The following is a 113,650-nucleotide window of genomic DNA, read 5'->3' on the forward strand; positions in this document are numbered from 1 at the left end:
GCTTGAATGAGCCGGCGCTCAACGCCGGAAAGGTACTGAAGGACCAATCCGTCGAGTGTCGCGAAAAGCATGCGGGCCACAACCCGGGAATTGTAGGAAGCGCCGGAAGCGTCGAGGCCTTCGGTGAGCGCTTCGATGTAGCTTTCATACAACGCGAGCACCCCGGCGCGGAGTTCGGGGCGCCGGCGCGACTCAAGGATCATTTCGTACTGGAAAACTTGAAGCTCGGGATCCTCCAGGAGTAGATCGAGCAGCGAGTCCGTGAAGGACTGCCCCGCGGTGACGGCTTCCCGCAGTCTGGAAGCGCTGATGGAGCGTTCGGATGCCCATTCCAGTGCGGCCGCTATCAAGGCGTCACGGGTCCCGAAGTGATGGGCTACCAGGGAGTTATTGACTCCTGCGCACTCCGCGACCGACCTAAAGGTCAATCCCCGCAGGCCTTTCTCCGACACCACCACCACGACAGCCCTGAGGAGGGCGTCCTTGCCGGTTCCATATTTTGTTGCGCCGCTTGGATTGCCCATAGCACTGATCCTATCCATGCTGGCGGGGCCTTGACAGGAAACTAAGCAATTGCTTAGATCATGGTGAGTGATGCCATTCACGCCTGTGGCCTAAAGGTCACCGATTTCCCAAGCTCATGAGAGCTTCCACACTTTTCTGGAGTCAAAATGACCAACGCCGCCTTCACTGTTTCCGATGCCCTTGACCAGGGCAAGAATGAAGCGTTCGAACTTGGATCCGTTCAATGGATCCGCAGATTTGGTGACGGGGAACGACCCGCGCTGGCCTGTGGATTCTGGCATGTAACCCCTGAGGAAGCCCCTGTACCCTTCGATCTGCTCATTGAGGCTGATGAGACCATCACGATTCTCGAAGGGCATCTCACCATCGAAGTCGAGGGCGGACAGTCTTACAACCTCACTCCTGGCGGCGCGGCGTCCTTTAACAAGGGGGCCAAGACCCGTTGGTCAGTCCACGAGCCCACCGTCGAGTTCTTCGTCTACTCCTAACGGCCGGAAAGGAACCTACAATGGAGACCACCGACGTCGACGTTGTCGTTATCGGAGCCGGATTCGCCGGACTTACAGCTGCCCGCGAGCTCGCACGACAAGGCCTTACGGTGCGAATCCTGGAGGCGCGTGACAGGATCGGTGGACGCACCTGGCTGGACCGGCGTTTGGGCCGGGATCTTGAATTCGGTGGAACCTGGGTCCACTGGACCCAGCCCTATATCTGGGCCGAGCTGAAACGTTACGGGTTGGCGACGACACCCAGCCCACAACCGCAGAAAGCCATGTGGTGGGCGGCGGGAGCTCGCCACGAGGGAGACCCTGAGGAGCTGCTGAATCTCATTGGGTCGGGCAATGAGGAATTCGTACGGGAAGCGCGACACTACTTCCCCGAACCTTTCACGCCACTGGCCACTGACGCGTTCCGCGAAGTGGACAATGTAACAGTCAAGGATCGGATCCGCTCGGAATTTCCCCCGGGAGCCAGCCGGGAAATACTGGAGTCCTTCTGGGCCTTGAATTTCAACGGACCCCTTGATGAGGCCGCGTTTACCCAGGCACTCCGATGGGTCGCTTTGACGAACGGAGACTGGAGTGTCTCTTTTGAAGCGTGCGCCACCTACAAGATCGTCGGCGGAACAGGAGCCTTGGCCCAGGCCATCCTCCGAGACTCCTCCGCGGAAATTGACTTCGGATTCACAGTTGCTGAGATAAGCGAAGACGGAGGCATCGTGACTGTCTCCGATCGAAACGGGGAATCCGTTACTGCCGCTGCTGCCATCGTGACAATGCCGCTGCCCGTGTTGCAAAAGGTTGTATTCCATCCTGAGCTCCCGGCTCTAAAACAGGAAGCGATGGTACGCGGCCAGGTATCGAAGGGGACAAAAATTTGGGTACGACTACGGGGGATCCATGAACCGTTTGTGGCCTTGGGCGGAGCTGACTGGCCCCTTAACTTTTTCCAGAGCGAGTACGAAGTGAATGGTGACACTGTCATAGTCGCGTTCGGTCCTGATGCCAGCAATATTGACTCTACTGACGTGTCCGCCGTCGAGCATCAGCTGCGACGGCTTCTTCCCGCCGCCGAAGTTCTCGACGTCGCCACTCATGATTGGACCGGGGACGAATATTCGGGTGAGACGTGGCCCATGCACAAGACGGGGTTCTTGTCTCGTCACTTGGCCGGGATGCAGAAGCCGCATGGGCGCGTCTTTTTCGCCAGCTCCGACATAGCCAATGGTTGGGGTGGTTTCATCGATGGTGCCATCGAAAGCGGAATGGAGGCGGCCCAGCAAGCCGGGATCCTGCTGGAGTCTGTTGCCCTGTCTGCTCCCCGGTAGGATCAATCCATGACTTCCCAGCCTCGCAAATTGCCTTATGGCGATGGCCGTGACGCTTTGTTGGCCGCTGTCATCAGCGTCGTAGCCGAGAAAGGGCTCCGTGGGGTGACCTACCGTTCCGTTGGGTCCCGGGCTGGGGTTAACCACGCTTTAGTGACTCATCACTTCGGATCCCTCGATGGCCTGCTGGCGGCAACGATGGAGTGGGCCGTGCATCGCTCCATCGAGGAGACGGGTCTGGAAGGTCTTGCGGACTTTGACGAGAGTTTTGCAGACGCGCTGATCAACTCGGTGGCCGCAGAACCTGAACTTCAGTTGTTTCAGTTCGAGATGATCCTCGAATCCCGCCGCAATCCCGAGATTAGGGAAATGGTTAGTCGGCTGTATCAGAATTATGTGCGAACCGTGGAACAGGCCCTAGTTAAAAAAGGGGTTGATACACGCAATGAGGTCTCGCTAGCCGCTTTCGCCGCACTGGACGGCCTCATGCTGCAATTCCTCACAATAAGCGATACGACGAGAATAAAGCCCGCGGTTGTACAAGTCGGTCGCATGCTCGCCAAGCTTCAACAGCCCGGGTAGTTTCCTGCAGGCCTGCCTATACTCAAACCATGACAACCGAGAACGCCCCGAACACTCCCTCTACGGCGGACTCGCCCCCTGCGGAAAGTGGTCAGCAAGGCGCCCTCGAAGCCATCATCGCGCTGCAAGTCAGGCGCTACAGAGTCGAAGCCGGCATGTCGGCCGCTGAACTTGCTATTCGTACCGGGCTTTCCAAGGCCATGGTTTCCAAGATTGAGTCCGCCAGCACTTCATGTTCTTTGACAACCCTTCAACGGCTGGCGTTGGGGCTTAACATCCCTGTCACCGCCCTTTTCCAGGGGGCTGACACGGAGCGCGAGGCCTCGCTCACTCGTGCCGGAGAAGGGAGCGTCACGGTACGGACCGGAACTCGACATGGCCACGAGTATCGTTTGCTGGGCTCCCTTAAGCGGCGGGAACATGCCGTCGAACCCACCCTGGTCACCCTTTCCAGTGCCTCTGATGTTTTCCCGCAGTTCCAGCACACAGGCACTGAATTCATCTACATGCTCGAAGGCCGAATGGTTTACAGTCACGGATCCTACGAGTATGAGCTCGCACCAGGAGACTCTCTATTGTTCGAGGCTGAGGGACCGCATGGACCACTTCGGCTAACGGAACTCCCCATTCGCTTTCTGGCAGTTGCTTCGCATTAATTGCAGTGGCACGACTGCAACTATTCCCTGGGAGTAATCGGTCTGCACATCAGGTGCGGCAATTATGAGCGTGAAGGGGAGCCGAGCATTTCGGGTTCTTCGTCGACGAGGTAGGCTTCTTCGGCGTGGGCGGCGATGTCGATGCCTCGCATTTCGTCTTCCGGTCGTATGCGCAAGCCGACGGTGACGTGGACGAGCTTAGCTACGAGCCATGTCACGGCGAACGAGTAGACCAGCACTGCCCCAGTGGCCAGCGCCTGTGTGCCCAGCAGGCCCAGTCCGCCCCCGTAGAGCAATCCCGCAGTCTTGTTGGGTGCAGCTTCGGTCGCGAAGATGCCGATGAGCAGTGTGCCGATGACGCCTCCCACGAGGTGCACGCCCACAACGTCCAGGGAGTCATCAAAGCCGAGGCGAAATTTCCATTCGACCGCCAGGGAGCACACGGCTCCGGCGATGGCTCCAATGGCAATGGCACCCAACGGGCTGACTGCGCCACACGCTGGAGTGATGGCAACGAGGCCGGCCACGAGACCGGATGCGGCCCCGATGCTGCTGGCGCGCCCACGGCGGAGGCGTTCGACGGCGATCCAGCCCAGGAGCGCAGCGGCACCAGCCACCGCGGTGGTCAGAAAGACGACCGATGCGGTGTTACCGGCGGCGAGGGCTGAACCGGCATTGAATCCGTACCAGCCGACCCAGAGCAGACCGGCACCGACAAGTACCAGCGGGCGGCTGTGCGGACGGACGTGTTCGCTTTTGGGCCAACCGGCGCTGCGGCCGAGCACCAGCGAAAGCGCCAACGCTGCGACGCCGGCGTTAATGTGGACGGCCGTTCCGCCGGCGAAGTCGATGGCTTTCAGGCTGTTGAGGATCCAGCCGCCGGTGACAGTGCCGTCAGGGGAGTTGAGGGCAAAGACCCAGTGGGCCACGGGCAGGTAGACCAGTGTTGACCAGAGCGCCGCGAAGAGCATCCATGCGCCGAACTTCATCCGCCCGGCCGCGGCACCGGCGATGATGGCAGTGGTGATCCCGGCGAAGAAGAGTTGGAAGACGGCAAAGACTGCTGGGGGAACGTCGGCGTTGGGATCAGCGGCGAGCAGCTGGTCCATGCCCAGGTATTGGATGGGATCGCCGATCAGGCCCAATCCACCGATGGAATTGCCGAAGACTGCCGAGTAGCCGAAAGCGGCCCAGAGGACCGCGACAATGCTGACGCCACCGAAGCACATCATCATCATGTTCAGTATCCGGCGTGAACCCACCATGCCTCCGTAGAACAGGGCGAGGGCGGGAATCATCAAACACACCAAAGCCGAGCTGACCAGCAGCCAGGCCACATTTCCGGAATCCATGGGATGCCCTTTCTGAGGAGAGTGGGAATGTGCCCCACGCCGGTTTGGCGGCGTGGGGCACACATCTTTACTTATGAACTGCAATCACCGGGCGCGGCCCAGCGGCAGGAAGCGCTTGGGATTATGCGAGGGCCGGGGTGTCCCAGAGATTCAGGACAGTACCGATGTTCTTCTCCTCGGCAGCGTGGTAGAGATCGGTGGCCCAGGCGACGTCCTCAATGGGCATGCCGCCTACGGAGTAGAGGATGACTTCCTCGTCGTCACGGCGGGCAGGGAGCTTGCCGGTGGCAATGTCTGCGATCTCCTCGATTTTCGAGGCCGGTATCTTTCCTTCCTCCAGGAGCCCGAACCAGTGTGATCCCGGAATGCCGAGGATTTGGTACGCGGTGGGTCCGTATTCTTCGAGCCACGCCTGGTAGAGGCCTTCGGCGTCGATGACCAGGCGGGCGTCGCCCTGCAGGAAGTCGTCGTCGAAACGGGCCGCGGCGGGAAGGAGCAGCAGTGCGCCGGGCTTGATGGCTGATTTCGGGAAGTATGGGAAGGCGTCGCTGCCGGCGGCATCGGTGGACGTGGTGGCCATGACCACATCGGCGTCGGCGATGGCGTCTTCGATGGTTTCAGCTGAGGTGACGGTGGTGAGTTGGGGGAAGGTTGCTTTCGCCCAATTTACGAAGGTGTCGGTGCTTCCTTCGCTGCGGCCCTTCACGTACAGGGTGTCGATCGAAGGGCGCAAGGCCAGCGTGGTTGAAAGGACCGAGCGGGCGATGACGCCGGGGCCGACCACTGCGGCGACTTTGGCGTCGGCCTTGGCCAGGTGCTTGACGCCGACGCCGGGAACGGCGCCAGTGCGGTAGGCGCTCAGCAGGTTTGCGCTCATGATCGCCAGTGGCGCGCCAGTGTCGCTGTCGTTCAGGACGAATACGTGGATCGAGCGGGGAAGTCCCTTCTTGCGGTTTTCAGTGTTGGAGCCGTACCACTTCACGCCCGAGGTGCCGAAGCGGCCGCCCAGGTAGGCGGGCATAGCCATGAAACGGCGATCCGGTCCATCCTTTGGCATGCCTTCAAACTCAGGAGCGGCGGGGAAGGTGATCATGGCGCCGTGGGAATTGCCGTTCTCGCCGGCCATTCGGTAGTCCCCTTGACGCAATAGAACGAGGACTTCCTCCATGACATCGGTGCATCGGACAAGATCGCCGACGCCGGCCTCGATCATGTCGGGCTCGCTGAGGTAACGGAAGTTGATCTTGGTGGACATAGCACTCCTTAGTCGTTGAACTTGATGAAACATGAATTACTAACAGTAAACTCGGAAGGGATTTCTGATGGGTCAAGCCAGTGTTTCCGGCCTGTTACTTCTTTCGCGGGGACAACTTATTGGTGCCCAAGCGGCACGGGTTGATGTGATTCAGAGCGGCTGTTTTGCTGAACGCCTCAGTTCATGAGGCTCGCGAGTGCGTCGGCCAGAGCCTGCGCCCCGATTTCGGCGTCCTCGTCCAGCACGTGTTCTTCGGGGGAGTGGGAGACGCCGCTGGGGTTTCGGACGAACACCATTGCGGTGGGCACGAGCGGTGAGAGGACGCCTGCGTCGTGGCCTGCTCCTGTGTCGAGGATGGGTGCATCCGGCAGCGCTTGCTGCAGTTGATTCTGCAGGCCTATGTCGAAGTGAACGGTGGGGCTGAGGGATTCTTCTGTCATTTCAACGGTGCAGCCTTCTTCAGCAGCGATCAGCTGGGACTTGTTGTGAATGGTTTGGACCAGTGCCGCGGTAGTGGCATCGTCCGGGTGCCGGACATCAAGCCAAAAGTCCACCCTGGAGGCGATGACGTTGGTTCCACCCGGGATTGGCTGGAGCCGTCCGACAGTTGCCCGGGCGTGGGACTGGCTCCGTGCCGCGTCGCGGATGCCGATGACCATGCGTGAAGCGGCGACCATGGGGTCTTTACGATCGGCCATGAGCGTTGTCCCGGCGTGGTTGCCCTGTCCTTGAATGCTGAGCCGCCAGCGGCCGTGTCCCAGGATGGAGGAGGCAATGGCGATGGGCCGGTCGAGGTCGATGAGCCCCCGGCCTTGTTCCACATGGAGTTCAACGAACGCCCCGATACTGCCAAGGAGCTGCTCATCCTTGCCGATGTAGCGGGGGTCCAAACCGTTGGCGTGGGCGATGTCTGCAAAGGTGTTGCCATCCGGATCCCGCAGGTTCCGGGCTTTGTTGGGGTCGATGGCACCTGTCATCAGACGGGAGCCCAGGCACGCCACCCCGAAGCGGGACCCTTCTTCTTCGGGGAACACCGCGATGGCCAGTGGCCGGGCCGGAATGGGGTTTTGGGCTTTGAGGATGTCGACGGCGACGAGGGCCGAGGCGACGCCAAGGGGTCCGTCGAACGCACCTCCTCCGGGGACGGAGTCGAGGTGGCTGCCGGTGACAAGGCTGTTGCTTCGATCCCCGCCGGGGGTGTCCCACCACGCCCAGATGGTGCCGTTGCGGTCCGTTTCCACGGACAAGCCGCGTTTGGTGGCTTGATCGATGAACCACGTCCGCAGGTCCAGTTCGGCGGTCGAATAAACGGAACGGGTGTAGCCTCCCCGCAGTGGATCGGTGCCAGTGGCGGCGATGTCGGACAGCAACGCGGTGACGGTGGCCGCCGTCGTGCTTGTCCGGGCGGTGACAGGGGTGACGTGATGCATTTAGTGGGCTCCTGCTGGTGCGGCGGCGAGTCGGAACTGTTCCGGGACGGCGCCAGCGCCGGTGGCCAGGTCTGCGGCCAGTTGGCCGATCAGTGGCGCGAATTTCGCTCCGTGGCCGGAACAGGGCGAGAGGAGGGTGATGCCCTCGGCGCGGTCCAGGATGAAGTCCTCGCTGGGCGTATTGGTGAAGAGGCACGTGGTCTCTGCGTACGGTTCGGGGACCAGCCCCGGGAGGTATTTCTCGACGTAGTCGATAACTCGACGGCGGTTTGCCGGGTCGATCTGTCCGTCCTGTTCCGCTGCGGACGGCAGGACTTTGCCGCCGTTGTACTCGGCGACCTTTTGTCCGCGGAAGCCGGCATCGCGGCCACCGGGCAGACCGTAGGCCTGCCAACCTTCGCGTTTGTGGATGAAGGTGGGCCACGGCGAGCTGCTGTCGGCGTACGGGAAGTGATAAGCCAGCTCCTGCCGCACTTCAAGAGCGGGGATACTTTCCAGGAATGAAGACGGCAGGGACAGGGAGCCCAGCAGCTGGGGGAGCCAGCCGCCCGCGGCGACGATCACGTTTGCGGCCATCATCGAACGGCCGTCTTCGGAAGTCAGCGTGTAATGGCCGGCTGATCCTTTGATGGAGGCCACGGCCCAGTTGGTGTGCAGTGCCGCGCCATGGGCCACTGCCTGGTCAACCATGGCGGCCACTGATTCGTGGGCGTCGATCACGCCGGCGCCGGGGTGCCAAAGCACCTGGGTGTCGAAGGCGATCTGCGGCCATCGTGCCTGCGCTTCGTCGGGGGACAGGAGTTCATGGTCAATGCCGTGTGCGGACAAAGCCGCGGCGAGGCGTTCGGGTTGCCTGACCGTTCCATAGTCGACGGCGCCGGTAGGTGTAATGAGCTGTTTACCGCTCAGGCGCGCAAGCTCGTCCCAACCGGCCTTGGCCTCTTTCACCAGACCCGTGTAGAAGTCGCCCGGGTAGGCGTAGCGGAAAATCCGCGCCGATCCATGCGAGCTGCCGGAGTCGTTGGCCGGCGTCGAGCGTTCAAGCAGTGCAACGTCGTGGCCGCGGGCGGCAAGCTGCCAAGCCGTGGCGGCACCCGACAGCCCCGCTCCGACGACGACGTATTCGATCGATTCCATGGACGGCTCCCGTACGTGGTGGTTGATGCGTTGTTTCGCTTCAACCAGTTACCCACGCGAGATTGAACTGCGTCCAATATCATTTCTGTAGCAATTATTAGCGTCAATCGAAAGAATCATCATGGAACTGCGACAGCTCCGCTACTTCCTCGTGGTCGCTGAGGAGCTCCACTTTGGCCGGGCGGCAGAACGCCTGCACCTTACGCAGCCACCGCTAACTGTCGCCATCAGACGGCTGGAGCGTGAGCTCGGGGTTCAGTTGTTTGACCGGACCACCCGACGCGTTGCGCTGACCCATGCTGGGGAGGCGTTCAAGCGGCGCGTTCAAGACGCAGTGACCGAACTCGACGAAGCGGCGGGTGACCTTGCCAGCGTCGCGGCGGGCCTCAGTGGCCGCATCAGGGTGGGCTTCGTCAGTTCGGCCAGCTACACCACCATCCCCGAAGCCATCAGGGCTTTCCGCCAACAACGCCCCCGCGTGGAACTGATCCTGAGCCCGCTCACCAGCGGTGAACAGATCGAACAACTCCTTGACGGCGACCTGGACATAGGGCTTATCCGAGATCCCGGAGAAGTTCCGGGACTGACAATGGAGCTCGTGGGCGCCGAAGACCTCGTTGCCGTCCTGCCTGAGGCGCACCCACTGGCTTTGCAGGAGGAAATCCGGCCCGCAGATTTGGAAGGGGAACCGATGATCCTGTTCCCGTACCGCCTGATGCCCGGATTCGTGACCCGGGTACACCGGTTGTTTGATGGATTGGAAACCTCCCCGCAGGTGGTTCAGCAGACGATCCACCAGGAAACCGTCCTGGGACTGGTAGCCGCGGGCCTGGGAATCTCCATCCTCCCCGCGTCAGTCCGACGCTTCCAGATGCCCGGCGTCCTGACCCGGCCCATCGCCGGACGGCCGCAGACGGCCCTCTACGCAGCCAGGGGACGAGGCCACTCGCCAGCAGTGGACCATTTCATGTCCGGCCTTCTTAGCAGTACGAGGTTGCGGGGCTGAAACTCTATTTGGCGCGGTGGACGGATCGACGATCCGCTTCTATTGGGTGGCCCGATCCCTCTGCGGCGTCTCACAGAGGCGCCCACCGTCACGTGTTTTCGGCCAGGTCCTGGGCATCGAAGGTCTCGCGTGCTTGTTCGATGTGGGGCATGTGCGCTGCGGCCCATTCCAGGAGCACGTCGATGGGGTGGCGAAGTGTCTTGCCCAATGGTGTGATGCGGTACTCGATCGCCACGGGGCGCGAGCTGAGCAGCTCGCGTTCGATGATGCCGTTGCGTTCGAGGCGACGCAGCGTCGCGGTCAGGGACTTCTGCGACACCGATGGGATCGCGCGCCGCAGTTGGCTGAACCGGCATGGCCGCTCGCAGAGTTCGTTGAGCACGCTCAATGACCACTTGTCCAGAACTTGATCGAGCAATTCCCGGTGCGGGGTGCTGATCTCCAGAGGGTCAGCATGGCTGGTGGTATCCGGCATGAAACCTGGTCTCGTTGAAGTGTCCTGCATCTACCAGGTATCAAAGATATACCAAGGTTCATCTCTCTTCCTTAGGAGTCTCATGTCTGTTCAGCGTTTCAGCCCGGAAGGCCTGTTGCAGCCCACCCCGTACCACCACGTCGCCGTCGGCACCGGCACCCGTCACGTTCACGTCGCCGGCCAGATTTCACGCCTGGCCGATGCTACCCCCATCGCCCCGGGTGATTTGGCCGGCCAGGTCGCCCAGGCTCTCCGCAATACCGCGAGCGCGCTTGCCGGCGCCGAAGCGAGCTTCGACGACGTCGTGCGTTTGACGTTCTATGTCACCACTTGGGCCCCGGAGAAGATCACCGCTTTCATGGAAGGTATCGAAAGTGTCGCGGCGGAGATCGGACTGCCCACGCCGATGCCGCCGACCTCGCTGATCGGCGTCGAGTATCTGTTCGAACCGGATGTGCTCGTCGAGGTCGAAGCAACTGCAGTACTGGATTAGCAGCACCAGGTACCCGAACCGCCGCCGGGCTATGAGGAGCCACGGCGCGGAGTGTTCCCCTCCGTGCGCCCCGTGGCACTTGGCGCCGGAGCGCCAGTGGCCTGAGTGCCTACAAGGCGTCCCCCGGTGAGGTAGCGGCCATGCAGGGGACCCGGATGCAAAAGCAGGCACCGTCGTCGGGGAAGTCTGTGGCTTCTGCGGTCAGCGTGAGTCCCATGCGTTCCGCAAGCCGTGCTGCGATGGAGAGGCCGAGGCCGCTGCCGGTGGGGCGTTGTCCGTTGTAGCGGTGATAGAGGACGCCGCGATCGAAGGCGACGGCGGTGTCGTCGACCGTGAGGCCCGGGCCGCTGTCCCGCACTTCGATGACGATCGCGTTGCGGATGCCAGGGAACTGCTCAGGGGATTGCGCCGACCCCGCGGTTGTGGGGCGTTCTTCTAACCTGGCGCGGAGGATGAGCGGTTTCCCTCGCGGGGTGACGCGCAGTGCGTTGCCCACGAGCCCGTCGATGATTTGGCGTAACCGTTGCGCGTCCGTAGTCACCAGCAGGGGTTCACTCGTGGCTGCTTCCGGCAGCTGAAGCGTCAGTTCCACCCCGGCCTCCGTGGCTGCACCCTGCCATGTCCGCTGTACTTGTCCCAAGAGCGCTGCGACGTCGACGGGTTGGAGGTCCAGGGTGAAATCGTCCGCTTCCAGTCGGGCCAGTGCGAGAAGGTCGCGGACAAAACCATCGAGACGGTCCGTTTCCGCGGACAGTGTGCGCCCTATCCGTGACATGTCCTCCGGCGGGATCAGCCCGTCCTCAAGGGCTTCGGCGTAGCCGCGCATGGCGGTGAGTGGTGTTCGGATCTCGTGGGAGATGGACAGCAGGAATTCACGTTGCCTGCTTTCGCTGGACAGCAACGCGTGATCCAGGGTGTTAATGGCTTCTCCCACATCGCGCACCTCAGTAACTCCGGCCGGGTCAACGCGAACGGTCCGTTCACCGGCAGCCATCCGCCGCGCGGCTGCAGCAGTCCTGACGAGGGGGCCGGAGAGACGCCGGGCCAGCAGTGTTCCGGCAAGCACCGCGATTAACAGTCCGGCCGCAAGGGCCAGCAACGTGCGTTGGAGGAGCTGGGAGGAGGCGGCATTCACATCGTCCAAGGACCTGCTCAGCACGATCCCCCCGCTCTTGGGAAGGGCCCTTGCCTCCACAAGGAGTTGGGCACCGTCATGGACAACTGTCGCGGACACCTTGTGGCCGGAAAGCACTTGTTGAATGTCGGCTGGCCCCAGGAGCTGTGAGGCTGGCCCCCGGACGGTGCCGGTGGCGGTGATGGTGGACAGCTCGTAGGTGTCCGGTCCAAGAAGGTGCCTCTCGCGAAGGTCCAGCGCCTGGGAGGCAACGGGTGCCGCGGCGAACGCGTCGGCTTGGCGGAACAGCTGCTGTCTGGCCTGCTCGACGGCCGCGGATCGTATCAGTGGGTAGGCGGTGCCTCCGGTGACCAGTACCGCCAGGACAGCCACCGCGGCGGTAACGAGCGTGATTCTTCCCGCCAGTGAGCGCAGCCAACTCGACGCCGGATTCCGGCTTTCGCGGTTAGCGTGGCCGTCAAGCCCGCCGTTACCAGCGTCATGGATTTTCACGTGCGGCCGCCATCGACAGAGTATCCAACACCTCGCAGCGTACGGATGGGGCTGTCATCGCCGAGTTTGGAGCGAAGCTGGGCTATATGTACGTCCACGGTCCGCCCACCCGCATAACTGGCCTGCCCCCAGACCGAAGACAGAAGCTGTTCACGGCTGAACACTCTGCCCGGGCTGGCCATCAAAAAGGCGAGCACGTCGAATTCCCTCGCGGTCAGCTCCACCGCTGAACCATCGACGCTGACAGTGCGGCTGCCCCGGTCCAGGGTCACGGAGCCAACCCGCAGGACGCCGCTGCCGGGGGCGCCCGTGCTTCGGCGCAAGACCGTCTTGAGCCTGGTCACCAACTCCCGAGGTGAAAACGGCTTAGTCATGTAGTCGTCTGCGCCCAGTTCCAATCCCAAAAGCATGTCCACCTCCTCGTCGCGGGCAGTGACAAAAATGATCGGTGTCCAATCCTCCTGGGTGCGCATCCGGCGGCATACCTCGATTCCGTCGATGCCAGGCAGCCCGACGTCCAACACGACAGCGACGGGTCGAAGACTTCTGACCCGCTCCAGGGCGCCTTCGCCGGTGGGTTCCACATGCACGCCGAACCCCGCTTGGCTCAGATACAGCCGTTCCACGTCGGCGATCGCACGCTCATCTTCCACGATCATCACCAGACCACGGGAAGGCGTCGCATCGGGAGTCGATGGTTGTTCCATGCTTCCATTGAACGCTCTGTTGGGGCGGGTAACGCAGCAAGGGCCCATACTTTACCGTCCCCTTACATTCCCCGAATCTGTCCCGGACGTCGGCAGGCGATAGTGGAATGGTAAGGACCCCTACTGGCCCAATCCAATGGGGTCCCACCGGATCACTCAGGAGACGTCATGAACAACAAGCAAATGCCAAGCGGTGACGTTATCCGTCGATGGCGGATGCGCGGTGCCGCCTTGGCGGCAGGTGCTGTCCTTCTCGGGGGAGCAGCAATTGGGGCAACAGCTGCCTCGGCAGACGGTCAGAGCCCGTCCCCTTCTCCAAGCGCGTCATCCTCAGCCTCAACGGCGGGACCGGACAGCGCGAGCCACGCTAAACATCCATTTGCCCGAGCCCTTCCAGCCGTGCTGAGGGTCAGCATCCGGGCCGAGGCCGGGTTCGGGGACAAAGCCCACGAGGTCGCTTACCTCCTGATCCACCACCCCAAGGCGTTCAGCAAACTCCCCGCAAATCTGCAGACCGACCTGAAGACCTTGGAAGCAGCCCCGGCATCAGAGCGGGACGCAGACGCCTCAAGAATCAAGGACACCGCACTCAACGGAGGCTACGGCGAGCAGATACAGAAACACGCAAAAAACATCCAGACGAAACTGGCCCAGACACCAGCAAAGTCCCAGTAGAGGGTTTAGGTCAGCGAAGTCCCAAAGCTCAAGTACCGCAACGATGGAGCATGAAATGGCGACTGGTACGGTCAAATGGTTCAGCACCGAAAAGCGTTTCGGGTTCATTGCCCCCGACGACGGTTCAGATGAGGTCTTCGCCCACTACTCGGCGATCGTCAGCGGCGGGTACCACTCCTTGGAAGGGAACCAGCGTGTCCAGTTCGATGTTGTGCAGGGCTCCAAGGGACCCCAGGCGGAAAATATTCGTCCTGTGGGGTGGCCGCGATAGCCAAGCTGCTCCGTCCTTCCGGAGCTTCACTCAGTGCTGCCGGTGGTAGCTTGCGGTTATGGTGAATGCCCTCGCTTGGTTCTCACAGTCCGGCATCGTGCAGGGCTTACTTCTCGGTGGGGTGCTTGCGTTCTTGACGGCGATCGTGGTGATGAATGCCGTGGGCAGGGCCATCACGACGACGGTCAACGGCTGGAGTGCCATCCCCAGGTGTGGCCAGCGTGGAAACGGAGTCTTTGTGCGGGCCGCCTGCGCGAAGGCCCTGCCTCTGGTTAATGTGTTTGAAGAGGCCGCGTATTGGACAACGAAGGTTGATGCTGCAGGACAAACCTTGAGCGGCGGGAACGGATATGTCCTGCGTTTCCCTGCCGGGCAACTCCCGCCCCATAACGCTTTCTGGTCTCTCATTCCGACCGATGTTGTCGGATACATGGTGAAGAACCCGACTAACCGGTACAGCATTGGGGACCGTTCACCTCTGGTGCGGAACGCTGACGGTTCGCTCGATATTTATCTCCAACACCAAGCACCGGGCAGAAACGAGCAAAACTGGCTGCCGATTCCCTCGGGGAAGTTCAAGCTGACGTTCCGTGTGTATCTGCCCGGTCCGGCAATACTCGAGGGCTCGTACCATTTGCCACCTGTCATAAGGGCGCACTGACATGAACCGCCTCATCCTGAAGTACGGCCGTCCCGTTACTGTTGCCATACTGTTGATCTTCGCCTGGGTCATCTTCCGGCGGATCGTCAACGGCGACGAGATCATGCCCTTGGCGTTAGCCGCGGTCATCGTCTGGGGGCTGGGTACGCCGGCTTTCATTTTCTTTTGGCCGCGGCTTACGGTCCATGGCTACAAGAAGGCAATTCTCAAGCATGGTCTTGGGCAAGGCCCGATCCCTGTCAACACGCTGTATGCCGTGCCTGGAACGTCGTCCCCTTCGGCCTCCCATGGGAGCCTCATGGCGACCGGAGCCGATGATCTTCTCTACATCGGCGGCTGGCTTGACTTGGGCAACGGGCCGCAAGTTCTGCACGTTCCAGACATGGCCGAACGCTACTTCAGCTTGCAGTTCACCGACCCGTCGACGAGCGCCAACTTTGCCTACGTCGGCAAACGGACCACGGGAACCGAAGTCGGTGACTATGTTCTCAGCGGGCCGGGTTGGAAGGGGGCGGTGCCCACAGGCATGACGCAGATTTCCTCACCAGCCAATTCAGTACTCGTCATTGGCCGTGTGTTCGTCGAGAACGACGACGATCTGCCGGTCGCTTACTCGCTTGCGAAGCAGATACAGCTGGCCGCGCTGAGGCCGTAGCAGTCACCAAACCCACAGTTCGCATCGGCGATCAAGACTGGCACCGGACAACGTTCTTCCTCAGAGGAGCTGACTGCAGGGCGAAGGGGTCAAACCAGCTAGATGCCGATTGTTGAGATTCACAGCCGAACAGCTTGGCCGATCAACCGTAAGGGCGAATGTGCGAGAAGGCAGCAGGGGAGATTCCCTGCAGTTCGCGATCGAGATCGCACAGCAGCAGAGGAGCCTTTCACGGGAGCAGATCATGGAGGCCATCGCGCGCCGCGGGCGTCGACCAGAAAATCTGTAGACGCGGCTAGAGAACGTGAAGGGTCACAGCGTTCGGAGAGCCGTCGTTTCCCCCTGACGGGCGTCGGAAGTGCCGGCCGTTATGGCGACCAGAGCGCACATGGCTTTAACCGCATCCTCGTTGGAAAGCCCGTTGTCATGGCACAGCGACCGCCACGTCCAGAATGAAATAGCGTGGCCCATGATGGCGCCGAGCCGGCCGGTCCTGTCTTGCTGTGAAAACGGTTCGCAAAGGACATCGCGGAAGTAGGCGTTGCGGGTTTCGAGGTCCTCTCGGTGTCCTTTCGGGAGCGCACCCTTGTCCGCATAGATGCGCGTCAGCATGGCCTCGCCGTCGCGATAGAAGCGGTAAAGGTCGGACAAGCCGAACTTCAGCCGTTCCAGGGGATCGGAATGCCCGGACCAGGCGGCAGGGTCCGGAAGCTGCTGCTGTCCGCGCCAGTGCGAGGAGCACGCGGAGAATAACGCCTCATCGTCAGGAAAATGCCGATAGACCGTCAGGCGCGTGACACCGGCCTTCTCGGCGACTCCGGCGATCGTCGTGCGCGCCGGTCCCACCGAACCGTGGAGGGCCACTGCGGCATCGACAATACGCTGCCGTGTGCTGTCCACAAGTTCGGCCCGCCTGCTCATCTGATAGCGGCGGGATTTGGATGAACCATGCTGTTCACTCAAAGTATTGACACCCGTTCTTTGCGGCCGGACAATTTCGATATACACCATTGTATATCCAAATTAGAAAGCGGGCCGGTGATGGACATTGAAGGGGCTCCGCGGCTGACGGTCGTGCAGCCGGGACAAGGGCGGCAGAGCAGCCTCGGAAGCATCGGGGTTGTGTTCAAGCTGCTCGGCGAACACACCAATGAGCAGATCTCGATCGTGGAGCATCCGTTCCCGGTCGGGGCCCTGGTTCCGCCGCACACGCATACCCGTGAAGATGAGTATTCGATCGTCCTTGAAGGGGAGATCGGATTCAGGTCGGGCGAGCGTGAGGCCGTGCTGGGCGCTGGTGGCTACATCACCAAGCCGCGCGGGGAACTGCACACAATGTGGAACGCAGGCAAGGTCCCGGCACGGATGATCGAGGTGATTAGTCCTGCGGGGTTTGAGCATTTCTTCTGGGGATTGGCCGATCAACTCGAAGCCGGGCCACCCGATCCCGAGGCCATCGGCAAACTTGCTGCCAAATACGGGCTTCAGTTCGGGGAAGCGCCGTGGCTGCCGGAGATCATTGCCCGGTATGGCCTGACGCCTCCAATGGGCTGACAGGAACCGGTCATGGGTGTCCTGGCTTCCCTTGAGCGGCCGGAGTTCAGCAGTGCAAGAACCGCGCGGTGGCGGGTGACTCCCGTGGCAGGCATGGCGGGCACGATCATCGCTTTGCACGCGGTGGGCTGGGGTGTTTTGGTTTTCAGCATCGTTCCTCAAAGCCTGCACGTCAGCTCCACACAAATCTTCGGCATGGGGATCGGAACCGGCGCGTACCTGCTAGGAGCACGGCACGCGTTCGACGTCGACCATATCGCAGCCATCGACTGCACCACGCGCAAGCTCATCGGTGAGGGCCTTAGGCCGCTCTCGGTGGGCTTCTGGTTCTCGCTCGGCCACGCCAGCGTCGTCTTCGGACTTTGCGCACTACTGGCAGGAGGAGCACAGTATCTCGGAATCCTCGTCGGTAAGGACGCCTCGCCCCTGCACGAAGCCCTCGGGCTGGCTGGAACCACTATCTCGGGAGTGTTCCTCTATATCCTGGCGGCACTCAACGTGACTCTTCTGATCCGGGTCGTTGTGGACTTCCGCCGGCTTCGGGCTGGCCACCCAGTGCATCCAGAGACCGGATCTCCCACAACGCTGATGGTCCGTGTCCTGCGGCCGGTCATCCGGAGCATCACGCACCCGTGGCAAATGTACTTGGTAGGGCTGCTTTTCGGCCTGGGGTTCGACACGGCGACTGAAGTGGCCCTGCTGGTCATTGCCGGCGGCGCGGCCACAATGGCGCTTCCCTGGTACGCCGTCCTGATCCTGCCAGTGCTTTTCGCCGCCGGCATGAGTCTGTTCGACACGGTGGACGGATGGTTCATGAACCTCGCCTATAACTGGGCGTTCTCGAAGCCGGACCGCCGACTTCAGTACAACGTCGTCCTCACGGGGCTCTCCGCAGCCGTCGCGCTAAGCATCGGAACGGTGGAGCTGATCTCCGTGGTTGTTGCAAAAACCGGAACCATTGGAGGGGCACTGGCGACGATCGGAAGCATCGATCTGACCGGATTGGGCTATGCGATAGTCGGCATATTCGTACTCTGCTGGGTCCTGGCCGCTTGCGCCAGTCGATTGCGCACGGGCAGGAAAGCGCCTATCCGAACCAGGCCCGCTTTTAGTACGCCGAGCCGGACAATGAAACCTTGATGCGCCGGGCCTCGGCAACAGTCCGCTATAGCGCCCATCAGGAGTGTCCCGATTCCAAGGTTTTCTCGGGGTCCGACGGGATTCGCCGCCGGGCCCAACCTGATCGAGGTCGGCCCTGATCGAGGCCGGCGCCCGCAGCGGTTTCAGCGCAGCCTGCTGAAGAACTCCCGGACGTCGGCGACGAGCAGGTCGGGGGCCTCCATGGCGGCGAAGTGGCCGCCGCGGCTGAATTCGGACCAGTGCACGAGAGTGTGTTCGAGCTCGACGGTGCGCCGGATCGACACATCCATGGGGAACACCGCGACCCCGGTCGGCACTGTGGAACGTTCACTCGCGCCCCAGGCTCCGGCGTGCGCGGTTTCATAGTAGCTGTTGGCCGAGGACCCGGCGGTGCCGGTCAGCCAATAGAGCATCACGTTGGTGAGTAACAGATCCCGGTCCACCGCGTCCTCGGGCAGTTCGGCGGCCGGATCGGTCCACTCCTTGAACTTCTCCACGATCCAGGCCAACTGCCCGACCGGGGAGTCGTGCAGCCCGTGCGCCAGGGTCTGCGGCCGGGTGATTTGGATCATCATGTAGCCGGACTGCTCGGTCTTCAGGTACTGCAGGTGATCCAGCCGCGCCCGCTCGGCCTCGGTCAGCTCGCCCGCCTCGTCCGGGTTGACCTCGGTGAACGCAGAGAGCCCGTTCGCGTGCACGCCGACGACCTTGTCGGGGTTGAGCCGGCCGAGCCCCGGGGAGATGACCGCGCCGGTGTCCCCGCCCTGCGCGCCGTAGCGGTCGTAGCCGAGCCGGCTCATCAGCTCAGCGAAGGCCCTGGTCACCCGGTTGGTGTCCCAGCCAGCCTCGCCGGTGGGTCCGGAGAATCCGCTGCCGGGGATCGACGGGATCACCAGGTGGAACGCGTCCGCCGGATCTCCGCCATGTGCCCTGGGGTCGGTCAGCGGGCCGATGACATTCAGAAACTCCACAATCGAGCCGGGCCAGCCGTGGGTCAGGATCAGCGGCAGCGCGTCCGGCTCGGGCGAGAGGACGTGCAGGAAGTGGATGTTCTGTCCGTCGATCTTGGTGGTGAACTGTGGGTACTTGTTCAGTTCCCGCTCGTAGACGCGCCAGTCGTAGCCATCGCGCCAGTACTCGGCCAGATCCTTGAGGTAGCCCACCGGCACCCCGCGGCTCCAGCCGACATTGGGCAGGTCCGCGGCCCACCGGGTTCTGGCGAGCCGGTCCCGCAGGTCGTCCAGGTCAGCCTGGGGAATGTCGATGGTGAAGGGCCGGATCTCTGTGTTGTTCTCCATGCCGATAACTCTAGGAACCGGTTAGGTCAGATTCAGTCCTAGGACTATGGCAGACTTCAAATCATGTGGGAAACCTCGGTACGGCTGCTGCGACTACTCTCTCTCCTGCAAACCCGACGCGACTGGTCCGGCACCGAATTGGCCGAGCGGCTGGAGATCACTCCACGCACCGTGCGCCGCGATATCGGCCGGCTCCGCGGCCTCGGCTACCCCGTGATGGCCACCGCTGGCACCGCCGGTTACCGGCTGGGCGCAGGCGCGGACCTGCCACCGCTGCTGCTCGACGACGACGAAGCCGTCGCGGTCGCGATGGGCCTGCGCACGGCCGCCGGCGGGTCGATTACAGGCATCGAGGAGACCTCAGTGCGGGCACTGGCCAAGCTCGAACAGGTACTTCCGTCCCGGCTGCGCCACCGGATCAACGCCCTGCAGTCGATGGTCGTGCCGATGGCCAACTCCGGCCCCACCGTCGACCCGAGCACGCTCACGGCCATCGCGGCCGCCTGCCGTGACTCGCTGCGCCTTCGCTTCGACTACCGCACCCACGACGGAACCAGCAGCATCCGCACGACCGAGCCGCACCGGGTGGTGCACGCGGGCCGGCGCTGGTACCTCATTGGCTGGGACGTCGACCGCCAGGACTGGCGCACTTACCGCGTGGACCGCCTCGATCCGCGCACGCCCACCGGGCCCCGGTTCACTCCGCGCACCCCGCCTCACCCGGATATCAGCGGCTATACCTCGCGGGCGATCTCCACGTCGGCTTACCGCTACCAGGCTCGGTTCACCCTGCATGTCAGCGCCGAGACCGCGGCGGAGCGGATTGCCCCCACCACCGGGGCGCTGGAGCCGATCGACGAGCACAGCTGCACCCTGCGGGCCGGTTCCAACTCGCTGGACGAGTTGGCCATCTACGTGACAACCAAAGGGTTCGACTTCCAGGTGCACGAACCCCGAGAGCTTGTCGAGCACGTCAGGACGCTGGCAGCCAGGCTCGCCAACGCGACCGATTAGGCGGTCCAAGACGTCCAGTAGGCTCTGCGCATGCTCGATGAACTCAGGGCCTACCGGCTCTTGGAGCTCCGCGGGTTTCGGAGCTGACACAAGTCGAGGTTCGAGCCGCTAGGGCATGATCTTGTACAGATCGATCACGGTCTCCTCGGGCTGCGCTGCAAACCCGCCATCGATTCCCTGCTGCATCCGGGGAAGGAGGATGCCATCACGGAATTTCTCCCAGCTCTCCTTCGACTCGTGGACGGCCATGATGGTCCAACCTCCCTCCGAGGCGCCCGCTGCGTGGAAGGTCTGCCCCTCGGGCAAGAGCCCTTCCCCCGGGTGGACGGCAGCAATTGATGCCTCGTATTGGTCCTGTGTGCCTCCTGGGAAGAAGTGCACAACTCCATAGCCGTTGGCTTCCATGTCCGCTCCTTGGATGTGGGAATGCATTCAACATGCCAAGCACTAGACCCCATTACTCGGGAAGTCAAGGACTTCGCGTTAGATGCTTTGTTGCTGCCATGGGGGCGGATTCTCCGATGGCAGCAGCACCTGCCATCGCTCTGGATTGGGAGTCGCAGTGTGATTTTCAGTATCAGGCGGAGCGGCTCCTGGCCGTGGATTCGCGAACCACCAGACGGCCGCCCAGGATACGGTTGCGCCGTCTCTCGTATGGTGTGAGCATCGAAGCGGTCAGCTCCTTGAAAGCCGTCCTTCCCAGCTGATAGCTGGGCTGTTCCACGACAGTGAGTCGAGGACGTACCAGGGTGGCCCAGTCCTGATCATCGAAGCCGACCAAGGACAGGTGACCTGGGCAGTCGATACCCATGTCCTGGAGCGCGGCAAAGGCGCCGGCACTCATCTCGGCATCGGTGCAGTAGAGGGCTGTGATGCTGGGTTTGGACTTGAGAAGATAGCGGACTGCGTCTCCAGCGGAGTGTCGCGAATAGGAACTTGAAGCCACTAACGCCGGATCATAACGAATTCCTGCGCCCCGCAGCGCCATGGCGTAGCCCAGTAGGCGGGCAGTTGCGGGGCGCAGAGATGCAGCGACCTCAGGGTGGATCTGGTCAGGTAGCAGCGCTGTCGCTTCCGTGACAATGCCGATGTTCCGATGCCCCAGGTCAAGCAAGTGTTGGACGGCCAATGCAGAGGCTCCAACGTGATCCACTGCCACGTAGGATGCGGATGTGACCTTCGGCGCAGGACGGTCGAGGAGGGTGACAGCAATTCCTTTAGCCTCCAACTCCTCCAGATGGGCTGTGTCCTCATTTGAAACCGGGGCGACAATGACGCCGTCGGCCCTTTTTCCCGCAAGCACCGATACTGCCCGACGCTCCAAGCCCAGTTCCCCTTCGGTGCTGCTAAGGAGCACGTCATATCCCGCTTCACGGGCGGCGGTCGAGATGCCCCTGACGGCGTTGGCAAAAAAAGGATTGCTGATGTCCGGAATGACGACACCCACCGTTGTGGTTTTTCCGGTGATCATGCTTCTGGCCAGGGCGTTGGCCTGGTACCCCAGGGTGTCCGCGGCAGCTTCGACAGCTTGCCGCGCCTTACTGCTGACGGAGCCGTATCCAGCCAGCGCCCGTGCCGCGGTTGATTTTGACACCCCGGCCAGTTGCGCGACGTCGATGATCGTTACTGATTCCGAGACGGGCTGGGCCATAGTCGCGTTCCTCCTTGGTCCCTTGGGATCGTTACCAGACTTTATACCCACTGTAGCCAGCCCCTGTCACGCCGCACCGGCCCTAAGCCCAGAGGCGGCGGACACCTTGCGTCCACCGCCTCTCTGACCCTTGTACGTCCTGCTTGGTCTTCTACTGCCTTACCGGTTCCCACGCTCCCGTGCCCAGGGCTTCGTGCGCAGGATCGTTGGAACCGAAGCGGTCCGGTCGGAAGGATTCAAGTACGGGGGAGGGAGTGCCTGTAAGGATCTCCTCTGCCAGCAACTCCCCGAGGATCAAACCGAGAGTAGCGCCGGAGTGACTGAAGACTGTGTACAAGCCCGGAATCCCTGGAATGGATCCAACCACCGGCAACCCGTCACCTGGGATCGGCTTGAGCCCCGCGGCGACGTGGTGGGCTGTCAGGCGTGGGTTGCCTGCGAGTACCTTTGAAGCCTCCTCCAGCAGGCCCTGCACCGACTCCCGCGGCACAGTGAACGAACCATCGTCCTCGACCAATACCGTCTGCTCTGCCCAGTCCGAGTCGAGCACAAGACGGCCATCGGGCGTGGGGCGCACCGCAACACGCGGGGTGTTAAGCACTGTCTTGACTTCTACATCGACCGGATCGGTGAGAAGCACAAATGCGGCCGTGGTCCTGTCCGGAACCGTGACGCCAAGGGCGGCGAGCTGGGCCGGAACGTCACCGCCGGTAGCGAGCACAACTTCGTCAGCAAACAACCGCGTCCCGCTGCCGAGGATCACACCGACCGCGATCCCATCCTGCACGTCGACCCGCACGTCGCCGGCCTCGCTGATCACATCAGCTCCCGTGGCCACGGCCTCTGCAACCAGCACTGGAATGAAGTCCGGCATATTCACCCAGCCCTCACCGGGGTTGAAGATGGCACCTTCTTCGGCCACGGCCTCGGCATTCACGTCCGGCGCGACTGCTGCTACGTCCGCCTGCTCGACCCAAACCGACTCGTACCCATGATGGCGTTCAAATGCATAGGTATCCCGGAAGGTTTTTCCCGGAGCGGCCCATTTCATGGCGCCGTTGAACTGGATGTAGTGGCGGCTTTCCGGGTGGTGCGCAGTCCAAGTGCGGTAGCGGTCAATGGCCAACAACCGCAGGTAGTGGTATTCGGCCGAGCGGGCACCGGAGGAGTTTAGCCATGCAATCGAACGGCCGGACGCTCCGTTTGCGAGGGACCCGGCGGTCACAAGTGTCACCTGGGCACCGCCGCGGGCGAGATGCAGGGCCGTGGAAGCGCCAAAGATGCCGCCGCCGATGACAATGACGTGCTTCTTGGGAGACGTGGAGGACATGATTCTTTACTTTCTTCGTTCTTCTTGTTGTCTGCTGGCTGCCCGGCTTGGAGTCTCTACGAGAGACCCCTGACGGAGGAGTGGATGTTTTCGATGATCCGAAGCACTTCAATGGATTCGCGCGGATCCACAGGAAGCGGGCCGGTACCTCGGATGGATTCGACAAGTTGCGTGTAAAAGCGCGGATACGCTCCCCGCTCCGCGGGGATTGCTGTTTCCATGCTGCCCGTGCCGAGAATGCCCCACGCTTCTTGGTTTTCGACGCCGAAGGAAGGATCCGTGGGCAGAACCCCGGCAGCGAGGTCCGTCTCCTGGCTGTCCAAACCCCATTTGGTGTAGCCGGCGGAGGAACCGAGGACGTGGAAACGAGGTCCCGTCCGGGCGGCCATGCCGTTCATCCAGAGCCTGGAACGAACTCCCGACTCGTGCAGGAGGGACACGAATGCTTCGCTTTCGCCCCCTTCAGGATTGGGCCCGTGGTTAGCCGTTTCACCGTAGGTGTCCAGGACCGGGCCAAACATCTGGATGGCCTGATCGATCAGGTGGGCGCCGAGATCATGAAGGAGGCCACCGCCTTCGGCCGGAGTCGCTGCATCGCGCCAGTTGCCGAAGCCCTCTGGCCGCCACCACTCGAAACGGGATTCGAAGCTATGGACCTGACCCAGATCTCCACCGCGAATGAGCCTTTTAAGAGTGAGGAAGTCAGCATCCCATCGACGATTCTGGAAGACCGACAACTGCACCCCTGCACCGGATGCCAGATCGAGAAGGTGCTCCCCTTCCTGCGAGGTGGGCACGAATGGTTTGTCCACCACCACGTGCAGACCTTGGGCGATCGCTGCGGACGCGAGGTCCATATGTGTGGAAGGCGGTGAGCACACGGCCACCAGGTCGAAGTCATCCGCGGAAGCAAATATTTCATCCGCGCTGGCAAAAACTCTTGCCGCCGGGTAGAGGCGGGCGGCCTCACCGGCACGCTCTGCATTGGCCGTTACGATGGCGTCCAGGGAAAAGTCCGGGTCCGCGGCAACCAGGGGCGCATGGAAGACTTTGCCCGACACTCCGAATCCAATAATGGCGGTCCGAATCGGTGTTGCAACCATCAGAGCACCGCCGAACGGTTGGGCTGGGCAAGCATGGCTGCCACTGCTGTCGCAGCCGCCTTGCGGACGTTTGGTCTGGTCACTGCTTTTCCAATCATGGATGCGGCCCACCCGGGCTCCGGGATTCTTGAGGCTGGGTTCGGTCCCCTTCGGAGTGAGTGGGACCGAACCCAGCAGGCTTGCATACTGCTAACTCACGGCTGGGGCGGCCGACGGATTGATCGCCGTCTTGCTGTGCTGGAGTGCCTTGGGAAGGGCGAAGACAGTCACGAGCATTGAAATGACGCACGCGATGGTCATGTACCAGCCAAAGGACACGTTGGAACCTGTGATGGAGAACAGCCATACAGCGACGAGGCCGGCCGTGGCGCCGATCAATGATGTTCCGACGTTGAAGTTCAGTGCAGATGCTGTGGACCGTACTTCCGGCGGGAAGCTCAGGACGTAGGCCACGCTGAGCGGGGCAGCAACCAGGTTGTTGATCAACGTGAAACCGATGACGCTGACTGTTGCCAGGAGGATCGACTTCTCGCCGATCGCGAAGAAGGCCGGCACGGTAAGGACAACAAAGAGCCCGTAACCCGTCAGCAGTACCGGACGGGCACCAAACCTGTCGGCGAGGGAGCCGCCCCAAATGCTGGTAATGGGACCCACGGCGTAGGTCAGCATCGAGGCGAGCAATGCCTGGGATGCCGGGAACCCCGCGGTGATCAGTGCTGTTACGAAGTACGCCTGGATTGTGTACGAGCCGATGCGCTGGCCCGCACCAAGACCGATGACCTTCAGCATGTCTGCCCAGTGGTAACGCAGAGCAGTACGCAGAGGGGTTTGCTTGACCTTCTCGGTCGCGGCTTCCTTGAGAACCTTCTGGAACTCAGGTGTTTCACTTACATGGTTACGCATGTAGACACCAATGAACGCGATCGGAATGGAAAGCAGGAACGGGATGCGCCAACCCCAGTCCGCGAACGCGTGGCCGGGCATCGCAACGCTCAAGATGTAGGCGATGCCTGCGGCGAGGAACGATCCCACCGAGGCCGTCGAGTTCAGCACGCCCGCGACGAAGTTGGGCCGACGGCCTTTCTCATGCTCAAAGAGGAAGTTGGCAGCAGTTGTGTATTCCACGCTTGCACCAATGCCCTGCAAAAGACGGGACAGCATCAGCAGTACCGACGCCGCAACACCGATGGCTGCGTAGGTCGGCAGGAAACCGATACCGGCCGTACCGATGCTCATCAGGGCGATGGTCAAGATAAGAACGAATTTTCGACCCTTGATGTCACCGAGCGGGCCGAGGATCAGCCCCCCGATGGGTCGGATGGCATACGAGAGGACGACGCCGATGTACACGGCCAGGAGGGCGGCGGTCGAATCGCCGGAGGGGAAGAACTGGGTTGAGATGATTGCTGCCAGGGTCCCATACAACGTGAAGTCGTAGTACTCGACGACGTTGCCGAGCATGGTCGAGATGAAAACACGACGCCGGGTGGCTGCAGCCACGGGGGCCGTGACGCTGGCTGTATTTGCCATGTTATTTCCTAGGGGTGAGGGCGGACTCCGAGTGTCCGCTGGTGATTTGACTGAACTGCTCTGGGTAGACCTCCCGGGCGAATGCCTCTGAAATCTTTCCCTCTGCGAGGTCTCGGGCGACCTCATCCACATTCCTGAGTTCCGGTGGGCCGTAGCCTCCGGCTCCGGCTGTTTCGATCGCTACGCGATCGCCGGTCTGCAGGACCGTGTATCCGTGGTTGATGGGCTGTGCCCCCTCGCTGAGGACCGCCCGCGCGCCCTCACCGGCCAGTCCGCCGTCGAGTCCCCACGGACGGGATTTTTGACGGCTTGTATCGAGCCAGAAATGAATGTCGGGGTCTTCAACACGAACTGCACGGCGGATGCCGAGGCCGCCGCGGTGTTCCCCGCCGCCGCCGGAGTCTTGAATCAGTTCGTAGGCATCAATGACAAGTGGGTACTCGGCCTCGAGGCTTTCGACCGGCAGGTTGGAGGTGTTGGTCATGTGGACTTGGACACCGTCCATGCCGTCCTTGCTAGCGCGGGCCCCGCATCCGCCGCCGATGGTCTCCAGATAGACGAACTCTCGCCCCGTGCGGGAGTTCCGTCCGGAGAAGTGAACACCGGTGTTGGCGCCATTGCTTGCTGCGGTTACCCGCTTGGGGACGGCCGTGGCCAACGCGCCGTGGATGAGGTCAACGATCCTCTGGCATGTTTCGCTGCGGCCGTTGACCGCTGCTGGTTCCTGGCAGTTGATGATGGATCCGAGCGGCGCCTCGATTTTCACGGGCCGGTACAGGCCCGCGTTGGGGACGATGTCGGCGTCGATCAGACTCTTGAGCGAGTAGTAGACCGAGGCGTACAGCGCAGTCCAGACGACGTTGACGCTTGCTCGGACCTGCGGGGGATTTCCGTCGAAGTCGAACGAAATGTTCTCGCCGTCGATCACGATACGCACTTGGAGTTCCAGCTCGTCATCCAGTTCCGGGCAGTCGAACTTGTCCCGGAAGGAGTACTCTCCGTCCGGCATGGCCGAAATGGCTGCCCGGGTGCGGCGTTCGGTATAGTCGAGCAGATCTTCGCCTGCCTGAACCATGACTTCCCGGCCGTAGCGATCGCAGAGGTCCTTGTAGCGCTGGCATGCAAGGCGATTTGCGGCCTGTTGTGCCCGCAGGTCTGCCTGCCGCTCGTGCGGGACCTGGCAATTCAGGAGAATCAGGTTGAGCATCTCCTCCTGCAGCACGCCTTGACGGATAAGACGGACCGGCGGGATGCGCAGGCCTTCCTGGAAAATGTGCGCATGACCGCGGTCGCCGAAGTCGGCGTGGTGGGCGAGGTTTGCCGCCCAGGCGGTCAAGATACCATCGACGAAAACCGGCGTGGCCAGAACGATGTCAGGCAGGTGCGATCCGCCGCCGCTGAATGGATCATTGCCGATGAAGGTGTCACCGTCTTTGATCTCGTCCAACGGATAGCGGCTCAGGATGCCGTCCACGATGCCCATCAGTGAACCGAGGTGCAGGGGCGATCCGCCTTCGTCCTGGGCAATGCCCTGCCCTTTGGCGTCGAAGAGGGAAGCCGTGCAATCCCGGCGTTCCTTAATGTTGGTGGAGTAGGCGGCGCGGACAAGCGTTTCGCCCATTTCCTCGACGACGGTCGCAAGCGCGGAGCCGATGACTTCTGCAAGAATGCTGTCGAGCTGTTGCGTGGTTTTGTTATTCATTGGGGCTCCTTCGGATTTCAATGACGAGGTTGCGCACGTCGTCGACGACGCAGACATCGGAGGGAAGCAAGAGGGTGGTGGTGTCCATCTGTTCGATGACGGCAGGTCCCACGATGCGGTGGCCGACGTCGAGCAAGCGCCGGTCGTAGACCGGGCATGAGACGTAATCGCCTTCTTCGGCAAGGTAGACGTCACGACGGGCGACGACAGCGTCCTGCGCCTTCCGTCCGGTGGCGGCAGCGCGTACGATCTCGGCACGGGGGACGTCTGCGATGGCCTGAAGCCGGAAGGTCACCGCCTGCACGGCCTCATCGTGGGCACTGTAGCCGTACATGCGGTCGTGCGCGCGCTGGAAGCCTTCGATAATGCCGGCGATCGCTGCGGCATCGATGTCGCCTTCGGGGAGCTCGACAGGAAGTTCATAGTTCTGCCCCGCGTACCGCATTTCCAGCCGACGGACGACGCTCCGGCGTTCTGTTTCAATCCCTTCCTCATCAAACCAGTCCGAGGCATGGTCGGAGAGTTCAGCGAAGATCTTAGCGATGTCTTCCGCATTATCAGGGGATACATGCGTGATCTGGGTGCGCATGAAATCGCTGCGAATATCCGTCATGAGCAGCCCGAGCGCGGACTGGGCGCCCGGCGTTTCCGGCACCACGACGCGGTCCACACCCAGCTCAATGGCCAGCCGGGAAGCATGCAGAGGCCCGGCGCCACCGAACGGGACAAGGGCGTAATCACGGGGATCGTAACCTCGCTGCACCGAGATGACACGTATGGCCCGTGCCATGTTCGCCGTGACTACCCGGATAATGCCCTGCGCCGCCTCCGGAACGCTCATGCCAAGGGGATCTGCAATAGCCTTGACCGCCCTGTGGGACGCCTGTGCGTCGATCTTCAGCTGGCCGTCCAGGAGATACTCCGGATTGAGGACTTGGAGAACCACGTTGGCGTCCGTCACGGTGGCATCCTGTCCGTTTCCGTAACAGGCCGGGCCGGGGAAGGCACCGGCGCTCGCCGGGCCGACCTTGAGGTGGTTACCACTATCGATCCAGGCAATTGAACCGCCGCCAGCACCAACGGTGTGGATGTCCAGCATGGGGGACCGGATCGGACGGCCGTCCAGCTCCATGCCGGAAGTGACCTTGGGTTCGCCATTCTGCACAAGGGAGACGTCAGAGGACGTGCCACCCATATCGAACGTGATGATGTCCGGGCTACCTGCCGCGCTGGTAATTGCAGCGGCGCCCACAACACCGGTGCTCGGTCCGGAGAGAACCAGACGGACCGGCATCTTCTCGGCCGTTGCGAAGGGGATAATTCCACCGTTGGACTGGGTCACGTGCGGGATGCACTTCAGCCCGTTCTCGGCAAGGCGCTGACGCAGGCGACCGAGATAGTTTGCCACCACAGGGCCGATATAGGCGTTCGTGACGACGGTGGAAAGGCGTTCGTATTCACGGAACTCGGGGAGAACGTCACTGGACAGGGACACATACGCCTCAGGGAATTCCTCAGCGATGACAGCAGCTATCTGCTGCTCGTGCTCTGGCCGTAGGTAGCTGTAGAGGAGGCAGACTGCAATGGATTCAACCTGCTGTTCCTTCAGTTCCCGCACGGCAGCCCGGACTTCATCGAGGTCCAGAGGCGTTTCGATGCGTCCGTCGTGGCGTACGCGCTCGGTCACTTCCAGACGAAGGTCACGTGGAACGAAAGGCTCCGGCTTGTCGGCCTGCAGATCGTAGAGGTGCGGGCGCCGACCGCGTCCGAGTTCCAGCAGGTCCCGGAAGCCCTTGGTGGTGATAAGCCCTGTGCGCACGCCGCGCCCAGTCAGCAGTGCGTTCGTGCCCACTGTGGTGCCGTGCGCGAGGTAGGTAACCTCCTCGATCGAGCGCCCGCCCATTTGTTCGAGCAGTTCCTGGATGCCGAGCACAATTGCGCGTCCGGGATCGTCGGGTGTCGATGAGACCTTACGGACGTGTACTTGTCCGTTCGCCTCGTCGAACGCACAAAGGTCGGTGAAGGTACCACCGGTGTCTACGCCGATTCTGAGAGTCATGATCTTCCTGTCATCTGATTTCGCTTTTGCCCGAAGGGGTCAGTCGGCGACGCCGGCCAAGATCCACTAGTGGGGGACGGATGCGGTAGTTGCGACTTTGGGGAACGTTCCCAAATCTGCTCAACAAAATTCTAGGGACGTGATGCAGGCCACGTCAATACCCTTTTTTGATGTCACTTTTGAGCGATTCCGTACCGGTGAGAAGCAGCCCCGTCTCCTGAGGTCCGCGAGGGGAGACTGCCCGGAACCTGGGAACTCATCCGGAATCCCTTGACGTCGACGGTGCAGGGCGCCTAATCTCAATGAATCTTGGGAACGTTCCCTAAAAGTTCGCTTCACGAGGAGAGAGCGGCGAGAGTGATGAAGAAACACAAGCCGAAGTCGCCAGTAAGACTAAGGACGGGAGAGCACTGCCATCTGAGCGGTTGGTGGCGGTCCGAGAGGGATGACTTAGTTGGCACCGCTTGGGCCAACCTCACCCCCGTGGAAATCGAGTATTACAGTTGATGTATGGCTGCCAGCCGCAATCCGCTCGATGACCTGCGCGAAACCATCGGCCACTTGGCCAATCAGCTCAAGCTGCCCGGTTCGGAACGCGTCGATGACCTGGTGGGCGATCTCATCGGCGCCAGGCCCGGGCCGGCCCGGCCGCTGTCCGAGGTGCAGGCCGAACTCGACGCGCTGGTGGGACTGGAAACCGTGAAGGAACAGGTGCGGGGCCTGGTCGCATTGCTCCAGGTTCAGGCCCGCCGCAAGGCGCACGGACTTCCGGAGGTGGCCACATCCCAGCATCTGGTGTTCCTCGGAAACCCGGGCACAGGCAAGACGACCGTGGCGCGACTCCTGGCCGAGATGTACCGCGCGGTCGGTCTGCTGCAGAAAGGACACTTGGTCGAGGTCGACCGTTCGGGCCTGGTGGGGCAGTACGTGGGTGCGACCGCCATCAAGACGGACCGGGTGATCCGGCGGGCGCTGGACGGCGTCCTCTTCATCGACGAGGCCTACGCACTGGCCCCGGAGGACGGGAGGACGGACTTCGGTCCCGAAGCGATCGAGGTTTTGCTCAAGCGGATGGAGGACCACCGCCACCGCCTGGTGGTGATTGTGGCCGGGTACCCGCGGCTGATGGAATCCTTCTTGCTCTCCAACCCTGGACTGCGCTCCCGGTTCGCTCGCGAGATCACGTTCCCCGACTACTCCGTCGACGAACTCCAGACGATCTTCCACCAGATGCTGGCCCAACACGAATACACGCTGGAGCCGGGAGCGRACCAGATGCTGCGCCGCATCCTTATCGGGCTCCACGCGGGCGAGGACTCCGGCAACGCACGGTTCGCCCGCACGCTGTTCGAGCAGGCGCTCAACCGCCAGGCGCTGCGGCTCTCGCTCGACGAGGAACAAAGTCTCGACGCGCTTGATCGTGAGGCCGTCATGACGCTCACTGCGGACGACATCGTCGAGGCCGCACTGGCCTTGGGTGAGGTGCCGGAGCCGGAGCCGGAACCGACGCCGGGACGGGAACAGTCACGCTGGTGGCGCTGGTTGGTCTGACCGGACCTCGTTTTGCAGCTTCGTCGCCTACAACCAGGTTGTTTACGACCAGCGCATATCGTCTTCTTCCAGGACGATGTGGACTGCTGCTTCCTCCGCCGATGCACCGGCACCGTCTAAACCGTGGTCTTCCGCCCAGTAATCCGTTGCCGGATCGAAACTCTCTGGGGAGCCGGCCCATGTCAGCCGGCCAGCTCGCACAGAACCGACCTGATCGTCGATAACCTCGCCGTCTGTGTCGGTGGTGTCGCCGATACCGTCTCCGAGCACTTCTTCTGTCTCTTCGGGGATCTCTCGGGCAAGCCGGGCGGATAGCGGTTCCCGGGACCTCGCCTCGCTCAATGTGAAGCCCCAGGAGAGGTCAGCCGGGCGCCAATCCAACGGCGAGTACCCGGTTTCGTTGATCTCGTCTCCGAGTTCATCGGCGTCGAGGCTCTCATCGGGCGGAAGCAGGCCGAAGTTCTCGGCCTGGTCCTCGAAGCCGTTGCCGTCGAGGTGGTCCATCAGGTTCCTCCGAACGCGGTCTGGCTCTCGCGCTGCGGAAGCTTCCATCCTGGGCGGGGGTAGTGGCAGGTGTAGCCGTCTGGGTACTTCTGGAGGTAGTCCTGGTGTACTTCCTCTGCTTCCCAGAAAGCTCCGGCCGGTTCGACCTCCGTGACGACTTCGCCGGGCCAAAGTCCTGACGCGTCGATATCTGTGATGGTGTCCAGCGCGATCTGCCTCTGCTCTTCACTGGTGTAAAAGATGGCGGACCGATAGCTGCGGCCCATATCATTCCCCTGCCGGTCCGGGGTCGAAGGGTCGTGGATCTGGAAGAAGAACTCGAGCAGATCCCGGAAGGAGAGGATGTCGGGATTGAAGACAATCTCAACGCTTTCGGCGTGGTTACCGTGGTTGCGGTAGGTGGCGTTTGGTGTGTCGCCACCGGAGTATCCGGTTCGGGTGGAGATCACACCCGGCTTCTTTCGGAGCAGCTCCTGGGCGCCCCAGAAGCAGCCGCTCGCGAGTATCGAGCGGTCGCGGCTCATGATTCTTCCTCCGTGGCGAAAAGCCTGCGAAACTGCCCATATCCAGCTGCCTCGAGCTGCTCCAAGGGTATGAAGCGCAACGCGGCCGAGTTGATGCAGTAACGCCAACCGCCGTCGGCGGCTGGGCCGTCATTGAAGAGGTGACCGAGGTGGCTGTCACCATGCTTGGAACGCACCTCGGTCCGGACCATGCCGTAGGTGTGGTCCTCATTCAGGACGATATTGCTTCGGTCAATAGGCGCCGTGAAGCTGGGCCAACCTGTGCGGCTGTCGAATTTGTGGAGAGACGTGAAGAGCGGCTCTCCGGAGATGATGTCGACATACAGGCCGGCGTCGTGGTTGTCCCAGTACTCGTTCCGGAACGCCGGCTCCGTCGCCGCTTTCTGGGTGACGTCGTACTGCTCGGGAGTGAGTTTCGCAACTTTGTCACGATCTCTGCTGTAGTCGGGGGTGGACATTGGATCCTTCTTTCCTGTGGGGTGGTTCCAGACCGTGGGCAAAAGCCCAAGTCGGCATGATCGATCGGAGTGATCGTCTACTTCGCACGCGTGAACGCAGTCAGCTTTCTCTCGGGACCGCTGACTGGCGCGGGCTGCACTCAGTCCTCGCTCGGCCCGGTGCCGTGGACGATGTCTCCATTGAGTCCGTCGGGGTAGAAGCCGCCGGAGGTGCCTGATTGGGCGCCGAGGTAGACGATGTTGAGGATTTGCGCTGCGCTCCGGCCAAAGGTCCGGCCGTATGCGTCGGTTGGAACGAGGTTGGCCACGTCCCGGTTGCCGAGGTCCTGGTCATCGTCTCCGGGGCCGCTTACCGTGTTGCGGAGCGCGGAGATCTTGTGCACGACCTCGAACACGGAGTCGTCCGCGAGTCCTTCGCTGAAGAGGGTGGCACGGACGATTCCGGCGTGGTAGGCCTCCGTGGCCAGCAGGCCGGCTGCAGCGTCCAGGTAGGTCTTGTTCGAGATGAACGGTGCTGCCCCTTTGAAAGCGGTGACTCCCACGTCTTCGAAGAGGAAGGCGGCGAAGAGGAAGTTGCGGTCGTTGGCGTATGCGTCGAAGATCTGTCCGGGCTCGATCAACCCGGCAGCGGTGGCTGCAGCAGTGAAGCTGTGGTCGAGGGAGATGCGTGGCCGTGCAACGGCCGCGCCTCCGAGTGCGCTGCGGAGGAACGCGACATGGGCCTGCTCGTCCATGGCGATTTCGCGGGCAATGTTCTTGATCAAGGGACTGCGGAAATCGACCTGCCGGCCACCATAGACCTGGCCGGGAGTCCCGATCCCTCCCACCATGTCTTCGGGAAGTCCCTGCCCGGTTGCGCCACGAAGGTAGAACTCGGCCTCAAGGTACTCAAGGTTGAGGGCGAAGTTCAGGATGGAGGCATCGCTGGGCCCATCCTCAACTGTAGTAGCCGGCCCCGCGTTGGTCCCGGCTTCGGCAACCATGGCGGCCAATTTGACACGGTCCTGTGCGGTCTCTCCGCTGGCGTTAATGGCGTCGCTAATAAAACGGTTCTCAGACATCTGACTCCCTTACCCTTCTTTGAATCCGGTCATGCCCAAGGGCGACCGCTGACGTGCTCGAGGTGGCTGTCGAAACACTCCAACAGTTCTACCTTAAACAGGACGAAATAGTCCAGAGATTGATGCGCGCGTGAAGTCGGCCGATGGATCCTGGGAGATCGCCCGCACCTGTACCTGTGGACTGCGAACTGCGTACTGCCCTGAGAATGTTTGGCCGGGTAGGTGTGATGACACGCGGCGGCAGTGCGGAAATGCGACTTGCCGAACAAAGCCTTGAGACCCTAGTCTGGACTAAATAGTTCCATTTAGTGGGACGGGCAGATCAAACCAACTTCACCGACAAACCACGCGCCACAACGCGACGACGAACCTGCAGGAGCCATCAGCGGCACAGCCGCCTGCGCCCATGCTGAACCCGATGACGACAGAGCTATGGCGCACGCACCGATTTGGACTTACCGACATGGACATGGACTCCTCATCCTGGCTGAACGCACTCGGCGATGCCGGAAGCAAACGGGACGCGGCGCTGTCCCGGCTGCACAATATGTTGCTGAGGGTGGCTTTCCATGAGACGTATCGCCGTGGACCCGCCTTCCGAATCAACGGGCCGGAGCTCGAGGACCTTGCACATCAGGCCGCCGATGATGCGATGGTTTCCCTACTTGAGAAACTCGACACTTTTCGCGGGGAGAGCAGATTCACCACCTGGGCTTACCGCTTTGTCGCGCTGGAGGTCTCGAACAAACTCGCCCGGCACTTAAGGCGTAGGCCATCCGTGTCCCTGGATGCCGAGGAATGGGAACAACTCCCTGCACTCTTCGGAGCGGACCCGCTCGCTCAGACACAGCAGCGGGAACTGATCACGGCCGTGCAGCGGGCAATGAACGAGACATTGACCCATCACCAGCGCCGCTTCTTCGTCGCAGTCGTGGTCAACGGTGTGTCAATCGACGCGATGGTGTGTAGATCTGGATCGAATCGGGGCGCGATCTACAAAACCATTTTCGATGCCCGGCGCAAAATCCGTGCCTACCTGATCGCCAACGAATATCTGGAAGGGGAGCCGGCATCTGGCCAATCCATCGAACACACGAAGGTGGAAGCTCATGTCCGGATGGCATGAGCGGCTTGAGCAGTTCGCTGGCACCGCGAGGATCAGAGCCTGATCCTCTGGCTTTGTCAGGGAGACTTAGTCAGTAGACAGGCTCTCGATATGAGAAAGCGCCATGTCAATCGATGTCGCCATGGGTGTTACATCCCGGGCGGTCTGTGCCAGCATGTATCCTCCTTGGACGGCACCCATGAGTCCGGTCGCGAGCTGCTCAATCGAGGCCTCAGGTGGAAGCGCACCACCATCCTGAAGCCTGCGCAACACGCCGGCCAGCAGTCCTTGCCACTCAGTAAAGAGCTGAGACACGGCGCGTCGGGCGGCATCGTCTTGATCGGAGACTTCGGCGGCCAGCGAGCCGAGCGCGCAGCCGTAGGCGCCATGTCGTAGTGCGTTGTTCTGGACCAAGGCATCGCGCCAGCGGCGCAGGCCCGTGACCGTGGAGACGTGGCCAAGAGCATCGCGCTCACGCTGGATGATGCGCGCGCCCACATGATCTACGACGGCCCGCACGAGTTCGTCTTTGCCTGCGAAATGGTGATACAGCTGCGACTTGCTCACTCCACTGGCCATTACAACGTCGTCGAGCGTGGTGGCCCCAACCCCCTGGACATAGATCAGCTCGGCCGCCGCGGCGACGATCTTTGCCCGCGTCTTTTCACCGCGCGCCGTGAGGCGCCTGCCACTGCGCGAGTCAACCGTTGTCATCACAAATCCATTTTATCGAACTGCTCGTTCCCGTCCGTGCGGGCGGGTCGTCATCCCCTGCCTCAAAAGACACGAGCGCAAGGTCGAGTGCGGCGTTGAGGGGCAGAGGGTCTTGAGCGATCTGACTCAGCGTGCTGCCTCCATGAAGCGCCGCAAGAATCAGAACAGCCGTCTTCTGAGGATCGACATCGCTCTTCGGACCTCGTGGGGAAGGGCACGGGTTCCCCCGCATGACGCCGGACCGGAGCAAACGATCCAACGCCTCGGCGAGGAGCTCGCGCCACTGATCGAGGAAGTCGGAGCGGTCACGCACGTCGCCGGTCTGGCGCAACGCCAACGCGTATGGGGACTGCGGGGTCATGAGCTCCTCGACGATGCGATGGCGCCAGCTGGTCAGCATCGCCCGGTCAGTGATCCCAGCCAGGTGAACTCTTTCGCGGGCCAAAACCTCCCCGAAGTATGTCCTCATCCCATCCTCCTTCCAGGTCGGCTCGATCGGCCGGGATGGCCTTCCCGGTTCCGGACCGGTCTTGTCCAGGTACGGGCTGGTTTCCGTTCCTGACGACGTCAATTCTCCGACAGGGACTTATTCGTCCCGGCGGCAATGGCAGTGCGAACCTCGCGCATGTCGAGGTTCTTGACGAACTCTACGACCTGCGCGAGAGCGGTAGCCCGAAGGGCGCCAACCTGATTGAAGACAAGGACTCCCTCACGAAACGCCATCAGCGTCGGGATGGAAGTGATGCCTGCGGCTGCTGCGACGCGCTGCTCCGCTTCGGTATCGAGCTTGCCGTGAACGATGCCAGGATTATCCTTTGCGGATCGCTCGAAGATTGGGCCGAACTGCTGGCAAGGGCCACACCACGGGGCCCAAAAATCAACGAGAACAATGTCGTTATCCTTAATGGTGGTCTCGAAATTATCGTCCCTGAGCTCGACGGTTGTCATAAATTCCTTCTCCTCGATACGCGTGCTAAACAGTGGGTCTTGCCGTGCTTTGGACGTGAAGTCGGGATAGGCCAAGGGCCCGCGCCACGGCGCTGTTGCGGGGGACGCACGATGAAGTCGTCCGCGCCGACGGCGTCGTTGCCGGTACATCCACGTCTGCAGCCTCCTGCTCTCGTTCGGTCGGCGTGACCGTACTCCCAGTGGTTCCCGCCATGCTGGCTCCCTATCAGTCCGGTTGTGGGCTGCACATACTTATATGCGTCGGTCCTTTGCGCCGTCTTACCAACAACCTCAACCGCGATCCTCTTTGGAACGACATCACCAGGGTGAGGATCCAGCCCCTTTCAAGGGCGCAACTCTTATCGATGTGTCGCGGTAAGACATGCCCGTTTTGTGCCGCTAACCTTGCAGATCCAAAAATGCGCTGTAGAAAAAAGCGTTTAGGTGATGGGTCGGATGTAAGGAGATGAATGATGAAGTCGATTGTGATGCCGGAACAGGCCTGGAAACGGGGGATTCCTTTTTCGATGTCAACCCGGGCAGGCGGGTCAAGACAAAGACGATCTTTCTACATCGGGCCGTACGGATACGGCATACCCTGCACAGTCAATCAGCGAAAGGACGCCTCAATGACCGCCTTCGAATTCCAAGTCGTCAACGACGAGAAAACCGGCATCTACGAGGCCATTCTCGGCGACACCGAAATCGCAGGGCTGCCCTACAACCTCGTCGACGACGATCGACTTGTGCTGCTGGCCACCTCAGTGTTCCCCAAGTTCCGTAAACAGGGAATCGCCACCGAGCTAATCCGCCGCGTCTTCGATGATGTGCGCGCACAAGGAAAAACGGTCACCATCATGTGCCCGATCGTTCGTACCTTCATCGAGCGCAACCCGCAGTACGCCGACCTCATCGACCCCAAGCACCCAGGAGTGATCAGAGGGTCACACGGATCCTAAACCCAACGCTCTGGGGGAGTGAAACGAGAAGTGTTGGAGACGTGCCGAATTTTCCAATTGAAAGGTCGAACGATGGCAATCGCATTTGGTTTTATCAAGCGAAATTTTCGTCCGGTTTGGTGGGCTTACGTCCTTTTGGGCCCCGCATCGGGGGGCGATTACTTCGCACCTATCGTGCATTCGCACGACGACTTCGAACAGGCATCTGAAGCGGACCTTGCCGGCTTCGAAGTGGAGACGGACACGCACGCGTACCGCTACGCGGTACGGCGGGACGACCTTCCGAACGAACACCTCTGAGATCACGGAGGGAGCTACAGCTGGCGCTCAACGCAAGGATCAACTATGAGTCATGAGACAAGACAACAGACAGGCAACCAAATGAAGGCGATAGTGGTAACGGATCAGGCCGCAGGGGCGGTCGGAATGAGGCTGCTGGAGCGTCCAGAGCCAGCCGCGGCAATCAACGACGTCATCGTTGAGGTCCATGCGTCGGGATACGTACCGACTGAGGTGGAGTGGTCGTCTACCTGGACGGATCGGGCCGGACGTGAGCGGTCGCCGTCGATCATCGGACACGAACTGGCTGGAGTGGTGACGGCCCTTGGCTATGGCACGACAGGGCTTTCGCTGGGACAGCGGGTGTTTGGTATCTCGGACTGGCATCGTGATGGCACACTAGCGGAGTACGTGGCGGTCGAGGCACGCAACCTCGCGCCTCTGCCGGGCGATGTCGACTTCCCGGTCGGTGCGAGCCTGCCGATCTCTGGCCTCACAGCCTGGCAGGGACTGTTCGTGCACGGCCGCCTCCAGGCCGGGCAAACCCTCCTCGCGCATGGGGCGGCCGGCGCTGTGGGGACCATGGTGACACAGCTCGCGCGCGAGGCTGGCGCCTATGTCATCGGCACCGGACGCGCCGCCGACCGTCAGAAGGCGCTTGACTTCGGCTCTCACGAGTTCTTGGATCTCGACAATGGCACCCTCGAAGACATCGGCGCAGTCGACCTGGTGTTCGACGTCATCGGCGGGGACATCCAGAAGCGGTCCGCAAGCCTAATCCGGGCCGGGGGAACGCTGGTGACCGTCACCGGGCTGGCCGACGCGCGGCCCACAGACGGGCTTGCGGTCGACTTCGTGGTCGAGTCCATTCCGGCCCAATTGACCGAGATCGCCCAGCGGGTGCGGGATGGCCGGCTGCGAACGAACATCGGGAACGTCTCTACTCTCGACGACGCCATTGCCGCCCTCAACCCGACCGAGCGACGAAAGGGCAAGACCATCATCACCGTTCGTTCATAGGCACTCCGCACGCTGACTGCTGATCGACCGCCCGCAGGAGTTCCTAGATGCGCAGCCATTCCAGCTCGACGTGAACCGGACTCTCGCTGATGGTGAGCTGTCCGCCCGCCAATGGCTCGCCGTTAATCCGGATCGACGCCGGACGGGTGAGCCGCACCCGCGTCCCGTCCGATGGTGCCAGCCACCCGGCTCCAGGAAGTCGACGCACGGTGAAGGAGGCACCTTGCGTGTCCCAGCTGAGATGATCGACGGCGAGCCCTCCGCGTGCGCAAAGTCCCGTCACGGACCCGCGCGGCCATGCGGCAGGTACCGCCGGCAGTACTGACAGCGAGTCGGTGGTGGACCCGAGCAACATCGAGGCGACGAGTCCTGGAAGACCTCCGCTTGCGTCCAGGTTGAAAATCCTGCCCGCATCGTGCGTTGTTGTGAGCGTCGGGCCCCAATGATCGATCGCGAGCCAGTTGACGCAGGTCCCGGCCGCCGCAGCATCACCGAGCGCTGCGGCGGCCATCCCGAGCTGGACGAGGCCGAAAGCCATCTCCATACGTCCAGGCGGCGCGGTGGGCGCCTCAGCACGCCAGGCTATCTTTTTCCTCACGGTTGCAGAGGCGGCTGCACGCAATCGCCTCGCGTCCTCGCCGTCGCCATCAAAGGCCGGATCAATCTCGTACCACAGCGGGTAAAGCTGGGAGGCGTGGCGGTGTGCAATGTTCTCGTTCCACTGTGGGTCAAGCCATTCGGCAAGTGTGCCGTCGCCTGCGACGCGATAGGCCGGCAGGTGGCGCAGGACATTTGACCATCGTTCATCCAAGGAGTCGTCGCCGCGGGCTCGGCCAAGTAGCGCTGTCGCCCGGGCAGCATCGCGGAGAACCGCGACGTCGATCGTCGCGTCAGTCGCGAGGGGGACCCGGGCGCTTCCCGGTGTGTTCTCGGGTGAGTAAGAGGGGACAATCCTGAGTACGCCGTCGACTTCAGGAAATGCGGTTTCGGCAAAACGGAGGACTCCTTCGGCCAGTTCCCACACTCTGTCGTCCACGATCGATCGATTGCCGGTAGTGGCCACGGCATCGGCTATGACCCGCAGAACCCACCCGCCGCACCCGCTCCAGAACAGGTGGGGATATTGCTCGGCGAAATGGTTGGCGCGGCCGTGGGTCGACATCCGCGACGGTAGTAGCATTCCCTCGGCACCAAAGACCAGTCGTGCGTTATCCCGGTAGTCGTCAAGATGCGGGAGTACGAGGTTGAGGAGCGACAGGGCAAGCTCCGGGGTGCCTGTTGGAGTCATACCTGCCATGGCGCCATTCTGTACGTTGCCGTTGAGGGTGTAGTCGGCCGACCAAGCAGGCCGCCAGGTTCCCTGCCAGACACCCTGGAGGGTCGGCGGCAGCTCGCCGGTGGAGGCGATGATGTTCGCCCGTCCGCTCAAATACGCTGCCTCGACCACCCGGCGTCGCGCATTTTTGTCACCGATGCGGGCCTTTGCCCAAAGTTCCTCGGTTCGTGTCTCGGACGAGCCGCTTTGCAGATCGAGGATTGACGCGGCAGTGAGGGGATAACGCGCTTCCCGCTGCCCGTTGCGGACTTCATCCCACGACGTCGGAATGGCGCCGGCCGCTTTAGCGTTTCGCCCGGTGGGCGGCAGCGTGATGTCGACGCGGATCAGTCGCGGGACCTCGGGCCCCGTCTGTGCACCCGAGCGTGTAACGTCTCCATCGACCTCCCACGTCGTCCCCGTCACTGCCGTAACGGCAGCACGGATGGCAGTGGGCCCATCGCCTGCAGAAGCCACGAGTAAGCCACGGTCCCCGCCCTCGAAAATCGCGTTGACAGCGGCTGAAGCGTCGGGAACCCCGGTGTCAAAGGACGTCGGCTCGCCGGCACCCAGGCTTAGCTCGACCATGCTGGTGCTCTCGCATTCCGACTCGAGCGCAAGCAGGACAGACTCGCTACCGTGCGGGGCAATGAGCCGGAGCGCGTGCCGCCTAAGTTCGAGGTCGGTCCACTCAACCGCGACTTCGCCGAGAAGCGGATCGATGGTCCGCTGCGACATAGAGACGCCGCCGGGCGTACGTATGGTCAGTGTCGCGCAGAGACCAAGTGGGTCGGTCCAGATCAGGTCGTCGCCATACCCGCTGGCGCGGACGCCGTCGCTGAGCGCGCCGCTTGCGGCGTCGGCATCAGCAGAGAGGAGGGCGTCCCGCAGCCGCCCACGCACAGGAGCGAGGTCGGGTGCGTCAGGTCGGGGATTCACGGGGAGGAAGTAGTTCTCGTGCGCGAGGGAGATGGTGATCGCGTCGGCCGGACCGTACGCGACGGCACCGACCCGACCACTGCCGACGATAAGCCCTTCCTCCCAGGTAAGCGCCTTCGTGGCCGTCACAAAGACGGGTCCTTGTTGTGCGGGGGCAGCGGGAAGGCCAGTCATTAAGCCGACTCTCGCTGCACGAGGGAAGTGCTCAGAATTGGCCGCCGCTCGACGTCGCGCCCACGCAGGACCGCGAGGATGGTCTCCGCGGCAACGCGGCCCATGTCCTCCAACGGCTGTCGAACCGTCGTGAGTGTTGGGTCCATGGTGGTGGCGATGGTGACGTCGTCGAAGCCGATCACGGCGACGTCGGACGGAACGCGTCGACCCGCTGCCTGGAGGACCCGAATCGCCCCGCTCGCCATCAGGTCGGAGGACGCGAAAACGCCGTCGAGGTCCGGGTATCGCTTGAGGAGCCGCGCCATCGCAGCTGAACCGCTCATCAGGGTGAAGTCGCCATGCACGATCGGGCTGTGGTCGATGCCGAGTTCCGTGAGCTCGTCGCGCCAGCCCCTGATGCGCTCGCGGGCTGGCTCCATATCGTTCGGGCCAGCAATGATGCCCAGTCGTCGCCGTCCGGCGTCGGCAAGCGCCCGGGCAGCGAGCCTTCCGCCACCGTAGTTGTCAGAGTCGATGACGATCGCGTCGGGAGCAAGTGGGACGCGGGGTTGCCCAACCCACGCGATCGGAATGGGGGAGTCGGTGAGCGCCTGCGCCAGATGCGTGATCTCGTGCTGAAGGATGACGATCGCACCGTCGATCGCCCCCGAGCGCAGAAACCGTGGGATCCGGTCTCCCTCGTCGTGGTCGGCCGGGACCAGTATGGGTTGGACTTCGCCGGCGTAAAGGCCCTTCGCGGCGCCCTTGAGCACCGAAGTGAAGAACGTGCCTGTCAGGCTGTCAAGCTCGTTGAAGGCGACGATGAGAGCGATCGCCCCCGCGCGCCCGCCGCGCAGCATGCGTGCTGCACTGTTGGTCTCATAGCCCAACTCCTTTGCGGCGTGCTCGACAGCCGCTGCCATCGTGACGTCGACATTCGTCTCACCGGCGAGCACCCGCGCAGCCGTGGCACGGGACACGCCCGCCATTTTGGCAACATCCACCAGGGTGGGTCTTGGCATTGTGCATCCTTCTGAAGGTTGTCGACGGCGGACCTTGGTTCATCGAAACGCGTCCCATTGGCGAAACTTTGTTATCCAACAGTATAGAGATCGATACCCCGACGATTGAAGTGTTGTCCCAAAAAGCTATTGCGTGGCGCCAAACTGCAAGCTACGGTTGGCCCAGAGATCGTTCTCTGGCTCCAGACTGAACGCTCTGAAATCCCTTCCAAGTCCCCAAAGAAGAGGAATTGTCGTGAAAAGAAGCTTGTCGGCGATAATCGCCACTGCAGCAGCACTTACCGTCGCTCTCACCGGATGCTCCTCCGGCGGCAGCGCAAAAGCAGCCGACCCGAATGCGGAGGTTTCCTTCTGGTCCTTCACCGGGATCAACGCGAAGGACAGCGTCAATGAGTACGCCAAGAAGGTGCCCGGCGCGAAGGTCAAGCTGACTGAGGTCGGAAGCACCACCGAAACCGCAACTGCCCTCACCGCCGCGCTGGCCGGCGGCAAGGTCCCCGATCTCGTCATGATCCAGAATGACGATTTGCCCAAGTTCGTCGAGAACAGCACCAACTTCCTGGACCTGCGAAAGCTGGGCGGTGACAACATCGCCCACGACTATCTCGACTGGGCCGCGGGTGCTGCGACCGCGCCGGACGGCTCCGTCATCGGCATTCCGACGGATGTCGGAGGACTGGGTTTCGCCTACCGTGCGGATCTCTTCGAGCAGGCCGGCCTGCCGACGAACCCCGATGAGGTCGCTGCCATGTGGAAGGACTGGCCCTCGTTCATCGAGATGGGACGGAAGTACACCGCCGCCACGGGTAAGCCTTTCGTGGACAATATTGAGACCAGCGTCTTCTTCTCGACCGTTAACCAGGTCAGTGAGAAGTACTATTCGGACGAGGGAAAGCTCGTCTACGACACGAACCCGCAGGTGAAAGACGCGTTCGACGTCGCAGTCAAAACCCACGACGCCGGCATCAGTGCAGGTATTGCGGCGTGGTCCTCGGGCTGGGCTCCAGGCCGTGCGAACGATGCCTTTGCCGTCACCATTGCTCCCTCATGGATCCTCAAGGGCATCAAGACTGATGCCCCTGACACCGCGGGCAAGTGGCGCATCGCCAGCGTGCCCGGCGTCGGTGGCAACTGGGGTGGCAGCGTTATAGCCATCCCGGCCCGCGCGGAGCACCCCGAGGCCGCCTGGCAGTACATCAAGACAATGATGTCGGCTGAGGGTCAAACGGACCACTTCACGCAGTCGGGCACCTTCCCGGCGGCGACCTCCGCCGTCGCAAGTCAGTCAGTCCTGGACTACACCGACCCCTTTTTCGGAGACTCGAAGATCGGCAAGGTCATGGCCACCTCCGTCCAGCAGTTCCCGTCGTTCTATAACGGCCCCGACACCACCCCGATCAACGGTGCACTCCTGAACACCCTCGTCCAGCTGGAAGCCGGCGGTGTCACGTCCGATAAAGCCTGGACGACCGCCCTCCAGACGGCCAGGCAGGCCATCGGCGGCTGATCGTCCCACCCACCCGAGTGGCCCGGCGCGGACAGGGCCGGGCCACTCTTCGACGGAGGTACACCTATGTCATCGGCGACAGCCACTCTCTCCCGCAAACAGCGCAAAGCCCCGATTGAGAAGGCCAGGCGGATCCGTAACCCGCTCGCTGAGCGAATCGCTCCCTACGCTTACGTTGCACCCTTCTTCATCATCTTCATTGTCTTTGGGCTTTTCCCCCTCGTCTTCACCTTTTACGTCTCGCTTTTCGACTGGAACCCCATTGGAAAGCAGACCTTCGTCGGCTTTAAGAACTTTGAGCAGCTCTTCGCCGACGGACGGTTCTGGAATGCGCTACTGAACACGTTCGGGATCTTCCTGATCTCGACGATCCCACAGCTGCTTCTAGCGCTTTTTCTCGCGCACCTGCTTAACCATGCGCGTCTTCGCTGGGCGAACTTCTTTCGCATGGCACTGCTGGTTCCTTACATCACCTCAGTCGCAGCGACCGCGATCGTCTTCGCGCAGATCTTCGACAAGAACTTTGGCCTCATCAACTGGTTCCTGGGACTGTTCGGGCTCCCGTCGGTGAACTTCCTTGCCACCAACTACGGCTCCTGGATCCTTATCTCGGCAATGGTCATGTGGCGCTGGTTCGGGTACAACACACTGCTTTACCTGGCTGGATTGCAATCGATGCCCCGGGAGATGTTCGAGGCGGCTTCCGTGGACGGAGCTTCGAGCTGGCAGCAGTTCCGGCATCTGACGATCCCATCGCTGCGTCCCATCATCGTGTTCAGTGTCATCATGTCAACCATCGGTGGGCTGCAAATCTTCACGGAGCCGCTTCTTGTATCGCCCGAATCCGGCCTGACCTGCGGGGCGGGCCGACAGTGCCAGACTCTTTCCCTCTTTCTCTATGAGCAGGGTTTCGGCCTCTTCAAGTTTGGCTATGGTTCCGCAATCGGCGTCGTGCTGTTTGTGATCGTCGTTCTCGTATCGCTCCTCAACTTCTTCCTGTCCACACGTACGAGAAAGGCCAGCTGATGTCAGATGTAATCGATGAGGTTATCCCGCAGCGCCTGGCCGTCCGTGGGGTGAAGCCGGGCCGCCAACCCAAGCGGCGCGGCAAGGGCGGCGGAGTCAGCCGGCGCGTGTACATGTTCCTCGCCCTCGCCGTCATCGTGTCGGTGTTCCCGCTGTACTACATGTTCGTCATCGCGTCTGCGGGAGCCACAGCTGTGACCTCAATCCCGCCCCGAATGTATCCGGGCACGCAGTTCTTCGAGGTCGCCGCGAAGGTGTTCGACACCGTCCCGTTCTTCGCTTCGCTGATCAACAGTATTTTCGTCTCGCTCACAATCGCGGTCGTTTCCGCGATCATGTGCGCGATGGCGGGCTTCGCATTCGCCAAGCTTCAGTTCCCCGGCCGGAATTTGTTGTTCCTCATCGTCCTTTTGACGATGACTGTCCCTGCGCAGCTCAGTGTGATTCCGCAGTATCTGATCATTTCCGGACTTGATTGGGTGGACACGCTGCAAGCAATCATCGTGCCTGGGCTGGCCAGTGCGTTTGGTATCTTCTGGATGCGTCAACATATGGCGACCACCGTGAGCGACGAGCTTATCCAGTCGGCCCGGATTGACGGTGCTAATTCGTGGCAGATGTTCTGGGGGATCGCATTCCCGGTGGTGCGTCCGGCCGCGTTTGTGCTTGGACTGATTACGTTCACCAGCGTGTGGAACGACTTCATGTGGCCGTTTATTGTCCTGAAATCCCCGGAGCTGTTCACCGTGCAGATCGCGCTGAAACAACTCCAGGCCAACCGTACGATTGATGTTGCCCTGGCCATGGGCGGCTCGTTCCTGGCTACGCTGCCCCTGCTGATCGTGTTCTTTTTTGTCGGCCGGCGCATGGTGTCCGGGATCATGGATGGGGCGTTCAAGGGCTGATGCTGCACAATATTTCCAGCGCAAATGCATTGCCCATCACCGGTTCTACACACACCCCCGGTCGGCAGGACTGGCGGGATCGCTCTCTTCCTGCCTGGGAACGCGCTTGCTTGCTTACCGCCGAGCTGACCCTTGAAGAGAAAGYGGCCCAGCTAGGATCCGTTTGGCTTACCGATTCCGCGGACGACTTCGCGCCCGAGCTGGAGGGCGGTGTTGAGTCCGGCGCCGATCCGTTTGAGGGTGGACTCGGGCAGTTGACTCGAGTTTTCGGCACGGAACCGGTCACCGTTGCGGAGGGAGTGCGCCGCCTGCGCGAGTTGCAGGAGCGCGTCGTTGCAGGCAACCGCTTCGGCATTCCAGCCATCGCGCACGAGGAGTGCCTCACCGGGCTTGCAGCCTATGGCGCCACCGCATTCCCGACGCCACTCGCCTGGGCGGCCACCTTCGACGAGGAACTGGTTCACCGGATGGCGGAAGCTATCGGCTCCGACATGCGCGCACTCGGCATCCACCAAGGCCTCGCTCCCGTGGTGGATGTGGTGAAGGACTACCGCTGGGGCCGCGTTGAAGAGACCCTCGGTGAAGACCCTTACCTCGTGTCGCAACTGGGTGCCGCATACGTAGCCGGACTGGAGAGCACGGGGATCATTTCGACGCTGAAGCACTTCGCCGGCTACTCAGCATCCCGCGGTGCCCGTAACCACGGCCCCGTCAGCATGGGTGCGCGTGAGTTCGCTGACACTGTACTACCGCCATTTGAGTCCGCGCTGCGCCAAGGAGGTGCCCGCAGTGTCATGACGTCGTATACGGATATCGACGGCGTGCCGAGCAGTTCAAACGGGCACCTCCTGACGACGTTGCTGCGGGACCGTTGGGGCTTCGAGGGCACCGTGGTGGCGGACTACTGGGCTGTGCCGTTCCTCTCAGCGATGCATCACGTCGCGGTTGATACGGCCGACGCGGGTCGCCTTGCCCTGAGCGCAGGAGTCGACGTCGAACTTCCGCAGACAGCGGCGTATGGTGAGTTGCCGCGCTTGATCCGAGAGGGCATCGTGGACGAACACGACCTCGATCGCTCGGTCCAGCGCCACCTCCGGCACAAGTTCGAGCTGGGGCTGTTCGATGACGTGCCACTGGTCCCGGTCGATGCTGAGAGCGTCGATCTGGACAGCGGCCACAATCGGTCGATTTCATCGCGCCTTGCAGAGGAGTCCGTAGTGCTGCTCCGTGACGAGGGCGCCCTGGCGCTTCTCAGTTCGGGGAAGATCGCTATCCTTGGCCCGGCGGCTGACCAATTCCGCAGCCTGGTTGGGTGCTACGCATTCCCCAACCATGTGCTGTCGAAACACCCCGGCCACGATCTCGGCATCAAGATTCAGACTGTGCTGGACGCTGTCCGCGAGGAGTTCGGTGCGGAACGTGTGCAATTCGAGGTCGGTGCTGAAATCACGTCCGAGGACTCCGACGCCCTTTCCGCCGCTGTTGCGCTTGCCCGCGACAGTGACGTTGCCATCGTGGTGGTTGGAGACATTGCCGGGCTGTTCGGCGACGGCACCTCAGGCGAAGGCTGCGACGCCGCGGACCTTCGGTTGCCCGGCGGACAGGATGCACTCGTCACCGCCATTCTCGACACTGGAGTGCCCACTGTCCTGGTCGTCTTATCCGGCCGCCCTTACGCCCTTGGTGCTTACGGGAAGGCGCGTGCCATTATCCAAGCATTCTTCCCCGGAGCCGATGGCGCCGCTGCGGTTGCAGGATTGCTATCCGGTCGCGTCCCGCCGACAGGACGCCTGCCCGTGCAGATTCCGCGCTTTCCCTACGCCTCGACGACGTACCTGCAGCCAGCGCTCGGGCTCTCGAATCCCGGGATCACCGCCTTGGACAACACGCCGCTGTACCCGTTCGGGTTCGGGCTCACCCGGGGCGCGATTGTCTACGAAACCATCACCGCTGCCGCGAACCTCAGCACTGATGGCTCGCTCGTCGTGGACGTGACGATACGCAACGACGGCGATGACACCGTGGAGGTCATCCAGCTCTACGCGGCGTTCCCGTCTGCCCCAGTGGTTCGCCCGGCCGCACAACTCATCGGATACGCACGGATCCCGATCGGATCCTCTGAATCGCGGACAGTCTCCTTTCACGTAGACGCAGCCCGACTCGCGATCACAGGTGTTGACGGGACGCTGGGAGTGGACCCCGGCCCGCTGCGGCTCATCGCTGGCCCCTCGGCTGCCGAAGCCGCGGTAACAGCTGAGGTGACTATCGTCGGCGAACGACGACTGCTGGCCGAGCGCGTCCTGCGCACACCTTGGTCGATCACCGCCGCGACTGGCTAGATGGAGCGGTTCTTCCCGGCTCGGGCTCGACCTGCATTCCGTGACGGGGAGACCGGCAAGCCTTCAGTCACGACAGTCGGGCCAGAGTTGGCGGCTCGTTTCCTGAATGCCAAAGCCACAGGATTTGGGTCGCGGGTCCGTCTCGGAAGGAGTCCTGCACCCCGTCGTCGGATGTGTGACTCCGCTCGACACTTTAACCGGTGAGCTTCCCTTGGGGGCTCCGCCAAAGTTAGGGGTGGCTGTTATGCGCTTCATGGCTCCTCCTGCATCCTGCTGGTTCAACCATGCTGCAACTGGATCAAGAGTTCCCCTGGTTTTGCGCAGCTTCGGCAAAGTTTATGGACAGGAAAAGGCGTCAAGCCACAGGGGAAGGGCCAGGGCGTTGCGTTGTAGCAATCCCATCTTGTTCTTCCGGCCTGCTAGATCCCGGACAAACTGCCGACTGCGCAGATTGCTCCTTCAGCGCTCCGCGCCTCGGCGCCGTTGGCCAAGCCATCCGGCCCCGGGACGATCGAGAATGTCTGGGGTTTGGTCATCGGGGAGGCCAGCCGGTAGCTAAAGGTTTTACCCATCAGGTCGATTCCTTCACGGCGCATGTGCTCGCCCATCATCAGAGCCAGAAGAGGCCCGTGGATCACCAATCCGTCGTAGCCCTCATTAAGGCACCAGTCGAGGTCGTAGTGAATCCTGTGCGCGTTATACGTCAGTGCGGAGAATCGGAACAGCAGGCGTTCATCGGCGGCTTGCTCCAGCACAGGCCCCTCGGGTGGGGGCGGCGGGGTTTGCGGGTTGGGCAGTGAGCCGCTGCCCGGGGCCCGGTAGACAATGTCCTGTTCTTCGCGGATCACCAGACTATTGTTTTGGAAGACTTCGTGGCGAACGGTGGTGAAAGTCAGCGGCCCTGTGCGGCCGGCTTTCTCGACTGATCCGGCCACGGCAATGACTTTTGTGGCCGGGGTTCCGATCTTGAGTTTGCCGAAGGTGGAGACGCGACCCCCGGCAAACATTCTGCGCCGCCCCGGGCCAGGCGGGGCCGGAATACCCACAGTGGGATGACCATCCGGCCCCAGGTCGCTCTGCCGGTTGCGCTCCAGAAGATAGAGCCAGTGCCATAGCGGGGGGACTGTTGTGCCCTCATCGAAGGGCACAACAATATCCAGTGCGGCCGCAAGGGATTCAACGGGTTCCGCGGCGATGAGTTCAGTGCGTTCGACCCGCTCGGTCAAGGTAGTTGTTGTCATAGTGAGTCACACTCCAGATGGGTAGAGGGGTTGCGCTGAGGGCGTTGATCAATTTGTCGAGGGTGGATGCTGAATCCAGGTTCTCCACCGCCTCGATCAGCTGCGCTGCTGCCTCGTTGCCGTAGGGGCGCAGAACGGCCTGTGCTTTGGCGACGACCTCACCGTGGGTCATGGGGTTCTTTTCGGAGCCTTTGGCATCTGTGGGGTTTCCGGCCAGGAGCGTGATTTTTTCGCCGGACTTCAGGTCAAAATCGAGGCGGGGCCCGTCCTCCAGTTGGATTGAGGAGTCCAACACCATCGAGATCTTGGCGAAGATCTCTTGGATCCGGGGTTCCGAAATGCGCGGTGGGTCGAATTGCTCCAACCCTACTGAGCGGTTCTCCAGCGCCACGCTGATGGCGTAGGGCAAGCTGAATTGGGCATCAAACACGGTCTCGATGGGGTCAACATTGAGCATGTTGATCGCAGTTTCGCCCGCGGTCACGGTGATGGAGAGTACGTCGGAGGGTTGAAGATCGCGTTCGGCGATCAGCTTCAGCACCGCGTCAACCGCAGAGTGGCTGCCTCGGCAACAGGCATAGGGTTTGAGATAGGATGTGGAGACGTTGAAGGTCTCACCAAGACGTGCTGTAACCCGTTCCGGGAAACCCCGGCCGTCCCCATAGGTGGCAAAAATCCCACCCCATGGAGCCTCGAAGAGCCGATGAGGCCCGGTGATACCCGCTCGGGCCAAAAACGCTGCGTCGATTCCTGACTCGCCGGCTTTGCCTGGGTGCACCCGCTTGGTCCAGGCGCCATCTTCTATGAAGGCCCAGACCCCTCCGGTGAATGAGCCGGCTATGCCGAGCGCATTCGCGAAGGTGGCCGCGTCAAGACGCAGGATTTTGGCGCAAGCGGCAGCCGCAGCAAAGGTGCCAAAGGTCCCGGTGGAATGCCAGCCCCGGTCGGTATGCGCGGCAAATCCGCCGATGCCCTGCAGGAGCCGATAACTGACGTCATAGCCCGCACAGGCGGCGACAATCAAGTCCTTGCCGCTTGCGCCGACCAGTTCTGCGGCAGCGATCGCGGCTGGCAAAGTTGCCGAACCAGCGTGTCCGGGGCCGCCGCCGTCGTCGAAGTCCCGTGCGTGGGCCGAGGTTCCATTGGCAAGTGCCGCGTGGGCCGGGTTCAGCCGTCCGCGGGTGCCCCAGATGAGGCATGGACCACCGTTTGACATGCCGGAGAGGGCATTGCGGACACGGCGCGATTCCTCCGAGAGGATACCTGCCATAGCCACGGCCAGTGTGTCGAGGATGTGGTCTTTCATAGCGGAAATCACATCCCGTGGGAGGTCGTCGTAGGTGATTCCGGCCCAGTATTCGGAGAGAACTTCTGTGATGGACGGTTCGGAGTGGGATTCAGTTGACATGAATGACCTCAGCTTCTGGGGCCAAGATCGACGGTTAGTTTCTTAATCGTCCACCGCCCGGCGGTCTGGCTTATTGCTGATTCGGATTCGACGACGCTGGCCTGGGGGTATTGGCGCGCGAGGTGTGAGACGACCTCTTCGATTTCCACCTTCGCCAGTCCTTGACCCAGGCAGTTGTGAGGGCCCGTGCTGAACGTGAGTGGCTGGTTTCGCTCGCGGCCCAGGACGAAATCGCCGGGGTTTTCGAACCGTTCAGGGTCTCGGTTGGCTGACCAGACGGCCACATGCACATCGGCGCCGGCCGGAATGGTGATCCCGCCAACCTCCATGTCCTCCGTCGCAATCTTGCTGATAACGCCGGTCCGGGGATAGAGGCGGAGCGCTTCAACGACTGCGGCAGGTATCCAGATAGGGTCGGCAACAATCTGTTCCCAGACTTCCCGATTACGCAGCAAATTCCACACGACCAGGCCGATCTGGTGGCCAGTGTTCACGGAACTTGCTTCAAGCATCGAGGTTGCCTCGTCGAACAGTTCCTGTGCGGTGAGCTTCCCCTCGTCTGCGAGTGTCATCAGGTGGGAGAGCATGTCGTCGCCAAGGCCCAGGCCACGCTTTCGCTCCATCAGATCGTTGAGGTACCGGAACAGTTCGTCGTAGGCCGCGAGGATGTCGGGTTTCAGGCTGGGATCCCTCGCCAGAAGCGCCAATGTCCGTTCTGACAATTCCTGTACTTTGGGTGCGTCGGATTGCGGAGCTCCCGCCAGATGGCAGTACACCAAGGAGGGGATTCTGCGATCGACCCCGGCATGGAAATCCACCGGCTTGTTGTCGAGGTCATTGAAGATGCCTGTCACGATGTCCGTGAGGACGTCGCGGGTGTTCTGCACTGTTGCTGGGCCCATGAAGCGGGCAAGCGGGGTGCGCAAGCGCAGTTGCTGGGCTCCGTCTTGCATGATGATGCTGCGGGCTCGAAATCCGTGGACAGAGCCGTCGTTGATGCCGAACTCTTCCATCAGTCGCAAGGCTGAGTTGGCAAACCGTGGATTGCGCAGCACCTCGGTAGAGAGTTGGTAGGACAGGACGGCGTAGCCATCGGATCCGACCGCGATTCCTCCATCGGGAAGCGCGCCGCCCTGGTGGTCGGTGGCCTGTGGGGAGAACAGTTCGAATGCTGGCACTGTGGTTGTCATGACCGCGAAATCGCTCCCATCGGACAGCAAAGGATGACTTCTTCAAGTTCGCTTTCGCGATCGTCTTCGACGTCGGAAGCCAGCTGTACCAGCGTGCCATCCTTCTCTATGTGGAACACGTCCGGCATTAAGGCTGCGCAGGTGCCGTTGGCATCGCAGCGCTGCAGGTCCACGTTGACTTTGATCATGGGGATGCCCTTTCTCGGAATCATCGGGCCGGAGCAGCCCGGGTTTCCGGGCAAGGAGTGCGGCGACCATTTGGTGTTTCAAGGTCTACCTTGGTGCCACCCGCGACATTTCACAAATACCAAAATTCCGGGATACTCATCTATTTCGCATATACCTTGATTGGTACCGCACCCGCTTGAGAGCGAAGAGGTGTTCCCTCACGCAGGGGTTTGATCGCCGGAAAACAGGGCTGTAAACCGCTCAGCTACCGGAGTTATTACGCCTTCACGTCGCGTGACGATGGCAATCGGCACGTTGGGCCAACCGCCAACCACGGGGATTTGTGCGACATTCGGGTGGAGGCGGGCCATCTCCAAGCTTGAGAGGGATACTCCGACTCCGGCACCCACCAACTGTGCGGCAGTCATGACGGTCGGTACCTGGATCACCTCTGTCGGGTTTGCCCCCGAGGATGAGAACTTGTCGGCCCAGATTCGCCAGAGGATGCGCACTCCCGGAATTCGGGCGGGCAGGATCCAGGTGGCATCCGTCAGCGTCGCAACGTCCACTGGCGTGGTTTCCGAGAGGCCCCAGGATCTGGGTGCGATGAGCGTCAGCGGCAGTTCGTCCACAACCGTGATGTCGAAATGCACTCCGTTGATGGGTTGCAGCGGCTCCTCGGCCACTATGGGCATGATCGCCAGGTCAAGGGTGCCATCGGCCAGCCGGTCCAGCTGCACTTTGGGATTGGCGTCTGTCAGGTCCAGGGTCACGTTTCGGTAGATCGAGAGGAACTCCGAGATTTTGGTACTGCCGATCCGCCATAGGCACATCGGTTCGCACCCGAGGTGGAGTTCGCCCGCAAGCCCCTGCCCCATGGCTTTGAGCGTGTCTGAGATTCTTCGCTCTTCCGCTAGAAGCCGGCGGCCGGCATGGTGCAGATACTCGCCCGCGGCGGTCAGTTCTATGCCCCGGGGCTTCCTGTCGAACAGGGTCACTCCGAGCTCTTTTTCGAGCTTTGCCATAGCCATGCTCAAGGGCGGCTGGGATATCCGCAAGGCTTGGGAAGCCTCGGTGATGGAACCGTTCTCTGCCACGGCGATGAAGTATCGAACATTCCTGAGCTCCATGCATTCAGTATATGGAAACCTCTACTAATTGGTATTTGATGTATGGCCAGATGTGGACGACCGTTGGTTGAGGGCAGCGACGCTCACGTCATTTCGCAGGTTTACAACGGAGGCATCATGGAATACCAGCAGCAGGTAATTGTGGCCGGAGCCGGTCCTACTGGTCTGCTCAATGCACTGGGCCTGGCACAGCAGGGACTGGACGTTACCGTCGTCGAACGCTCAAGGGAGCCAAGTGACGCCCCGCGGGCGATCCTCTACCACTGGTCCACACTCGACGGTCTGGAACGTCTCGGTCTTTTCGACGACGCTTCACGGGCCGGGTTCCTTAAGCAGGATTATGCCCATCACGTCCGGGACACCGGTGAAACTATTAATTACGGTTTGAAGGCGTTGGAGGGCCGCGTAACCCACCCCTACAACCTGCACCTCGGCCAGGGTGCGCTGGCCACGATCATTCTTCGCCACCTTGAGCAATTTCCCAACGTCCGCGTCCTCTGGGGACACCAGATCACGGGGCTGACCCAGGATGACTCAGCAGTGACAATCACGGCGGAGCACGAAGGCAATTCGGTCCAATTGCGGGCTCCCTGGCTCATAGGTGCGGACGGTGCGGGCTCTGCCGTCAGGAATGCATTGAATCTGCCTTTTGAAGGTTTTACGTGGCCGGAGCGCTTTGTTGCCGCCAACATCCGTTTCCCCGACGACCGCAAGGGCTGGGCCCAAACGACCTTCTACGTCGACGATGTTCTCGGAGCAATCATCGTGAAGATCGATAATTCCGGGCCCCACGGACTGTGGCGCTACACCTACATGGAGGATGCCGTTCTACCCGAAGCAGGCGTGGTGGACCGTCTGCCTCGGTTCCTGGAACAGATATTCGGCCCTGAGGTGGCTGCCGGCACCACCCTGGATGCCATTGCGCCTTATCGTATGCACCAGCGAAGTGCTCCAACCTACCGGCTTGGCCGCGTTCTGCTTGCCGGGGACGCGGCCCATGCAACAAACCCGACAGGCGGCTTCGGGCTGACCATGGGGCTCTTCGACTCCTACCTGCTGAACGAGGCATTGGGCGCCGTGATTGCGGGAAATGCCGATGAGTCCGTTCTTGATGCCTACTCCGAACTACGACGCGCCGCTTTCATTGACAAGGCCAGTCCCCGCGCCACCGCAAATAAGCGGTTGATCTTTCACTCGTCGGACCCTGTTCAGAGGGATAAAGACCTGGAGCTGTTCCGGAGGATGGACAACGATCCAGAACTGGCCGCAGAAGTCCTCTACTTCACCAAGACACTCGAGACACCCTCGCTTGTTGCCGCATAAGGCGCCTTCGCGTTCGTCAACAAGCCGGCACTATCTACTTCAGGAGTTAACATCATGCTTCCTCTGAGCGGCATCACAGTCGTTTCGCTTGAGCAGGCGGTCGCAGCACCGTTTGCTACACGCCAACTCGCCGATTTGGGGGCCAGGGTCATCAAGATCGAGCGCCCAGGCGTGGGCGACTTCGCCCGCGGGTACGACGAATCCGTCAAGGGCTTGGCGAGCCACTTTGTTTGGCTGAACCGGTCCAAGGAGTCAGTCGCCTTGGACCTGAAGAGCCCGGAGGGTCACCGTGCCGTGCRCGAGTTGGTTCGCAGTGCTGACATCTTCGTTCAGAACCTGGCCCCGGGTGCGGCAGAACGTCTCGGGCTCGGCGCCGATGCCTTGCGTGCTGAGCGTCCGGAGCTGATCCACGTCTCAATTTCCGGCTATGGTGCCGACGGCCCATATTCGTCAAAGAAGGCTTATGACCTCCTGGTGCAGTGCGAAGCCGGTCTGGTGTCCATTACCGGCTCTGAAGAGACCCCATCCAAAGTGGGGATTTCGATTGCGGATATCGCCTCCGGTATGTACGCCTACTCAGGCATCCTGACTGCGCTGCTTCAGCGCGGGCAGACCGGGGAGGGGGCAACCATCGAATTATCGATGCTCGAGGCGCTCGGTGAATGGATGGGATACGCCATGAACTATGCAGTTTACGGCGGAACCGCACCAAAGCGGACAGGTTCATCACATGCAGCAATCGCCCCGTACGGTCCCTTCACGTGTGGTGACTCGCAGCAGGTGTTCCTGGGAATCCAGAACGAACGTGAGTGGGCAACCTTTTGTGAGCGGGTCCTTGGCCGTCCGATGGTCGCATTGGATGAACGCTTCGCGCGAAATTCCCTGCGTGTAAAGCACCGAGCGGACCTCACGTTGGTGATAGAGGAGGGGCTGTCCCGGTACACGGCGGACGAGGTTGTGGACTTGCTTGAGAAAGCCGGGATAGCGAACGCACTGCTGCGTGACATGCAGGGCTTCGCTGACCACCCCCAACTGGCGGCGCGCAACAGATGGCGGGAATATGACTCACCGGTCGGGCCCTTACGTGCCCTGATTCCTCCAGCCACGTTCGTCGGGCAGGAGCCTGTGATGGGTCGCGTTCCCCAAGTGGGAGAAGACACCGAACGCATTCTGGCAGAGTTCAAAGTGCTGGAAACGACATGAGCAAGGACTCTTTAGCGATGCTTCAGAGCGCCCGCTCGTTCCTGTTCGTCCCGGGCGACCGGCCTGAGCGGTTCTCGAAAGCTCAAACTTCCGGGGCTGATGTGGTCATCCTCGATTTGGAAGACGCCGTCAGCGCTCGCAATAAGGATTCGGCCTTGCTGGCCGTCACCTCTTGGTTGTCAGGAACAGGTCAAGCCGTGGTTCGGATCGAGCGGGACCAGGAGCTTGCTTCTTTGAGGGGCATCCCTGGACTTATTGGGGTAATGGTGCCCAAGTCCGAAAACCCGGACCACGTGTCCAGAGTCCATCAAACGCTGGGATGCCCCGTCCTAGCGCTCATTGAGTCAGCCTCCGGCGTTGTGGCTGCCCACTCACTGGCGAGTGTTCCGGGCGTGGCCCGACTGGCTTTCGGAGAGCTCGATTTCGCGGCTGATATTGCCGCGCAGCCGAACCAGCGCGCAATGTTGCTGGCGCGTTCATCACTGGTCCTTGCCTCCCGCGCGCAAGGCCTTCCAGGTCCCCTGGACGGCGTAACGCCAAAGTTCGACGACGACTCCGCGCTGACGCAGGACCTGCACGCCGCCATCGAGTTGGGAATGTCGGGAAAACTCCTTATTCATCCCCGTCAGGTGGCCGTAACGCACCACGTCTTCCGTCCCAGCGACCACGAGGTCGCGTGGGCGCACCGGATTGTGAAATCCATCAGCGAGGGGGGAGCCGTGGTCAAGGTCGACAGTGCCATGGTGGACGCCCCTGTGCTGCGGCGCGCGCAAGCCATCCTCGGGCGCCTGGCGTCCGATGCACGCGCGCTGGTCAATCACCGGGAAGCACACGCCGGCGGCAGCCTGGCGGAGGAGGACAAATGAGTCACCCTATGAATCATCGGCCTGTTGCCGTCATCACCGGTGGCGGCGGAGGCCTCGGAAATGACATCGCCGATCGCCTGGCGGACGACGGGTTCGACCTCGCGCTCCTTGACGTCTCGGCGTCGGCACTACAGAGCGCTGCAGCCCGACTCTCGGAGAGATCCCCGAAACTCAAAGTGCTGACGTATGCGGGGAACCTGGCCGAGGAATCAGTGGTCGCCGAGACCTTCACCCGGATCGAGGAGGAGTTTGGGCGCATCGATGTCCTCGTAAGCGCGGCTGGAGGCAGTGGCACTGCCAAGGTCCGTGAACTCTCGGAACTGAGCGCCGAGGTGTGGCGTGCAGTGATCGAAAGCAACCTCACCAGCACTTTCCTGTGCGCGCGGCAGGCTGTCCCGGTCATGCTGAAGCGCGGCTATGGACGGATCGTAAATTTCTCGTCGCTGGTTGCCGACGGTCTCGATGGGCCGTCAGGAACTGTAGGCGCCCGGCTGGCCTATGCTGCGTCCAAGGGAGGCATCGTAAGTCTCACCAAGCAGCTCGGCAAAGACCTCGGTGGCACCGGGATTACCGTGAACGCCGTAGCTCCTGGACTCATCCTCCCCACCACTGGGCGGGTCCGGGACACCTTCGAGGTGATGGGGGCGGAAGAGAAGGCCGCCACCTCTGCCGCCATCCCCGTTGGCAGACCAGGAACCGGCCGCGAGATTGCCGCGGCCGTGGCATACCTCGCCTCAGCGGCAGCCGCATTCACGTCAGGCACCGTCCTGCACGTGGACGGAGCAGCATCTTGACCACCAGCCCCACTTGCAACGGAGACTTCAGATGAAACACCCCCCGCTGATCATGCTTCCGGCCCTGGGCGCCGACTCCCGGCTATGGCAGCCGGTTATAGACGAACTCGGGGCAGAGTTCGAATGCTCGGTGGTTCGTGGTGAAGGGCAGACGATCCAGGCCATGGCGGACCATGTGCTGTCAGTAGCCCCCAACGAATTTGTCCTGGTTGGAATTTCGATGGGAGGGTATGTCGCCCTTGAGATAGCGCTAAGGAAGACCGGAAGAGTCAAGGCTTTGGCGTTGTTCAACACTTCGGCCATTGCCGCGCCGCAGGATCGCCGGAAGAACTCCGAAGGCCTTATCTCGCTGGTGAATTCCGGGGGATTTCTGGAAGCGATCACCCGCACAGCCCCGGCCGTATCGCGGGGGATCCCCGAGGTTCAGCGGGTTGTGGAGGCGATGACCGAAGAACTAGGCGAGCACGTTTTCGTCGATCAGCAGCTCGCCGTGATGAATCGTTCGGACCGACGCGCGGAGCTGGCGGCCATGGACTGCCGCACCCTGGTGGTGGGCGCTGCCGAAGACATCATTACGCCGCCGGCTTTGAGCGAGGATCTCGCTGGACGACTCCCTGATGCGCGCTTTGTCCTTGTCCAGGAGAGCGGGCATTTCGTTGCACTGGAGCAACCACAGGCGGCCGCAACCGCGCTGCAGGCTTTTCTTCGGAACCAGCCGGAAGGTTCGCCGCAGGTAGTCGGCAGGTGAGCATCACTTCCCTCCTTCCATCCTGAGATGGAAGACCACACCATTGAAAGGAAGTCCACGATGAGCAAAGACCTAGGTCCGGAATCGCTCACTGACGCTGTCATCGACAGTTTCAAAGACACTGCTGACCCGCGCCTTAAGACCATTCTGGAAAGCCTGACCCGCAACCTTCACAACTTCGTTCGTCAGGTGAGCCCCAGTATTTCCGAATGGGAAGCGGCAATCAACTTCCTTACCGCTACAGGCCGGAAGTGCGATGACGTGCGCCAGGAGTTCATCCTGCTTTCGGACGTACTGGGAGTTTCCATGCTGGTGGAGACGATCAACGATCAAGAAACCCCGGATGCTACGGATTCGACCGTCCTCGGGCCTTTCCATATGGTCGAGTCGCCCGAACGGCATCTGGGCGACAACATTTCTTCCGAAAGCGATGGTGACGTGTGCGTTGTCAGGGGGAGGGTCCTCTCAGTCACCGGACTGCCTATCCCCAACGCCCGGATCGACGTATGGCAGGCCAACACGACCGGCTTCTATGACGTCCAGCAGCCGGGCATTCAAAGCGTCGGCAATGGCAGGGGACTCTTCCGTACCGACGAAAATGGTGCGTTCCATTTCCGCAGCGTTGTACCGAGCTTCTATCCGATTCCAACCGATGGGCCGGTTGGAGGTCTACTCAAGGCCACCGGAAGACACCCCTACCGTCCAGCCCATATCCACTTCCTTGTCACCGCGGCCGGTTTCAAGGAGCTAACCACCCACATCTTTATTGGTGGAAGCGAGTACATCGACTCGGATGCTGTCTTCGCTGTCAAGGAAAGCCTCATCAAACCCTTCACCCACAACGAGGACCCTGTGGCGGCCGCAGAGTTTGGGGTGGATTCCCCGTTCATCGAGGGAGTCATCGACATTCTGCTGCACCCGGAGAACCAATCTCCCAGCTCAAGTTTCCAAGTATCCGAGGAGGTAGTCCGGTGAAGGAATTCCGCTATGAAGCCCTGCCGATGCGGGTAACTTTCGGCGCGGGGTCGCTGAAGACACTCCCCGAGGAGGTCCGTGCGTTGGGCCTCAGGCGTGTACTGGTCCTGGCCACTCCGTTTCAGGAAGATCTGGCCTGGACCATATCCAGGCAATTGGGTGAGCTGAGCGCCGGGGTGCACGCCGAAGCCGAGATGCACGTCCCGATTGAATCAGCCCACAGGGCACGTGATGCAGCAAGGGCAGCGGATGCCGATGGTTATGTAGCAGTAGGGGGTGGATCCACCACGGGACTTGGGAAGGCAATAGCTTTGGAGTTTGGCGCCCCCATCATCGCGGTGCCCACCACCTACGCCGGATCGGAAATGACGCCGATCTGGGGGCTGACGGCCGACGGCGAAAAGAAGACCGGCCGTGACCCGCGAGTGTTGCCTGCCAGCGTCATTTACGACCCGGAACTTACGCTGACCCTTCCGGTGGGCATGTCGGTCACCAGCGGTTTCAATGCGATAGCCCATGCAGTGGAAGCGCTCTATGCCCCCGACGGATCTCCTGTTATTTCGCTGATGGCAGAGGAAGGAGCTCGTGCAATGCTCAACGCCTTGCCGAAAATCGTCAAGAATCCAGCCCATGGGGAGGCCAGGTCCGATGCGCTGTACGGGGCATGGCTTTGTGGTGCCACTCTGGGAGCGACCACGATGTCGCTGCACCATAAGCTCTGCCACATCCTCGGCGGGACCTTCAATTTGCCCCATGCTGAAACCCATACGGTAGTGCTGCCCTATGCCCTTAACTACAACGCTGGGCATGCTCCCGATGCCATCGCTGCATTGCAGCGGGCCACGGGGGTGCAGAATCCGGCCCGCCACTTACGCGAACTCGGCGTGGACCTGGGCGGTCCGCATTCTCTGCGTGAGCTGGGTTTGACCGACGACGACATCGATAGGGTCATCGAACTGGCAACGCATCATCCATATGCCAACCCCCGTCCATTGACAGCAACAGGCCTCCGTGGCCTCCTCACCGCCGCGCTTAACGGGGACGCCCTGCCATCTCCCTAGCCATACATCAAATAGATGCCTACCGGAATTAATTGGTATTTGTGCAATACCAACCGCGGTCACAGAGTAGAGGAAAGCAGTGATTCACGTCACGCAAACTCACAACAGAAAGACAGGCCATGGTCCAAACCACTACGGACATTGTGATTGTTGGGGGATCGACGGCGGCACTTCGGGCGGCTGAGACCGTCAGCCGGCGGGCCCCGGGCTTGAAGGTCATCGTGGTCAGTGCCGAGCAGCATCTGCCCTATGAATTGCCCCCCTTGTCGAAGATCCCCTTGAAGGAATCCGTCGACATTGAAGCGTTGATCTACCCCTCTGCGCGCGCTCTGCAGGAGAGCGGCGTGGAGTTCCGACTCGGAGACACGGCCACGGCCCTTGACCCGCAACGTCAGGTGGTGACCACAGGCAGTGGCGACATCAAATATCGGGCAGCAATCATCACCACAGGATGTGAACCGATCATGCCTCCAATATTCGATGGGGAACGGGACGTGTTCGTCTTGCGGCGCTTTGAAGACTCCGTAGGACTCCGGGAAGCCGTCAACGATCRCCGTCGCTCCGTGGCCATCGTGGGTGCAGGGTTTATTGGTGGAGAATTCGCCTCGACCTTGATCGGGGACGGCCGCGAAGTATCCCTGATCGATCTCTCCGAACACCCGCTTATCCGCTTCGGTGAAGAAGTTTCCAGGGTTTACGAGGACCTGCATCGAGGCAAGGGAGTGGAAACATTCTTTGGATTGGGCGCAACGGCCACCATCGAACGGAACGGCCGTCGATTCCTGAAGCTTAGTGATGGCCGTGAAGTTGCCGCTGATGTGATTGTGGTGGGAGTCGGGGTGCGGCCCGCCGTTTCGTGGTTGGCTTCTTCGCGTATCGAACTGGAAAACGGCATTCTTGCCGACGAATATCTGCAGAGTACCCGGGGCGTCTTCGCCGCAGGTGACGCCGTCCGGTGGCCCAATAAACGATTCGATGCAGCCATGCGCATTGAGCACTGGACCACCGCAGCCGAACAAGGGCGAGCAGCCGGACTGAACGCGGTGAACTATCTTGAGGGATCACCACTGGTGCCCTGCGCTACTGTTCCCTTCTTCTGGTCCGACCAACATGGTCAAAGGGTGCAGTGGGCCGGACATCAGTCCGGAGGGGAACAAGTGTATTCCAGCCAGAATGACAACGGATCACTTTTCCTCTTCCGTCAGGGAGGTTTCCTCGCCGGGGCCTTGGCCTTCGAACGGCGCCAGGAGTTCGTGCAATTGCGCGCAAAACTACGCCAGCCCCTCGCCTGGGAAGTGGCCATGGGCATGGTCCCGGGGCTCGAGCCCATGAGCAGCGCGGTCCTGGTGCCATGACTGTTAATCGGCGCCGCTATGTCTCATGCCCGTGCGGCATCCTCCTGGATGGGGTGGACGATGAGGAGCTGGTCATCGCGGTGCGTGCCCACTTGAACGAATCTCATCCAGGACTGGACTACACACGGGACCAGATCCTTCTCATGGCCTACTGACATCAAACAAAGGAGTTTCAATGTCTGTTAAAACACCAGGGCGAATGAAATCGGTACTCTTTTCAAGTTTCATGGGAACAGCCATCGAATTTTACGACTTTCTGCTCTATGGACTGGCTGCCAGCCTGGTTTTCGCTCCGCTCTACTTCGCCAATCTCTCACCCGCATTGGGCATCGTGGCGTCGTTCGCGACCCTGGCAGTCGGTTACTTGGCGAGACCACTGGGTGGTCTGATCTTCGGCCACTTCGGTGATCGGGTCGGACGAAAGCAGATGCTCGTCCTGACCATGCTCCTGATGGGCGGTGCAAGCTTCTGCATCGGTCTCCTCCCAACCCAGGCAGCAATCGGCCAGCTGGCGCCCCTGCTGTTGATTGTGCTCCGCGTGATTCAGGGTATCGCTGTCGGAGGCGAATGGGGTGGGGCTGCCCTGATGGCCATGGAACACTCGATGCCGGAGCGGCGGGGCTTCTCCGCCAGCTTCGCCAACATGGGTGGCCCTGCCGGCGCTGCTTTGGCAACGGTGGTCTTCAGCCTCTGCAGCATGATGCCTGAGGAACTGTTCATGACATGGGGATGGCGGTTGCCGTTCCTGTTCAGTGCAGTCCTGGTTGGCGTCGGACTCTTCGTGCGCCTCAAGGTCGCTGAATCGCCAGTCTTCTTGGAAACGCAGCGCAAGGAAGCTGCGTCGCAACACCGCAGGGTGCATCCGCTCCTGGAGGTAGTCCGGAAGTATCCGCGCGCCGTCGTGATCGCTTGCCTGGGTACGATCATGGCCTTTGCCATGCAGTCACTTCTCGCCACCTTTGCCATCCCGTATGCCGTTGCCGCCGGGCACAACCGCTCGGAAGTCCTGTGGATCAGCCTCGCGACCCAGGTAATCCATGTGTTCACGATCCCTATGTTTGCAGCGTTGTCAGACAGGGTAGGGCGACGCAAAGTGATGATGACCGGCGTAATCGGCATGATTTTGCTCATCCATCCCATCTGGTTGATGATCGCTGTAGACAACGTTGTGCTGTTGTTCGTGGCTTTCCTGATTGGAAATCCACTGCTCCAGGCCATGGTGTACGGACCCACAGCGGCCTACATCACCGAGATGTTCGGCGCCGAATCCCGCTATACAGGTGCATCCTTGGCGTATCAGGTGTCCGCGACGTTGGGTGGCGGACTGGTTCCCCTTGCGGCAACCGCGTTGCTGGCAGCCCGTGGTGGAAACGACCCCGTCTACGTTTCGGGCCTGGTCATTACCATTGGCATTGTCAGCCTGTTGGCCTTGTTGGTACCCGGCCGCCGTCAGAACAATGATCATGCTCAGGCGGACACCGAGGCGTCGATTTCCGTGCAGTAATCGGGACAAACGAGAGGATCAAAATGATCTACGAACATGCCGATCTCCGGATCAATCCTGACACCGAGGAGAAATTTGTCAGGGACTTCAGTGCCGTCAGGAAATCACTGGTCGAGGCGGAAGGGTGTCATTCAGTTGAGTTGCTGGTTAGCGTGGACAGCCCCAATACATATCTTTTGCGGGTAGGTTGGGAGAATATTGAAGACCACACCGTAAGATTTCCAGGTACCTCGGAAGCAAACGAGCTACGCCGGGTCCTGATGGAACACTGCGTCACTCCGCCACAGGTTCTCCATTTCAGTGGACAGGACGTTTCGATCTCACTGTGAGGCAGATGTCTTCAGCTCAAATCTAAGTGTGTATGCATCGTTTTGCAGCTCTTTTCTGGCATATTCTCAACGTATGGCAGATCAATGAATATTGTATTTGTGATCAAGGCGGATGAAGCACAGGCTGGACTTAGTCCCGCATTGTTGCGAGGCAATCACCACACTCAATGAGGAGTACAAATGGGTACCATCGGCACTTATCTTGGAACAATACTGAGCTTGCATTCCGTGTCATCCTCCAACCCGGGCCCCTCGTCCTGGAACGTGGGCCACCACGGGCCCTCGGGGCGCATAGTGGCCCATCCATGGGCAGGCTGGTTCATCGAGGACAGCGCCGAGGCAGAACCGGAAACCGACACCGTCGCGTAACGCGAGAGGAGCTGGTGCCCTATTGTGCCCTGGTCCGACCTGCCAGCCAGGATGCGACTTGGGTTCGTGAAGTGAAACCAAGCTTGGACAATATTCGCTCGATGTGACCACTGACCGTCCTTGGGGACAGAACCAGTTCGGCAGCGATTTCCTTGTTGCTGCGCCCTTGGGCAACAAGGGCCGCAACTTGCGTTTCCCGCTCGGTCAGCTGTGGCCCGCCCGGGCTGTATAGACCCACAAACTCCGCTTTGTTTGAACGACGCAGTTCGGCACGGTTCCTGCTCTCAACGGAGTCCGCCCGGGGCGAAACATAGGAGCTTTTGGCCAGGTTCAATGCGAGCTCAACAGCTTGGTCCTTCGACAGAGCCGGCCCGCCGTCGAGTATTGACCGGAACCGCGCCTCCCCGAGCTCCCGTCGAATCTGGCCCACAGTCTGCTTGAAATCTGTTTCCAGCGGACCGAAGGCAGAAACGGTGGTGCCGATCCCTTTCCAAACCGATTGAGCTGCGTGAAGAAGTGCTGCTGCCGATTCAAACTGCCTGTTCGAAGCGGCTGTCCACGACATTTGCTCGATGGTCAGGGCAATGCAAAGCCCATCGTGAAAATCGCGTTGAATTTCCAGCGCGGAGATCTGGCATCGGCGGGCATCCTCGAGCTGACCAAGATGCCAGTGGCAAAGGCCCATGACCGCGTGCCCATACGCACGGCTCCACCGCTCACCGTGCCTGCCGCTTTCAGCCAGTACCCGCTGGCAGGTCGCGAGGGCTTCCTCTATCCGCCCGGCATACATCTGTGCCCAGGCCAAAAGGAACGTCGCCGTAAGTTCTGAAGCACAGTCCTCCTGCAGCCGGTGGACGGCTGCTGCGCGGCCAAAGAGCCCTATAGCCTCTTCGAGCCGACCTCCGAGGACTTCGCTTAAAGCCTGCCAATGGTCGGCATGAGCTGCCAGCACCGGATCATCCAGGTCATGAGCGATTTCACGGCATTCGGCCAAGTACCCCTGTGCGGGTTCCGGATCGCCCTGAAGCAGGGCTACCCACGCAGCTACCCATAGGACATTTCCATGCTCGCGCGTTCTGCCCGTAGCCAGACCAAGCATCCGCTCAAGCCACCCACGGCCATCTGAAAGGTTGCCCCCAGCGACCCAGTGGTACCTGAGAAGGGCCGCCAGATTCATCCCTGCCAGTTCCTCACCCGGAGTGCTTGCCGACCATTCCAACGCCGAGAGAATATTCGTATGATCCCGCCGCGCGGCAGCGAGGCGCGTTGACTGTTCCGGACCGCACCAGAGCGCAACAGTTTCGGACGCTTTTCCGAGGTAGTGGTCGCGTTGGCGACGGCGGAGTTCGGAAGACTCGCCGTTGCGATCAAGCAACGCCGCCCCGTATTCCCTGAAGGTCATCAGTTGCCAGTACCGCCTTGGCTGGTCGCCCGCAGACATGACGTCAATGACGTTTTCTGCGACCACCAGAGACTTTGCGACGAGGTGATCCAGCAGGTCCAGGACATCCACTTTGTTGATCTCGCCGAATCCGCAGACCTCCTCCGCGGCCTCGACGTCAAAGCCGGCCGGGAAGACCGCAAGCCTGGCCCACAAAATCTGTTCCTCCCGGGTACAGAGTTCATAGCTCCAATCCACCAGCGCCCGCAGCGTCTGCTGCCGGGGAATTGCTGCCCTGTTTCCGCCCTTAAGGATGTCAAAGCGCCGGTCCAGCCGCTCCACGAGTTGAACAACCGATAATGAGCGCAGTCGGGCAGCAGCAAGTTCAATGGCAAGAGGTATACCATCCAACATCTGGCACAGTTGGGCAACGGCCTGCCGGTTGCCATCGGTGATCTCAAATCCAGCGTTTATGCTTTTCGCTCGATCAACCAACAGCCGAACAGACTCAAAAGCCTCAATCGTTCCGGCTTCGATGTCGGACGCCGAAGGGGCACTGAGCGGTGGCACTTGGTAGACCTGCTCACCGAAGATCCCCAGGGGTTCCCTGCTGGTTGCAATGACACGCAGCTCTGGTGAAATTTCCAGGAGCCTTGCCACCAAAGCCGGTATCACGTCCAGAAGATGTTCGCAGTTGTCCAGGACCAAGAGCAGTTGCCGTTCCTGGACGTACTCCGCAATCCTCTCTGCGGGTGATCGGTTCGACTGGTCAGGCAGTCGAAGGGAAGCCGCAATCTGCGAAACAACCAAAGAGGTGTCTTCCAAGGCTGCAAGTTCAACTATCCAAACGCCATCGCGAAACGCCTTGCGGGTTCGTGCGGAAAGCTCCGCAGCGAGGCGCGTCTTACCGACGCCTCCGGGTCCGGCAAGCGTAAGGAGGCGGGAGCGTGACATCAGCTCCCTCGCTGCGCCGAGTTCATTGCGTCGTCCAATAAAGCTCGTTAGGTTATGGCCCCCCAAGGAGCCAATGGTCACTGCTTCGGTACTCATGACCCTCCTGTGATGCAGATAACAATACAGGTAGCAGATGGGGTCATTTGACCCGTCCGCTGCCAGTCGCAGCCGCGCACACTGGATGCAGTCAGAACGACTCTTGGAGCAAATCGGAAGGCAAGCGCGATGAGGCGCAGAGCAGCAAATCCAAGCACCTGCCGGAACGGCGGCAACGGATCAAGTGCAAGCACTAATCCAGCCACTGTATTTTCCGGTTTCTCCAAAGACGGCGGCCCTGCCGGCGCCGTTTCCAATCCATGGGCGGCGGACAATTTCTGGCCGGACTGTATTGACACACAAGCCCGCGAATTCCTGCCTGTTTTCCCCACAGACTACAGCAGTAAGCAACGCTATCTCGATATCTGAGGGCTATTTCCTCAATCCTTAAGGCAAAATGCGGCGGGAATTCGCCCGTGTTATTCCACGGTTTACCACAATTACTCAGCAATGAAAGAGGCGCCATGACAGCGACGTCAATCACCGAATTGTCAGATATCAACGTTCCGGATGCTGAATTGGTGGCCCGCGCTGCCAATTTGGTGCCGTTGGTCCGGGAGTTCGCAGCGCAGGGTTCCGAAGCCCGCCGCGTTGCCCCGGAAGTGGTAACGGCACTGGAAGGCGCCGGACTTTTCCGGATGTTGGTTCCGAAGCGATACGGGGGCATGGGTGCTTCATTGCGCACAGCCGTGGAAGTGACGAAGGAAATATCCCGCGGTGATGGTTCCACGGGGTGGGTCACCACGCTCATGATGGTGGGAACAGGTTTCGCCTCGACTTTTTCGGAGCAAGCCCAGGAAGAGGTCTTTGGAAGCAATCCCTTGGCGAAGGTGGCTGGCACGTTCAGCCCCGGAAGCAAGAGTGAGCGCGTTGACGGTGGCTATTTGATCAGTGGCCGGTGGCCATATTCCTCCGGTTCCTTTGCTGCGGACTGGGCGACGCTTGGTGTGTTGCTTGATGGCGATGACCCGATGGCGCTGGCCCTCATCCCCGCCGAAGCGTGGACCATCGAGCCGACCTGGTTTGTCGCGGGTATGAAGGGCACAGGCAGTGACACGATCGTGGTGGAAGACCACTTCGTGCCGGAGCACCGGGTGCAGCGACTCAGCAACATGCTCACCTCGAATTTCCTGTCCCCGTACAAGGACGACCGCATGGCAAATGTGGCCTTCAACGCCGTGGCAGCCGCTATCCTCATTGCCCCGCAGATCGGCCTGGCGCGGCACGCACTGGAAATCACCTTGGCCAAGCTGCCCGGCAAACCGGTGGCCTACACCATGTACAGCAACGCCAAAGATTCCCCCACCCATCAGTTGGCCGTTGCGAAGGCAGCTTCAAATCTGCATATGTCTGAGCTACTGCTGAACAGGATGTGCCTGGACATTGACACAGCCGCCGACGCCGGTGAGAAGTTGGATCTTCCCACAAGGGCCCGCATCCGCAACGACACTGGAGTTATCGCCGAATTGATCGGGCAGGCCATCGATGCGCTGATGACCGCCAACGGTGCAGGATCCTTTGCCGAAGCCAATGTCCTTAACCAGATCTGGCGCGATTCCGAAATTGCCGCACGGCATGCCTTTGTGACTCCTGAAATTGGTAAAGAAGCCTACGGCCGGGTCCTGATGGGCCTGGAACCCACCATCAACCTCTAAGGCAAGGTCAACATGTCCATTCCCACGATCCCCGAAGCGCCTGCTGAAGACCCCGCACGAACCTATCGGCACGTTCTCGGACACGTCCCCACAAGTGTCGCGGTAGTAACAGCCGGCTTACGGTCCGGGCCTGTCGGCATGACTGTGGGCTCCTTCACATCGGTGTCGCTGGAACCACCCTTGGTGGCGTTTTTTGTAGACAAGTCGTCTAAAACGTGGCTTCGGCTCTATGAGGCAAGCCACTTTGGCGTCAATATCCTCGGCCAGGACCAGACCGAGCTCTGCAAGGCGTTTGCCCGCCGTTCGGAAGACCGCTTCAACGAAGTGGACTGGACGCCCTCCGAGCGTGGGGTGCCACTGCTGAACGATGCCATAGTCACGCTTGAATGCACCCGTTACAAAATCGATCTCATTGGAGACCACTACCAAGTCGTCGGGCGGGTCGAGTCCCTGGAACTGCGAGCCACCAACCCACCCTTGATCTTCCTTCAAGGCAGCTTCCTCAACCTCTCGGTTTAGTGGCGAAGAACGCCACCGGAAGGACCGCCCCAGGCAATTGGGCAGCCCTTCGTCCCAACAACTTTTAGCAAGGAGAACGCATGTCTCTCATCGTTGAGAAGCCAAACGATCTGGACCGCAAGCATTTCTTTATCGACGGCGTTTGGGTCAAGCCCACAGGGGGTCGGACCCGAAACCAGGTGGAGGCAGCCACCGGAGAAGTCATCGGCATAGCCGCTATGGGTTCGGAAGCAGACATAGACGCTGCGGTCAGGGCAGCCCGGCGAGCCCTGGACGATGGGCCTTGGGGTAAAACCTCTCCCCAGGAACGCGCTGAGGTGATGCGACGATTTGCCCGTGAGCTCGACCTCCGATCCACCTACACATCCGAGCTGGTCTCTCGCGAGAATGGGATGCCAATCGGTTTGTCGCAGATGTTGAACGGCGGAGCGCCATCCGTCCTCCTGAATATCTATGCGGACGTCATCGAGAACCTCGCCTTGGAAGAGGTGCGCACCAGCCAGGCTGGCTCGACCATTGTCCGACGAGAGCCCGTCGGTGTGGTCGGTGCGATCGCGCCATGGAACTTTCCACAAGCGTTGGCCATGTTCAAGATTGCGCCAGCCCTTGCGGCCGGCTGCACGGTGGTGCTCAAGCCCTCGCCGGAAACAGCACTGGATTCTTATGTCTTTGCCGATGCGGCAAAGGCCGCCGGTCTGCCTGATGGCGTATTGAACATCGTCCTGGGTGATCGGGACGCAGGCGCAGCGCTCGTCTCCCACCCTCTGGTGGACAAAATCGCATTTACGGGTTCAACCGCAGCGGGCAGAATTATCGGCGCCGAGTGCGGGCGTTTGATCCGCCGTTGCACGCTTGAACTTGGCGGCAAATCCGCAGCTGTCTTCCTCGAAGACGGCGACGTCAACACCCTGCTGGCTGGCCTGGACAATGCCTCCTTCCTGAACAACAGCCAAACCTGCACCACCCAATCACGAATTCTCATCGCTCGATCCCGGTACAACGAAGTCGTTGACGCGATCGGCAGCTTCGCCGACTCGTACAGGTTGGGGAACCCGCTCGATCCAACAGTGACCATGGGGCCAATGGCCACGCGTGAGCACCTGGAACGGGTGATGGAGTACATCGATATGGCAAAAGCCTCCAACGCCCGGTTGGTGACAGGAGGCAGCCGCCCTGATGGCCTTGACAGCGGGTGGTTCGTTCAGCCCACAGTCTTTGCCGACGTAGACAATAATGACCGCCTCGCACGTGAGGAAGTCTTTGGTCCCGTCATGGCACTGATTCCTTTTGACAATGACGACGACGCCGTCCGGATGGCAAACGACATCGCGATGATGGGTACCGATTGGTTTCGCGCGAAAAACCAGCCCACGTTCTTCCCTACGGGCCCCTACCTTGTGCCGAAGCGGTTCGTCCCGGATCCGGCAAAGCTGCGGATACGCCTGAGCCTGAACGGCAATCCAATGCAGGATGCCCTGGCCGATGACCTGGTCTTCGACATCCCGAGCCTGATCGCCTACGCCTCCTCGGTAGCCGTCCTGCTGCCCGGCGATGTCCTCATCACCGGTTCCCCGGCAGGCAACGGTTCCCATTGGGACCGTTTCTTGAGGGACGGCGACGTCATGGAGGCGGAAATCAGCGGACTGGGCACCCAACGGTCGACTGTTCGCGGGCCCAGCGGACAGTTGCCCCCCTGGTATGTGGATCGGCCGCTCGCCGTCGCTGCTGCTGGCGGAGCCGCCCAGTGACCCTGCGCCAGAGGACCCTGCGCCAGAGCCATTTTGTTCCGCCGGTGTCCTATCTGCTGGCGGAAGATCTTGGATTCCTGCGAGGATCAGATGTGGTGCTCACCCGCACGACCTCAAGCGCCGAACAGCTTCGAGCCCTGCTCGCAGGGGAACAGGACATGGTTGTCACTGCGATCGACAACCTGTTCGAGTGGACCCTGGCAGGGGCCGACCTTCGCCTGGTGGCCCAGGTGGAGGCGACCACCCCGCTGGGCATCCATGCCCGCAGTGGCCTCGAGACGATAACGGATCTGGCTGGTTGCCGGTTCGCCGTTGACGCTCCCAACAACGGTTTCGCGCTCATCGCCAGGCGTCTGCTGCGGGACGCCGGCGTCGAGGTCGAGTATGTAGTCGTCGGTGGTGTTCGCGAACGCCTGGATGCAATGCTCGACGGCGAAGTGGACGGGACGCTGCTCGGGGCGCCGTTTGACAAACTTGCGGAAAAGGCCGGATTCGCCCGCATCGTGGACATCAATGCATGGCTGCCGGAGCTGCCGGGTCAAGGGCTGGTGGTCCGTGCCGACGTCGTCGGATCCATTGAACTGGAGCTCTACCTTAGGGCCTTGGCGCGCGGCGTGGAGGCAGGAGTTCCGATGTCCGATGCGCAGGGCATCGAATTACTTGAACGCTGCGGTTTCCAGGCCGGGGCTCCCAGCGCATGGGATTCACGGGCACGGACGCTGACCGTGGAACAGCGCGGGCTGGAGCTTTTGACCGGGATCCGACAAAGCCTGGGCATGCATGGGCAGGGGACTTCCCTTAGGGAACTCTGCGACCCTGRGCCGCTGCTGAAGGCCATGGGACCCTTATCCCGCGAGTCGTGATTCCGGAACAATTTACTTCCACGTTCGCTCTGCGACACCCACAAACCTCCGAGGGAATTGCCTCTTGCAATCCCTTCAGCGCGACACGATACTGTACGTATCGTATACTTAACGAAGGAACAAAAATGAAACTGGGACGGATAGCAGTGCCCACGCCCGACGGCGAAGAGATTCGCCTGGTTGCGGCCCAGCCGGAACAAGGCCGGGTCATTGATCTCGCACGCGCCTACGCCCTGACGCTTCAGCGCAAAGCCGCCCAACCTGACCGGGCCCGGACGCTGGCCCGCGCGGTTCTGCCCGGCAGCCTGGCTGCGGGAATCGGTGGAGGCGCCATATTCTTGGATGCCGCCCACGACTCACTTGCCGCTGCCGACGATGCCTCGTACGGCATCGACGAGGTGTCATGGCGAGCGGCTGTCGACTCTCCGGTAATACGCGACGGCCTGACTTTCGAGCAGCACATCCAAAACTTCCACCGTATTGTCGCCAAGGCCCAGCCGGCACGCTCAATTTACGAGCGGCCCGGCTATTTCAAGGGCACAACGGCCATGTCCTATGGGCACAATCAGGAGCTGCCCTACCCCGACTTCACGAATGCCCTGGACTGGGAGCTTGAGATTGGATACGTCGTGGGCAAGTCCGGCAGCGACCTGACCCCTGACACGGCGATGGACCATCTCTTCGGCATCACCGTCTTCAACGACTTCAGCGCACGCGATGTTCAGGGTGCTGAAATGGCCATCGGCATGGGGCCGCAAAAGTGCAAGGACTTCGGTTACGGCATCGGCCCTTGGGTCACCACGATGGACGAAATCGATGCTATCGAGGGACTGCGGGGGCAGGTCCGTGTCAACGGCGAGGTCCTCTCGGACACCAAAGTGGAGGACTTCGTCTACACACCGGCGGAGTTACTGGCTTACGTCTCCATCTCGGACCGCCTGCAGCCAGGGGACCTCATCGGGTCCGGCACCATGGGCTTCGGCGCCGGCGTGGAAATCGGCAAATTCCTGCAGCCCGGCGACGTCATTGAGCTTGAACTCGAGGGCGTTGGGACGCTCCGCACACCGATTTCCACCGAACGCCAGAAGGCGCCCTGGTGGCCCGAACCCCGCACCTACCCCCACGACGAATGGGTGGCGTGATGACCCGGCCTCCAGTTCGCCGTATCGTCACCGGACACGACGACAATGGCCGCGCCATTATCCTCTCGGATGGAGCGGCCCCCAACAACTGGTCCTCGGACATGATTCCGGGATTTGGTGCCACAGTCCCCTGGGTGACCGAGGCAGGGGCGATCGATCATGTGAGCGACGAGGATCCGGCCGGCGCGGACGTCGAGATTCCCAGCTTCCCTGCCCCGGGCCAGACGATACTGCGCATCGCCGATTTTCCGCCGGACTCTGTGTACCCGGACGAGGCTGGCTCGGTCATCTTCAGCGAGATCGACGGACACGAGGAGGCTGAAGCCGGGGCCGAGCACAGCGGTTCCAGGCATTTCTGGTTCCACCGCACTGACTCGCTGGACTATGCGGTCGTTCTTGAAGGTGAAATCACGCTGCTGGTTGACGAAGGTGAGGCAACCATGCGCGCCGGTGATGTGGCCGTGCAACGTGCCACGAGCCACGCCTGGTCCAACCGCACGGAGCAGACCGCCAGGGTCCTGTTCGTACTGATCGGAACCGAACCGCTGACCGCGGCACAGATTGCCGAGCAGCGCAGGAAGGCCTCCCGGCACTTGGAGAGGGCATGATTACCAACGCGCAGGCCGCAGATGGCGAATTGATCTGGCAACCTGATCCGGAACGGGCGCCCGAGACCGGCGTTGGCCGATTCGCCGAGTTCCTGGCCGGCCACAGCGTCGGGATTGGGGCGGGCTACGACGAACTGTGGCAGTGGTCAGTGGATGAGCCCGGGAAGTTCTGGGAGCTTTTCGCCGAGTTTGCCGGCGTCGATTTAGGTGGAACTCCGGGGCCGGTGTGCAGCAGCGACCCCATGCCACACACGCGCTGGTTCCCCGGCCGCACGCTCAACTTTGCAAAGCATCTGCTGCAGGGCCACGAGGGAGTCGCCCTCATCGGCATCGATGAGGATGGGAAGCGCGAGGAGGTCACATGGGCTGCTCTGAGGCGGGACGTTGCCTCCTTGGCTGCCCATCTTCGTAGTTGCGGCGTAGGCCAGGGGGACAGGGTTGTCGGAATACTTCCCAACGTTGCCGAGGCCGTCGTCGGGCTGCTTGCCAGTGCGTCCGTCGGCGCTATCTGGTCGGTCTGTGCCCCGGAGTTCGGCCCGGGTGCAATCGTTACACGCTTTGCCCAGCTCGAACCAAAGGTCATCCTTGCCGCGCCAGGCTACCGACTCGGCGGGAAGGACCGGGATCGTCGTGGTGAGCTGGTGGAAATCATCGCAAAGCTGCCTACGCTCGAGCACATCATCTGGGTGGGGCGGCATACTTCCATTCCAAGTATCCCCACCCAGATCCCGGGCACGGCTTGGGAGCAGGCCATCGCCGATCCAGCGGAGCTTGTCTTCACCGACCTCGAGTTCAGCCACCCCCTGTGGGTACTGTTTTCTTCGGGGACCACAGGGATTCCCAAGGGGATCGTTCACGGTCACGGCGGAGCGCTGCTTGAGGAGCTGAAAATGCTCCTTATACATTCCGACCTGCGCCCGGGGGATCGATACCTCAACGTTGCTTCAACGAGCTGGGTGTTGTGGAACTCGCTCGTCTCTGCGCTCGGAGTTGGTGCCACGGCGGTGCTCGTTGATGGAAACCCCACTTTCCCGTCCTTGGACCGGGTATGGCAGATCGCTGCGGCAGAGCAGATTGCTGTCCTGGGCGTGGGTGCTGGTTTCATCCACGCCTGCGCAAAGGCGTCCCTGGCACCGATGCTCGACCATGACCTGGCTGCCTTGAAATCCGTTCAGGTCACAGGTTCACCGCTCTCCGCTGACGGCTATCGCTGGGTTTACGGCAATGTGGGCGATGTCTGGTTGAACTCGATGAGTGGCGGTACTGACATCGCCTCGATTTTCGTAGGGGGATGTCCCACACTGCCCGTCCACGTCGGCTATATCCAGGCGCCTGCCCTTGGGGTACGTGTGGAGTCCTGGGATGAAGCCGGCAATCCCACGCGTGGCAAAGGCGAACTGGTGGTTACCCAAGCAATGCCATCGATGCCCCTGAGCTTCTGGGGTGACGACGGCAGCCGCTATCACGACAGCTACTTCGCGACTTATCCGGGGGTGTGGCGGCATGGGGATTTCATCGAGTTCACCCTCCAGGGCATCCTCATCCACGGCCGCTCCGACTCAACCCTCAACCGCAATGGGCTGCGGCTCGGTTCGGCAGATATCTATGCCGTGGTTGAATCGCTGCAGGAGGTCGCCGAGGCCTTGGTTGTCGGTGCGGAACTGGGCGTTGATTATTACATGCCACTGTTTGTCCATTTGGCCAACGGAGTAGACCCAAGCATCGCCCGGGAAGCGATCACCAGATCCATTCGGGAGAACCTGTCCGTTCGGTACCTTCCCGACGACATTGTGTTCATGCCCGGAATTCCGCATACCCGCACTGGAAAGAAGCTGGAGGTCCCCGTAAAGCGGCTCTTGCAGGGTGCACCACTGGAATCGGTCGCAGATCTCGGGTCGGTGGACAACGCTGTCCTGCTGGAAGAATATGCAAGGTTTGCCCTTAGCCGGCAGACCGTATCACCCTAGGTGGCGCCGCCCTACGGGCAATGGAAATGGGGGAAGGACGAGCCGGACCGGCGCAAGCGAGGTCCGGCTCGTCGTCGTGCTTGGGCCCTTACGTCAAAGCGGTCCAGAAGCTGATTCGCCCCCCAGCGACGTCCAGCGCCGCTTTACTCGGGCTGAGATGCATCCAGGATTTCGACGGCGTACTGCACCAGCGCCTTGGCCCGGTTCGTGAGGGCCGCTTCCTTGGGCCACACCGCGACGACGGAGGTTTGGCCAGCGCGGGGGCGGAGGTGCCTGGTGACGAGCCCTTTGCCTTCGCTCGACACGGGGATCTGGTTGGGCCTGGACATCAGGAGGCTGTATCCGAGCCCCCGCCCGACCATTGCCCGGACAAGATCTATTTGCGGTACTACGGCCCGGAGATGTGCTTTGAGTCCGCGCTGGGAGAACATCAACTGCGTATATTCGGTGCTGGGCGCCGTGTTCAGCATGATGAGCGGCTTGGTAGCCAAAGCTTCCAGTTCAATGTCCTCCTCCCGGGCAAGGGGATCGTCTGCGCCCAGAACGGCCATGACTTCGGTTTCGTAGATGACTTTGCGCTCCACGTCCGCGGGCAGGCCGATGTCATAGACGATCGCAGTGTCCAGGCTTCCGTCTTCCAGAGCGGGCAGCAGGTCGGCATGGTCCCCAACCGTGATGCTGACTTCAACCTTTGGGTGAAGTTTGGCCATGCCCTCGAGGACGGCGGGGAGCACGTTGCTTGCCAGGCCTGTGTAGCAGCCCAGTGACACAGGACCCTTGAGCTCGCCTCGAAGTTCCCCCAATCCGTCTGCCAGCGCGCTGGCTTCCCGAAGCAATTCCCCGGCCCGCTTTGCGAAGTGGCGGCCAGTGGGTGTCAGGTGCATTCCCTTGGCTTTCCTGCGGATGCACAGCTGTTCCCCCAGTGCTGCCTCCAGTTCACTGATGGCGTGGGAGAGCGCCGATTCGGAGATGTGCAGTTGTTGCGCCGCTGACCCCAAAGTGCTGTGTTCCGGGAGTGCGGCGAACAGTTCGAGCTGTCGAAAGGTGAACTTCGGCACTTGAGTCTCTATTCCTAAGAAATCGAATTACTTCTGCTGATATCCGCAGTTTACTGGAGAATGTTTTGCCGTGACACTGATTACACGAGGACGTACCAGTAGCACCGGGTACACAATGACGTGCCAGTAGGAGCAAGCCATGACGACACAAGCGGGCGAGTGCCCGTTCCACGGGAACTCAGTGATTACCCATACGACAGCAGACCCGGTTCGCGGCAGTGGGGGAGAGGAGCCTGCAACTGTTTCACCGGATGCCGTTGACTACCCGGTGGCTGATTGGGTTGACGTAGCGGCCCTTTCAACTAGTCCATACCCGACTTATGCCCGGCTCCGGGCGGAGTCTCCGGTGGCGTGGGTTCCGCAGCTTAACAAGTTCCTGGTGACGAGTTACGCCGGTTGCCACACGGTTGAACAGGATCAGGAGCTGTTCAGCGCTAACGTTTCGGGTGCAACGATGACCCGGGCGATCGGCGCCCAGCCAATGTTGCGCAAAGACGACCCCGAGCACGCCGCAGACCGGGCGCCTGTAAATCCTGTTCTTCGTCCCAAGTCCATCAAGGAAGTCTGGGGACCGATTTTTGAGCGTAACGCCGAGACCTACCTTCAGAAAGTCGCCGAACTGGGGCCGGACGAAGCGGATCTGAACCGGGATTACGCAGCCCCCGTGGCATCGCAGAATCTCATTGACCTCCTGGGATTGAAGGACGTTTCCGTGGAGCAGGTGCGGCGCTGGTCTCACGACTTCATCGCCGGCATGGGAAATGTTTTGGACGATCAGTCGATCTGGGACCGGTGTGATGCTGCCACCGCCGAAGCCGACCGATTGCTGGAGGAGCTCATCCCCTATTACCGGCAGAATCCGGACGCCTCGATGGTGTCCGCTTTTGCCAACAGTGGACTCCCCACCGCCAATGTTGCAGCCAACGTCAAATTGACCATTTCCGGTGGTATGAACGAGCCGCAGCATATGGTCACCAACATGGTGTGGGCGCTGAGCAATCATGTTGACCAACGCGAGCAGGTCCTTGCTGATCCAGCTTGGTGGGCATCAGTGTTTGATGAGGCGGTCAGATGGCAGTCACCGATCGGAATGTACCCCCGGGAAACGACACGGGAAACTGTCCTTGAAGGCGTCCATATACCTGCCGGCGCCGGTATCGGCGTCGTCGTGGCATCTGCCAACCGCGACGAGGGCCACTTCGGCGCTTCAGCTGCAGAATTCGATATCAATCGGACCAAACGCCCCCACCTCGCCTTCGGCAGCGGCGTCCACCTCTGCGCCGGTCACTGGGCGGCGAAGACCTCCATTGGCCAGATCGCCGTGCCGATGGCCTACGAGCGCTTTCCGGGCCTGCGCGTGGACCAGCGACGGAGTGAAAGCTGGGATGGCTGGGTCTTCCGCGGACTGACCAGCCTGCCCGTCACCTGGAACTAACCCAACTACCCATTACCAAAAGGAGCAACGATGCCCAGCGTCACCTACACCCAGCCCAACGGCACCCAACAAACCCTCCAGGTCGAGGCAGGCACTACCCTGATGCGCGCTGCTGTCAACAACGGCGTCGACGGCATCATCGGCGAATGTGGAGGCCAGGCCATGTGCGCCACCTGCCACGTCTACGTCCGCCCGGAATATGCGCAAGCGCTCCCGGACATCAGCGATGACGAAGACGAAATGCTGGACTGCGCCACCGCGGAGCGAATGGACAGCTCCCGGCTGGCGTGCCAGATCACCATCGATGCAGACCTGTCGGAGATTGTCGTCGACGTCCCTGCAGGCCAGCTCTAGAAGCGGGGACACTGACATGAACGTTGTCATCATTGGTGGCGGTCAGGCAGGCCTGCAGGCGGCCGACGCGCTGCGCTTGGAAGGGTACGAGGGCAACATCGACGTCATAGCCGAGGAATCCGGTCTGCCTTACCAGCGCCCCCCGCTGTCAAAGGACTACCTCTCCCCGGGCAAGGAGGCGGCTCCCTCGCCGCTGCGAGGCCCATCCTTCTTTCTCGATAAGCGCATCTCGCTTCATGCAGGGGTTCGCGCACTGGCCGTCGACCGGACCGAACGAACAGTGAAAACCACTGAAGGCGTGCTCGGCTACGACCACCTGGTTTTCGCCACCGGCGCCAGAAATAGGATGCTGAACTGCCCCGGCGCCCTCCTGCCCGGCGTCCATGGTCTAAAAAGACTCTCGGATGCAGAGGCATTGCACATGGCGCTGCCTGCGGCCCGCAACATCGTGATCATCGGTGCCGGATTTATCGGACTCGAATTTGCGGCGGCAGCCTTGGCACACGGATGCAATGTCACAGTCCTGGAATTCGCTCCACGTCCGATGGGACGGGCACTGACTCCCGTCATGAGCGAATGGTTCGCAGGCGCCCTTCGCTCCCAAGGCATAAGCCTGCGCCTCGATGAAGGAATTGAGCGCTTCGAGCCTGGAACTGATGGCCGTGTAGCAGCCGCAATCTCCACCTCAGGGGCTTCCTACCCAGCAGATCTCGTCCTCGTCGGCATTGGCGTACAGCCCAACGACACCTTGGCTCGCGACAGCGGAATCGAAACAAGCAACGGAATCGTCGTCGATGAAACGCTTCGCACAGCAGACCCCGCTATTCTGGCAATCGGCGACTGCGCGAATTTCCCCTGCGCACATGCCGTGGGGAGTCTGCGCCTGGAATCCGTCCAAAACGCCACCGACCAAGCACGTCATGCGGCACGTACAATCCTGGGAGCTGAAAGCCCCTACACGGCACTGCCGTGGTTCTGGTCCACTCAAGGCCCGTACAAGCTACAGATGGCAGGCATCCCACAACCGGATGACGACCTCCTGATCCTGGGGGACCAGAGCGAAGCAAGATTCTCCGTCCTCTGCTTCAGGGAGGGCATCCTCGCGGCCGTGGAATCGGTCAACAACGCCGCAGACCATATGGCGGCCCGTAAACTACTCTCCGCAGGCATCGCCATCACCCGTGTGCAAGCGGAACGCGAAGGGTTCACCCTCAAGGCCGCCGCCAGCACGCCGTCGTCGTTCCCTGCTTTGATTATTTGATGGCGCCTGCCCCGATTCCTTTGACGATGTGCCGCTGCGCCAGCAGATAGAAGATTATGACAGGAACAATCGATATCGCAGTTGCCGCCAGGAGGATTTGTTGTTGCGGTGTTTCTGCCGAATCGAAGCTGGTCAGGCCTCGCTGTATGGGCATGAGTGAATTGTCGTCGAAGAGAACGAGGGCCATGAGGTACTCGTTCCATGCGGCCAGTCCCTGGATTACAGCTACTGCCGCCAGGCCCGGCTTGGCCAAGGGGAGGATAACGCTGGCGAAGATCCTGAGGGAGGAAGCGCCATCAAGAGCGGCCGCTTCCTCTAGATCCTTGGGCTGGCTGGCGAAGAAGCTGCGCATGATCAACGTGGCCATGGGAACACCTGAAGTGATGAGGATCAGGACGTAACCTACCCGGCTGTTGGTGAGCCCGAGGTCGGTCAGTAGACGGTATTGGGCGAGGAACATAGCAGGGGCCGGGATAATCATGACGGCGAGAATCACCACTGTGAAGATGCTCTTGCCCCGGAACTCCATGCGGGCCAGGGCGTAGCCGGCCATGCTAGATGCCACGAGAATTCCCGCCACGGCGGCCAACGTATACGTAATGCTGTTGACCAGGTACATTCCCAGGTCGCCCTGCACCCATGCCGTGACGTAGTTTTCCCAATGCGCTTCAAGGGGCACGAGGCTTTTTCCCGCAAGTAGCTCCTCCAACGATTGGAGGGAGCCGGAAACCATCCAGAGGAGGGGGAAGAGCGCTACGAGCGCAGCAACGATCAGCAGGCCGTACAGGCCGATTTTCTCAGGCCGGATTCTGCTTCTGCGGACCCGCACATGATGGTCCTGGAGTGCGGCATTGGCGGGGATGCGTGCTCGGTGTTCGGCGACTTCGGTGTTCTTCAGTGACATCAGAAGCTCCTTTCGGATGATTGGTGTGTCCTCATGCTCGGGACCGCCTGGCTGAGACGGCAAGCTGAATCAGAGAGAGCAGCACGAGGGCACCGCCGAAGACAACCGACATGGCGGCAGCGCTGCCGTACTCGTGGTTGGTAAAAGCTTCAGCATAAATTTGAAGGGTCGGAACCATGGTGTGGTAGCCGGGGCCTCCGTTCGTCAGCACCTGGACGGTGCCAAAGACCTGCAGTGCCGCCAGGAGGGTGAGCAGACTGACAATGGTGGTAACGGGCGCAAGCTGCGGCCAGGTGATGTACCGGAATTTCGACCACGCCCTTGCCCCGTCCAGTTCCGCAGCTTCGTAAAGTTCGGAGGGAATGTCCTGCAGTCCTGCGAGGAAAAGCAGGAATCCGAAGCCCCAATGGAACCAGATGAACACCGCAATGACCGATGGCAACGCAAGGGCAGGATCGCCGAGCCAGTTCTGCTGGAAGGCGCCGAGTCCCACGATCTCGAGCAAACGATTGAGGACTCCGGATTGCGGTGAGAAGAGCGACGTAAAGATCAAACCAACGACGACGACCGAGAGGACTCCGGGAAGATAGAAGACTGTCCGGAAGAAGGTTTTTCCTCGTACCACTTTGTTCACTGCCACGGCCATGGCGATCGCGAGACCGTTACCGATGAAGAAACCGACCAGAGCGAAGACTGCGACGTTTTGCATCGATGCCCAGAACGCTTCGTTCTTGAACACTGACTCGTAATTCTTCCAGCCGATAAAGGGCGTGTCCGGGCTGACACCGTCCCAGCTCTGGAAACTGAGCAGGATGGCTTGGGCGAACGGAGTGATGGTGAACGTAGCGATCAGAACGATTGCGGGGGAGAGGAACAATAGCCCGAGCAGCGTCTTGCGCGCGCTGCCTCTGCGTCGCGGCGCCCCGAAGGAGCGCCGCGAGGCAGATGTTGCGAGTTGGGGGGACATCAGCTCTTATCCTGGGCAGCCTGCAGGTCATCCAGGACCTGGTCGATCGTAAGCTCGCCGAGGACAAGGCCCTGTGCATCCCGAATGATAGCGGTGTTCACGTTGGTCTTGATGGTGTTCGGCAGAACCTGCATGTCCTTAACACCTGCCCCGAATCCGGAAAGTTGGGGCGACAGCGTCCCGCTGGCCAGGAGCTCAGGGTTCGATGGCATGATGCGACCCACTTCAGCGAACACCTTCTGTTGTGCGGGGGCAGTAAGCCACTTGACGAACTCAAGTGCTTCCTTGGGGTGCTTGCCCTTCGGGTTGATGACTGCGCCCTTTCCAGGAAGGCCCGGTGAACGGGGTGCGAGCTTGCCATTGGCGGCCGGTGGAACGGTCAAAGAGATGAAGCTGTTGTAGTCCGGGGCGGTCTTGAATCCGACCGAGACGCCAGGGGAGGCGTCGAAAATGGCGCCGACTTCATGCTTGCTGAAGAATGATCCTTCCACGGTGGGGTTGTCATTTTGGCCGCCTGTCAGGGAGCCGTTGGCAATAACGCCGGCCTTTTTCAAATCCACGAGCAGTTGGAAGGCATTGCGCCACCCGTCGGACTTCCAGCTGGCCTTACCGTCAAACGTCGCGGAGATCTCGTCGTCCGTCAGCCAGTTTGAGGCGAAACCCTGGATCAGCTGGGGCGTCAGCGAGGCGGCGACAGAGAAGGTACCCTGGCCGTTCTTGCTGGCCGCGGCGAGCTTTGAGATGAGTTCACTGGATGTCTTTGGCAGGGCCTTGGGGTCGACGCCCGTCGCTGCCGGGTCCAGGAGGAGCCCGTACGTCTGGGTTTCCCAATGCGCCGTGTAGATTCCGGCGGGAACACCCAGGTTGTTTCCATCTGCGAATGTGGACATCTTGATCACGGCGGGGCTGAAGTTCTTACCCCAGTCTCCCTGCAACTCGGATTCAAGGTTCATCGCCCAGCCGGCCTTGTAGAAGGGCGCCATGTCCGTTGCATTGAAAGAGGAGTAGATATCAGGCATCGATTTCGACTGTGCCTTTGCCTGCAGCTTGGGCAGATAATCTGTGGGGCCGGGCGAATCAACAGTGATTTTGATGCCCTTCTCCTTGGAGTACTGCTCCGCGAGCTGATTCAGGGCCGCTTCCTGTCCACGGGATTGATTAAGGAAGGTCAACTCAACGGCACCAGAGCTGTCACCGGAAGCGCTGGTTGAGCCGCCACCGGCGGAACAGCCCTGGAGGAAGAGTGAAGCTGCGACTGCAACGGCGCCGACGGTAACAGCCCGACGCCGGACGGTTGCCGGACTTGCTGGGGTACGGCTTTTTTTACGCATGAATTCTCACCTTTGAAAAGGACGTAAGGATCGGGGGAGTTTTGGATTCTGTTGTTCAAGGAACGAGTTCAGGACGGCCTTGGCGGCGCGGAGGTGCCGGGCCTCCCGAATGGCGGACGGGGCGGACAGCTAATTTCATGGGCACGATGATTGCTCCCCCAGGGCCGAAGATGGTTGGAGGTATGCGCTGGATGTGATTGCTTGGTGTTCGATAACCGCCACACCTTGCGACTCGAGGACCATTCCAGCTGTTGGGCCTCCGCTCAGCAGATCTGTGCCTCTGGCGGTGAGAGTTACAGGAACGCAGCCATGGTTGATCACGAAGCTCACTTCGCCGCGTTTGACGGTCTCAACCCATCCTTCTCCGTCGGGTATCTCCGTAGCCGCATTGAGCACGATGCCTGCTTCGCCGAGCAAGGTGTGGACCAGGTCGGTCATCGCGAGGGGTTCCAGACGGGTGGCCAAATACCACGCTGCGCCGTTCCCCGTGGATCGGCGCGTGAGGGCAGGCATTCCCTTAAGGTGGCCTTGTCCGAAGCGCGCCTTGACTTCTGCGTCCTGGATGCGTACCGCTTCGCTCCATCCAAGAGCCGTGGCGCGGCCGCCGGAAAATACGTCGCCGAGCACTTCTACTGTTGGAGGGATGCTCGCGTCCGGCCGAACCGGGATGGAGCCGGGTCGCTGCCATGCAGCCGCAAGGGGTACGAACTCTTCGATCCACACCCCCAGGGTCTGCTGCAGCTTGCCAAGATAGCCGTTCAGCCGGACATGCAGGGACTCATCGAGGATCGCCGATTGGGCTGTGACGAAAACGGTCGATCCGGAGTTGGCGGCCTTGTCCAGAGCGTCAAGTTGGGGGTCTGTTGCTACGAGGAGGTTGGGGACGATGATGAGGGGATATGCGGCGAGGTCCTCATCGCCGCGAACGAAATCGACCACCATACCGGCCCTTGTCATGGCTGCGTGCCAAGGAGCTACGAGGGCGAGATAGCTGGATTCGACTGGTTGCCCGCGCTGCTCCAAGGCCCACCAACTGTTCCAATCGAAAACGATCGCCGCCTGGGCGGGGACGTGTTTGCCCATGAGCTGGGGGAGTCTGTCCAGCTCGTGCCCGAGCTGGGCTACTTCGCGCCAGATCCGCGTGTCGGTCCCGGAATGGGGCAGCATCGCTGAGTGGAATTTCTCTGCGCCAGCTGCGGATTGGCGCCACTGGAAGAAGAGAATTCCGTCGGCTCCACGGGCCATGGCCTGGTAGGACAATGCCCGCATCTGCCCCGGCGCCTTGGGAGCGTTCTCTGGCCGGGTGATAACAGCGCCGGTGGACTGTTCCATCAGGATCCACGGCTTGCCCCTGCCCAAGGACCGCATAAGGTCGCGCGCCATGGCTGCGCCCAGGGGCGCGTCAGGGTCTGCAGGATCGGGGTACAGATCATCCGAAATGACATCGACGTGTTGCGCCCATTGCCAGTAGTCCGCACCGCGGAAGACACCCATGAAGTTGGTGGTCACAGGTATGTCCGGCGTTACTTCGCGCAGTATGGCTTTCTCGGCAAGGAAGCAGCCGAGCAGTTCGTCAGAGCTGAAGCGGTCAAAGTCGAGCAGTTGGGTGGGGTTTGCGAAGGCTGCTGTCGTCCGCGGAGGCAAGACCTCGGCGAAGGACCCATAGCGCTGGGACCAGAAGGCTGTACCCCAAGCATGGTTGAGTCCGTCGACGTCGACGTATTTCTTTTCAAGCCAGCGTCGGAAAGCTGCCGCCGATTCGTCGCAATAGCAGCGGGCCACATGGCATCCGTACTCGTTGTTGATATGCCATAGGGCCAGCGCGGGATGCTGACCATATCGCTCGGCAAGCTTTCGTGCGAGCCGTCCCGCCGCTGAACGGTAAGCTGGCGAGCTCGGGCAGTATGTCTGGCGTGAGCCCGGGGCCAAGCGGACGCCGTCGGCTGTCACCGGAAGTGACTCGGGATAGGCCAAGGAAAACCATGGCGGAGGCGAAGCAGTCGCCGTTGCAAGATCGACGCGGATGTTCCCGGTGTGGAGATTGTCCAAGGTCCGGTCGAGCCACTCGAAATCGTACTGGTTCTCTTTCGGCTCCAGCATGGCCCAGGAGAAAACGCCAACAGTTGCGAGATTGACTCCTGCAGCCTTCATCAGGCGAACGTCTTCAGGCCATATCGATTCGGGCCACTGTTCGGGGTTGTAGTCACCGCCGTACCACGGGGTGGTGGAGAACGCGGAGCGCATAGCTGCCTCTCTCATTGGTGATGGAAGGAAAAAGCGTGGTTCTAGCGGCTTGAATGGGGGGAAACGGCGTATCCGCTGAAGCGGGGCAGAGTGTTGAAACCCTCGACGGCGAGTCGCCAACCTGCTGGGAGTGCTGCTCCACGTTCAACGGCAAGGGCCAGATGGGCTATCGCAGCCAGGAGGCCACCGTTGGCAGGAAGGTAAAGAGTGAGGAAGCCTGGGATCTGGGGATTGTGCCCATTGACGAGGAACTGGTTCTTCGGCGACGGCAGAAGCAGTGCCTGAATCGCCTTCTCCATGTCTCCCAGCCGTGCTGCCGACATCGACATGACGGGATAGTCCCATCCCCAGGTGGATTGAAGGTCCCAATTGAGCCACACGGAGTCAAGGGTTGCGCGCATGGCCCCGGGATCAATAATGTCCGTGTCGGGCAACCAGCCAAGGGCCATCAGCATGGAGGGATGGTCTTTGCGCAGCAGGTAAGGCGGAGTCGCCAAGGCAGCGTATGTTCCGTCGGGCATCAACCGGGGTTGATGCATGCGGCGGCCGACAACGTCCCAGTCCTCACGTACCGGTAGGTTCAGCCGTTGCCGCCATTCATTGGCAACATTCAGCGCCCAGGACCAGTAGGCGAGTTCGAAGGTGGGATCTGTGTTTGTAGCCCGGTCAACGAGGTAGCTTTCCTGGGCAGGGATAAGCGGCGGTGGCAGGATAAAGGTTCCGTCGTGCTCTTCAACGAAGTCGGCCATGAAGTCCGCTGTCGCTTCAACAAGCCTGTAATGCTCCTCGAGGAATCCTTGTTCGCGGCCCTCGCTGTACAGAAGTTCGAGCAGGTGGATCAAGTGTGGCTGCTGCCATATGAGGAACACGCCGATATGACTGGGCGATTCCCGGGCTGACGGGTCTGTTTGCTTCGGCCAACGGGCACCCTTGTATCCTTGGCGGCTGGCCGTTTCCTGGGCAGCCGGGAGGGCTGTGTGGTACCAGCCGAGGCTACGTTCAAGGAGTGCCCCGCGCCCCCACAACGGGAAGTGGGCGCCATGCCACCAATGCATTTCGAGGTGGAACTTCCCGCACCAGGTGTTGTAACTCAACCCTGTTTCTGCGGGTGCCGTCCCTCCAGCGCTGTTCACCGCCAGGAGGTACTGGGACAACACAACCCGGCGTTCAAGCTCCGTGGCGCCTGCGTCTGTGCTTCCGTCGAAGCTCACGGCCGCACCGCTCAGCCAGTAGTCCTCCCATGCAGAAGCGGCGGCGGCACTGACTGCCTCAAAAGTGCGTGGAGAGTCAGTCGGTTGAAGCCCCGGAACGGGCTGTAGGGTAACGACGACTTCGAGTTCGTCTTCAGTGGTAACTGCCATCACGCGGCTCCCGCCGTCGAGCAGGCATAACGTACCCGTTGTCTCCACTCGGACTTCGTAGGTTGTGGATTCCACAACTCTGCGGGCCAGCCATGTCCCGGGTGATGTCTCTTCCCAACCCACGCTCTCGGCCAACGGGAGTTCGAACGGGGCCAAGTCATCGCGCTGGGGGTCGAAGATCCAGGACACTGCCAGTCCGCTTCGCAGCAGTTCTGATCTGATTCTCGTGGCGAAACACTGGGCTGTGGGATGAGCCGTGGTGGCTACTTCGACAGGTACGCCTTGGAGCTGATATCCGGCATGTACTGTGCCGGACCACAAGTCGAGTTCAGTGTGTGCGCCCTCCAGTTCGTTCGGAAGAACTATCCGGGGACCTGCCTCGGTTGCATCCAGCGCAAGGCGGCCCAGATGCATCCTTCTGGGGTTGAAGGCGAACCAAGCACTTGCCCTCAGTTCGTCGGGAATCGGATCGGCGGCGCGCTGCAGCCCCATTCGATCCAGGTAGGGTACCGGGCCCCTGGGGGTTTGGTGCATGGTGGTGGCATCTTCCAGAGAAAATTCCTGTTCGCTTCGGGTGCTGTACCAGCCCCAGCTCGATTGAGTGCGAAGGGGGATTTGGAAGTCGTCCACGTTAAAGGGCCGTATCTGCTGTTCAGGCAGGCCCCTGCTCCCGTCGTCGGCAATCCGCAGTGGATCCGGCCGGAGTTCGTGAAACGCCGGAAAAGTCTGCAGCCCGGAAATGTCCACGGTCATGGCAACGTCGCCGTTGCCCACGCTCAGCGTGTTGGTAGCGTGCGCCTGCGTGAGGACGGGATTATGACGGCACACGACGCTGCGCCGGTTGATTTTCATGCGCGTACCCCACGCAGGTCGTCAAACGATATCTGGCCAGGGCGTGTCACTTTGAACGGTTGGCGGTGTTTGGGCATCTTTGCCTCCTCGACGCTTGGACCCGAATTCTGAGTCAACTATAATTTCTGATTAGAGGATAGCGTTAAGGTTTGAAACGAATCAACAGTTTTCTTGAAAGGACTTGATATGGCGGAAAAGCGGGGAGAGTACGCAAAGTCGAACAAGCGGCGGGAAGCGCTCAGCGCGGCGGCGCTCAATCTTGTGCAGGCCAAGGGGCATCGGAATGTCACGGTTTCCGAGGTCGCAAATATGGCCGGGGCGAGCGAACCGACGGTCTTCTACCATTTCCCCACCAAGGAAAGTCTGTGGATCTCTGCCTTGAAGCAGTTTGACGACGAGAACATTCGCAGCGTTGGTCATGAGGCCGGAGCTATCGCTGATATGGGCCGTCGTGCGGAAGTAGGTGTTCGCCGCCCCCACATCCCGCTTCTTTATGCGGAAATGGCGGGCGCCGCCGTCGACCGGGAAAACCCCGCGAACCCCTACTTCCAAGAGCGAATGGCCCGATCCCTGCAAGTCATAGCGACCGATATTGAACGCCTGCAGGGCGAAGGCAAGGTACCGGCTGACATAGATGCGCACGTGGCAGCCCGCGTTCTCCTCGCGTGCTGGGAAGGTTTGCAATTCCAGTGGCAGCACGGACCTGAGTTCGACATTCGGGCCCATTTGGAATGGAACATCCGGGCGGTCCTGGGTCCTGACGCGCTGACCCCGCCGTGATGGCTTCCAGCAGCGGCGGGGTCAGCGGGTCAATTTACATCATTGGTAGAACCGGGCTCAGTGCACCAGGGCATCCACCAAGCGGTCCACGGCTGTGACGGTGATCGTGGCCGTTTGGTTCGCGCCCTTCACGGTGACGATGATTTCACCTGCTCCGGTGGGGCGCACGATTGCCAGCGCCCTTCCCTCGTAGGTGTTGCCGACGTTGGAGCGGAAGGAATCCTGTGACTGCGGGTTCCCATTACCGAAACCTTGCAACACGCCGTCGCCTTCCACCGCGACAGAGAAGGGCTCCGCTCCCTGCCTGAAAACACGGCCCGCATCGTCTTCCAGGCATATCTCGACGAACGCGAGATCGCCGTCGGAGGCGTCGATGGTGGCCCGATCCGTTCGAACCCGGAGCGTGGGCAAGCCCTCCGGAGTCGAGAGGCTCCATCTTCCCTCCGATCCGTCGGCATTTCTGGCAATAGCCGCTACCTCGCCAGCGGCGAATTCGGTTTCGAAGATGGCCTTGAACCCGTTCGCGGGGCCTGCGGGGCGGACTCCTGCACTCTTGCCATTGATCTGCAGTTCCACCTCAGGCGCTGCGCTGTAAACCTCGATGCGCATCGGTGTTCCCTCGGCAACATCCCAGTCCCATGTTGCAACTGCGTCGCTGAAAGACCATTGAGTGTGGCGTGCCTCCCGCGTGAAATTTTCGGGGGGATGCACTGCAATGTAGGGCTCGGCCCTGAGGCCGAACACAACTTCACGGAAGTAGGAAACAGGCCGGCGATGTCCCGTAATGTCGATGTCCCCACACCATGCGGTCCGCCAAGGGAAAGGTGCGCCGAAGGATTGGGGTCCTTCGTCAGCGTAGTTGACGCGTCCTATACCGGCCTCGCCCAGGTAGTCCCATCCGGTCCAGGTGAAGTCGCCGATGAGATGTGAGTTCTGTTCAATGGCCACCCAGTTCTCACTGATCTTTGCGGGGAAAGTCTCGGTCCCCACGATGAGGCGGTTCGGGAACAGCTCACGGTCCAGCTCGTACCTGCTTTCTCCATAGTTGAGTCCGGCAACGTCGACTACGGCAAAGGACTCCTCAGTGCTGTTGGTGACCAGGTCCGACGTCGCGATGTCCTTCATCAAATCGCCCATCTGATTCATGGCTGAGTTGACGCCACCCTCCATGCTCCTGCCCGCCTCGGCGAGGCGGTGGATAACGGAGACCATCGGATTCATGCCGTTCGTCGTGAAGCGGGTGGGATCCAACTGACGGATTTTCTCCGTGACGCGYCTGCCCCACACGGCGCCCAGGGAGTTTCCGGTCTCGGGAATCTCATTTCCGATCGAATACATGATGACGCTGGGGTGGTTGGCGTCTTTGAGCACCATCGCTTCGACGTCACGCTCCCACCAGTCAGCGAAGCGCAATGAGTAGTCAAAGGATGATTTGGACTCGGTCCAAACGTCGAAGGCCTCATCGATGACAAGTAGCCCTAGACGGTCGCAAGCGTCGAGCATTGCGGGGCTAAGAGGGTTATGGCTACTGCGGATGGCGTTGAATCCGGCCTTCTTGAGCAGCTCGACGCGCCGTTCTTCAGCCCTGCGGATGGTGGCTGCGCCGAGGGGTCCATTATCATGGTGAACGCATGCCCCGCGCAGTTTGATGGTCCGCCCGTTCAGGCGCAGGCCGTGCGCGGTATCCAGCTGCAGAGTGCGGAAGCCAAACGCGGTGGTGGAAAGCTCAAGCTCATCGCCGCCTTCGAAGACGCGGGTCACCGCTGTGTAAAGGTTCGGATCATTGACGTCCCATAGCTGTGGGTTCTTGATGGTCAGACGCTGGCGCAGCACCGCGGGCTCAGCCGGAAGGACAGTTACGGGGGCCTCAGTTTGCGCGACCAACGCCTGTTCCTGGTCAAGGATGTCAACGCGAACCCGGACTGTTCGCGGTCGGGCCCCGGAGTTGCGCAGCGTCGTCGCTATGGCTGCGACGCCGAGGTCAGCATCAAGGTCAGGGGTCGTGATCTGGACACCCGCGTAGTCCAGATGCACGTCGCCGGCGACAGTGAGCCAGACATCACGGTAAATGCCCACACCGCTGTACCAGCGGGAGTCCTCGTGCGCGCGTGCCTCAACCCGGATGACGTTCCGTTCCCCATGGCGAAGGTGCGAGGTCATGTCTACGCGGAAGCCGGAATAGCCGTAAGGGCGTTGGGCCACAAAGTCATCATTTACAAAAACCATCGCGTCCCGGTAGACGCCTTCAAAGTCGACCGCGACGTGTCGGCCGCTCCACTCCGATGGCACATCGAACTCCTTCGAGTACGCGAACGCACCCCCGGGGACGTAGCCGGTATTCGACCCGTTATCGCTGGGAATCCGCACCGATCCCACCAGCGCGTCGTGGGGTAGGCAGATGGATTCCGGTGGCGCCTGGCCGGGGCGCAACTCGGAGAAGAAGCCGATTTTCGGGCGAACGGACCACCCGCTGTTGAAGGAAACGCGTGTGGGCTGCCTGTATTCGGTGAGGTCCTTCGTCATAATCTCTTCCTATCGGTCTTGGGTGTTCCGTGGACGGGCTTCCCACGGTTGCGCACGCAACGGTCGCTGCAGAGACCGGAATAGGTCAAAGGCCGGCAGCGCAAAATGACCTTTGCTGGGGGACGCGGAAGTACTGACTCTCTGCTCGGGCATGCGGCAGAGCCTGAGATCTGGCGACCCGCCCATGGTCTCGCTGCTTCAGGTGCACGTTGGTGATTGGGCAGCAGCTACGCGAACTGGGAAGCTTGAATTGAATAGTAACCGCCATGGTAACTATTGGCAAGGTTCGACAGGCCTAAGCTGACGTCCCGTCATCTTCGTAGTCGCTGACGCCGGCCAGGTCGCGTCCGGCGATGTATCCGAAGGATCCGGGGAGAACCTTGACGGCGTAGAAAGGTCCCTGTTCCAGGGGTCGGAGAGATGGGGAGGCTAATTACGAGTCAACGCGCACCCTAGCCCGGTGGGGAAAGCAGGCGTAGCGTCGTTCGAAGAATTGGCACTGACGGCAGCACGACCCGCTGGATCAGGGCGGGCGATTCAGATTTGTGAGGGCCTGAGATGGCTGGCTGGAATGCGGACACGGCGGCGGGGCCTCTGGGAGCCGGGACGATTACCCTGCTCGAGGGGTCCTCGTTCTGCATCTCTTGCAGAACGGGGACATACAGCCGGAACATCCACACGGTCTTTTTGTCCGGGACACACGCATTTTGTCCTGCTGGCAGCTCACGATTAACGGCTACCCCCTTGAGCCGCTGGCGGCGGAGATGAAGGAGCCGTACCGGGCGCTGTTTGCAACGCGGGTTCCCCGCTCGGACGGGTATGCGGACAGCCCGCTGATTGTGGAGCGGCTGCGGGAAGTTGGGGTGGGCATACAGGAACATGTGCGCATCGGGAATTACTCACTGGACCGCGTCGATTGTGTTGTCTCACTGAGAGTTGAGGCGGATTTCGCAGATCTGTTCTAGGTGAAGGAGGCACGGATCCAGCGGCGCTGGGATCAGACCCGCCAGCGGGACGGAGACACACTAGCCATTCAGGCTGTTTGGCAAGATGTCCGGAAGGGCGTTGTTGTCCAAGCTGCTGGAACGGACATTGGTCAAGAGACGCTCACATACCGGGTCTCGGTCCCGCCGCACGGCGAGTGGAGCACTACCTTGACGGTGACTCCGATGGCCGAGGGGACCAATCCTGAAGCCATGTTTGTCCATCCTGATGAGGACGGCTTATCCCCTCGTGACCTGCGTCGGCAGGAATGGGTGGCAAAGACTCCCGTAGTGCAGATGGGAAACCTCTCTATTGAGCGAATTGGCCGCCGGAGGTACGACGACTTGGGTTCCCTTCGCATAGAGGATCCGAACCATCCTGACCGTGTTGTGGTGGCCGCGGGCGCGCCCTGGTTTATGACGCTGTTTGGCCGCGATTCACTTTGGGCATCCGAGATGTCGATGCCGGTGGATCCGTCGTTGGCATTGGGCACACTGCAAACGCTGGCAGAACGGCAAGGAACAGTGGTGGATCCTTTGAGCGAGGAGGAGCCAGGCAAGATTCTGCACGAAGTCCGGTTTGACGTTTCCAGCGGTTTGTCCTTGGGAGGAAAGTCCGTCTATTACGGGAGTGTCGACGCAACGCCCCTGTTTTTGGTGGTCTTGGGGTCCGTCGGTCGCTGGGGCTTCGCGAAAGAAACCATCGCAGATCTCCTTCCGCATGCAGATCGGGCGCTGGCTTGGATCAGGGACTACGGAGACAAGGACGGTGACGGATTCGTTGAGTACGCGCGACTCAATCCCAACGGGCTCGTCAACCAAGGATGGAAGGACTCCTGGGATGGCATCAATTTCGCTGACGGAGCCTTGGCCGTACCCCCTATCGCTCTCTGCGAGGTGCAGGCATACGTCTACGTTGCGTATCTCTCGCGTGCATGGATGGCCTACCAAGCGGGAGACGGTTCCTTAGGAAACGAGTTGGCCATTCGTGTCAGCCAGTTGAAGGAACAGTTCAATGAGCAGTTCTGGATGCCGGATCGGGGCTACTATGCGGTGGCCTTGGACCGCGATAAGCGTCAAGTCGATGCCTGCCCTTCCAACATGGGCCACTGCCTTTGGGCCGGACTCGTGGACGAGGACAAGGCCCCACTGGTTGCTGAAAGGCTGATGTCCCCGGAAATGTTCAGTGGCTGGGGAGTGCGGACTTTAGCTAGCGACATGGGCGCTTACAATCCGGCAAGCTATCACAACGGTTCGGTGTGGCCGCATGACAATGCGATCATTGCGGCCGGCCTGCTGCGCTACGGATTCGTTGAGGAAGCGCAGCGTATCGCCACTGCGCTGCTCGAGGCGGCCGAGCTTTCTGATGGCCGATTGCCCGAGCTGTTCTGCGGCTTCAGCCGGGAACGCTACGCGCGGCCCGTGCCCTATCCCACGGCCTGTACCCCCCAGGCTTGGGCAGCGACCACACCCATCTTCCTGGTGACCAGCCTGCTGGGATTCGATGCCGATGCGTCCCAGGGCGGTTTCTGGATGGATCCTGTGCTCCCGAAGTCCTATGGTGACCTGCATGTCAGGAACGCGCCCATGGCCGCTGGCCGGATCAGTCTCGACATCGAGGATTCAATACCCTCAGTCCACGAAATGCCTGAAGGTATGGTGTTCCATCGCGGCCGCAGGCCGTGGCTGGCAGAACTCGTCCGGCAAGCTGGCCGGGAGACATGGCCTAACACCCACAACGCTCCCGCGGAATAAGCCGCTGATGGGCAAACACTTCCCTGTGGCCCGTCAAGCGAAGGCTCAGCGGGTACTTCGAACAGCGCAAACGCGACCTTCATGACAGGTCGTCATAGTGGTGCCGGACTATCGTGAACGTTTCGTATTGGATGATTCACGTATTAGAGTCATCGTATGGCGATTAGAAGCGAGCAGAGTCAAAGAGCGATCCTCGATGCGACCATGGCGTTGCTTGACGACAGAAAACCTGGTGCCCTGACCGTCCAAAAGCTATCGATTGAGCGTGTTGCCCGGGAAGCGGGCGTAAGCAAGACAACGATTTACCGGTGGTGGCCCAGCAAGGCTGCGGTTGTGATTGACACCTTCCTCGACAATCACATCGCGCGTACTCCAATACGGGAGGATGTTCCGGCGATCGAGGCCCTCAAAGAGCACCTTGGCTCGCTGGCCGAGATTTATGGCGGCCGGGAGGGCCACCTCGTCGCCCAGCTAATTGCGGAGTGCCAGTACGATCCGGCGGCCATGGCGGAATTCAAGGACCGATTCTGGAATCACCGTTTGGAAGCCGCGCTTGCCCTCATTGAGCGGGCGGTCCAGGAGGGGGCGATCAGAAGTGACATACATCCCCTGGTTGTGACTGAACTTCTCTACTCACCAATCTACTTTCGGTTGTTACTTCAGACCGGACCGCTTGATCGCAAGATGACGGACCAGACACTAAGGGCAGTGCTGGAAGGCGTCCGCGCATAGCTGGATAAGGAACAAACACAGGAAGGGATTGGCGCTGACAGCGTCAATCCCTTCCTCTTTGCCTGCCCGGGAGCCCGCGCCCGAAGGCGTAAATCACGCCAGCCCTCGCCAGCTGCATCTGGGATAGCCCGGCCGGGTTTGGCAGACAGGCCCGCCCTTGAGGCATTGTCAATACGATACGAACCGTATATATTCGGGCTGGGGCGTCGCGCTGCATCGGCCCGGCGGGTTTTACGTCACCCATTTCCGTGAACAAAGGAGTTCCACGTGACTTATCCGAATCAACTTGCCAATCCGTCGAATCAAGGTCCTGAGCCGTACCCGCCCGGCACCCAGGTTCGTGTGGGCGCGACCCTTACCGCAGCCTTTGCCGCACCGTTCGTCTCGTCGATTGCGAACGTCATACCTGGATCACTGAACGGTGTTCTGCAGCAGCACTTTCACGCCCACGCTTCGCAGCTCACGTGGATCACCGCAGCATTCCTGATTCCGGTTGTCGTCTTCGAGCTAACCTTCGGAGCCATCGGTGACATCTTTGGGCGAAAGAGGCTCATGTATCTGGGGTCGCTGCTCCTTCTGGCTGGAAGCGTAGCCTCGGTGTTGGCTCCGACGGTTGAAGTGATGTGGCTTGGCGCTGCACTGAACGGCCTGGGTGCGGGCGCGTTGTATCCGACGTCGTTGGCGATGGTGGCCGCCGTCGTGCACACACCAGTCCAGCGGACCCGAGCCATCGCGGCCTGGGCAGGATTTCTCTCCCTTGGCGGTGCCATCTGTCCCATCATTGCCGGGGCGTTCGCAAACGCGGGCTGGTGGCAGGGCGGCTATGTGCTGATCGCGGTCGGCGCAGTGATTACGCTTGCTTTGGTTATCCGGGCAACGGATTCGTCGGCGCCTATGGGCCGAAAGCTGGATCTTCCCGGACAGGTGACGTTTGCAGTGGGCCTGACCGTGGCCCTTTGGGCGACAGTGCAGGGATCCGAGGTCGGCTGGAGCCAACCGGAGATCATCATCGGCTACCTCGTCGCGGCTGTCCTGCTGGCCTCTTTCATCATCATCGAATTGCGAACACCTTCGCCACTGCTGCACCTGGGCATGTTCAGGATTCGTTCATTCTCGATTGTTGGCATCGTAACTGTGATCGGTACCTTTGGATTTCTCATATATTGTTTCTCCACCAGCGTTTGGCTTGGCGTGCTGCAGCACCAGAATGCGGTCTACATCGGGGTCATTTGGCTCGTGATGCAGGGCCCGTCCTTCGTCTTCGCCCCGGTCGTTGGCAGGCTCCTGCACTCCGTCAGTCCACGGTGGCTTCTCAGTCTCGGGTTCGCGTTGATCGCCGTTGGTGCCTTTATCGCGGTCGGATTTGACCCGCACGACTTTGACTGGACGAAGTTCTTCCTTCCAGGGGCGTTCATCGGTATTGGCTGGGCCCTGACCATCGCGTCGATTTCGGAGGTATCTGTGAACACCGTGCCGAAGTCCCTTGCCGGGATGGGCAGCGCTACCACGAACCTTGTTCGCGATCTCGGTTTCGCGCTCGGCCCCGTCATTGGCAGTGCGATCGCTTTCGGGACGGCCAACAGCCAGCTGATTCCTGCTTTGGGCGCGCTAAACCTCCCGGCGGAGCAGGCAGGCCCGGTTCTGGGTATCGCCCAGGCCGGTGGAGCGATTGCCGTCAATAGTGTTCCCACCCTCCCAGCTGGTGCGCACGAGGTTGCCCTGACGGTCCTGGGCAGTGGATTCCAATTGGCCTTCCTGATCGGTGCGACCGCTGCCGCTGTTGCAGCGGTCGTCACACTCATCGGCCTCGCTGGCATGGACAACCAACCGGCGGTCGAAGAGGTTACAGCCCAGGACCTGGAGCCTCTGGCCGATCCCGTCTGACGTTACTTCCCAAGGCGTCTCGTCGGTCGCCCACGGCGGGTTTGCGTTTACCGTCGCTGCCACCGCGAGCACGTACCCGGATGAGGCAGGTGTTGAATCTGACTGTCATAAAGGGTGCGGGAAGCCTGAAGCCAGGCTGCTGTTTGGCTCGAGATTTGCCCGGGATATCGACTTCCCCGATGATGACGACCGCGACGACCAGCCGACGACGGCGGCGAACTCCCGCCGTCGTCGGCTGCAAGGTCCTCTGGAACCTTCTTGAGATGTGGACGGAAAGGGGGCTACCTTGCGGGAAAGACTGTTCGCGAACCAGAGACTGAACTCCGCTACGCCGAATGCAAGTCAGCTAGCACTCTTGCGTTCCAGGATGTTGACCATTTGCCTGAAACCTTCAGCATGAGTCTGGCTGAGTTCGAGCGCGACCGGTTGTGGGCAGGAGGAGAACTTCGCAATAACAGTGTCGCTGACAGGGTCAATCCAGATGAATTGGCCGTGGATCCCAGCAGCGTAGACCGTGCCTCGGGCATCTCCGGGTACCCACCATTGGTTTCGGTATGAGCCGTTGGGGTGGACCTGCTGGTAGGCGGTTCCGCGGGCCAGTTGCGGGTCTCCACCGCGCATCGTCTCTTTGATCCACCATGATGGGACTAGCGTTTGCCCGTTGGCTTTCCCCTCGTCCAGCATTAGCTGTCCGATCCTGGCCATGTCCCGTGCGGTGCAGGCGATTCCTCCGTTCGCAAATGCGAACCCACCGGAATCGGTGGTGATGAGTGCATCATCGCTGGTCCCAAGCCGGGACCATAGTTCGTCCGAGAGAACTTCGGCGTATCGCTTTCCGGTGACGTTCTCAATGATCCACGCGAGCACGTCTGTACTGGCCGAGCAGTACTGGAAGGATCTGCCGTGCTCGCCGTCAGGTTGGAGACGCGTGAGGAATTCGTAGGTGTCCCTTGAATCTGTCTCGAGCTTTGGACGCCAGCCGGCGACCCTGTCCTGCTGCTGGACTTCAGCGTCTGCATCCAGGTAGTTCTCGCTGTAGCGAACGGCGGCGGTCATGTCGAGCACTTGGCGGACGGTCGCGTTTCCGTAGGCGCTTTCCTTCAGCGCCGGCACGTAGTGGCGGACACTTTGTTGGGTATCTATGAGTTCCTGGCCTACCAGGATGCCCATGGTGAGCGCGCAGATGGATTTGGAAACAGACATCAGGACGTGCCGGTCGTGCGGCTGGAAAGCCCCAAAGTAGCGTTCCATGACCACGTTCCCGTGCTGGAGGACCACGATGGCATCTGTGTGCGTGGATTCCAGGAACTGGTCAACACTGCGCCATTTCTCTGCGTGTTCGGTGGTGACTGGAGCGATTCCAGTAGGGGGCTGGGATGAGCTGTCCCGACGGATCGTTGCGGTGGTGATGAGTTCACTAATGTGAGCGAAGCCCCATCGGTTGAATGGACTTTCCTGCCAGTTGTCCAGGGTGACGTATCCGTTGAAGTCCTGGCCGGTGTAGCGGTCGATCTTACCGGGATTCGTAAGGAGGAAACCACTTGCTGTTGTCTCTAGCATGTTCTAGTCGCTGCCTTGCGTGTTAAGGGTGTGGGTGTTTGCAATCTCCGGTTGGCCATGCCCTGGGGCCGCCTCGAGGAGTTTGCGAGTGTAGTCGTGCTGTGGGTTGGTGAAGATCCGCTCGGCTGGTCCGCTTTCTACGATCTTTCCGGTCTTCATGACCGCAACGTCATCGCTAAGGTAACGGACGACGTCAAGATCGTGAGAGATCAGCAGATACGTCAACCCTTTTTGTTGCTGCAGGTCCTGGAGCAGGTTCAAAATTTGGGCCTGGACGGAAACATCAAGGGCGCTGGTGGGTTCATCCAGGATCAGGAGACGGGGCGAGGTGGCCAGAGCGCGTGCTATGCCGACGCGTTGGCATTGTCCTCCGGAGAGTTGGTGTGGGAGCCTGTGTGCGTGTTCGGCTCCCAGCCCGACCTCGTCAAGCAGATTGTTTACTCTTGCTTGGAGCCTCTGCCCCTTCAGGGAAGTGTGGGTCCGTAGTGGCTCTGCCACTGAAGCCCCGATGGTCATGCGTGGGTTCAAGGCCGCCACGGGATTCTGCAGTACTATTCCCATTCGCGAACGGACAGTGCGCAGTGCCTTGGGTGCGAGCATGCCGAGGTCTTGTCCTTCAAAGATGGCCCGCCCGGATGTTGACCGCATTAACTGCATGGCACAGCGGGCCAGGGTACTTTTGCCAGAGCCGGATTCTCCGACCAGGCCGTAGACGGTGCCTTCCTGGATGTTGAGGGAGACGTCGTCGACTGCGGTGAAGACTCTTCTATGGTGCGGGAACGTTTTGACGATGTTTTCGAGGGTGAGAACGTTGGTCATAGTTCGGCTTCCTGGAGGCAGGCGACTGCCTGGTGTGGTCCTGTCTCGGTGAGGAGCGGGTCGGTGAGGGAGCAGTCGGTGACTGCATGCAAGCAACGGTTTCTGAAGGCGCACCCGGTGAGGGAGAGGAGGTTTCCCGGCACTGTTCCAGGGATGGCATTCAGTCGCTGGCCGTGTGTTCGCCCTGCTGGGAGGGCGCCCAGGAGGCCGCGGGTGTATGGGTGGCGTGGGTTGTTCATGACGGCTTCCACAGTTCCGGTTTCGATCACCCTGCCGGCGTAGAGGACCGCCACCCGGTCACATACATCGCGAATGATGCCAAGGTTATGGCTGATGAGCAGCACACCGAACCCAAACTTGTGCCGGAGTTCGTCAATCAGGACCAAAATTTGCCGGGCGACAGTGACGTCCAGGGCCGTCGTCGGCTCATCCAGTATCAACAGCCGGGGCTGGCGCAGCAGAGCCATGGCAATCATGGCCCGCTGCAGCATCCCGCCGGACAATTGATGCGGATAACTGCGGTAGACACGTTCGGGGTCGGGAAGGCCGACCAGGCTCAGGTGTCGTATGATTTCAACTTTGCCTTTGGGCCTTGAGATCTGTCGGTGCCGGCTCAGGACATCGCTGAGTTGGCGGCCAAGCGTGAAGACGGGGTTGAAGGCAGTTCCGGGGTTTTGGAACACGATGGCCACTGGCCCGCCTGGTTCCGAGGAGGCGTGTAAGGGATCATTGCTGATGCTCACTTGCCCCGTGCGCCGTGCACCGCGGGGAAGGATCCCCAAGGCTGCAAGTCCTGTGAGGGACTTACCGCAGCCCGTTTCACCTACCAGGCCGAGGATTTCACCCGCGGAAACATCAAGGTCGATACCGCGGACGGGGCGGTTGCTAACCTTCCCCCGGTCGGTGAATTCGACGTTTAGGTCGCGGATGCTAAGTACATGTGTCATCGCTTTACCTGCCTGGGGTCAAGGAGGTCGCGCAGCGAATCTCCGAGGAGGTTGAATCCCAGGACGGCCACAAAGATGGCCAGCCCCGGAAAGGTGGCTATCCACCAGGAGCTGAATATAAGTCCTCGTCCTTCGGCGACCATCAGGCCCCAGTCGGGCAAGGGCGGCTGAGTTCCAAGACCGATGAATGCCAGGGATCCGGCGGCCAGGATCACAGTACCGATGTCAACGGTTGCTTGGACGAGGATGGGCGTCATGCAGTTGCGAAGTATGTGGCGGCTGATGATGAGCAGTTGCGGAATGCCCATGGCGCGGGCTGCTTCGACGTAGGAGCGTTCCCGAAGGGATTTTGCTTCCGCTCGCACAAGGCGCGCATACCAGGGCCACCAGCTGATGGCCAAGGCGATGCCGGCGTTGGTCAGGCTGGGCCCAAGAATCGCAACGGTCACCATCGCCAGGAGCAGAGGCGGGAAGGCCTGGAAGATCTCGGTCACACGCATCAAGGCTTCGTCAAGCCAGCCACCGCAATACCCGGCGACAGCGCCGAGGGGAATGCCGATGAGGGCAGCGGCCGCGACAACGACGGAAGATATGGTGAGCGCCGGGTTCGCGCCCATGATGATGCGGCTGAGAACGTCACGACCGAGTTGATCGGTGCCTAGCCAGTTTAAGGCGTTGGGGGCGAGGTTTCGGGCGGAGGCATTGGTCGCACCCATTCCCTGATCAGGGAAAGGTGCCAGCCATTGCCCGAAAACAGCCAGGATTACGAGAAGGATAATGATCATGGCGCCGACGGCGGCCAAACGGTCACGGCCCAGCGTCTGTTTGAGTAGCTTGATCGGTGTGAGGGTTCGTTGTTCTCCGGTCGTTCCGGAAAGGCTAGGGGCGGCGATTTGGGTGGTGGGGCTCATGACATGCTCACTCTGGGGTCGATTCGGGATTGCAGGATGTCCACCAGAAGGTTGGCCAGCAGGTAGGCTGTGGCGCCCATGAGTGTAATTGCCATGATGGCCGGGTAGTCCACTGCAAGCATGGAGGATGTAGCGAACTGCCCGATCCCTGGCCAGTTGAAGACAGCTTCGACGAAGAAGGTTCCGGTCAGGGCGTAGGCTGCAGCCATTCCGGCGATGGACAGGACGGGTGGCAGAGCATTTTTCAGGGCGAGGCGCCACCGGATGGCGGACTCCCTTAGACCGTAGGCCCGGGCGGTGAAGATGTAATCCTGGTTCATGACATCGAGCATGGCGGCCCTTGTCATTCGTGCAACGAGTCCGAGAGGGTATGCGGCCAGGGTGAGGGCCGGCAGGATCATGTGCTGCAACCCGTCGGTGAAGGCCACGCCGTTGCCGGTGATCATGCTGTCTAACAGGGGAAGACCGGTCACGTGACTAATGGGGTTGGAGTATTTGATGGAGTTGCTGAATTGCCCCGTTGCTGGAAGTATTCCCAGCCCCCCAACGAACAGGAGTTGAAGGAGCAGTCCGAGCCAGAAGGCCGGCACTGAAATCCCTCCGATAGAGAGGAAACGGATTGCTCCGTCGAGGAATCCGCCGGGGCGGCGGGAGGCCACCACGCCAAGGATGATCCCCGCCATAACAGCCAGGACTATGGCAAACCCGATGAGTTCCAATGTGGCCGGAAGGCGGGTGAACAGCTCGTCCAATACGGGGCGTTTTGTGGCAAGAGAATGCCCCCAGTCACCGGTGACCAGGTTCCTCAAGTATTCGAAGTACTGAATGAATATGGGACGATCAAAACCCAGCTCTTGGCGGACCCGGTCAAGCTCGGCCGGTGGGGCCTTTGGACCGGCATAAATGACGGCAGGGTCGCTGGGAACGATACGGGATAGTACGAAGACGATCGCTGTGAGCACGGCGAGAACCAGCACCGATGTGATGAGCCGTCTGAGGACGAAGCGCAACATGGTTCTCCTTATCTTGGTGATGGAATGAAGGTCAGGACAGGGGAGACGCGGCCCGGTTCAACGAGCCCGGGCCGCGTCTCTGAAGGGACAGCTAGGCAGAGGGTTTGATGGATGCAAAGAACACTGTGAAGGGATAATTTTCGTTGAACTGGGAAATGTTCAGTCCAGTGGGAACTACGGAGACTGCGCGGGCATCGTAGAGGAACGCCGCAGGTGCTTCCTTATAGAGGAGCTGCATGGCTTCCTCATAGAGGTCCTGGGCTGCAGACCTGTCCGTTCCTGTCAGTGTTGCCGCCTTATCCACCAATGCGTCGTATTCGGGGGATTTCCAGTAGCTCAAGTTGAAGGATGGCTTTTCGCTGGAATGGAACATTGTGGTGAGGTTGTCACTGCCGGCGTCGCTGTAGGTCGGCCAGTAGTACAACACAAAAATGTCCTGAGCTGTTGCGGGATCGGCCTTGGCGGCATCCCACTGCTGATTGAACAACTGGGCCTTGACGTCGACTTCCACACCGATCTTGGCGAACGCATCCTTGATCAGTGGCACAAAGCGGGCTTCCGCAGGGTTTTCGGAGGCATAGCTAAGAGTGAGCTTCAGGCCGTCGGCATGACCAGCTGAGGCCAACAGTTGCTTGGCCTTTTCCAAGTCTTGGGAGTACTGCGGGACATCCTCGCTGTAGGGGAATATGCCCTTGGGAGCAGGGCCGTGGGACTGCGTACCGTAGCCCTGCCCTCCGACGTCGATGATCTCCTTGTACGGAATTGCGTAGCTGAGCGCGCGGCGGACCTCCGGGTCATTCAGCGGTGCACGGCTGGTGTTAAACATGGCCAGGAAGTTGAAGGGTGAGTTGAAGTCTTTCACCGTGAACTTCGGATCGTTAGCCAGCGTCTTGGCGTTTTCCACGGGGATGCTGGTCGCATAATCGACCTCTCCTGCGGTCAACATTTGCTGGGCCGTTACCGCATCCGGAGTGATGGAGATGTCCACAACGTCGAAATGCGGGGCCTCTTCTTTGTTCCAGTGGGCATCGAACCTTTTCAGCACGACCTCAGAGCCGGGTTTGTAGGAGTCGATGGTGTACGGTCCGGAGCCCGCGTCAATTCCGGCATCAAAGTACTTCTCGTCCTTGGCCGATGCCGCCAGGGCTTTGGGGGAAACGATCCAGGCGCCATAGGTGGAGGAAGCTACGAGGTCCATCGGGGCAGCGTATTTAAGATTGATAGCGACAGTTGAGTCGTCAGGGGTTTCAATGCTCTCTACCGGCGCCCAGATGAAGGATGCTGCTGCCMGCTCCCTGGCGGCATCAATGCTGGCCTTGACCGCTGCAGCATTGATGGGCTCGCCGTCGTGGAAAGTTGCGCCTGAACGGATCTTAAAGGTCCATGCCTTTCCGTCCTCGCTGGCGCTCCAGGACTCGGCGATGGCCGGCTTGAATTCTTCGGCGGAGCCTTCCGGGTTCTTCCATAGCAAGGGCTCATAGATGTTTCCCAGGTATAGCGCCTCGGTTGAAAAGGAACGCACGGGATCCCATGTGGTTATGGCAGCAGACGCGGCGACCGTGAACACATCCGGCTTTGAAGGTGCATCCGGAGAGGGAGTGCAGCCTGCTGAGCCTAAAGCGAGAACGACTGTGGCGGCCGTAGCGAAGACGGTCCGAGCCGGGGTTGGAAATGAGAGTGCCAAGAGAGACTCCTTGAAGAAGGGGGGAATTGTGACGAGTCTAACTAGGCGACACTATGCCTGGGAAATGCCTATGATGGGTAGAACCAATACCTTGGAGGCATAGGTGGACCTAAGGCACCTGACATATTTCCTGAGCATCGTTGATGAAGGATCCATCAATGCTGCGTCACGCTCTTTGATGGTGGCCCAACCATCTTTATCCCGGCAGCTTCGTTCGTTGGAGAAGGACCTCGGGCTGACCCTCTTCGATAGATCAGCAGCAAAATTGTCACTGACCGCTGCGGGCACTGCATTTCTGCCCATCGCCAAGGATCTGGTCACTCGCGCCGCCCAAGCCAAATCATCCGCACGTGCAATGGCCGGGGGATCAGTGCAACGGCTGACGATAGCGGCAGCCTCTGCCACCATCGCCGACATCATCGCCCCCTTCATTGTTTCGCAGGGGCCAGATGGAGTCCTTACCAATGTTGTCGAGGCAACCCCTGAGTTTGTCTACGATGCGTTGCAGGAAGGTAAGGCTGACTTTGCGCTGGGAACAAAGCCACCGCCATCCGAGCTTGAATCAGTTGTAGTGGGGAGGGCGTTCCTTTGGGCGCAGTGCAACGCCGAACACCCACTCGCCGGGCGGGAGAAAATCAGCCTCCAGGAACTCGTGCAATGGCCGCTCATAACCATGACAACCGATTTTGGTGTCCGAACAATGTTCGATGATGCTGTTAGCGCCGAAAGTCTCACGTATAAAGCCGAATTTGAAGTACGCTCCGCCCGGGTCGGCCAAGCGCTAGCGGCCGCAGGCAAAGGCATCTGTGTGCTCTCGGATGATCCGGGCTTTGGAGTGCATGCCATGCCCATGACTCATCGCGGAAAGGATCTGGTGTTCACGCTCTTCGGCGTGTGGAATCCGCTGCATTTCGCCGCACCTGCGATAGGGGAGTGCCTGAACAACCTTTCACGTTTCACATCGGACCTGTATCCGGCCACTCGAACATAGAAGGGACCTCACTCCCTTGTCTTGGTTTTCACCATGGTCCTCGCGTAGCTGATCAGAAACTCGTACTCGTCGTCCGGTGTCAGGTCACCGAGGAGCACGTCCATTACAAGGCCGTCCTCGAGGGCTACGAAGCTCCGGGCCAGGAATCCGGCGTGGGCCGACAGGGTGAAAGTATCCTCCTGCGCGCCTCGTTCCAGGATCCCCTTGTAGAGGTTCGTTTGGCGCTCCACGAACGCCATCTGCTGTCGGGCGGCTGCTTCGTTGCGCAGATAAACCGGGATCAGTTCCACGAGGATCCGGGATGCTGTTTCGCTTTCCCCTGGCCAAGGGACGCCGGAATGGATGCAGGCCCTGAGCTGCGCTTCAGGTCCGCTCTCAGCTTGGATGCGAGCCTCCCTCCGGTCACAGTACTCCGTAACGCCTTGGTGGAAGACTTCGCTGAAGAGCTCGTCAACGTCGCGGTAGTAATACAGCACTGCAGCTGGGGTGACACCGGCTTCGTTTGCAATGTCGGAAAGGCGGGCCGCTGATGAGCCCCTGTCCAGGAGGACTCGCCCAGCCGCTGCTACGAGTTGATCCCTGCGTTCTGTCTGGTTCCGTGGTCTTGCCATGATCTCAATGCTTTCACACCGCGCTCAAGGTGAGCCTTGACACACCCAGGTTCCTTAATTAATCTTTAATTAATCTTTATTTAAGAAACTCGCTATACGCAAGGAAACCTCCCTGTCATGACTCGACTTCTCCCTCTGGCTCTTGTGCAATCACCTGCCGAGACGTTGACTGATTTTGCTGCTGGTCTCGAGCGGAAGGTCAAAGCACATGCGGTCGCCGACCTTTTCGTTTACCCGGAGCTGCACTTGAACACTGCAGATTCTCCGGGCCCTGCGGACCGGCAGGCCTTTATGGAAGCCTCGGCCGAACCTCTCGATGGCCCACGCGGGCGTACTCTTTCTGAGCTTGCCGGAGATCTCGGGATCTGGCTTTTGCCGGGCAGCGTGCTTGAACGTGGCCCGGATGGGCGCATCTACAACACCGCCGTCGTGTACTCCCCGCAAGGAAAAGCTGTAGCCGCGTATCGGAAGATCTTTCCCTGGAAACCGTACGAGACCGTTTCTTCCGGCCAAGACTTCGTAGTCTTCGATATGACTGGCTACGGCCGAGTCGGTCTATCCATTTGCTACGACGCATGGTTCCCCGAGCACAGCAGGCATCTGGCGTGGATGGGCGCGGAACTCGTCCTTAACGTTGTCCAGACCCCGACCAATGACCGCGTGCAGGAAGTGGTCATCGGGCAAGCCAACGCAATCGTCAACCAAAATTTCGTTGCCAGTGTTAACGCGGCCGGTCCGCACGGGGTTGGACGCAGTTTTCTGGTTGACCCTGAAGGCCGCGTGCGGATCTCTGCGACCGGGCCTGAAGACGCCACCCTGGTGGATGTGATCGACCTGGACCAAGTAGGAAATGTACGTCAGTATGGCACTGCGGGCGTCACCCGCCCCTGGGACCAATTCGCGGAAAATGATGACAGCATTCCGTTGCCGCTCTACGCGGGTCAGCTGGATCCCCGCCTCTGGCGGCAAACCAACTCCCCATCAAACCTGACCAACCTCAGCACTGCCCCAGCCCAAGGAACCTCCCATGTCCGCTGAGAACATCAAACTCACCCCCAAACTATCCCTGCTATCGGTGGTCGTGTTCGGCTTGGCCTATATGGCGCCGGGCATCGTCATGACGATCTTCGGTGTGATCTCCTCCACCAGCGACGGAACAGCCCCGACAGCATTCGCCCTCGCCACTGCCGCCATGCTGCTGACGGCCCTCAGCTACGCAAAAATGGCAAAGATCTTTCCGAACTCAGGTTCGGCCTACGTGTATGCGCGCCGACTACTCGATTCCCGCGTCGGCTTCCTCGTCGGGTGGGCGGTCCTCCTGGACTACCTCTTCCTTCCCACCGTGGCCTGGCTCTTCCAATCGTTCTACCTCGCAGCACAGTTTCCCGACATCCCCGTTTGGGCCTGGCTCGCCTTGAATGCAGGACTGACAACGATCATCAACGTCACGGGCATCGTGCTCACCGACCGTGTCAATAAGACGCTGACCCTCCTGGTGGTTACCCTCATCGGGATCTTCATCGCCTACTGCCTGGCCTACCTCGGTGGAAACCCGCCGTCCTCGTTCACGGACCCCTTCTGGAATAGTGCGACGACGGTAGGCGGCGTCGCCGCGGCTGCGGCCATCGCTGCCTACGCCTTCCTGGGATTCGACGCCGTCAGCACACTCAGCGAAGAAACCAAAGACGCCGAGCGCAATATTCCGCGGGCTATCCTCCTGACAGTCCTCGTCGGAGGAGTACTTTTTGCCGTTGTCTCCTACATCATGCAGCTCGTTCATCCCGGCGGGGACTTTGAAGAAGCAGCCACTGCGGCATATGCGATGCAGGTTCTCGTCGGAGGGCAGTTCTACGCCAACATCACCAACATGCTGTTTATCGTCGGCGGGTTCGCGTCGGGGCTCGCCATCCAGGCCAGCACCAGCCGGCTCCTCTACGTCATGGGCCGCGACGGAGTCCTGCCCCGCCGGCTCTTCGGGCGCCTTCACCCCCGAACCAGGACGCCTATCTTCAATCTGGTCCTCGTTGGTGCCGTGGCCATGCTGGCTCTGAACATCTCCTTGGAGGTCGCAACGTCCTTCATCAACTTCGGCGCCTTCCTGGCATTCACCACCGTGAACCTCTGCGTCGTCGCCTACTTCATCCGAAGCCGTCGGCAAGGAAAAGACCTTTCGATCATTGGCTTCATCGTCCTACCAATACTCGGGGCTGCCGTCGACATCTACCTTCTAACCCAGCTCAGTCCCATCGCCATCACCATCGGCGTCTGCTGGATCGGCCTGGGCGTGCTCTACCTCGCCTTCCTCACCAAAGGATTCCGCAAAGAACCACCCGAAATGCGTCTCCACGACCGCGAGGGTCAGCCGGGCGAACCCACTAACGTTCTGCCGCCAAAGGCGGACGACACACGGGCAGCCAGGCAGAAAGCAGCCCCGGTCCAGCCCACTGAAATCTAAACCGACTAATAAAGGACGGGCCAGGGCGCGAATGCCCAGGCCCGTCCTTGCGTGGCGTGCCCAACGACTACCAATCAAAGTCGACACAAAGAGAACAAAGCAGGAGTCCAATGATCATCACGATTGAGACCGGTCGCTACTTCCACATCACAGGCCAATCCACGACAGAAATCGCCGACAGTATCGACACGGCTGTAGAGATGGCCCGCGACCACTCGGTGGCAGAAGGATGGCAGGGCATTATTGTCACCCGCCACGAGCCTGACATGTACACGGTGAACCTGAGCTCTGATGTTCCCTATGGAGTAACGGTGGAACGGGATCTCACCAGCTGGAACTAGCCCTACAGGGTGCGGACGGAAGGCGCCGCTATCTGGCCGCAGTTGCCGGGGCCTCCTGGAAAGCCGGTACAACGTGCTCGATAAAGAGTTCGAGTGAGCGCTTCTTTTCCTCATGGGAAAGGCTGTTGTCGGACCAGATGCTGAACTCCGTAACGCCCAGTGCCTCGTAGTGGCGGAGCCGTTCGATCACTTCTTCAGGGGTCCCGATCATTGCCGTTTGGTGGAGGGACTCCGGCGTGAACTCCGGACGGTCGGCGAACTTCTCTTCGGGGCTGGGCTCGAGGAAGCCGTTGGTCGGAGTGTTCTTGTTCCCAAACCAGGCGTCGAACGTCCTGTAGAACTTGTTGATGGCCTCGGCCGGGCGGCGCCAACCCTCAGGTTCGTCCGCTGAGTGGACATGCGTGTGGCGGAGCACCATAAGGTCCGGCCGGGGGACACCCGGGTTGTTTTCGACGGCGGTATCAAACTTGCGTGCGAGGTCATCGACTTCCTCGTCGCCCTTCATCAGCGGGGTCACCATGACGTTGCAGCCGTTCGCGACTGCGAATTCATGCGAGGAGATGTCGCGGGCAGCGATCCACATGGGCGGGGTCGGCTTCTGTATGGGCTTGGGGACGCTGGTGGATGTGGGGAACTGCCAGATCTCGCCGTCGTGTGCGTAGTCACCTTCCCAGAGTGCGCGCACGGCGGGAACGATTTCGCGAAGGTGCTTGCCGCCGTCCACGGCGGACATGCCTCCCATGAGGCGGTCGAACTCGAACTGGTAGGCGCCGCGGGCGAGCCCTACTTCCATCCTGCCGTTGCTGATGACATCCAGAAGTGCCGTCTCTCCCGCCACGCGGAGTGGGTTCCAGAAGGGCGCAATAATGGTCCCGGCGCCCAGCCGGATGCGTGAGGTCCGCGCCGCCAGATAGGCGAGCTGGGGCATGGGGCTGGGGGAGATGGTGTACTCCATGGAGTGGTGTTCACCGATCCAGACGGTGCTGAATCCTCCAGCTTCCGCGAGAAGGGCCAGCTCCGTCAGGTTCTCGAAGCATTCGCGGTGGGAGACGGACTCGTCCCAGCGCTCCATATGGACGAAGAGGGAAAACCGCATTAGTGACTCCTTCGTTCTGCGGCGGCGTGTGCCGGCGAATCGATGTTTGGGGCAGCTTCCTGGGCTGCTGCATTGCGTTCGGCAATGGTCTGATTGCCGCGGGACCAGTGTTCGTGCTGGATTTCGCGGATGATGACCGTGGTATTTTCGGGCAACGCGCCCACAGAGATCTCGGCGGCGCGGTGGAGCTCGTCAATGAGCGATCGGAGCTGCTCGGGGGTCCTGCCCCGGGCGATTGAGACTTCGATAAGAGGCAAGATTGTCAGCTCCTCATGATGAAGGGGTCGGCGATGGGGGATTCGTCGGTGTTGATCCAGACGCTCTTGACCCTGGTGTATTCACGGATGCTTTCCATGCCGTGTTCCACGCCCACGCCGCTGGTCTTGAAACCTTCGCGTGGTGATTGGGGAGACATGGTGCGGTAGGTGTTGACCCAGATCGTTCCTGCCTCCAGACGGCTGGCCATCCGGTGTGCCCTGGCCAGGTTGGTGGTCCAGACGCCGGCGGCGAGTCCGTACGTGGTGTCGTTGGCAAGGCGAAGTACTTCGTCCTCGGTTTCAAAGGGCATGATCGCTGCGACCGGGCCAAAAATTTCCTCCCGAACCACACGCATGGAGTTGTTCACGTCGGTAAGGACGGTTGGCTCGAAGAAGTAGCCGCCGAGGCCGGTGTCGGGTCGGCCCCCGCCGGTCAGGACAGTAGCCCCTTCAGAGACACCGAGATCCACGTAACTGGCCACCTTGTCACGTTGGTCCTGGAATGCCAACGGTCCCAGTTCAGTGGCGTCAAGCAGGGGATCGCCAATGACGATGCTGCGGGCGCGGTTGGCAACGCGTTCGAGCAATTCGTCGTAGATGGATTTGTGGGCGAACACGCGACTTCCTGCAATGCAGGTCTGGCCGGCGGCAGCGAATATGCCAGCTACTACGCCCATGGAGGCGTTGGCAATGTCGGCATCGCCGAAAACAATGTTCGGGGATTTGCCGCCCAGCTCCAGCGTTGAGCCGATGAATCGGGATGCGGTTGAGGAAGCAATGCGGGCGCCTGTGGCGGTGCTGCCTGTGAAAGAGATCTTTGCCAGGCGGCGATCCTCCACCAGCGCGGCTCCGGCCTCTGCGCCGAATCCAGTAACGACGTTGATGACGCCGGGCGGGAAACCGGCTTCATCAGCCAGCGCCGCCAGGCGCAGGACGGTGGCTGAGGTGTATTCGGAGGGCTTGATGACGATGGTGTTGCCGGTCGCCAGCGCGGGGGCGAGCTTGCTCGTAGTCAGTGTCAGCGGCGAGTTCCACGGTGTAATGGCACCCACGACGCCGAGGGGTTCGCGCAGCGTGTAGTTCAGCATGGCGCGGCTTGACCCAGGTATGGTGTCGCCTTGGATCTTGTCCGCCAGGCCTGCGTAATAGTAGTAGTACTCGGGCATCGCGGCGAGCTGGGCCCGCATTTCGCGCAGGAGCTTACCGTTGTCAAGGGATTCCATTTGGGCGAGTTCGTCACCGTGCTCGCCGATCAAATCGCCGAGCCGGCGGAGGAGGTGTCCGCGCTTGGTCTGGCTCAGGTCCCGCCAGGCCGGGTTCTCGAAAGCCGCAGATGCTGCTGAAACGGCCTTGGAGACATCGGCTTCGTTGCCGCGTGCTGCGCGGTACAGGACGTCGAGGGTTGCAGGGTTGCTGCTGTCGAAGTAGTCCCCATTGGATGGCGCAACCCACTCGCCGTTAATGAAGTGTTCGTAGCGGCGTTCAGTGGACATTCGAATGCTCCTTGATGAAGGCGGTCAGCTCGTTGGCGAGCTCTTGGGGACGCTCAACGGGCATCATGTGGCGTGCCCCGCTGATGATGGAGTATGTGCAGCCAGGGATGGCCGCAGCCAGCCGTGCACTCATCTCGGGCGTTGATCCCCGGTCCAGCTCGCCCGTCACAGCAAGGGACGGAACGTTAATCCGGGGAAGCTCGGGGGCAATTTCGGCATCCGCAGTTGCGAATACCCGATAGCAGGCCAGGAAGGACTGGGGATCGTTGCGAAGCAGGACCTTTCTGGTTGCCTCGACCAATTCGGGCGTCACGGAGGATCCTTCCGGATACCAGCGGAGGATAGATGCTTCCACGGTGGCGGGAAAATCGGCGGCAGCTGAGGCCAACCGCGTCATCACTGCGGCGTGCTCGTGCGGTGTCCGGTTACATACAGATCCGACCGAAACCAGGGAGGCCACAAGATCGGGCCGGTAACGGGCCAGATGCTGGGCGACGAGGGCACCGAGCGAGAACCCCACGAGGTGGGTGTCGGGTTCGAGGTGTCCCGCGACATCCGCGGCGAGTTGGGCGAGCGTCACTCCTTCCGGTGCGGCCTGCCCCCGGCTTCCGTGGCCGAGGAGTTCAATCACTTGAGTGTCGAATTCAGGTTCGAGGAATTCACGGAGCGGCCCCCACATCGACCCGTCAAGGCCGACTCCGTGAATGAGTGCGATGCGGGCGCGGCTCACTGGGCAATCTCCTTAGTTGGCTTCGGTGCTGAAGGCGGCCAGGCGCTGCTGGGGCCGTCCCTGGGCTGCTGCTGCGAGGGCAATCACGATTTCATCGGCGTGCGGCGCATCGTTAATCCGGACTTCGATGCTTTGGTGGTGGGACCGGATGGTCGCATCAGTGATGTGCTTGAGGGGAATATCGAAGACAACACCAGCAGGGCCACGCTTTTCCACGGCCGGCAAGAGGGTGGTGGCGTTGGCAGCGTCACGGAAGTGGTTTCCGAACGCGAGGGTGTGGATGAGGCCGGAACCGTGCTCGATTTCACCGTTCAGTCCCACGATCGCAGCTTTGCCATATGCTTCGGCGGGGGAGCCGAGCGCTTCAAGCACGCGGGGAGCGAGGAGGGCCCCGATGTCCGATGCATTGCCATCGATACCGGCGGAAAGGTCCTCAACAAACCCTTGACCTGCCCACGGGTTCTTAATGATGGCTGCGACAACCGCGACCCTTGCGGTCGGGCTGACTCCCCGGCCTCCTTCAGTCAGGACGTCTTCAGTCAGGGTGACAATTTTGCGAATGCTCATGAAACAAGTTCTCCTAGGGTGTCTGCTTTGACGATGGGATCAGTGCGGCGGTCACCAATGCGGGAATGCGGCCTGGGCCCGGTTGAGGCGCCGAGGACGACGACGATCTCGTCTGGGCGCGGGGCGTCACCGATGCGTGTGGTGATGCTCTGGTAATGGGTGCGGGTGGCGGCGGCGTTCTTATGCCAGAGGGGTACCACGAGCGAGGTCCCTGCCTCTGCACGATCGTCTGCGAAGCAAATGATGGATTCGCCATCGAAGCTTTCACGGACCAGGTTGCCAAAGAACGGTGTGTGGATAAGTGCGGCGCCGTGTTCAATTTCGCCGTCGATGCCGACCAGTGCGGCCTTGCCGAACGCCTCGATGGCGTCCACGCCGCCGAGGTTGGTAGCGAGGACGTCGGTCAGTTTTCGTGCAAGCACCGGAGCGAGCTGTACTACTTCCTTGCCGAGGTCATCGCTCGCGTCGCCGCCCAGCCATGGGTTGGTGACTACGGCAGCAGCTGTTGCGCGAACCGCTGGAATGGCAGGAGAGGCACCGTTTTCGAGCAGGATTTCCTCGCTGTAGTAGACAATCTTGCGGATGCCGAGTCGTTGGTCGTTCATTGTCGGCTCTTTCCAGTAATGGTGAAGCGCATGGCTTCCTTTCGTTGTGGTTGCTTCAGCTCCGGCGGCCCGGAACCGGTTCGGTGAGGGCCTCCCTGGATGAGGCGTGAACATGGTTCCTCATGGCGGATTCGGCCCCGAAGGGGTCCTTGTGCTCGATCATGTCCAACACAGCCCGATGTTCACGCGTGGAGGCTTCGAGCCTCCCCGGGTGTTCAACCGTGCGCAGAACAAGGCGTTGGTACGCGAGCTGGTTCATGAGCCGCTCGTAGTGCTCAATAAGCTTTCGGTTGTCCGAGCCGCGCACGATCGTCCAGTGAAACTCATGGACCAGCCGGGCATAGGTGTCGGTGTCATGGGTCAGGGAAGTCATTTCGGACTCTTCCAGGTTCCGCCGCAGTATTGAGAGCTCCTTGACCTCTCCGCGTCCGGCGAGCAGGGATGCAGCGAGTCCCTCCAGGGACTCCTTGAGCTGGAAGAGCTCGATGATCTCCCTGCGCGTGGGCTCACGCACGAAAGTGCCCACCTTGGGCCGGATCTCAACCAGACCTTCATGCTGCAGCTGCTTTAGTGCTTCGCGGATAGGGGTCCGGCTCACGTCGAACTCCTGGGCCAGGAATGCTTCGGGAAGAACTGCGCCCGGAGGAAAATCCCCTCCCAGTACCAGTCTGCGGATCCGATCAAGGAGGGCGTCGCGGTCAGCCAGCGCATTCTCTACTTCCAGGTTCTCTTGCATACATGAAAGACTATGTTGCATGCATCAGCGGAGTCAACAGTAGGTCGCGAACTTTTAATAAAGCCCGGCATTACAAGGAATTTGCCAATTTTGCGTTGGCCTATTGACGTTGGCATGTGACCTGTCTTACGGTCATTGGTATGCAACAGACGCTCGAACCGCTTATCACGTCAGCTTGGCTCGCCGCTTGGGACAAGGGAGACCTTGATGCTTTGGACAGCCTCGTATCTCCCGGTTATACCCGCACCAGTAAGGCGACAGGCGCAACTGTCGACCTCGCCGGCCTCAAGTCGGAGATCGCCGCCGTTCGGGAGGCCTTCCCGGACCTGCGCACTACTGTCGATGACGTCGTCGAAGGGGACGGCACAGTCGCCGTTTTCTGGACCTCCACCGGCACCCACACCCATGAATACCTCGGCGTACCGGCCACTGGTCTGACTGTGCAGACCCGTGGCTCAAACATCCTGATCCTTCAGGACGGCAAAATACTCAACGAAACCGTGACGTGGGACGGCAGCGAACTGCTCGCCGGCCTTGGAATCCGGCCGCTGCGCGGGATTGCAGCCCCGATTGTTCCGGATGGCGACGAGTTTGCCGAATTGGACCCATCGCTGATGAAGGCTTTCAACCGCCAGTTCATTACAGGAGTTACGGTCGTGACCACAAAGGAAGGGGAGACCCCAAAGGGCCTGGCAGCCAACTCCTACTGCTCGGTCTCCCTGGAACCACCGCTGGTGCTTGTCTGTGTCCAAAAGACGTCCAGCACCTACCCGGCCCTTTTTTCTTCAAGCCATTTGGGCATCAACATTCTCGGCACGGAGCAGTTGGGCACTGTGAAGACTTTCGCTTCGAAGGCTCCTGACAAGTTCGCTGAGCTCGACTGGCACGAAGGGCCCAAGGGAAGTCCTCTGTTGGACGGCTCGGCCGCTTCCCTTGAAGCTGAAATCCAGGAACGTTTCCAAGCCAAGACCCACACGGTCTTCATCTGCAGGGTCCGCCACGCGGAAATCAGCGAAACTGCGCCGATGGTCTACAAGGCCGGGCACTTTTTCGACGGCGCTCAACTCGCCGAACTTTAGACGGCCGGCGCGGCCAACAATCCCCGACAGGAAACCAACCGCGCCGACCGAACTGCTCGTAAGCAGCGCACCGAGGTGCGCATCCAACATTAGGACAAAAATGAGCCCGGACACCATTCGCGCTGCAGAAAGCAGCATTGCCGAAGATCGCGGTTATCGCGACAGCCTCACCAAAATCGAGCCTTACGGCATCGAGCACATCCCCGACGTCGAACGCCACGGCAAACCCCGTTCCCAGTTCTTCCTCTGGTTCGCCGCCGGAATGAACTTCCCCATCGTCGTCCTGGGGTTCAGTGCCACATATTTTGGCCTGCCGTTCTGGGCTGCGGCCCTGGCGATCGTACTTGCCGGGGTGACCTCCTCGGCGGGAATGGGCTACCTGTCCGCAATGGGTGTTCGGCTGGGCGTCCCACAGCAGATGCAGGGGCGCGGTCCTCTTGGTTTCATCGGCAACCTCTTCCCGGTGGCCTACGTGAATGTCTTCGCTGGAATCGGCTGGGCCGCCGTTACAGTGATCCTCGGCGGCCAGGCGATCGCCCTGCTCACCGATATCCCCTTTTGGCTCTCGTCACTGATCCTCATGGGCATCCAGCTTGGAGTGGCCGTCATTGGCTACAACCTGATCCACTTCCTGCAGCGCATCCTGTCCTTTGTCCTGGTGATCGGGTTTGTCTTCATCACCATCGTGG

The 113,650-nt window shown here is 60.9% G+C and carries 106 protein-coding genes and 1 pseudogene (2 of these 107 only partly in view); 54 read left to right on the forward strand and 53 right to left on the reverse strand.

Annotated elements, in window-relative coordinates; genetic code table 11:
• Positions 1-524 carry the 5' portion of a TetR/AcrR family transcriptional regulator gene (locus AB4Y87_RS14530; protein WP_442005032.1) on the reverse strand. The gene continues 73 nt to the left of window position 1, outside the view, so the window shows 524 of its 597 coding nt (coding positions 1-524); its start codon is at positions 522-524; its stop codon lies beyond the left edge, outside the window.
• Positions 525-671: 147 nt separating this feature from the next.
• Between AB4Y87_RS14530 and AB4Y87_RS14535 the strand changes: the two genes are divergently transcribed.
• Genes AB4Y87_RS14535 through AB4Y87_RS14550 form a run of 4 tightly spaced genes read left to right on the forward strand, consistent with a single transcriptional unit; the run spans position 672 to position 3,591 of the window.
• On the forward strand, positions 672-1,013 hold the full coding sequence (locus tag AB4Y87_RS14535; protein ID WP_442005033.1) for a cupin domain-containing protein: 342 nt from the start codon (positions 672-674) through the stop codon (positions 1,011-1,013).
• Positions 1,014-1,033: 20 nt separating this feature from the next.
• Entirely contained in the window at positions 1,034-2,353 is a 1,320-nt protein-coding gene (locus AB4Y87_RS14540; protein ID WP_442005034.1) for a flavin monoamine oxidase family protein, read from the forward strand.
• A 9-nt stretch (positions 2,354-2,362) separates the two neighbouring features.
• Positions 2,363-2,935, forward strand: a complete 573-nt coding sequence (locus tag AB4Y87_RS14545) for a TetR/AcrR family transcriptional regulator (protein ID WP_442005035.1) — start codon at positions 2,363-2,365, stop codon at positions 2,933-2,935.
• A 29-nt stretch (positions 2,936-2,964) separates the two neighbouring features.
• Complete coding sequence (locus AB4Y87_RS14550; protein ID WP_442005036.1) at positions 2,965-3,591, forward strand: helix-turn-helix domain-containing protein; 627 nt, start codon at positions 2,965-2,967, stop codon at positions 3,589-3,591.
• A 62-nt stretch (positions 3,592-3,653) separates the two neighbouring features.
• On the opposite strand, the gene AB4Y87_RS14555 is transcribed toward AB4Y87_RS14550, so the two are convergent.
• The 4 genes from AB4Y87_RS14555 to AB4Y87_RS14570 form a co-directional block, all read right to left on the reverse strand.
• Entirely contained in the window at positions 3,654-4,943 is a 1,290-nt protein-coding gene (locus AB4Y87_RS14555) for an ammonium transporter (protein WP_442005037.1), read from the reverse strand.
• Positions 4,944-5,064: 121 nt separating this feature from the next.
• Positions 5,065-6,198: a tyramine oxidase subunit B gene (locus AB4Y87_RS14560; RefSeq protein WP_442005038.1), complete on the reverse strand. Its 1,134-nt coding sequence runs from the start codon at positions 6,196-6,198 to the stop codon at positions 5,065-5,067.
• A gap of 176 nt (positions 6,199-6,374) precedes the next feature.
• Entirely contained in the window at positions 6,375-7,628 is a 1,254-nt protein-coding gene (locus tag AB4Y87_RS14565; protein WP_442005039.1) for an allantoate amidohydrolase, read from the reverse strand.
• Entirely contained in the window at positions 7,629-8,765 is a 1,137-nt protein-coding gene (locus AB4Y87_RS14570) for an FAD-dependent oxidoreductase (protein WP_442005040.1), read from the reverse strand.
• A gap of 121 nt (positions 8,766-8,886) precedes the next feature.
• Here AB4Y87_RS14570 and AB4Y87_RS14575 point away from each other — a divergent pair, with 121 nt between their 5' ends.
• A complete protein-coding gene (locus AB4Y87_RS14575) occupies positions 8,887-9,771 on the forward strand; it encodes a LysR substrate-binding domain-containing protein (protein WP_442005041.1) in 885 nt (294 codons plus the stop codon).
• Positions 9,772-9,859: 88 nt separating this feature from the next.
• Here the strand turns inward: AB4Y87_RS14575 and AB4Y87_RS14580 are convergent, their stop codons facing one another.
• Complete coding sequence (locus AB4Y87_RS14580; RefSeq protein ID WP_442005042.1) at positions 9,860-10,246, reverse strand: winged helix-turn-helix transcriptional regulator; 387 nt, start codon at positions 10,244-10,246, stop codon at positions 9,860-9,862.
• Positions 10,247-10,328: 82 nt separating this feature from the next.
• Between AB4Y87_RS14580 and AB4Y87_RS14585 the strand changes: the two genes are divergently transcribed.
• A complete protein-coding gene (locus tag AB4Y87_RS14585; RefSeq protein WP_442005043.1) occupies positions 10,329-10,739 on the forward strand; it encodes a RidA family protein in 411 nt (136 codons plus the stop codon).
• 109 nt (positions 10,740-10,848) lie between these two features.
• Here AB4Y87_RS14585 and AB4Y87_RS14590 read toward each other — a convergent pair whose 3' ends face one another.
• Complete coding sequence (locus tag AB4Y87_RS14590; RefSeq protein WP_442005044.1) at positions 10,849-12,366, reverse strand: sensor histidine kinase; 1,518 nt, start codon at positions 12,364-12,366, stop codon at positions 10,849-10,851.
• Entirely contained in the window at positions 12,363-13,073 is a 711-nt protein-coding gene (locus AB4Y87_RS14595; RefSeq protein ID WP_442005045.1) for a response regulator transcription factor, read from the reverse strand. Before AB4Y87_RS14595 ends, AB4Y87_RS14590 begins: the two co-directional genes overlap by 4 nt.
• Before the next feature lie 168 nt (positions 13,074-13,241).
• On the opposite strand from AB4Y87_RS14595, the gene AB4Y87_RS14600 reads away from it, so the two are divergent.
• From AB4Y87_RS14600 to AB4Y87_RS14615, 4 genes are read left to right on the forward strand one after another with little or no spacing between them, the layout of a single operon-like run.
• On the forward strand, positions 13,242-13,748 hold the full coding sequence (locus tag AB4Y87_RS14600; RefSeq protein WP_442005046.1) for a hypothetical protein: 507 nt from the start codon (positions 13,242-13,244) through the stop codon (positions 13,746-13,748).
• A 55-nt stretch (positions 13,749-13,803) separates the two neighbouring features.
• Positions 13,804-14,019 (forward strand): cold-shock protein, encoded by a 216-nt coding sequence (locus AB4Y87_RS14605; protein ID WP_442005047.1) that lies wholly within the window; start codon positions 13,804-13,806, stop codon positions 14,017-14,019.
• Between the two features lie 58 nt (positions 14,020-14,077).
• Positions 14,078-14,680 (forward strand): DUF1214 domain-containing protein, encoded by a 603-nt coding sequence (locus AB4Y87_RS14610; RefSeq protein ID WP_442005048.1) that lies wholly within the window; start codon positions 14,078-14,080, stop codon positions 14,678-14,680.
• 1 nt (position 14,681) lies between these two features.
• Positions 14,682-15,335: a DUF1254 domain-containing protein gene (locus AB4Y87_RS14615; protein ID WP_442005049.1), complete on the forward strand. Its 654-nt coding sequence runs from the start codon at positions 14,682-14,684 to the stop codon at positions 15,333-15,335.
• A 312-nt stretch (positions 15,336-15,647) separates the two neighbouring features.
• Here AB4Y87_RS14615 and AB4Y87_RS14620 read toward each other — a convergent pair whose 3' ends face one another.
• The gene (locus tag AB4Y87_RS14620; RefSeq protein ID WP_442005050.1) at positions 15,648-16,298 is read right to left on the reverse strand and encodes a TetR/AcrR family transcriptional regulator; all 651 of its coding nucleotides are present in this window, start codon (positions 16,296-16,298) and stop codon (positions 15,648-15,650) included.
• Here AB4Y87_RS14620 and AB4Y87_RS14625 point away from each other — a divergent pair.
• Together AB4Y87_RS14625 and AB4Y87_RS14630 are read left to right on the forward strand one after the other, a co-directional pair.
• Complete coding sequence (locus tag AB4Y87_RS14625) at positions 16,284-16,889, forward strand: cupin domain-containing protein (RefSeq protein ID WP_442005051.1); 606 nt, start codon at positions 16,284-16,286, stop codon at positions 16,887-16,889. The two genes, AB4Y87_RS14620 and AB4Y87_RS14625, sit on opposite strands and share 15 nt — an antisense overlap.
• A 12-nt stretch (positions 16,890-16,901) precedes the next feature.
• The gene (locus tag AB4Y87_RS14630) at positions 16,902-18,029 is read left to right on the forward strand and encodes a HoxN/HupN/NixA family nickel/cobalt transporter (protein ID WP_442005052.1); all 1,128 of its coding nucleotides are present in this window, start codon (positions 16,902-16,904) and stop codon (positions 18,027-18,029) included.
• Between the two features lie 143 nt (positions 18,030-18,172).
• Here AB4Y87_RS14630 and AB4Y87_RS14635 read toward each other — a convergent pair whose 3' ends face one another.
• Complete coding sequence (locus tag AB4Y87_RS14635; protein WP_442005053.1) at positions 18,173-19,327, reverse strand: epoxide hydrolase family protein; 1,155 nt, start codon at positions 19,325-19,327, stop codon at positions 18,173-18,175.
• Positions 19,328-19,390: 63 nt separating this feature from the next.
• Between AB4Y87_RS14635 and AB4Y87_RS14640 the strand changes: the two genes are divergently transcribed.
• On the forward strand, positions 19,391-20,341 hold the full coding sequence (locus AB4Y87_RS14640; protein WP_442005054.1) for a helix-turn-helix transcriptional regulator: 951 nt from the start codon (positions 19,391-19,393) through the stop codon (positions 20,339-20,341).
• A gap of 108 nt (positions 20,342-20,449) precedes the next feature.
• Here the strand turns inward: AB4Y87_RS14640 and AB4Y87_RS14645 are convergent, their stop codons facing one another.
• The 7 genes from AB4Y87_RS14645 to AB4Y87_RS14675 all read right to left on the reverse strand — a co-directional run bounded on the left by AB4Y87_RS14645 (position 20,450) and on the right by AB4Y87_RS14675 (position 29,716).
• Positions 20,450-20,746, reverse strand: a complete 297-nt coding sequence (locus AB4Y87_RS14645; protein ID WP_442005055.1) for a hypothetical protein — start codon at positions 20,744-20,746, stop codon at positions 20,450-20,452.
• Between the two features lie 172 nt (positions 20,747-20,918).
• Positions 20,919-21,992: a LacI family DNA-binding transcriptional regulator gene (locus AB4Y87_RS14650; RefSeq protein ID WP_442005056.1), complete on the reverse strand. Its 1,074-nt coding sequence runs from the start codon at positions 21,990-21,992 to the stop codon at positions 20,919-20,921.
• A 151-nt stretch (positions 21,993-22,143) separates the two neighbouring features.
• On the reverse strand, positions 22,144-23,322 hold the full coding sequence (locus AB4Y87_RS14655) for an NAD(P)/FAD-dependent oxidoreductase (protein ID WP_442005057.1): 1,179 nt from the start codon (positions 23,320-23,322) through the stop codon (positions 22,144-22,146).
• A 56-nt stretch (positions 23,323-23,378) separates the two neighbouring features.
• Entirely contained in the window at positions 23,379-24,425 is a 1,047-nt protein-coding gene (locus AB4Y87_RS14660; protein ID WP_442005058.1) for a Gfo/Idh/MocA family oxidoreductase, read from the reverse strand.
• Between the two features lie 189 nt (positions 24,426-24,614).
• Entirely contained in the window at positions 24,615-25,955 is a 1,341-nt protein-coding gene (locus tag AB4Y87_RS14665; protein WP_442005059.1) for an MFS transporter, read from the reverse strand.
• A gap of 1 nt (position 25,956) precedes the next feature.
• On the reverse strand, positions 25,957-27,657 hold the full coding sequence (locus tag AB4Y87_RS14670) for a hydantoinase B/oxoprolinase family protein (protein WP_442005060.1): 1,701 nt from the start codon (positions 27,655-27,657) through the stop codon (positions 25,957-25,959).
• A complete protein-coding gene (locus tag AB4Y87_RS14675) occupies positions 27,650-29,716 on the reverse strand; it encodes a hydantoinase/oxoprolinase family protein (protein WP_442005061.1) in 2,067 nt (688 codons plus the stop codon). The genes AB4Y87_RS14670 and AB4Y87_RS14675 overlap by 8 nt, the downstream gene beginning before the upstream one ends.
• A gap of 510 nt (positions 29,717-30,226) precedes the next feature.
• On the opposite strand from AB4Y87_RS14675, the gene AB4Y87_RS14680 reads away from it, so the two are divergent.
• Positions 30,227-31,267 (forward strand): AAA family ATPase, encoded by a 1,041-nt coding sequence (locus AB4Y87_RS14680; RefSeq protein ID WP_442005062.1) that lies wholly within the window; start codon positions 30,227-30,229, stop codon positions 31,265-31,267.
• Between the two features lie 42 nt (positions 31,268-31,309).
• Here the strand turns inward: AB4Y87_RS14680 and AB4Y87_RS14685 are convergent, their stop codons facing one another.
• From AB4Y87_RS14685 to AB4Y87_RS14700, 4 genes are all read right to left on the reverse strand, one after another.
• A complete protein-coding gene (locus tag AB4Y87_RS14685) occupies positions 31,310-31,771 on the reverse strand; it encodes a DUF5709 domain-containing protein (protein WP_442005063.1) in 462 nt (153 codons plus the stop codon).
• The gene (gene msrA, locus AB4Y87_RS14690; protein WP_442005064.1) at positions 31,771-32,295 is read right to left on the reverse strand and encodes a peptide-methionine (S)-S-oxide reductase MsrA; all 525 of its coding nucleotides are present in this window, start codon (positions 32,293-32,295) and stop codon (positions 31,771-31,773) included. The genes AB4Y87_RS14685 and msrA overlap by 1 nt, the downstream gene beginning before the upstream one ends.
• The gene (gene msrB, locus AB4Y87_RS14695) at positions 32,292-32,753 is read right to left on the reverse strand and encodes a peptide-methionine (R)-S-oxide reductase MsrB (RefSeq protein ID WP_442005065.1); all 462 of its coding nucleotides are present in this window, start codon (positions 32,751-32,753) and stop codon (positions 32,292-32,294) included. The genes msrA and msrB overlap by 4 nt, the downstream gene beginning before the upstream one ends.
• Positions 32,754-32,893: 140 nt before the next feature.
• The gene (locus AB4Y87_RS14700) at positions 32,894-33,814 is read right to left on the reverse strand and encodes a ferritin-like domain-containing protein (RefSeq protein ID WP_442005066.1); all 921 of its coding nucleotides are present in this window, start codon (positions 33,812-33,814) and stop codon (positions 32,894-32,896) included.
• Positions 33,815-34,232: 418 nt separating this feature from the next.
• On the opposite strand from AB4Y87_RS14700, the gene AB4Y87_RS14705 reads away from it, so the two are divergent.
• Positions 34,233-34,940: an RNA polymerase sigma factor gene (locus tag AB4Y87_RS14705; protein WP_442005067.1), complete on the forward strand. Its 708-nt coding sequence runs from the start codon at positions 34,233-34,235 to the stop codon at positions 34,938-34,940.
• A gap of 66 nt (positions 34,941-35,006) precedes the next feature.
• Here AB4Y87_RS14705 and AB4Y87_RS14710 read toward each other — a convergent pair whose 3' ends face one another.
• The 3 genes from AB4Y87_RS14710 to trxA form a co-directional block, all read right to left on the reverse strand.
• Positions 35,007-35,633 (reverse strand): TetR/AcrR family transcriptional regulator, encoded by a 627-nt coding sequence (locus AB4Y87_RS14710; protein WP_442005068.1) that lies wholly within the window; start codon positions 35,631-35,633, stop codon positions 35,007-35,009.
• Positions 35,620-36,102, reverse strand: coding sequence for a hypothetical protein (locus AB4Y87_RS14715; protein ID WP_442005069.1), 483 nt, complete (start codon positions 36,100-36,102; stop codon positions 35,620-35,622). The genes AB4Y87_RS14710 and AB4Y87_RS14715 overlap by 14 nt, the downstream gene beginning before the upstream one ends.
• Before the next feature lie 98 nt (positions 36,103-36,200).
• Positions 36,201-36,581 (reverse strand): thioredoxin, encoded by a 381-nt coding sequence (gene trxA, locus AB4Y87_RS14720; protein WP_442005139.1) that lies wholly within the window; start codon positions 36,579-36,581, stop codon positions 36,201-36,203.
• 527 nt (positions 36,582-37,108) lie between these two features.
• Between trxA and AB4Y87_RS14725 the strand changes: the two genes are divergently transcribed.
• The 3 genes from AB4Y87_RS14725 to AB4Y87_RS14735 all read left to right on the forward strand — a co-directional run bounded on the left by AB4Y87_RS14725 (position 37,109) and on the right by AB4Y87_RS14735 (position 38,839).
• Positions 37,109-37,540 carry a GNAT family N-acetyltransferase gene (locus AB4Y87_RS14725; RefSeq protein WP_442005140.1) on the forward strand — a complete coding sequence of 144 codons (432 nt, stop codon included), beginning with the start codon at positions 37,109-37,111 and terminating at the stop codon, positions 37,538-37,540.
• 72 nt (positions 37,541-37,612) lie between these two features.
• Positions 37,613-37,840 (forward strand): hypothetical protein, encoded by a 228-nt coding sequence (locus AB4Y87_RS14730; RefSeq protein WP_442005070.1) that lies wholly within the window; start codon positions 37,613-37,615, stop codon positions 37,838-37,840.
• A 45-nt stretch (positions 37,841-37,885) separates the two neighbouring features.
• Positions 37,886-38,839, forward strand: a complete 954-nt coding sequence (locus AB4Y87_RS14735; RefSeq protein ID WP_442005071.1) for an NADP-dependent oxidoreductase — start codon at positions 37,886-37,888, stop codon at positions 38,837-38,839.
• A 43-nt stretch (positions 38,840-38,882) separates the two neighbouring features.
• On the opposite strand, the gene AB4Y87_RS14740 is transcribed toward AB4Y87_RS14735, so the two are convergent.
• The gene (locus AB4Y87_RS14740) at positions 38,883-41,267 is read right to left on the reverse strand and encodes a glycosyl hydrolase family 95 catalytic domain-containing protein (protein WP_442005072.1); all 2,385 of its coding nucleotides are present in this window, start codon (positions 41,265-41,267) and stop codon (positions 38,883-38,885) included.
• Positions 41,267-42,268 (reverse strand): LacI family DNA-binding transcriptional regulator, encoded by a 1,002-nt coding sequence (locus tag AB4Y87_RS14745; RefSeq protein ID WP_442005073.1) that lies wholly within the window; start codon positions 42,266-42,268, stop codon positions 41,267-41,269. Before AB4Y87_RS14745 ends, AB4Y87_RS14740 begins: the two co-directional genes overlap by 1 nt.
• Before the next feature lie 235 nt (positions 42,269-42,503).
• On the opposite strand from AB4Y87_RS14745, the gene AB4Y87_RS14750 reads away from it, so the two are divergent.
• The 4 genes from AB4Y87_RS14750 to AB4Y87_RS14765 all read left to right on the forward strand — a co-directional run bounded on the left by AB4Y87_RS14750 (position 42,504) and on the right by AB4Y87_RS14765 (position 48,045).
• Positions 42,504-43,775 (forward strand): ABC transporter substrate-binding protein, encoded by a 1,272-nt coding sequence (locus AB4Y87_RS14750; RefSeq protein WP_442005074.1) that lies wholly within the window; start codon positions 42,504-42,506, stop codon positions 43,773-43,775.
• 66 nt (positions 43,776-43,841) lie between these two features.
• Positions 43,842-44,801 carry a carbohydrate ABC transporter permease gene (locus AB4Y87_RS14755; RefSeq protein ID WP_442005075.1) on the forward strand — a complete coding sequence of 320 codons (960 nt, stop codon included), beginning with the start codon at positions 43,842-43,844 and terminating at the stop codon, positions 44,799-44,801.
• Positions 44,802-44,851: 50 nt separating this feature from the next.
• Positions 44,852-45,706, forward strand: coding sequence for a carbohydrate ABC transporter permease (locus AB4Y87_RS14760; RefSeq protein ID WP_442005076.1), 855 nt, complete (start codon positions 44,852-44,854; stop codon positions 45,704-45,706).
• 110 nt (positions 45,707-45,816) lie between these two features.
• Positions 45,817-48,045 (forward strand): beta-glucosidase, encoded by a 2,229-nt coding sequence (locus AB4Y87_RS14765; RefSeq protein ID WP_442005077.1) that lies wholly within the window; start codon positions 45,817-45,819, stop codon positions 48,043-48,045.
• A gap of 419 nt (positions 48,046-48,464) precedes the next feature.
• Here the strand turns inward: AB4Y87_RS14765 and AB4Y87_RS14770 are convergent, their stop codons facing one another.
• From AB4Y87_RS14770 to AB4Y87_RS14790, 5 genes are all read right to left on the reverse strand, one after another.
• Positions 48,465-49,286, reverse strand: coding sequence for a mesaconyl-C4 CoA hydratase (locus AB4Y87_RS14770; RefSeq protein WP_442005078.1), 822 nt, complete (start codon positions 49,284-49,286; stop codon positions 48,465-48,467).
• The gene (locus tag AB4Y87_RS14775) at positions 49,246-50,694 is read right to left on the reverse strand and encodes an MmgE/PrpD family protein (RefSeq protein ID WP_442005079.1); all 1,449 of its coding nucleotides are present in this window, start codon (positions 50,692-50,694) and stop codon (positions 49,246-49,248) included. Before AB4Y87_RS14775 ends, AB4Y87_RS14770 begins: the two co-directional genes overlap by 41 nt.
• An 8-nt stretch (positions 50,695-50,702) precedes the next feature.
• Positions 50,703-51,884 (reverse strand): cytochrome P450, encoded by a 1,182-nt coding sequence (locus AB4Y87_RS14780; protein ID WP_442005080.1) that lies wholly within the window; start codon positions 51,882-51,884, stop codon positions 50,703-50,705.
• Positions 51,881-52,072, reverse strand: coding sequence for a ferredoxin (locus tag AB4Y87_RS14785; RefSeq protein WP_442005081.1), 192 nt, complete (start codon positions 52,070-52,072; stop codon positions 51,881-51,883). The genes AB4Y87_RS14780 and AB4Y87_RS14785 overlap by 4 nt, the downstream gene beginning before the upstream one ends.
• Before the next feature lie 198 nt (positions 52,073-52,270).
• Positions 52,271-53,182, reverse strand: a complete 912-nt coding sequence (locus AB4Y87_RS14790) for a LysR family transcriptional regulator (RefSeq protein WP_442005082.1) — start codon at positions 53,180-53,182, stop codon at positions 52,271-52,273.
• A 117-nt stretch (positions 53,183-53,299) separates the two neighbouring features.
• Between AB4Y87_RS14790 and AB4Y87_RS14795 the strand changes: the two genes are divergently transcribed.
• The 12 genes from AB4Y87_RS14795 to AB4Y87_RS14850 all read left to right on the forward strand — a co-directional run bounded on the left by AB4Y87_RS14795 (position 53,300) and on the right by AB4Y87_RS14850 (position 63,709).
• Positions 53,300-54,505, forward strand: a complete 1,206-nt coding sequence (locus tag AB4Y87_RS14795; RefSeq protein ID WP_442005083.1) for an FAD-dependent oxidoreductase — start codon at positions 53,300-53,302, stop codon at positions 54,503-54,505.
• A gap of 54 nt (positions 54,506-54,559) precedes the next feature.
• Positions 54,560-55,708, forward strand: a complete 1,149-nt coding sequence (locus AB4Y87_RS14800) for a CaiB/BaiF CoA transferase family protein (RefSeq protein WP_442005084.1) — start codon at positions 54,560-54,562, stop codon at positions 55,706-55,708.
• Positions 55,705-56,574 carry an HpcH/HpaI aldolase/citrate lyase family protein gene (locus AB4Y87_RS14805; protein WP_442005085.1) on the forward strand — a complete coding sequence of 290 codons (870 nt, stop codon included), beginning with the start codon at positions 55,705-55,707 and terminating at the stop codon, positions 56,572-56,574. The genes AB4Y87_RS14800 and AB4Y87_RS14805 overlap by 4 nt, the downstream gene beginning before the upstream one ends.
• Positions 56,571-57,368: an SDR family oxidoreductase gene (locus AB4Y87_RS14810; RefSeq protein WP_442005086.1), complete on the forward strand. Its 798-nt coding sequence runs from the start codon at positions 56,571-56,573 to the stop codon at positions 57,366-57,368. The genes AB4Y87_RS14805 and AB4Y87_RS14810 overlap by 4 nt, the downstream gene beginning before the upstream one ends.
• Before the next feature lie 31 nt (positions 57,369-57,399).
• Positions 57,400-58,116, forward strand: a complete 717-nt coding sequence (locus tag AB4Y87_RS14815; RefSeq protein ID WP_442005087.1) for an alpha/beta fold hydrolase — start codon at positions 57,400-57,402, stop codon at positions 58,114-58,116.
• A 60-nt stretch (positions 58,117-58,176) separates the two neighbouring features.
• Complete coding sequence (locus AB4Y87_RS14820; protein WP_442005088.1) at positions 58,177-59,091, forward strand: dioxygenase family protein; 915 nt, start codon at positions 58,177-58,179, stop codon at positions 59,089-59,091.
• Complete coding sequence (locus AB4Y87_RS14825) at positions 59,088-60,152, forward strand: maleylacetate reductase (RefSeq protein WP_442005089.1); 1,065 nt, start codon at positions 59,088-59,090, stop codon at positions 60,150-60,152. The genes AB4Y87_RS14820 and AB4Y87_RS14825 overlap by 4 nt, the downstream gene beginning before the upstream one ends.
• A gap of 119 nt (positions 60,153-60,271) precedes the next feature.
• Positions 60,272-61,507, forward strand: a complete 1,236-nt coding sequence (locus AB4Y87_RS14830) for an NAD(P)/FAD-dependent oxidoreductase (protein WP_442005090.1) — start codon at positions 60,272-60,274, stop codon at positions 61,505-61,507.
• Complete coding sequence (locus tag AB4Y87_RS14835) at positions 61,504-61,662, forward strand: hypothetical protein (RefSeq protein WP_431114909.1); 159 nt, start codon at positions 61,504-61,506, stop codon at positions 61,660-61,662. Before AB4Y87_RS14830 ends, AB4Y87_RS14835 begins: the two co-directional genes overlap by 4 nt.
• A 20-nt stretch (positions 61,663-61,682) precedes the next feature.
• Positions 61,683-63,011 (forward strand): MFS transporter, encoded by a 1,329-nt coding sequence (locus AB4Y87_RS14840; RefSeq protein ID WP_442005091.1) that lies wholly within the window; start codon positions 61,683-61,685, stop codon positions 63,009-63,011.
• A gap of 23 nt (positions 63,012-63,034) precedes the next feature.
• Positions 63,035-63,340, forward strand: a complete 306-nt coding sequence (locus tag AB4Y87_RS14845) for an antibiotic biosynthesis monooxygenase family protein (protein ID WP_442005092.1) — start codon at positions 63,035-63,037, stop codon at positions 63,338-63,340.
• 180 nt (positions 63,341-63,520) lie between these two features.
• Complete coding sequence (locus tag AB4Y87_RS14850; protein ID WP_442005093.1) at positions 63,521-63,709, forward strand: hypothetical protein; 189 nt, start codon at positions 63,521-63,523, stop codon at positions 63,707-63,709.
• 19 nt (positions 63,710-63,728) lie between these two features.
• On the opposite strand, the gene AB4Y87_RS14855 is transcribed toward AB4Y87_RS14850, so the two are convergent.
• Positions 63,729-66,140: a LuxR C-terminal-related transcriptional regulator gene (locus tag AB4Y87_RS14855; RefSeq protein ID WP_442005094.1), complete on the reverse strand. Its 2,412-nt coding sequence runs from the start codon at positions 66,138-66,140 to the stop codon at positions 63,729-63,731.
• 464 nt (positions 66,141-66,604) lie between these two features.
• On the opposite strand from AB4Y87_RS14855, the gene AB4Y87_RS14860 reads away from it, so the two are divergent.
• From AB4Y87_RS14860 to AB4Y87_RS14890, 7 genes are all read left to right on the forward strand, one after another.
• Positions 66,605-67,795 (forward strand): acyl-CoA dehydrogenase family protein, encoded by a 1,191-nt coding sequence (locus AB4Y87_RS14860; RefSeq protein ID WP_442005095.1) that lies wholly within the window; start codon positions 66,605-66,607, stop codon positions 67,793-67,795.
• A 12-nt stretch (positions 67,796-67,807) separates the two neighbouring features.
• A complete protein-coding gene (locus AB4Y87_RS14865; protein WP_431114915.1) occupies positions 67,808-68,314 on the forward strand; it encodes a flavin reductase family protein in 507 nt (168 codons plus the stop codon).
• Positions 68,315-68,394: 80 nt separating this feature from the next.
• Positions 68,395-70,062 carry an aldehyde dehydrogenase family protein gene (locus tag AB4Y87_RS14870; RefSeq protein WP_442005096.1) on the forward strand — a complete coding sequence of 556 codons (1,668 nt, stop codon included), beginning with the start codon at positions 68,395-68,397 and terminating at the stop codon, positions 70,060-70,062.
• A complete protein-coding gene (locus AB4Y87_RS14875; RefSeq protein WP_442005097.1) occupies positions 70,059-70,925 on the forward strand; it encodes an ABC transporter substrate-binding protein in 867 nt (288 codons plus the stop codon). The genes AB4Y87_RS14870 and AB4Y87_RS14875 overlap by 4 nt, the downstream gene beginning before the upstream one ends.
• A gap of 125 nt (positions 70,926-71,050) precedes the next feature.
• Positions 71,051-72,067: a fumarylacetoacetate hydrolase family protein gene (locus tag AB4Y87_RS14880; RefSeq protein WP_442005098.1), complete on the forward strand. Its 1,017-nt coding sequence runs from the start codon at positions 71,051-71,053 to the stop codon at positions 72,065-72,067.
• Positions 72,067-72,675: a cupin domain-containing protein gene (locus tag AB4Y87_RS14885; protein ID WP_442005099.1), complete on the forward strand. Its 609-nt coding sequence runs from the start codon at positions 72,067-72,069 to the stop codon at positions 72,673-72,675. Before AB4Y87_RS14880 ends, AB4Y87_RS14885 begins: the two co-directional genes overlap by 1 nt.
• Positions 72,672-74,642, forward strand: a complete 1,971-nt coding sequence (locus AB4Y87_RS14890; protein ID WP_442005100.1) for an acetoacetate--CoA ligase — start codon at positions 72,672-72,674, stop codon at positions 74,640-74,642. The genes AB4Y87_RS14885 and AB4Y87_RS14890 overlap by 4 nt, the downstream gene beginning before the upstream one ends.
• Positions 74,643-74,785: 143 nt before the next feature.
• Here AB4Y87_RS14890 and AB4Y87_RS14895 read toward each other — a convergent pair whose 3' ends face one another.
• Positions 74,786-75,700: a LysR substrate-binding domain-containing protein gene (locus AB4Y87_RS14895; protein ID WP_442005101.1), complete on the reverse strand. Its 915-nt coding sequence runs from the start codon at positions 75,698-75,700 to the stop codon at positions 74,786-74,788.
• A gap of 139 nt (positions 75,701-75,839) precedes the next feature.
• Here AB4Y87_RS14895 and AB4Y87_RS14900 point away from each other — a divergent pair, with 139 nt between their 5' ends.
• Genes AB4Y87_RS14900 through AB4Y87_RS14910 form a run of 3 tightly spaced genes read left to right on the forward strand, consistent with a single transcriptional unit; the run spans position 75,840 to position 78,750 of the window.
• On the forward strand, positions 75,840-77,135 hold the full coding sequence (locus AB4Y87_RS14900; RefSeq protein ID WP_442005102.1) for a cytochrome P450: 1,296 nt from the start codon (positions 75,840-75,842) through the stop codon (positions 77,133-77,135).
• Positions 77,136-77,165: 30 nt separating this feature from the next.
• Positions 77,166-77,489 carry a 2Fe-2S iron-sulfur cluster-binding protein gene (locus tag AB4Y87_RS14905; RefSeq protein WP_442005103.1) on the forward strand — a complete coding sequence of 108 codons (324 nt, stop codon included), beginning with the start codon at positions 77,166-77,168 and terminating at the stop codon, positions 77,487-77,489.
• A gap of 16 nt (positions 77,490-77,505) precedes the next feature.
• Positions 77,506-78,750, forward strand: coding sequence for an NAD(P)/FAD-dependent oxidoreductase (locus AB4Y87_RS14910; protein WP_442005104.1), 1,245 nt, complete (start codon positions 77,506-77,508; stop codon positions 78,748-78,750).
• Here AB4Y87_RS14910 and AB4Y87_RS14915 read toward each other — a convergent pair.
• The 5 genes from AB4Y87_RS14915 to AB4Y87_RS14935 all read right to left on the reverse strand — a co-directional run bounded on the left by AB4Y87_RS14915 (position 78,743) and on the right by AB4Y87_RS14935 (position 86,409).
• On the reverse strand, positions 78,743-79,654 hold the full coding sequence (locus AB4Y87_RS14915) for a carbohydrate ABC transporter permease (protein ID WP_442005105.1): 912 nt from the start codon (positions 79,652-79,654) through the stop codon (positions 78,743-78,745). The two genes, AB4Y87_RS14910 and AB4Y87_RS14915, sit on opposite strands and share 8 nt — an antisense overlap.
• Before the next feature lie 31 nt (positions 79,655-79,685).
• Entirely contained in the window at positions 79,686-80,621 is a 936-nt protein-coding gene (locus AB4Y87_RS14920) for a carbohydrate ABC transporter permease (RefSeq protein ID WP_442005106.1), read from the reverse strand.
• The gene (locus tag AB4Y87_RS14925; RefSeq protein WP_442005107.1) at positions 80,621-81,952 is read right to left on the reverse strand and encodes an ABC transporter substrate-binding protein; all 1,332 of its coding nucleotides are present in this window, start codon (positions 81,950-81,952) and stop codon (positions 80,621-80,623) included. Before AB4Y87_RS14925 ends, AB4Y87_RS14920 begins: the two co-directional genes overlap by 1 nt.
• A 135-nt stretch (positions 81,953-82,087) precedes the next feature.
• Complete coding sequence (locus AB4Y87_RS14930; protein WP_442005108.1) at positions 82,088-84,211, reverse strand: beta-galactosidase; 2,124 nt, start codon at positions 84,209-84,211, stop codon at positions 82,088-82,090.
• 26 nt (positions 84,212-84,237) lie between these two features.
• Entirely contained in the window at positions 84,238-86,409 is a 2,172-nt protein-coding gene (locus tag AB4Y87_RS14935) for a hypothetical protein (protein ID WP_442005109.1), read from the reverse strand.
• Positions 86,410-86,595: 186 nt separating this feature from the next.
• Here AB4Y87_RS14935 and AB4Y87_RS14940 point away from each other — a divergent pair, with 186 nt between their 5' ends.
• Positions 86,596-87,189 (forward strand): TetR/AcrR family transcriptional regulator, encoded by a 594-nt coding sequence (locus AB4Y87_RS14940; RefSeq protein ID WP_442005110.1) that lies wholly within the window; start codon positions 86,596-86,598, stop codon positions 87,187-87,189.
• Between the two features lie 57 nt (positions 87,190-87,246).
• On the opposite strand, the gene AB4Y87_RS14945 is transcribed toward AB4Y87_RS14940, so the two are convergent.
• On the reverse strand, positions 87,247-89,712 hold the full coding sequence (locus tag AB4Y87_RS14945; protein WP_442005111.1) for a glycoside hydrolase family 2 TIM barrel-domain containing protein: 2,466 nt from the start codon (positions 89,710-89,712) through the stop codon (positions 87,247-87,249).
• A 558-nt stretch (positions 89,713-90,270) separates the two neighbouring features.
• Between AB4Y87_RS14945 and AB4Y87_RS14950 the strand changes: the two are divergent.
• The 3 genes and pseudogenes from AB4Y87_RS14950 to AB4Y87_RS14960 all read left to right on the forward strand — a co-directional run bounded on the left by AB4Y87_RS14950 (position 90,271) and on the right by AB4Y87_RS14960 (position 95,066).
• Positions 90,271-92,450 (forward strand): annotated as a pseudogene (locus AB4Y87_RS14950) (amylo-alpha-1,6-glucosidase).
• Positions 92,451-92,606: 156 nt separating this feature from the next.
• The gene (locus AB4Y87_RS14955) at positions 92,607-93,182 is read left to right on the forward strand and encodes a TetR/AcrR family transcriptional regulator (protein ID WP_442005112.1); all 576 of its coding nucleotides are present in this window, start codon (positions 92,607-92,609) and stop codon (positions 93,180-93,182) included.
• 267 nt (positions 93,183-93,449) lie between these two features.
• On the forward strand, positions 93,450-95,066 hold the full coding sequence (locus AB4Y87_RS14960) for an MFS transporter (protein WP_442005113.1): 1,617 nt from the start codon (positions 93,450-93,452) through the stop codon (positions 95,064-95,066).
• A gap of 342 nt (positions 95,067-95,408) precedes the next feature.
• On the opposite strand, the gene AB4Y87_RS14965 is transcribed toward AB4Y87_RS14960, so the two are convergent.
• The 6 genes from AB4Y87_RS14965 to AB4Y87_RS14990 form a co-directional block, all read right to left on the reverse strand.
• A complete protein-coding gene (locus AB4Y87_RS14965; protein ID WP_442005114.1) occupies positions 95,409-96,626 on the reverse strand; it encodes a serine hydrolase domain-containing protein in 1,218 nt (405 codons plus the stop codon).
• A gap of 3 nt (positions 96,627-96,629) precedes the next feature.
• On the reverse strand, positions 96,630-97,445 hold the full coding sequence (locus tag AB4Y87_RS14970; protein WP_442005115.1) for an ABC transporter ATP-binding protein: 816 nt from the start codon (positions 97,443-97,445) through the stop codon (positions 96,630-96,632).
• Positions 97,442-98,392 (reverse strand): ABC transporter ATP-binding protein, encoded by a 951-nt coding sequence (locus AB4Y87_RS14975; protein WP_442005116.1) that lies wholly within the window; start codon positions 98,390-98,392, stop codon positions 97,442-97,444. Before AB4Y87_RS14975 ends, AB4Y87_RS14970 begins: the two co-directional genes overlap by 4 nt.
• A complete protein-coding gene (locus AB4Y87_RS14980) occupies positions 98,389-99,303 on the reverse strand; it encodes an ABC transporter permease (protein ID WP_442005117.1) in 915 nt (304 codons plus the stop codon). The genes AB4Y87_RS14975 and AB4Y87_RS14980 overlap by 4 nt, the downstream gene beginning before the upstream one ends.
• On the reverse strand, positions 99,300-100,316 hold the full coding sequence (locus AB4Y87_RS14985) for an ABC transporter permease (protein ID WP_442005118.1): 1,017 nt from the start codon (positions 100,314-100,316) through the stop codon (positions 99,300-99,302). Before AB4Y87_RS14985 ends, AB4Y87_RS14980 begins: the two co-directional genes overlap by 4 nt.
• 91 nt (positions 100,317-100,407) lie before the next feature.
• Positions 100,408-102,000, reverse strand: a complete 1,593-nt coding sequence (locus AB4Y87_RS14990) for an ABC transporter substrate-binding protein (protein WP_442005119.1) — start codon at positions 101,998-102,000, stop codon at positions 100,408-100,410.
• 103 nt (positions 102,001-102,103) lie between these two features.
• On the opposite strand from AB4Y87_RS14990, the gene AB4Y87_RS14995 reads away from it, so the two are divergent.
• Positions 102,104-102,991, forward strand: coding sequence for a LysR substrate-binding domain-containing protein (locus tag AB4Y87_RS14995; RefSeq protein WP_442005120.1), 888 nt, complete (start codon positions 102,104-102,106; stop codon positions 102,989-102,991).
• Between the two features lie 8 nt (positions 102,992-102,999).
• On the opposite strand, the gene AB4Y87_RS15000 is transcribed toward AB4Y87_RS14995, so the two are convergent.
• Positions 103,000-103,602 (reverse strand): TetR/AcrR family transcriptional regulator, encoded by a 603-nt coding sequence (locus AB4Y87_RS15000; RefSeq protein WP_442005121.1) that lies wholly within the window; start codon positions 103,600-103,602, stop codon positions 103,000-103,002.
• Positions 103,603-103,719: 117 nt separating this feature from the next.
• Here AB4Y87_RS15000 and AB4Y87_RS15005 point away from each other — a divergent pair, with 117 nt between their 5' ends.
• The 3 genes from AB4Y87_RS15005 (at position 103,720) to AB4Y87_RS15015 (ending at position 106,398) form a co-directional block, all read left to right on the forward strand.
• Complete coding sequence (locus AB4Y87_RS15005; RefSeq protein WP_442005122.1) at positions 103,720-104,640, forward strand: carbon-nitrogen hydrolase family protein; 921 nt, start codon at positions 103,720-103,722, stop codon at positions 104,638-104,640.
• Entirely contained in the window at positions 104,630-106,057 is a 1,428-nt protein-coding gene (locus AB4Y87_RS15010) for an APC family permease (protein WP_442005123.1), read from the forward strand. The genes AB4Y87_RS15005 and AB4Y87_RS15010 overlap by 11 nt, the downstream gene beginning before the upstream one ends.
• Before the next feature lie 110 nt (positions 106,058-106,167).
• Positions 106,168-106,398 (forward strand): hypothetical protein, encoded by a 231-nt coding sequence (locus tag AB4Y87_RS15015; protein ID WP_442005124.1) that lies wholly within the window; start codon positions 106,168-106,170, stop codon positions 106,396-106,398.
• A 28-nt stretch (positions 106,399-106,426) separates the two neighbouring features.
• On the opposite strand, the gene AB4Y87_RS15020 is transcribed toward AB4Y87_RS15015, so the two are convergent.
• Genes AB4Y87_RS15020 through AB4Y87_RS15050 form a run of 7 tightly spaced genes read right to left on the reverse strand, consistent with a single transcriptional unit; the run spans position 106,427 to position 111,882 of the window.
• Complete coding sequence (locus AB4Y87_RS15020; protein ID WP_442005125.1) at positions 106,427-107,494, reverse strand: LLM class flavin-dependent oxidoreductase; 1,068 nt, start codon at positions 107,492-107,494, stop codon at positions 106,427-106,429.
• Positions 107,494-107,751 carry a tautomerase family protein gene (locus AB4Y87_RS15025; protein WP_442005126.1) on the reverse strand — a complete coding sequence of 86 codons (258 nt, stop codon included), beginning with the start codon at positions 107,749-107,751 and terminating at the stop codon, positions 107,494-107,496. The genes AB4Y87_RS15020 and AB4Y87_RS15025 overlap by 1 nt, the downstream gene beginning before the upstream one ends.
• A 5-nt stretch (positions 107,752-107,756) precedes the next feature.
• The gene (locus AB4Y87_RS15030) at positions 107,757-109,244 is read right to left on the reverse strand and encodes an aldehyde dehydrogenase (protein ID WP_442005127.1); all 1,488 of its coding nucleotides are present in this window, start codon (positions 109,242-109,244) and stop codon (positions 107,757-107,759) included.
• Positions 109,234-109,974: an alpha/beta fold hydrolase gene (locus tag AB4Y87_RS15035; RefSeq protein ID WP_442005128.1), complete on the reverse strand. Its 741-nt coding sequence runs from the start codon at positions 109,972-109,974 to the stop codon at positions 109,234-109,236. Before AB4Y87_RS15035 ends, AB4Y87_RS15030 begins: the two co-directional genes overlap by 11 nt.
• A gap of 12 nt (positions 109,975-109,986) precedes the next feature.
• A complete protein-coding gene (locus AB4Y87_RS15040; protein WP_442005129.1) occupies positions 109,987-110,541 on the reverse strand; it encodes an amino acid synthesis family protein in 555 nt (184 codons plus the stop codon).
• On the reverse strand, positions 110,538-111,146 hold the full coding sequence (locus tag AB4Y87_RS15045; RefSeq protein WP_442005130.1) for an amino acid synthesis family protein: 609 nt from the start codon (positions 111,144-111,146) through the stop codon (positions 110,538-110,540). The genes AB4Y87_RS15040 and AB4Y87_RS15045 overlap by 4 nt, the downstream gene beginning before the upstream one ends.
• Positions 111,147-111,201: 55 nt before the next feature.
• A complete protein-coding gene (locus AB4Y87_RS15050; protein WP_442005131.1) occupies positions 111,202-111,882 on the reverse strand; it encodes a GntR family transcriptional regulator in 681 nt (226 codons plus the stop codon).
• 140 nt (positions 111,883-112,022) lie between these two features.
• Between AB4Y87_RS15050 and AB4Y87_RS15055 the strand changes: the two genes are divergently transcribed.
• The gene (locus AB4Y87_RS15055) at positions 112,023-112,961 is read left to right on the forward strand and encodes a flavin reductase (RefSeq protein WP_442005132.1); all 939 of its coding nucleotides are present in this window, start codon (positions 112,023-112,025) and stop codon (positions 112,959-112,961) included.
• 100 nt (positions 112,962-113,061) lie between these two features.
• On the forward strand, positions 113,062-113,650 hold the 5' end (the start) of the coding sequence (locus AB4Y87_RS15060) for a purine-cytosine permease family protein (protein ID WP_442005133.1). Its footprint extends 842 nt past the window's final position; the window shows 589 of its 1,431 coding nt (coding positions 1-589); it begins with the start codon at positions 113,062-113,064; its stop codon lies off the right edge, out of view.

The sequence above is a fragment of the Paenarthrobacter sp. RAF54_2 genome (assembly GCF_052113945.1).
Lineage (GTDB): Bacteria > Actinomycetota > Actinomycetes > Actinomycetales > Micrococcaceae > Arthrobacter.

Bases quoted from the DNA above. Each gene is read 5' to 3' on its own strand.
- AB4Y87_RS14535 (WP_442005033.1), top strand. From the start codon at position 672: ATGACCAACGCCGCCTTCACTGTTTCCGATGCCCTTGACCAGGGCAAG.
- AB4Y87_RS14540 (WP_442005034.1), top strand. From the start codon at position 1,034: ATGGAGACCACCGACGTCGACGTTGTCGTTATCGGAGCCGGATTCGCC.
- AB4Y87_RS14545 (WP_442005035.1), top strand. From the start codon at position 2,363: ATGACTTCCCAGCCTCGCAAATTGCCTTATGGCGATGGCCGTGACGCT.
- AB4Y87_RS14550 (WP_442005036.1), top strand. From the start codon at position 2,965: ATGACAACCGAGAACGCCCCGAACACTCCCTCTACGGCGGACTCGCCC.
- AB4Y87_RS14555 (WP_442005037.1), bottom strand. From the start codon at position 4,943: ATGGATTCCGGAAATGTGGCCTGGCTGCTGGTCAGCTCGGCTTTGGTG.
- AB4Y87_RS14560 (WP_442005038.1), bottom strand. From the start codon at position 6,198: ATGTCCACCAAGATCAACTTCCGTTACCTCAGCGAGCCCGACATGATC.
- AB4Y87_RS14565 (WP_442005039.1), bottom strand. From the start codon at position 7,628: ATGCATCACGTCACCCCTGTCACCGCCCGGACAAGCACGACGGCGGCC.
- AB4Y87_RS14570 (WP_442005040.1), bottom strand. From the start codon at position 8,765: ATGGAATCGATCGAATACGTCGTCGTCGGAGCGGGGCTGTCGGGTGCC.
- AB4Y87_RS14575 (WP_442005041.1), top strand. From the start codon at position 8,887: ATGGAACTGCGACAGCTCCGCTACTTCCTCGTGGTCGCTGAGGAGCTC.
- AB4Y87_RS14580 (WP_442005042.1), bottom strand. From the start codon at position 10,246: ATGCCGGATACCACCAGCCATGCTGACCCTCTGGAGATCAGCACCCCG.
- AB4Y87_RS14585 (WP_442005043.1), top strand. From the start codon at position 10,329: ATGTCTGTTCAGCGTTTCAGCCCGGAAGGCCTGTTGCAGCCCACCCCG.
- AB4Y87_RS14595 (WP_442005045.1), bottom strand. From the start codon at position 13,073: ATGGAACAACCATCGACTCCCGATGCGACGCCTTCCCGTGGTCTGGTG.
- AB4Y87_RS14600 (WP_442005046.1), top strand. From the start codon at position 13,242: ATGAACAACAAGCAAATGCCAAGCGGTGACGTTATCCGTCGATGGCGG.
- AB4Y87_RS14605 (WP_442005047.1), top strand. From the start codon at position 13,804: ATGGCGACTGGTACGGTCAAATGGTTCAGCACCGAAAAGCGTTTCGGG.
- AB4Y87_RS14610 (WP_442005048.1), top strand. From the start codon at position 14,078: ATGGTGAATGCCCTCGCTTGGTTCTCACAGTCCGGCATCGTGCAGGGC.
- AB4Y87_RS14615 (WP_442005049.1), top strand. From the start codon at position 14,682: ATGAACCGCCTCATCCTGAAGTACGGCCGTCCCGTTACTGTTGCCATA.
- AB4Y87_RS14625 (WP_442005051.1), top strand. From the start codon at position 16,284: ATGCTGTTCACTCAAAGTATTGACACCCGTTCTTTGCGGCCGGACAAT.
- AB4Y87_RS14630 (WP_442005052.1), top strand. From the start codon at position 16,902: ATGGGTGTCCTGGCTTCCCTTGAGCGGCCGGAGTTCAGCAGTGCAAGA.
- AB4Y87_RS14635 (WP_442005053.1), bottom strand. From the start codon at position 19,327: ATGGAGAACAACACAGAGATCCGGCCCTTCACCATCGACATTCCCCAG.
- AB4Y87_RS14640 (WP_442005054.1), top strand. From the start codon at position 19,391: ATGTGGGAAACCTCGGTACGGCTGCTGCGACTACTCTCTCTCCTGCAA.
- AB4Y87_RS14645 (WP_442005055.1), bottom strand. From the start codon at position 20,746: ATGGAAGCCAACGGCTATGGAGTTGTGCACTTCTTCCCAGGAGGCACA.
- AB4Y87_RS14650 (WP_442005056.1), bottom strand. From the start codon at position 21,992: ATGGCCCAGCCCGTCTCGGAATCAGTAACGATCATCGACGTCGCGCAA.
- AB4Y87_RS14655 (WP_442005057.1), bottom strand. From the start codon at position 23,322: ATGTCCTCCACGTCTCCCAAGAAGCACGTCATTGTCATCGGCGGCGGC.
- AB4Y87_RS14660 (WP_442005058.1), bottom strand. From the start codon at position 24,425: ATGGTTGCAACACCGATTCGGACCGCCATTATTGGATTCGGAGTGTCG.
- AB4Y87_RS14665 (WP_442005059.1), bottom strand. From the start codon at position 25,955: ATGGCAAATACAGCCAGCGTCACGGCCCCCGTGGCTGCAGCCACCCGG.
- AB4Y87_RS14670 (WP_442005060.1), bottom strand. From the start codon at position 27,657: ATGAATAACAAAACCACGCAACAGCTCGACAGCATTCTTGCAGAAGTC.
- AB4Y87_RS14675 (WP_442005061.1), bottom strand. From the start codon at position 29,716: ATGACTCTCAGAATCGGCGTAGACACCGGTGGTACCTTCACCGACCTT.
- AB4Y87_RS14685 (WP_442005063.1), bottom strand. From the start codon at position 31,771: ATGGACCACCTCGACGGCAACGGCTTCGAGGACCAGGCCGAGAACTTC.
- msrA (WP_442005064.1), bottom strand. From the start codon at position 32,295: ATGAGCCGCGACCGCTCGATACTCGCGAGCGGCTGCTTCTGGGGCGCC.
- msrB (WP_442005065.1), bottom strand. From the start codon at position 32,753: ATGTCCACCCCCGACTACAGCAGAGATCGTGACAAAGTTGCGAAACTC.
- AB4Y87_RS14700 (WP_442005066.1), bottom strand. From the start codon at position 33,814: ATGTCTGAGAACCGTTTTATTAGCGACGCCATTAACGCCAGCGGAGAG.
- AB4Y87_RS14705 (WP_442005067.1), top strand. From the start codon at position 34,233: ATGACGACAGAGCTATGGCGCACGCACCGATTTGGACTTACCGACATG.
- AB4Y87_RS14710 (WP_442005068.1), bottom strand. From the start codon at position 35,633: ATGACAACGGTTGACTCGCGCAGTGGCAGGCGCCTCACGGCGCGCGGT.
- AB4Y87_RS14715 (WP_442005069.1), bottom strand. From the start codon at position 36,102: ATGAGGACATACTTCGGGGAGGTTTTGGCCCGCGAAAGAGTTCACCTG.
- trxA (WP_442005139.1), bottom strand. From the start codon at position 36,581: ATGACAACCGTCGAGCTCAGGGACGATAATTTCGAGACCACCATTAAG.
- AB4Y87_RS14725 (WP_442005140.1), top strand. From the start codon at position 37,109: ATGTCAACCCGGGCAGGCGGGTCAAGACAAAGACGATCTTTCTACATC.
- AB4Y87_RS14730 (WP_442005070.1), top strand. From the start codon at position 37,613: ATGGCAATCGCATTTGGTTTTATCAAGCGAAATTTTCGTCCGGTTTGG.
- AB4Y87_RS14735 (WP_442005071.1), top strand. From the start codon at position 37,886: ATGAGTCATGAGACAAGACAACAGACAGGCAACCAAATGAAGGCGATA.
- AB4Y87_RS14740 (WP_442005072.1), bottom strand. From the start codon at position 41,267: ATGACTGGCCTTCCCGCTGCCCCCGCACAACAAGGACCCGTCTTTGTG.
- AB4Y87_RS14745 (WP_442005073.1), bottom strand. From the start codon at position 42,268: ATGCCAAGACCCACCCTGGTGGATGTTGCCAAAATGGCGGGCGTGTCC.
- AB4Y87_RS14755 (WP_442005075.1), top strand. From the start codon at position 43,842: ATGTCATCGGCGACAGCCACTCTCTCCCGCAAACAGCGCAAAGCCCCG.
- AB4Y87_RS14770 (WP_442005078.1), bottom strand. From the start codon at position 49,286: ATGACAACAACTACCTTGACCGAGCGGGTCGAACGCACTGAACTCATC.
- AB4Y87_RS14775 (WP_442005079.1), bottom strand. From the start codon at position 50,694: ATGTCAACTGAATCCCACTCCGAACCGTCCATCACAGAAGTTCTCTCC.
- AB4Y87_RS14780 (WP_442005080.1), bottom strand. From the start codon at position 51,884: ATGACAACCACAGTGCCAGCATTCGAACTGTTCTCCCCACAGGCCACC.
- AB4Y87_RS14785 (WP_442005081.1), bottom strand. From the start codon at position 52,072: ATGATCAAAGTCAACGTGGACCTGCAGCGCTGCGATGCCAACGGCACC.
- AB4Y87_RS14790 (WP_442005082.1), bottom strand. From the start codon at position 53,182: ATGGAGCTCAGGAATGTTCGATACTTCATCGCCGTGGCAGAGAACGGT.
- AB4Y87_RS14795 (WP_442005083.1), top strand. From the start codon at position 53,300: ATGGAATACCAGCAGCAGGTAATTGTGGCCGGAGCCGGTCCTACTGGT.
- AB4Y87_RS14805 (WP_442005085.1), top strand. From the start codon at position 55,705: ATGAGCAAGGACTCTTTAGCGATGCTTCAGAGCGCCCGCTCGTTCCTG.
- AB4Y87_RS14810 (WP_442005086.1), top strand. From the start codon at position 56,571: ATGAGTCACCCTATGAATCATCGGCCTGTTGCCGTCATCACCGGTGGC.
- AB4Y87_RS14815 (WP_442005087.1), top strand. From the start codon at position 57,400: ATGAAACACCCCCCGCTGATCATGCTTCCGGCCCTGGGCGCCGACTCC.
- AB4Y87_RS14820 (WP_442005088.1), top strand. From the start codon at position 58,177: ATGAGCAAAGACCTAGGTCCGGAATCGCTCACTGACGCTGTCATCGAC.
- AB4Y87_RS14835 (WP_431114909.1), top strand. From the start codon at position 61,504: ATGACTGTTAATCGGCGCCGCTATGTCTCATGCCCGTGCGGCATCCTC.
- AB4Y87_RS14840 (WP_442005091.1), top strand. From the start codon at position 61,683: ATGTCTGTTAAAACACCAGGGCGAATGAAATCGGTACTCTTTTCAAGT.
- AB4Y87_RS14845 (WP_442005092.1), top strand. From the start codon at position 63,035: ATGATCTACGAACATGCCGATCTCCGGATCAATCCTGACACCGAGGAG.
- AB4Y87_RS14850 (WP_442005093.1), top strand. From the start codon at position 63,521: ATGGGTACCATCGGCACTTATCTTGGAACAATACTGAGCTTGCATTCC.
- AB4Y87_RS14855 (WP_442005094.1), bottom strand. From the start codon at position 66,140: ATGAGTACCGAAGCAGTGACCATTGGCTCCTTGGGGGGCCATAACCTA.
- AB4Y87_RS14860 (WP_442005095.1), top strand. From the start codon at position 66,605: ATGACAGCGACGTCAATCACCGAATTGTCAGATATCAACGTTCCGGAT.
- AB4Y87_RS14865 (WP_431114915.1), top strand. From the start codon at position 67,808: ATGTCCATTCCCACGATCCCCGAAGCGCCTGCTGAAGACCCCGCACGA.
- AB4Y87_RS14870 (WP_442005096.1), top strand. From the start codon at position 68,395: ATGTCTCTCATCGTTGAGAAGCCAAACGATCTGGACCGCAAGCATTTC.
- AB4Y87_RS14880 (WP_442005098.1), top strand. From the start codon at position 71,051: ATGAAACTGGGACGGATAGCAGTGCCCACGCCCGACGGCGAAGAGATT.
- AB4Y87_RS14885 (WP_442005099.1), top strand. From the start codon at position 72,067: ATGACCCGGCCTCCAGTTCGCCGTATCGTCACCGGACACGACGACAAT.
- AB4Y87_RS14890 (WP_442005100.1), top strand. From the start codon at position 72,672: ATGATTACCAACGCGCAGGCCGCAGATGGCGAATTGATCTGGCAACCT.
- AB4Y87_RS14900 (WP_442005102.1), top strand. From the start codon at position 75,840: ATGACGACACAAGCGGGCGAGTGCCCGTTCCACGGGAACTCAGTGATT.
- AB4Y87_RS14905 (WP_442005103.1), top strand. From the start codon at position 77,166: ATGCCCAGCGTCACCTACACCCAGCCCAACGGCACCCAACAAACCCTC.
- AB4Y87_RS14910 (WP_442005104.1), top strand. From the start codon at position 77,506: ATGAACGTTGTCATCATTGGTGGCGGTCAGGCAGGCCTGCAGGCGGCC.
- AB4Y87_RS14915 (WP_442005105.1), bottom strand. From the start codon at position 79,654: ATGTCACTGAAGAACACCGAAGTCGCCGAACACCGAGCACGCATCCCC.
- AB4Y87_RS14920 (WP_442005106.1), bottom strand. From the start codon at position 80,621: ATGTCCCCCCAACTCGCAACATCTGCCTCGCGGCGCTCCTTCGGGGCG.
- AB4Y87_RS14925 (WP_442005107.1), bottom strand. From the start codon at position 81,952: ATGCGTAAAAAAAGCCGTACCCCAGCAAGTCCGGCAACCGTCCGGCGT.
- AB4Y87_RS14930 (WP_442005108.1), bottom strand. From the start codon at position 84,211: ATGAGAGAGGCAGCTATGCGCTCCGCGTTCTCCACCACCCCGTGGTAC.
- AB4Y87_RS14935 (WP_442005109.1), bottom strand. From the start codon at position 86,409: ATGAAAATCAACCGGCGCAGCGTCGTGTGCCGTCATAATCCCGTCCTC.
- AB4Y87_RS14940 (WP_442005110.1), top strand. From the start codon at position 86,596: ATGGCGGAAAAGCGGGGAGAGTACGCAAAGTCGAACAAGCGGCGGGAA.
- AB4Y87_RS14955 (WP_442005112.1), top strand. From the start codon at position 92,607: ATGGCGATTAGAAGCGAGCAGAGTCAAAGAGCGATCCTCGATGCGACC.
- AB4Y87_RS14965 (WP_442005114.1), bottom strand. From the start codon at position 96,626: ATGCTAGAGACAACAGCAAGTGGTTTCCTCCTTACGAATCCCGGTAAG.
- AB4Y87_RS14970 (WP_442005115.1), bottom strand. From the start codon at position 97,445: ATGACCAACGTTCTCACCCTCGAAAACATCGTCAAAACGTTCCCGCAC.
- AB4Y87_RS14975 (WP_442005116.1), bottom strand. From the start codon at position 98,392: ATGACACATGTACTTAGCATCCGCGACCTAAACGTCGAATTCACCGAC.
- AB4Y87_RS14980 (WP_442005117.1), bottom strand. From the start codon at position 99,303: ATGAGCCCCACCACCCAAATCGCCGCCCCTAGCCTTTCCGGAACGACC.
- AB4Y87_RS14985 (WP_442005118.1), bottom strand. From the start codon at position 100,316: ATGTTGCGCTTCGTCCTCAGACGGCTCATCACATCGGTGCTGGTTCTC.
- AB4Y87_RS15000 (WP_442005121.1), bottom strand. From the start codon at position 103,602: ATGGCAAGACCACGGAACCAGACAGAACGCAGGGATCAACTCGTAGCA.
- AB4Y87_RS15005 (WP_442005122.1), top strand. From the start codon at position 103,720: ATGACTCGACTTCTCCCTCTGGCTCTTGTGCAATCACCTGCCGAGACG.
- AB4Y87_RS15010 (WP_442005123.1), top strand. From the start codon at position 104,630: ATGTCCGCTGAGAACATCAAACTCACCCCCAAACTATCCCTGCTATCG.
- AB4Y87_RS15015 (WP_442005124.1), top strand. From the start codon at position 106,168: ATGATCATCACGATTGAGACCGGTCGCTACTTCCACATCACAGGCCAA.
- AB4Y87_RS15020 (WP_442005125.1), bottom strand. From the start codon at position 107,494: ATGCGGTTTTCCCTCTTCGTCCATATGGAGCGCTGGGACGAGTCCGTC.
- AB4Y87_RS15030 (WP_442005127.1), bottom strand. From the start codon at position 109,244: ATGTCCACTGAACGCCGCTACGAACACTTCATTAACGGCGAGTGGGTT.
- AB4Y87_RS15040 (WP_442005129.1), bottom strand. From the start codon at position 110,541: ATGAGCATTCGCAAAATTGTCACCCTGACTGAAGACGTCCTGACTGAA.
- AB4Y87_RS15045 (WP_442005130.1), bottom strand. From the start codon at position 111,146: ATGAACGACCAACGACTCGGCATCCGCAAGATTGTCTACTACAGCGAG.
- AB4Y87_RS15050 (WP_442005131.1), bottom strand. From the start codon at position 111,882: ATGCAAGAGAACCTGGAAGTAGAGAATGCGCTGGCTGACCGCGACGCC.
- AB4Y87_RS15055 (WP_442005132.1), top strand. From the start codon at position 112,023: ATGCAACAGACGCTCGAACCGCTTATCACGTCAGCTTGGCTCGCCGCT.